Genomic DNA, 115343 nt, shown 5'->3' with positions numbered 1-115343 from the left:
GCATCGATATCAATGGTCACATAGACTGGACGGCCTGCTAGTTCGGGTAGACAGGACGTAAGCGGCTCTAGCACGTCAAATGGGAAAAAGTGAATGCCTGCTTCCTCTGTGTAATCCACTTCTTCTTTCGTCATCGAACGGATTCCAAACTGATATACATTGGAGCCACCTATCAACTCCGAAATCTTGCGAAGCGGGGTAGAGTGGGAGTAGGGCTCTCCTTCGTAGTCAGTGCGCAGGTCAGCGTGTCCATCGATGTGGATAATAGCTAGATCTGGATAGCGTTTATAAACCTCTTGCACAACTGGCCACGTTACTAGATGTTCGCCGCCCATCCCGAGAGGCATCTTTCCTGCATCGAGAACACGGCTTACGAAATCTGCAATCTGGGCAAGGCTCTTCTCGGGATTCCCGAAAGCAAGGGGAATGTCACCAGCATCATAGTAAGCGATTTCATTTAATTCGCGACGTAGATAGTGGCTATATTCTTCGTGAACTAGGGATGCCTCACGAATTCGAGGAGGGCCGAAGCGAGAGCCGGGGCGAAAGCTTACAGTCCAGTCCATCGGCATTCCGTATAAGACGGTGGTAGATTCCTTAAAGTTATCTGTAGAACCGATAAAGACATTTCCTGAGTACTTTTCTTCGAAACGCATGTGCCTACTTCTCCTCTTTCACTGTTAACTCACGTACAAATTGAGGGAGTTCGAACACCGTTTTATGAATCTCTGGACGATAGTATTTGGTATTTAGTAGCGGTAGTTCCCGTACATCCACATCTAACGGATCATATTTCTTCGATCCGATGGTAAAGCTCCAAAGTCCAGATGGATACGTTGGGATACTTGCAGTGTAAAGACGAGTGATCAGGAAGGTAGCCGATAAATCAGCAAATACACGGCGGATGAGGTCTCGGTTAAACCACGGGGATTCCGTTTGTGCGACCATGATTCCGTCTTCTTTTAGAGCCTCGCGAATCCCTTCATAAAAGCCTTTTTCAAACAATCCCACTGCTGGGCCAACAGGCTCTGTGGAATCAACCATGATGACATCGTATTTATTTTTATTTTCGGCGATATGCTTAATGCCGTCTGCTACTTGAATATCGACACGAGCATCTCCAAATAGGCCAGTAGCAATCTCTGGGAAGTACTTCTTCGATGCCTCAATCACGCCTCCATCGATCTCTGCTAGAACGGCCTTTTCGACGGAAGGGTGTTTTAGAATCTCGCGAATCACGCCACCGTCTCCTCCCCCTACTACTAGCACGTTCTTCGGATTCGGGTGTGTATTCATCGCGATATGCGTAATCATCTCGTGGTAAACAAATTCATCTATATCCGTCGTCATCACCATACCGTCTAGGACAAGCATATTCCCAAACTGCTCCGTTTCGATTACGTCTAGTGATTGGAAATCGGTTACCTCGTGATGCAACGTTTTATTGATTTTCGTCGTAATTCCGTGATTCGGAGTCTGCCGTTCCGTATACCATAGCTCCATTTGTGGCTTTTCCATATGTAATCCGTCCTTTCGTTGACAACAATCCTCAATAAGAATACCACAGAGAGGAAATGCACGTAAATAAAGGTATGAGTCCGGTTTAATACCGAACACATACCCTATAGGTTGCTTCATCCTCATGTCTAATTTTTTGGGGTTTACTTCAATTATCACCTATTTCCTGTATCGATAGGCCTTATGTCGTATTAGCGATTCTCGTTACAAGTAAATAAGCATTTATTTCATTCGGATTAGCCCCTGATATGGTCTGATTGCCTGATGAAGAATTGATTACAGAGACGGTCTGGCCAGCTGAGAGATTCCTAAAGTATTCTCCAAACACTTGCCAAGCCGAACCTGCTTCCGATGATGAATAATGAAATTCTCCCTGAGGAATACGAGTACCGTTAATAGCTCCAGACCATTGTAATGCATTGTTCGCGGATCCAGTACGTGCTGTAGTAACTTGGAAAGAGATTCGATACGATCCCGCGACATTGATTGTGATATTAGGAGAGGCATATGGCGTATTAGCTGTACCGAAATTATCTACAAATGGCACAAAGGCATTACTAGCAAGTACCTGATTACTACCGGTAAAAACAACATATCGGAAAGCATCAGAGATTGGTGGTCCCGTAGACCCTTGGGGTCCGATACCTCCTGGGGAGCCGGCACTTCCTTGAAACCCTCTTCCTCCTTGCGGGCCGGGGCCTCCTTGCGGGCCTCCTCCCCCTTGAAGCCCAGTGCTACCTTGGGGTCCTCGCCCTCCTTGCGTTCCGGTGCCTCCTTGCGGGCCGATGCCTCCTTGGGGACCTGGTCCTTGAGGTCCAGTGCCTCCTTGGAAACCAGTGCCTCCTTGGAAGCCGATATTCCCTTGGAATCCTCTCCCCCCTTGCGGACCGACGCCTCCTTGAGGTCCAGTATCTCCTTGAAATCCAATGCCTCCTTGGAAACCGATACCTCCTTGCGGGCCAGTTCCTCCTTGGAAGCCAATACCTCCTTGGAAGCCGATGCCTCCTTGCGGACCAGTTCCTCCTTGCGGGCCGATGCCTCCTTGCGGGCCAGTTCCTCCTTGCGGGCCAGTATCTCCCTGAGGTCCAGTTTCTCCTTGAGGTCCAGTAGGACCTGTGGGGGCCTCTAGCCTTACATTAGCGGAGCCAGGGGTTACGACAATTTCTAACGTATCGGATAGAAAATTTAAGGTCTCTCCAAAGCCGAGTGGAACGTTTCCGTCAGCACCTGAATTTCCTTGGACTGTAAAGAGGAAGTCACCTGTCGCGATCGTCCCAGTAGGTCCTGATACACCTTGAGGTCCTATAGCCCCTTGGGGTCCAGTATCTCCTATCGGTCCTGCAAATCCCTGAGGCCCCTGAGGTCCTCCCGGCAGCCCTTCGGGTCCAGGTGGTCCTTGAGGCCCTGGTGCCCCCGTCGGAGTGTCTTCTCCTTCTAGTACGTTTGCTAACTTTTCATTTAAAATCCATTCTTTCTTAGTGATGGTGCTTAGCGTATCACGGACGCTCTCATTGATCGTGAGTATGTCCTCAAGTGAGGGTTGAAAGGCTGTGGACACCCCGGGGAGAGTCCCTAAAGTGTATTGAAGCTTCTCCCCCTCGGCATTAATGATATGACTTAGGCCTAATTCTTCCAAAGCAATCGATGATAGTAATAAATTCACTGCATCATCTCTCGTAATATTTATATTAGATGAAATGTTAGGGATATTAGCTTGAGACATGTTATACCTCCTTCCAGATAGTGTCATCCGAATAGATAAGCCCCATTATGGCGCATTGCCGATTCTCGTTACAAGTAAATAAGCATTTGTTTCATTAAGGTTTGCACCTGATATGGTTTGATTTCCTCCTGAAGTGTTTTGTACAGAGATTGTATTTCCAGGATTTAGAACTCTAAGGTATTCTCCATATACCTCAACGTTTGCAGTTGTATCACCTGTGGATATATGAAATTCTCCCTGAGGAATACGAGTACCGTTAATAGCTACTGTCCATTGTAACGAATTGGATCCAGCATTAATCCGCGCTGTAGTAACTAAAAAGGCAATTCGATAAGTTCCCCCGACGCCTATTGTGATATTAGGTGCGGCATACGGTGTATTAGATGTGCCGAAACTATCAGCAAATTGTACAAAAGCATTATTTGCAACTGTAACATTACCACCGGTGACAATCACATATCGAAGAGCAGTACCTGGTGGTCCCGTCGGTCCAGCAATCGTTCCTGGCGTGCCTTGGGGTCCGATAAATCCTTGCGGTCCTGGGGTCCCTTGCGGTCCTGGAGGCCCTTGCGGTCCTGGAGGCCCTTGCGGTCCCGTATTTCCTTGCGGTCCTAGAGGCCCTTGCGGTCCTGGAGGCCCCTGCGGTCCCGTATTTCCTTGCGGCCCCGTAAATCCTTGCGGTCCGATAAATCCTTGCGGTCCTGAAAGCCCTTGCGGTCCCGTATTTCCTTGCGGTCCTGTCGACCCTTGGGGGCCGACTTCCCCTTGAGGCCCCGTGGCTCCCTGAGGTCCTATCGATCCTTGGGGTCCTATCGATCCTTGGGGTCCGGTTTCCCCTTGGGGGCCTATTTCTCCCTGAGGCCCTATCGATCCTTGAGGTCCTTCGTCTCCTTGCGGTCCAGTTAGACCTTGAGGGCCTATTTCTCCTTGGGGGCCTGTAGGCCCTACCGGTCCTTGAGGTCCCGTCGGTCCTTGCGCATCTTCAGGAACCTCTATATTCACGAGGGCAGAACCAGGGATTACATTTATATCTAACGTATTAGATATAAAGTTGATTAGATCTCCAAAACCGACTGGAGCACTTCCGCTCACGCCTGTATTCCCTTGAACTAAAAATAAGAAATCACCTGTGGCAAAAGACCCTGTATCTCCTACTGGCCCTTGAGGCCCAGTATCCCCTTGGGGTCCCGTCAGCCCTTGAGGTCCTACTGGTCCCTGAGGTCCTGGCGGCCCTCCGGATGATCCTGTGGCTCCAGCTGGCCCTTGAGGTCCCGTTGGCCCTATCGTAACAGCTGCACCTAACACATTGACTAACTTCTCGTTTAAAATCCATTCTTTCTTTCCGATTACATTAATCGTATCGCGGACATTTTCGTTAATGAGAAGTAGTTCACTGAGGGTTGGCTGAATGGCTGCAGATACTCCAGGAAGAGTTCCGAGAACGTATTGAATCTTTTCACCCTCGGCATTAATAATATGACTGAGACCTAGTTCTTCTAACGCAATCGATGAAAGTAACAAGTTCACTGCATCTGCTCTCGTAATATTTATATTAGGTGTAATATTAGGGATATTAGCTTGAGACATGCTATACCTCCTTCCGAATGATTTCGATTATGGCGTATCGCCGATTCTCCATACACTTAAAAAGGCGTGTGTGTCAGTACCATTCGCACCAGATATAGTTTGACCATTTCCTGAAGTATTGATTACAGAAACTGTAGTTCCAGCATTTAGAACCCTAATATATTCTCCGCGGACTTGAAGATTTGCAGCACTATCAATTGATTGGATATGAAATTCTCCGTTAGCAATCCGAGTACCATTAAGACCTACAGTCCACTGTGATGGACTGGTAGCGGTCCGAGCTGTAGTAGCTAGGAAAGATATGAGATATATTCCCGCGACAGCGACTGTTACGTTAGGTGAAGCATATGATGTATTCGCTGAACCGAAAACATTTCCAAATGGTATGGCAGCATTGGCAGCAACCCCCTGAGCAGCTGCAGTAAAGCCAACAATTCGAAAAGCTGGGGTGACTGCTAACCCGGTCGGTCCTTGTGGTCCTGAATTTCCTTGTGGTCCTGTATTTCCTTGCGGTCCTGTATTTCCTTGCGGTCCGTTATTTCCTTGTGTTCCTGTATTTCCTTGTGGTCCGTTATTTCCTTGTGTTCCTGTATTTCCTTGCGGTCCTGAATTCCCTTGCGGTCCTGTATTCCCTTGCGGTCCTGTATTTCCTTGCGGTCCTGTATTTCCTTGCGGTCCTGTAAACCCTTGCGGTCCTGTATTTCCTTGCGGTCCTGTATTTCCTTGCAGTCCTGTAAACCCTTGCGGTCCCGCGTCTCCTTGCGGTCCTGTATTTCCTTGCGGTCCTGTTTCTCCTTGTGGTCCCGTAAACCCTTGTGGTCCCGTGTCCCCTTGCGGTCCTGTAAAACCTTGTGGTCCCGTAAAACCTTGTGGTCCCGTAAATCCTTGCGGTCCCGTGTCTCCTTGCGGCCCTATGGGTCCGATCGGTCCTTGTGAACCCGTCGGTCCTTCCTCACCTGTAGGAACCTCCATTCTTACATTAGCGGAACCAGGTGTTACGGTAATATCTATCGTATCGGATATAAAATTTACGATATCTCCAGAACCGACTGGAACATTTCCATCTGCACCCGAGCTTCCTTGAACCAAAAATAAGAAATCACCTGTGGCAAAAGGTCCTGTTGGCCCTGCTAGTCCCTGTGGCCCTTGAGGTCCCGTATTTCCTTGAGGCCCCGTAATGCCATCTGGTCCCTGGGGTCCCGTCGGTCCATCGGATGGCCCTGTAGCTCCTGTTGGTCCTTCGATCCCCGTGGGTCCTCTCGTAACATCTGTGCCTAACACATTGATTAACTTCTGGTTTAGAGTCCACTCCTTCTTTCCGATTACATTAATCGTATCGCGGACGCTACTGTTAATCAGGAGCAGGTCATTAAGAGTGGCTTGAAAGTTGGTTGAGACTCCAGGGAGCGTTCCGAGAACGTACTGAAGCTTTTCTCCCTCAGCATTAATGATATGACTAAGTCCTAACTCTTCTAACGCAATCGATGATAAAAGCAAATTCACTGTATTGTCTAACGTAAGTGAAATAGTAGGGCAAATATTAGGAATATTAGCTTGAGACATGTTGTACCCCCTTTCAGATGATTCCTAATATTTGTATGCTTGGACACTATAACCCGAACTAATACATTTGTACCTAATTCCAAAAAAAACAGTTCTCCAAGTGTAAAATAGGTATATTCTACCACCTGTTACTTCCGCATAATACTCTCAATCTAGGGCATGTGAACTAGGATATCCGCTCACAACCCCTACCCCCACCTGACGCAAACACCTATATGTATTTGATGAATAACCGCTATATCTGTCCCACCATCATCGGCACATTTTTCTCTATTTACGCAACAAACCCTTCTGAAAAACACAATCAGAAGGGCCTTCGTGTCTACCTTTTTAGATTCACTTCTCATAGACAGGTTTTATTATGACTGATCGATGATTCTCATGACAAGTAAATAAGCACTTGTTTCACCATCCTGACCTGCTATGGTTTGATTATTTGTTGAATCATTCATTACAGAGACTGTATCGGTAGCATTCAGATTCATATAGTATTCCCCAAATATTTGCAGATTACTAGTTGCAGATAGAGCAAATACTCCAGTAGGAATAGGAGCACCATTAATAGCTCCAGTCCAGAAACAATCAGAACTTGCCATAACTGAAGTAACTTGAAATGATATTCGATACATTCCTGTGACACCGATCGTTATATTAGGTGCAGCATATGGCGTATTGGCTGAACCGAACTTATCTCCAAATGGCACAGTGGAACCACCAGGAACGTCCAGATTACTACCCGTATAAATAACATATCGAAAAGCATCAGAGATGGATGGTCCAGTAGGTCCAGTAGGTCCTCTTCCTCCTCCGGGCGACCCTGTTGCTCCGGAGAGACCTGTTCCTCCGGGGAGTCCTGTTCCTCCGGGGGGACCTGTTCCTCCTCCGGGGAGTCCTATTCCTCCGGGGAGTCCTGTTCCTCCAGAGAGTCCTGTTCCTCCAGGGAGTCCTGTTCCTCCGGGGAGTCCTGTTCCTCCGGGGAGTCCTGTTCCTCCGGGGAGTCCTGTTCCTCCAGGGAGTCCTGTTCCTCCGGGGAGTCCTGTTCCTCCGGGGCTCCCTGTCCCTTGAGGCCCTATGGCTCCTTGGGGGCCTGCTGATCCTTGGATTCCTATGTTACCTTGAGGTCCGGTCCCTTGGAGGCCTGTTCCTCCGGGGAGTCCTGTGGCTCCTTGCGATCCTATTCCTCCTTGCGATCCTATTCCTCCTTGAAGGCCTGTGGCTCCTTGAGGTCCGGTAGCCCCTTGGGGTCCTATTCTGCCTTGAGGTCCTGTTCCTCCTCGCGGTCCTATTCCTCCTTGAAGGCCTGTGGCTCCTTGAGGTCCGGTAGCCCCTTGGGGTCCTATTCTGCCTTGAGGTCCTACATTTCCTTGAGGTCCTGTCGATCCTTGAGGTCCAATCCCTCCTTGAAGTCCTGTTCCTCCTTGAGGACCGGTTTCTCCCGTCGACCCGGTAGAGCCTGTATGAACCTCTAGTCTTACATCGGCGGAACCAGAGGTTACCGTAATGTCCAACGTATCGGATAGAAAGTTGAGTGTATCTCCGAAACCGAGTGGCACACTTCCACCTGCTCCTTCATCCCCTTGAACCACAAATAGGAAATCACCCGTAGCCATCAATCCTGTAGCTCCTGATGCACCTTGAGGACCGGCATTCCCTTGAGGACCAGTCGATCCTGTCAATCCTGCGAATCCCTGGGGACCCTGAGGACCTCCTCCTGAAGGCCCTATGACTCCCGGTGGCCCCTGAGGCCCCGGTGGCCCCGGCGAAGCGTCTTCTCCATCTAATACGTTTTCTAACTTTTGGTTTAAAATCCATTCTTTTTTCGTGATGGTACTTAGCGTGTCACGCACACTGGTGTTGATCGAAAGTAAGTCTGTAATCGAGGGTTGAAAAGTGGTTGAGACTCCGGGGAGAGTTCCGAGAACGTACTGAAGCTTTTCTCCCTCGGCGTTAATAATATGGCTGAGTCCTACTTCTTCTAACGCAATCGATGACAGTAATAGATTCACTGCATCATCTCTCGTGACAGAAATATTAGGTGAAATATTAGGAATATTCGCTTGGGACATGTTATACCTCCTTTCAAATAATTCCGATTATGGTACATCACTGATTCTCATCACAAGTAAAAAAGCACTTACTTGAGAAGTCGCACCTACTATGGTTAGAGTACTTCCGGAAGTATTCATTACAGAGACTGTATCGGTAGCATTTAGAGCTATAAGATATTCTCCGTTTACTGAAAATACTCCATTTACGCCACTTTCTACATGGAATTGTCCCTGAGGAATCGGAGTACCATTAATAGCTACAGCCCATCGTAATACACTGACTGACCTGTTTGCTTGAACTTGAAAAGCAATTCGATAGGTTCCCGGGACATTGATTGTTATATTATTGGTAGCATATGGTGTATTGGATGTGCCGAAATTATTGGTAAACGGTATAGTACTCATATTAGAAACTGGAACATTACCGCCAGGAACAACAACATATCGAACAGCAGATGCAACCGCTGGTGGCCCCATCGTTCCTGTAATAGATCCTATCGGTCCTTGAGGCCCTGTCGATCCTTGGGGTCCGGTTAGCCCCTGAGGTCCTGTCGGTCCTTGAGGGCCCGTATGGCCTTGAGGTCCTGTCGGTCCTTGAGGGCCCGTCGGCCCTTGAGGTCCTGTCGATCCTGGGGAGCCCGTCGATCCTTGAGGTCCTGTCGGTCCTTGGGGGCCCGTCGATCCTTTTAGTCCCGTCGGTCCTTGAGGGCCCGTCGGTCCTTGGGGGCCTGTGTCTCCGAGGAATCCAGTGGGTCCTTGGGGGCCCGTCGATCCTTCAGGTCCCATCAGTCCTTGAGGGCCCGTCAGTCCTTGAGGGCCCGTCAGTCCTTGAGGGCCCGTCAGTCCTTGAGGGCCCGTCAGTCCTTGAGGGCCCGTCAGTCCTTGAGGCCCTGTCGATCCTTGGAGTCCGGTTAGCCCCTGAGGTCCTGTCGGTCCTTGAGGGCCCGTATCGCCTTGAGACCCAGTATCGCCTTGAGGGCCGGTATCACCTTGGGGTCCGGTTAGCCCCTGAGGTCCTGTCGGTCCTTGAGGGCCCGTATCGCCTTGAGGTCCGGTCGGTCCTTGAGGGCCCGTATCGCCTTGAGGGCCTGTCGGTCCTTGAGGTCCGGTGTCGCCTTGAGGGCCCGTCGGTCCGGTTTCGCCTTGGGAGCCCGTCGATTCTGTAGGTACTTCGATCCGTACATCGGCGGAACCGGGTGTTACCGTAATCTCCAGTGTATCCGATAGAAAGTTTAGTGTATCTCCGAAGCCGAGTGGCACACTTCCGCCTGCTCCTGCATTCCCTTGAACCAAAAATAAGAAATCACCTGTAGTAAAAGACCCTGCCAGTCCTACTGGCCCTTGAAGTCCCGTTGGCCCTTGAGAACCAGCAAGCCCTTGAGATCCTACTGGTCCTTGAAGCCCTGGCGGTCCTCCTGATGACCCTGTCGGTCCCGCTGGTCCTTGGGGTCCCGTTGGTCCTGCTGTGACGGGTGTACCTATCGTATTTGCTAACTTTTCGTTTAAAATCCATTCTTTCCTTGTGATTACATCGATCGTGTCGCGAACGCTTTCATTAATCAGGAATAAATCGCTAATGGAGGGTTGCAGGTTAGTTGAAACTCCAGGGAGTGTTCCGAGAACGTATTGGATTTTTTCCCCTTCGGCATTAATAATATGGCTAAGGCCTAGCTCTTCTAATGCGATCGAGGAAAGCAACAGATTTACTGCACCTTCCCTCGTAACGGAAATAGTAGGTGAAATATTAGGTATATTGGCTTGAGACATGTTATACCTCCTTTCAAATGATTCCAATTACGGCGCATCGCCGATTCTCATTACACGTAATAAAGCAGGTATAGTACTACTTCCACCCAAACGAGTAATGAGTTGCGAATTCCCTGCAGTATTGATTAAAGAGACCCTAATTCCAGCCTGTAGAGCCATCATGTATTCTCCTCGTACTAGAGCCAAGGTATCATGTCCACCTTCAAAAAATTGTCCCTGAGGAATAGGAGTACCATTAATACCTACAGTCCATCGGATGTCCCCATGGTCGGTGGTTACTGTAATTTCAAAAGCTATACTATATATCCCCGGGACAGTGATGGTTATATCAGGTGCAACATATGGTGTATTGGGTGTACCGAATCTATCAGTAAATGGTACAGTTCCATTCGCATTCAAATCAAGAATCCGTTGATTAAAAACAACATACCGAATGGCAGTAGAGACGGGTGACCCGGCCGGTCCAGTAGGTCCCCCCAGACCTTGCGGTCCTGTATTCCCTTGCGGTCCTGCGTTCCCTTGAGGGCCAGTGTTCCCTTGAGGGCCCGCGTTCCCTTGAGGACCGGTAGCTCCTGGGGTGCCGGTGTTCCCTTGTGATCCCGCGCTCCCTTGTGATCCCGCGTTTCCTTGAGGACCGGTAGCTCCTGGAGTGCCAGTGTTCCCTTGGGGGCCTGTGGCTCCTGGGGATCCTGTGACTCCTTGAGGGCCTGTGGCTCCTTGTAATCCCGCGTTCCCTTGAGGGCCTGTGACTCCTTGAGGGCCTATCTCCCCTTGAGGGCCCGTAGCTCCTTGAGGGCCTGTGGCTCCTGGGGATCCTGTATCCCCTTGAGGGCCTGTCAATCCCTGAGGGCCTATCTCCCCTTGAGGGCCCGTAGCTCCTTGAGGGCCTGTGGCTCCTGGGGATCCTGTATCCCCTTGAGGGCCTGTCGATCCCTGAGGGCCTATCTCCCCTTGAGGGCCCGTAGCTCCTTGGGGGCCCGTGGCTCCTAGGGAGCTGCCTGTAGCTCCTTGAGGGCCTGTAGCTCCTTGAGGGCCTGTGGCTCCTTGAGGGCCTGTGGCTCCTTGAGGGCCTGTAGCTCCTTGGGGGCCCGTAGCTCCTTGAGGGCCTACAGGTCCCCTCGGCCCGTCAGCACCTGTAGGAACTTCTAGCCGTACATTGGCAGAACCGGGTGTTACCGTAATGTCTAATGTATCGGATAGGAAATTTAGGGTATCACCAAAGCCGAGTGGAACATTTCCGTCTGCGCCTGATTCCCCTTGAACCAAAAATAAGAAGTCGCCTGTAGCAAAAGACCCTGTCGGTCCTGTTAGCCCTTGAGGCCCTACCGGCCCTTGAGATCCAATCGCTCCCATCGTTCCTTCTGGTCCCTGAGGTCCGGGAGGTCCTCCTGATGGCCCTAGGGGTCCCAGTGGTCCCTGAGGTCCTGTTGGTCCACTCATAACGTCCGTACCTAACACGTTGACTAGCTTTTGATTTAAAGTCCATTCTTTCTTTCCGATTACATTAATCGTGTCACGAACACTTGCATTGATCCTAAGTAAGTCTGTAATCGAGGCTTGAAAGGATGTTGTCACTCCGGAGAGCGTTCCGAGAACGTATTGAAGCTTTTCTCCCTCAGCATTAATGATATGGCTAAGTCCTAATTCTTCTAACGCAATGGATGATAATAGCAGATTTACTGCATCTTCTGTCGTAATGGAAATAGTAGGTGAAATATTAGGGATATTGGCTTGAGACATGATATACCTCCTTCCAAATAATTCCTAATATAGATATTCATTGCTAATAACATCTGAACTAATGCATTTGCCTAAAATTTCATGGATACTGATTCTTCCACTAAAGAAATAGGTATATTCTATCTGTTACTTCCGCATAATACTCTCGACCTAGGGCATGTGAACTAGGACATTAGTAGCGAGAGGAAGCGACAGCTAGAATGGGAATCCAGGTAGAATCACTGCTTGAAAAAACAAAAGCCTACAAATGGTACAAACAGAGTGCCTACTGGATCAAATGCGTATTCATCGGATTCGCGATTCTTTGCGTTGCTTTATTCCTGTTCCTGCTATACCTTCGCTCACAACCCCTACCTCCACCCGACATCTCCGCTACTACTTTCTTATATGATGATCAGGGGAATGTACTAGATCAGATGGATGCTGGGGAACATCGTGAAAAAATATCACTACAACAAATCCCGAAGTATCTAATAGATGCTACATTAACGGCAGAAGATCGTGATTTTTTTGAGCACCATGGATTTTCCTTTCGTGGCATTACCCGCGCTCTTCTCGTAAATCTAAAACAATTTCGCGTCGTTCAAGGAGCTAGTACCATTACCCAACAACTAGCACGAAATCTCTATCTTTCCCACGATCGGACTTGGTCCCGCAAGGCGAAAGAAGCGATGCTTACTACTCAACTTGAGCTCCACTTCGATAAAAAAGAATTATTGGAGATGTACTTTAATGAAATCTATTATGGAAACGGTGCATACGGAATCCAACGAGCAGCCCAAGAATATTTCCGCAAGGATGCGAAAGACCTGAACCTATCCGAATGCACCTTCTTAGCAGGTATCCCACGAGGGCCATCTGTTTATTCGCCATATCAGCATTTTCAGCGGGCCAAAGAACGCCAACGATCGATTATCGAGCAAATGTCTGGGATGAAGCTAATTACGAAACAACAAGCGAAGGAAGCCGAGCAGTATACACTAGCCCTACAGCCTCCACTCCCTAGTCAAAAGAGTAAGGCAAGCTATTTTCGAGATTATGTGATTCAGACAGCTGTAAACCAATTAGGTTTTGATGAGGAATTAGTGAGGCATGGTGGTTTGCGCATCTATACAACGCTTAATACGCAGATGCAGAAACAAGCCGAGGAATCCTTAGTAAGCCAAGTGGGACGAGTCCCGAACCTACAAGGGGCACTTCTTTCTGTCGATGCACATACGGGAGCGATTAAAGCGATGGTAGGCGGAAAGGATTATCAAGAATCGCAGTTTAATCGTGTGTTTGCTCGTAGACAACCTGGTTCTTCCTTTAAACCCATCGTCTATTTAACCGCGCTGGAAAAAGGGATTCCCCCCACTCAGAAAATCGTAAGTGCTCCCACTGCATTCACGTACAATGGGGAAACATATACACCAGGTAATTTTCAAGATATCTATGCCCAGCGTCCGATCACGATGCGGGAAGCCATCGCCAAATCAGATAATATCTATGCGGTAACCACTCAGTTTCAAGTGGGGATCGATCAGGAGATCGAAACGGCACGGAAACTAGGCATCCATAGCTCGCTAAATGCAACCCCCTCTTTAGCTCTTGGAAGCTATGAAGTAACTCCGTATGAGATGACAGAGGCGTATACGACGATCGCCAGTTCGGGTGACCATAAGCCTCTTACAGGCATCACGAAGATTGTAGATTCATTTGGTCACGTTCTCTATCAAAATCAACCTGAATCGAAGCAAGTATTTTCGCCTAGCTCTACCTATGTGCTCACTTCCTTGATGCGCAGTGTATTTGATACGGGCGGAACAGGTCAGCGCGTGCAACAAATGTTTGCTCATCCGGCCGCTGGAAAAACAGGCACCACGGACTGGGATGGCTGGTTAGTCGGATATACACCTGACCTAGTAACCACGGTATGGGTCGGATTTGATCAAAACCAAAAGTTAAATCATAATCAGGCCAAGATCTCACAGCATGTCTGGGGGCGCTTTATGGGCCAAGCGACTCTCGGAAAGCCTAGTAAAATCTTTGCAGTGCCGAGTGGTGTAAAAGCGGTATACATCGATGATGAAACAGGAAAGTTAGCTCATCCAGATCAAAAAAATGCACGGCTTGAATACTTCGTCGCCGGCACCGAACCAACCGAGTACACAGAGGCACCAGAGAGTGCGAATTCAGAGCCTTCTTTATGGGATCGCATTAAGAAATGGTGGTCGGATTAAATTACAGAAGACGAAAAACAGGGCCTTTCCCAGTCTAAATTGGGTTGGCTCTGTTTGTATGTGAAGCATAGCTATACTTCCTCTTATCGAGGTATTCGAATAATCCCATAATTAAAATTAGCTTTCTGGCGGATCATTGTGAAACATATATTCATCGCCTCCCATGCTCGTTCGATTATAACGCATTTCCAAAAGAATTCCAATATATTGATCCAATTCTGTCAACTTCAAACACTTGCATATTCCTACACATAAGACTATTATGGATTGCTTGATCTCGTCAATGCCATATTCATTTGCAAGCTCCAGTGCGGATTCTAGATACACTTTGGCTTTTTTGTATTTATTCAGTTGGTAATAAATCTCACCTACAAGAACTAGAGCTTTACATAATCGATACCCTTCTGATTCTTCGCCCATTCTTTCGATCGATTTGAGTAGGGGTTCAAGAGTTTTCTTCGCGTTATCTAAATCGTTACGTTGCAAATAGATTTCACCTAGATTGGTATACGAAGTGATAATGAGAGTCTTGTTAGCAATCTTTCCTTCTAGTTTTTGGGCTAACTCATAATACTTTTGCCCTGTGCTTAAACTGCCTAAGCGTGTATGCACTTCTCCAAGTGACGACATAAGCTCAAACTTGCGGTCAGGATTATTCTCTAATCGTGCAAATTGGAGTCCCTCTAATGCTATAGGAATGGCTTCAGGATATCGTCTGATTCGAATGTATAGCTCCACTTTCAATTGATAGAGATTTAACCGACAATCTGAAAACATTTGATATGAGCGTTCCTGCCATAATTTCTCAACGATTGATAGGGCTTGTCCATATTCGCTCATCTTCTCCAGTATAGATGCCTTGATGATATGAAGTAGGTAGTATACATAGGAACGGTCTCCATCTTGGTCAAAAAACTTGATTCCTTGATTTGCATAGGAAATCGCTTTCTGCAATTGGTTTTGCTTGTTCATCGTTCGACTTAACTCATAATAGCTTGCGGCAAGGAGGTTTGTCTGGTTTAGTGATAGGAGGTAGCTTTCACCGATGTGTACGGCTAACTCAAATTGCTTAATCGCTTCTCGCTGATCTCCTTTTGAGTTATAGAATTTTCCTCTTAGATACGAACCGTAAAGCTGAACGATGAGAAGGACTTCACCTGTATGTTTATATATCTGCTCTAACTCCCTAAACCTTTCTACAGCAGTCTTGGGATCCTCTTGCATTTCAGCTTCTATCATCCCTAATTCTTCTATAATGAAGTTAGTATTGATCAATTGGGGCTCCTCATATATCTTTTCAAAATCAATTTCTAAGAATGTACATACACTCACGACTATCTCCTTATTGAAATCATCTGCTCCTAGCTCCAAACGACTAATGGTTGCTTGGCTAAGATTTACTTCTTCTGCACATTGTTCTTGAGTCCATTTCCGATTCTCTCTAGTTGTACGAATGAGATTTCCTAGTTTTTTAGAGACAAATACTTTCTCTCTTACTTTGCTACCTTTTTTCTTCTCTATCAACATATGACATAACCCCTCGCCCTAAAATAATTTTTACTCTAAAATGACCATCATATAGTCGATATTCAGAGTAGAGTGACGTGACCAGCCAAGAAATTTGAATAATGACATTTATTTTAGGGTGTATTCACAGATGATATGTCGTATACGAACATTTTAGATTGACTATTCACATTTCTCAAAATCATTATACCCTAGTACAATAAAGTTAGCAGTAGAGATTCAAAGATTTTTCATAGGGAGAGGGAGAAAATATGGTTCGCATACATGTGAAAGCCGACTCAGATGTTTCGCTCAAAAGTTCAGAAATGGCCTTACAAAAAGTGTTTCAAATGGAATCCCAACGAACAACTCTGCTTACAGATGGAGCAGAGGCAGTATATCTCGCAGTCCATCGAGATACCACCCACGCACTCGTACTTACGACGACAGATCAAAAGCAAATTGCTTTACCAAACATCAAATGGAGTCAGATTGAGATGTCAGATGGAAAGTTTATATTTTACGGAAAAGGTTTCGATCCGTTTTCCGAATAACTCCTATTTTTTCCTTCTCTCTAGGGATATTGAAACATCTATTGCACTCTACCTGCCCCTCAGGATAGAGACTTCACCGTTCATGTTGTAGGGTAAGGAATGAATCGATTTTTTTACAGTACGGATTGGTCGCAAACACGAAGGATGTAAGGTTGAAACTCATTCTTCGTGTTTTTATTGCAAGAACTACTCAGAAATGAACATGGGGGAATGGTAATGCATAAAGCTTGGTTAATCTTCTTAATCGCCTGCATCATGACCATATGCACGGTTCCAATTCAAACCAATGCAAAATCATGGGCGAATCCTAGTCTGGATAAGGAAGTATCTGTTGCTACTTGTAATCCCTCAAACAAGGATAGTAAAGGTAGCTACTATGAGATAACAGATTTACAAAAGATCCGTCATCTTCAAAATCTAACATCAAAGCAAAGGCTGGAATTTCACCGATCCTCAGCTTCTAAAGAATTTCGATTAGAAGAGACCGCACGTGTATTCCAATTGAACCAACAGACATGGGTATACTATCCTGTGAAATCAGGTTATGGTTATGGGTTCATGGGAATAGGCATCAAAACAAGTACAAATGAGGTATTCATAACAAAAGCATTGCTCGCAACCACTGATGACAAGTCTCATGAATTCAAAATGTACGATAACAATAAAGAGATAGCAAGATTCTCAATTGCGGGTGGATTAGCCAGTGGTTGGATCCTAAAAGATGGTACACAAAAGGATGTAGCTGATCTATATAAGGATTTGAAAGGGCAGGGTTTTTGGAACTGTTTCACGAACTGTATGGATGATCAAAAAACAGTACCCGACTGGGTAGTAGATGGTGTAGCGCTAGTTTGCGGAACCCTTTGTACAGTAGCGGGTCCCACACCTCCCTGCTGGGCTTGTGTATCGGTTCAAGTGGGACTGTTTCTAGGGGAAGCAACTAAGTGCCTTCGAAAATGTTGGTAGGGAGTTGATGAGATGTATGAAAAGCTAAATGCGAAATGGTTGTGGCGTTCCTATTTGGTTGTTTTTCTGTTTGTATTTCTACTTCATGCATACCTACACTACATCGAGAAAACAAACACGACTCCGCTTCAATTAGTATTAGCTTTTATGGGAATCGTCCTATTATTGAACGTTATATTAAAGAAAGTCCGCGAGAAATCAGCAAGTGCAATCTTCTATGGAGCTTTGGTTGTACTGACAACTCTTTGCGTATACATCTTATCCGAAACCTAAAACCTTAAAAAAAACACAAAAAAGGCGAATCCGCTTGTAGCGAGCTTCGCCTTTTTTGTGTCCTAGCAAATGGTTCCGAAAACCATATTAAGTTTACTCTCTGAATCATAGCTTACGCAATATGTCACAAAAAATGTCACATTCCGTTCACGAATTCGAAAGTGCATCCTTTAATTCGTCTGAGCTATTTTCCCACATCTCTTGATTATGCTCGATAAAGAGCGCTTTTAATGCTTCTTTCTCTACTTCACCTAACTCACTTACCTTAATCCGGCGCTTTAGGGCATCGTCCATTCGATTTACATGAAACGCGAGATTTTTCCAACCTTTGCGAGTCTCATGGTTAATCACCATCGGGCAAGCTGTGACTCCTGCATAATAGGTACCATGCTCGTTTTGATCAATTGCAACCCAGACCACATAGTAGGTCTTTCCCTCTGGAACTTCTGCTTGATCAGCAGTAAATTTGATGCCGCGCTCGATCTTGCTCTTGGCATGAATAAGACCTAGATCAATTTTTGCTACATCATGATCGATTAACACAGACGACATATTACTTAAATTTAGTGTTCCTGTATAATAATCGCCATGTGTCGTCGCTTTGCGATTACTTAATATGTTAAATTGGTTCTTTGGTTTTTGATCCACTACCCATCAACCTCGCTTTATCATCTAGGCACTATACTATCATTCCATTATAGAAAATAGTTATCGTTCAAACAATGATTTACTCTTATTCACAGATTGAGGTACAATCTTCTTCCATCTGGGCTGCTTCTTGTTTTAGTGGTAACGATAGATGAAACGTAGTCCCTTTTCCCATACGGCTCTCTACTCGCATACAGCCTCCATGGTCTTGAATGATTCGATGGCAGATTGCTAAACCCATCCCCGTTCCTTCGTCCTTCGTCGTAAAAAAAGGCTCGTATATTCTCGATATAAACTCCGGTTTGATTCCAGCACCTGTATCTTGAATCTCGATCGATAAGTGCTTATGTTCCACGTACCACTTGATATCCACTCGCCCTCTCTGGACTAATGCATCTAAGCCATTTTGGATTAAATTGATGAGAACCTGCTTTAACTTCTCCGGGTCCGCTTCGATATAGATCGGTGTTTTCGGTGTTTCCATAACAAGCTCATGTCCCATTAACATGACTTTTGGTTTAAGAAGAGAATAGATATCTGAAATTAGCTGGTCCACATGGAAGTTCTGAAATCGAGTAGGCCTTGACTCACTTAGGTTTAGAAATTGGGTTAGGAGATCATTGATTCGATCGATTTCGGGGAGGATAATCGATTCCCATTTTTTTACTTCTGTCGATTCAGCAGCGGAAATCTGCACAAAGCCACGGATGGAGGTAAGTGGATTTCGAATCTCATGGGCCAAGCCAGCGGCTAGTTGACCCACGGCTGACAGCTTCTCCATATGCCTCCGCTTCTCTTCCTCTTTATCCCGCATTCGTCTTTGTTCGATGGACAATCTCTTTTCTGCTAATCGAATTAGTTCACTCGCATTAGCTGATTCCGCTGGATAAGATGCAGTCCCTATACAGTATTCGATATTTACTCGCTCGGTACAAATTTGGCTCATAACCTTGTCGATGATCTCGACACATCGCCGCAGATAGTGATGATCCCCGGTCAATCCTATCGCAAATTGATCCCCATCATATCGGGCAATATGTACACTTGCGGGCAATTGGTCCTGAAACTGACTCGCAACCTCGATCAAGATCTGATCTCCAAACTCCACACCCTCTCGCAGGTTCACTTGTTTAAAGTCAGCTAGATCGATACTTACCACATGGTAACTTTGTAACGGTGACATCCGCTCTAAACTCCGAACTACCGCATCCTGAAACCCGCCCAGATTATAGAGTCCAGTTAGGTAATCCCGGCGGTAGATCTCTTCGATTTCATCATTCATCTCTTGAATCTCAAGCTGAGAAGCGCTGAGTTGGAAGGCTATTTCGTTGTTTTTCTTCCTTAGTTTCTGATTTTTATTATGTAGATAATAATAAATAAATACTGCTATAAAGCATCCCCAGAGAAGGGGCTCTAGTGAGATGGATTCATCCAATAGGCTATCTGTCATGGTTGCGCACTCCTTTATATCGAAGAGAATGTATGAGGTATACTGGATTAGAAACCATTTCACCACAAAAACAAAAAACCCTGCTCGACGGGTCAGTCAAATCAGGGAATTTAGAAATGGATCATATAAAGTGGAGCGTATGCGTATGGGCTAACCTAAGTAGTTCACTAGATGGTTATATCCCTTTACAGGACCTTGTTCTTTCTTCTGCTCTCCCTCAGTTTGAGGTTGCATCACTGCCTTGTCCCACATTTGATAGCCATCTTCCATTCCTGCTGGCATTTGCTCTCGTTTGATCATCGTTACCTTCTGTGGATCTTCTACATACCCATAACCTGCTGGTATAGCTTGTCCTTGCATCATAGCATGTTGTTGCTGTGGGTCGTTATATATTTGACCGAAGGGACGGGAGCTAAAAACTGGCTGTTCATTCAATAAAGTGTGAAGAACGGTTTCTTTCAGGATATTTTTGATTTCTTCACTACGGTAACCGCTTTCTAAATTCTTAATCCACTGATATACCGGACCATCTTCTGGCGTAAAGGTGACGTTACGTTGGGTTGGAACATAGTCGCTTCTCGACTGGATCTGCTCTTTCAGCATTCTACCATCACAGATTGATTGCAATGGGAAATAGTTGTTTCGTAGATACGATTGGATACAATACTTCACCAACATAGGAAACTGACCCTTCGGAAGGATTTCATACCAGTAACGCACGAGACGATCTTTTTTACCTAAATATACACCAACTGTAATTGATGACATAATTTTAACACTCCTTTAGATGACATAAAAAATTTTAAAATTACTTGAATTAATAATAATGGTAGCAGTATCCAGTTAGATAAGTCAACAGAATACTTTGTCGAATCGGCTCGTATATTTGCGAAAGTCAAAAAAAAATTCATTTACCGAGGTAATTTTCTTATCAGTTAACAAAGTTATCGCCAATTATATACCATAAATGGTAAAATAATATAATATTAGCTTATTAGATCGGAACCTCTTTCTTCTTGATAGAAACTTTCAACCCTTCCAATTATTACATATAGATCTGAGACTTATTTGTGAACTTCTGATCATATTTGAAAGAATATTGTTTCTCTAAATCGAGTGTGCGAAAATGATCCTATTCATAGATCGTTTGAATGACTAAGGGAGCTGAATCGATGAGTACCAAGATTTTAGTAGTAGAAGACGAAAAACCGATTGCAGATATTTTAAAATTTAACCTCGAAAAGGAAGGCTTTGAAGTAGAGTGTGTACATGATGGATTAGAAGCCATTTCGAAAGCGATCCAAACCCCTCCTCACCTCATGCTTTTAGACCTCATGCTACCGGGAGCCGATGGGATTGAAGTATGTAGACAAGTTCGTCAGCATTATCAATTTCCAATCATCATGCTAACGGCGAAGGACTCCGAGATAGATAAAGTCCTCGGACTGGAGATCGGTGCGGATGATTATGTGACGAAGCCTTTTAGCAACCGAGAGCTTTTAGCTAGAATTAAGGCAAATTTACGCCGCAATGTTTCTTCTTCCACAGGATCCCCTAAAGCCGTCGACCCTAAAGCGCTTCACGGGATCCAAATCGGAGAGATTCTCATCGATGCAAATAGTTTCGTAGTAAAGAAGTCAAATCAAACAATTGACCTGACTCATCGTGAGTTTGAGCTATTGTTATTTCTTTCTAAGCATGTGAATCAGGTTCTCACTCGCGAACACCTCCTCCAGTCTGTCTGGGGATACGATTATTTCGGAGATGTACGGACGGTAGATGTTACGATCCGCAGGCTTCGTGAAAAAATCGAGGATGATCCGGGTGCACCGAAATACATCATCACAAGACGAGGCATCGGCTATACATTGCGAGATCAGGACATAAGCGGTAGATGAGAATGAGAAACTGGATCGAATCAGTGAGGCAAGGAAAATATGCAGAACGATGGTTCACCTATGCGACAGGGCTACAATGGAAACTACTCGTTATACTCGCGCTCATCATTCTGATTGCACTGCAAGTTATCTTTGTCAATTTTAGCGATGGCTTAGAAAAACAATTACTAGCCAATGTAACAAGTGACTTATACAGGCAAAAGAACGTCATTTCGAAAGTAATTGAGGAAACGATCCATAATCGAAAGAAAGACGAAAAATCAGGGGAGCTAAAAGAAAAGATAAACAATGATTTAGCACGGGTCGTGTTTCTACAAACGAAAAACAATCAATTAATTAATGTGCAAATCCTAGACAATAACGGATTCATTGTAGCCGCCACAGGAGATGGAAAATCCAAAATTGGCTTAAAAAACCCGTATGTCCATTCACTCCTATTTAATCAGGAGGAAATCAGGAGAAGTCCTTCGTCTAAAAGTCAAGATGTCTTGATGAAAGTGTACCCTCTTGATATTACAAACCCAGACTTTGAGTTTGATCGGATTTACATGGAATACCCCCTTGATACGACATACCAATTGATCCGCTCCATCATTAAGATCCTAATCATTCAAACCTTTTACGCCATGATTATCGTAAGCATTTTAATTGTGATTATGACCCGGACGATTACGGTTCCTGTCAAGGAGATCAAGGAGCAGGCAACGGCTATGGCCGAAGGTGACTTTAACAGACGGGTTGATGTGAGAAGCACCGACGAAATCGGGAAACTGGCCAAAGCATTTAATCATTTGGCATCTCATCTACGGACTGCACTCACTCAGAAAGAGGAAGAAAAAGAGAAGCTGGAAACGGTCCTCTCCGACATGAGCGATGGCGTCATTGCGACCAATCGTTCTGGCGCGATTATCGTCAAGAATGAGCGTTCCGAACAAATCTTAAACCAAGAAATTAAGCTGGGAGAAATGTTAAATAGTGTACTCCCCTTATCAGAGCCAGTTCAGTTTCCGATCACACAAGAATTACATAATCTGATCCGAGTTCAACATGATGATCAAGACGATCCCCTCTATATCAAGCTGACGTTTACACCACTAAAACAGAAGCGAAACAAGGCAACGGGAACGATTGTCGTTTTAAAAGATGTGACAGAAGAAGAGCGATTGGACAGGCAACGAAAAGAATTCGTGGCCAATGTTTCCCATGAACTGCGAACTCCGCTCACTACGATTAAAAGTTACTTAGAAGCACTGGAAGATGGGGCGCTTGAACAACCTGAGCTCGCTGTTCGCTTTCTACAGGTATCAAGGACAGAGGCAGATCGCATGACTCGCTTAATTAATGATTTGCTACAATTATCGCGATTAGATGCCAAACAATCTCGCTTTGATAAGAAAATTATGTACTTAGAGGATGTTTTGGAAGATGTAGCAGATCGTTTCATTTTTCAATGTAAACAAAAAGCGATTAAGTTAACCTTGCGCCATGCCGAAGACGAGTTACCCCGAATCTATGCTGATCGGGATAAGCTCGATCAGGTATTGGACAACCTCCTATCCAACGCGGTGAAATTTACACCCCAAGGGGGGGCCGTCACGATTTCGAGCCGTTTACGTTCAGATGGCTTAATCGAAGTAGCGATAACCGATACAGGCATGGGTATCCCGAAGAAAGACCTCGAGCGAATTTTTGAACGCTTTTATCGAGTTGATAAAGCACGCGCACGTGAGCAAGGCGGTACGGGTCTTGGCCTTGCAATCGTTCAAGAGATTATTAAGGCGCATGAAGGAATTGTTTGGATTGAGAGTAAAGAGCAAAAAGGGACTACGGTATTCGTTGCTCTGCCCCCATTTGAAAGGAGGGTGAATTCATGAAAAAGCCATATTGGAAGAAATACAAGGAGCCGATCAAAACCACCCTCCTGATTTCACTTGTTATCTTAAGCATCTGGCAAACTGCCTTTTACTGGTTATCCAGTGCCTTTTCGACCGAGACCACCGAAAACCAATACCAAATGATTCCTAAGTTTATTGATGGAATTGATGGAAAGGAATTTAACGAAAAAGAGACGTATCAATTATCTGCCCCACCGATTACCTATCTACACGATCAGTCTGTGATTCGTTTTCTACCTGCAACATTGTCCACAAGTGAAACGGAGCGGAATGATTATCAAAAATTGATTCAACAAATTTCACAAGCCTCCTTGGGAACTGCCCAATCCGTCGAGCTCAATACAGATGACTGGAAGAAGATATTCATGCAACCCGGAGTAGAGTTTCAATATCATAACGCAGTTCCGCTAGAGCAAGTAAGTTCTTTTTTTAACTGGAAATCTCCACCCCCTAGCTTATCAGTAAGAGAAGTGGAAAGGGTTTGGATGACACTACCGAACGAACAAGAGACCGCTGTACTGTATCTGATTTCCTCACGCTCTCAAGACCCTCAGGTCTATCAAGTAAGCACGACCTTATCTAAAAATGAATTTTTCAAACTGATTCAAGGTGCCAAGCTACATGCCTTGTATCAAGCAACATCTAATTTTGATCCCAGTTCTTCAGGCCCTGTTCTACCAAAGGGGAATCTATACTATTTACCAGATCAACCGGTCAAAGTAGATAAAGCCACATATCCGATTACCTCTATCGACATCGGGGATGTAAAAAAGGTACTCTTTGAAGATCCTAATCTGCAACCCTTAAAACCGCGAGAGGGCTGGGAAATCTACGCGCACGGCACTCGACAAACGCTTATCTATGACAAGTTGAAAAATGAGATTCAATATAATAAACAATTGCCTGAATCAGGAGACAGCAGCCCTCCGAAAATAGAACCAAAGGTATTAGTTGGAAAGATGAATGATTTTTTAAAAAGGCACTTTGGATGGACTGGTGATTTTCATCTCGAACACCTTTCTTCTGAGAACAACGAAATGAAATTTAGGCAATTTGATAGCGGAATCCCCATCTATTGGAAAGGACAACCAGACCCTTTTCAACCAGAAGTATCGCCCGTGTTTATCCGTACTGAGCCATACATTTCCAACAGCAATATGGAAGATGCTCGATTATATCACCGCTCACTCGATGTCTGGAAGCCCACGGATCGAAAAGCACAGTCCGTTACTCTACCAGACAAGGACAAGTTAAAAGACGCATTTCAAAAATACAAAGTCGATCTTAGTTCTATCAAACAGGTTCAGTTGGTATATCTAGCAGATCGGGGAAATGCGAGTAATAAAAACACGGTCACGCTAACTCCTTACTGGAAAGTGGTCGTAATGGAAGGCTCCAATTTTCCGATGAAAGAAAATACGTTCTATGTAGGGGAGGATGGCCAATGGATTGGCGAAAAGCAAAAACAATTCTAATCATTGCCTTCCTCATTTTAGATTTGTATATCGGTTCCCTTCTCTATGCTAACTACCGGGAAAATGATTTACGAGTGGCGAAAAGCACTTTATCCGATCGACAGATTGAAGAGCTCGCCCAATATAATGATGTAAAGCTTGCCTACAAAAAAATAGAAGTGCCCAAAGAGATGGCCGTCTATAGCGGTGTTACCACAAAACTAGACCCCTTGTCTTGGAAGACGATAGGAGATGGAATCTATCAAAAAGAATTACCTACCCCGACCAAAGTAGCAGAGACCCCGAGTGAAGTGAAAGCATTTCTTCAAAAAGAAAAGTTGCCTTACTTGGCTGACTATCACTTTGCCAAGATGGAAGTTACTAGTAGTGAAATCACAGTCTACCAGGTACGAGACCATTTCCCGATTTTTAATGGAACGATTAAGCTTAAGTTTAATACCAAAAAAGAAGTAAAGTCGATTTCGTATACCCACTATGAACTAAAGGAACCATTACCACAGACACATCGGCCGAATCAGCTAAATAATGCGTTAGCCAGTTTATTGCCTCAAATTAATAAAACAACGATTCAATCTGCAGAGCTTGGGTATCAGCGAAACAAGTATAACAAGGACACTGATTCGATCATGATCCCGATCTGGCGATTTAAGGTCGGAGGGAAATTTTACTACATTGGTACCACTAGTTCTGATAGTATTAGTAGCGTACAGCCTGCTACCAGTAATTGAAAACACTCTAAGTAAAAGGGTTAGGTAATCACATGAAATTTAGCGTTCTAGCGAGTGGGAGTTCTGGTAACTCTCTATATGTGGAGTCAGGGGATTTACGAATCCTCATAGATGCTGGTTTAAGTGGGAAACAACTCGAGCAGAGGCTACAGCAGGTAGGCGCAGATCCGTCTACCCTATCGGCTATTTTAGTCACGCATGAGCATATTGACCATGTGAAAGGGTTAGGTGTCATGGCCAGACGATACCAACTCCCCATCTACATGAATGAAAAGACTTGGGACGCACTTCCTTCGTCTGTGGGAGAGATTCCCGCTACATTGCAAAATGTCCTAGAAGCGGGAGCCACTCTCGACATCGACTCATTACATATCCAAACCATCCCCATCTCACATGATGCAGCAGATCCGATGGGTTATCGGCTAAACGAGGACCGTGAATCACTGGCCATCGTTACTGACCTAGGCTACGTAAACCAGCGGATTCTCGATCAAGTTTCAGGAGTGGATACCCTCATCTGGGAAAGCAACCACGACGTATCTATGCTTCGGATGGGTTCTTATCCATGGAACATCAAACGCCGCATCCTCAGCGATCTCGGCCACTTATCCAACGAAGACTCTGGCGAAGCTCTGCTTGAAATCCTAAAAGGAGTCGGCGAACAAGTCTACCTCGCCCACCTCAGCCAAGATAACAACGTAGTCGAATTAGCCCATCTAACTATCAAGCAAATCCTAGAAAACGGCGGCGCCAAAACAGGACGAGACCTCCAACTCCACGAAACCCACCCCGACCGTCCAACACCCCTGCGAGAGGTTCGGTGCTTGGCGAAGCGTTAGAGGGTACGAATAGAGGCGAATGAAACACAGCAAGAAATAACCACAAATTCTAAACGTTTCTTCGCAAAATAGAGGTTAAGATAAAATAAGTAGCCAATTAACAGAAGCATGAATCCTAGCAGTCAGATAACATACGTTATTGTATAATATGAGGATCGATCACAAACACTGAGTTTGTTCACTTTGAAGTAGAAAGGATGAGAACCCACTATGAATAACAACCAAGATCCATTTGGCTCTCAATTCTCAGAGGAAAATAAAGCAAATTCAAATCATGAAAACAATGAAACGAATACATCACATGAAAACCAGCAACCACAACGGGAACCAGAAGTCTTTTACCAGACCCGGCCTAATGAACCAGTAACACCTCAGCCCTTTATCGCATCTCGTCCAGAGTATATGTCGATGGACTATAACGAGCCACCTAAGCAAAAGAAGCAGACTCCTACTTGGGTTACCGCTATCGCATCGGCTGTCGTAGGGGGACTCATCGTACTTGCGTGCACGCCCCTTCTGTATCGTGCAGGCATTATTCCTTCCGGAAACGGAACGCTCGATAGTAGTTATTCAGGACCCAGCAAATCCACGTCTGTACAAGTAAATTCAAACATTACCGAAGCCGTAGCAAAGGTGCAAAATGCTGTCGTGGGGATCGATAATATAGCAAAATCAGATGATTTCTTCAGCTCTGGAGGGGAGGATCGGAAACAGGGAACTGGATCCGGAATCATCTTTGAGAAAAACAAGGATACCAATAAAGCACTCGTCGCGACGAATTACCATGTCATCGCCGATAATCAAAGTGTTCAGGTGAACCTACCCGCTGAAAAAGGGAAATCAAAACCCGTAACAGCGAAAGTACTCGGCACTGATCCGATTACCGACTTAGCCGTTCTCGAAATTGATGCTACCAATGTTACCACAGTAGCTGATTTCGGAAACTCAGATGCCGTCAAAGCCGGGGAACCTGCGATTGCCATTGGGAATCCGCTCGGGCCTCAGTTCTCCCAGTCCGTTACAGTCGGAGTGATTAGCTCTGCAAAACGAACCATTGACCTTGGGAAAGGCATATCTACCGATGTCATTCAGACAGACGCTGCGATTAACCCTGGTAACAGCGGAGGAGCTTTATTAAATGCCGCTGGGCAAGTAATCGGCATCAACAGTCTAAAGATCGCCGAACAAGGGGTAGAAGGACTTGGTTTTGCGATTCCTTCTAATGAAGCTCGTCCGCTTCTAAATGCACTGATTAAGCACGGAAAAGTTCCACGCCCTTACTTAGGTGTAGAGTTAATTGATCTAGACAAAATATCACCTGCTATCTGGAAAGAGTTACGCATTCCAAATGATATAGACGGTGGAGCGATTATCAAAAGCGTTTCCAACGGAACACCAGCAAGCAAAGCTGGCCTACAATCTCGTGACCTAATCACCGCCTTAGATGATCAAACCGTCACCAATAGTTCTGAGCTTCGTAGCTACCTCTACAAAAAGAAACAAATTGGCGAGCAAGTAAAAGTTACTTATTACCGAAATGGCCAAAAGCAAACTGCCACATTAACACTTGAACGAAGCCCGCAATAGGGAATAAAAAAGCTCCACTACCTAGTGGGGCTTTTTCCTACATTTTGACATGCTATGTGTATATCTTGTGGATAATGTGGATAAACCCCATGATACCACTACTACATATTGATTTTTTTACTGTTTAAACCCCTTATTTCCAAAAAAAAGAAAAAGGGATGATTATATCAAAAGCCAATTGATTTTTGATATAATCATCAGCTTTCCCTAACAAGATATAATCAAATATACGTGAGTTTTTGAACAACAACAATTCTTAGGATCCCTACACCATCTACTGATCCACTACTTGTTAGAGTAGCTCCATTTCCTGCATTAATTATAGCTACAACATCACCAACAACTAAATCGAAAAGTGCCATTCCAGTTGCTATCCCTCTAACCGTATCGCTTCCACTTACAACCGATTTACCGTTAGGGGTTACGGTACTACCATTAACTCTGATACTCACCATCCCCTGAGTAGAACTAGCATTGAATAGAATAGTATATTGAATTAAATAAGTACCTGTTTGTGAAACTCTAAAAGATCCCTCGGGCAGTAAGGTATAGTCTGGTGTATTACTTGCACCGCTTGAAACAAAGGGGAATGTAGCTCCTGGAGACAATGTAATAGTCCCTCCCCCTTGAACAAAGAATTGTGCAAAAGAAGGTGGGCCTGGATTGCCCGTCGGTCCAGTTACTCCTGCGGTTCCCGTGGCTCCTGTTGCTCCCGTTGGACCGTTTACTCCTGCGGTTCCCGTAGCTCCTGTTGCTCCCGTTGGACCGTTTGCTCCTGCGGTTCCCGTGGCTCCTGTTGCTCCCGTTGGACCGTTTGCTCCTGCGGTTCCCGTGGCTCCTGTTGCTCCCGTTGGACCGTTTGCCCCTGTCGGAACGTCTAGTCTCACATCAGCAGAACCAGGTGTTACCGTGATTTCTAACGTATCCGATATGAAGTTTAGCGTATCCCCAAAGTTCAGAGGAGCACTTCCAGACGCGCCTGAGTTTCCTTGAACTAGGATAGGAAATCGCCTGTAACAAATGATCCTGTAGGCCCTTGAGGTCCAGTAGACCCTGTAGGTCCTGTTGCTCCTTGAGGCCCTGTTGCTCCTTGAGGTCCGGTATCCCCTTGAGGTCCCGTTGCTCCTTGAGGCCCCGTATTCCCTTGGGGTCCTGTATTCCCTTGAGGTCCCGTTGCTCCTTGAGGTCCCGTATTCCCTTGAGGCCCCGTGTCTCCTCGAGGTCCGGTATCCCCTTGGGGTCCTGTATTCCCTTGAGGTCCCGTTGCTCCTTGAGGTCCCGTATTCCCTTGAGGCCCCGTGTCTCCTCGAGGTCCGGTATCCCCTTGGGGTCCTGTATTCCCTTGAGGTCCCGTTGCTCCTTGAGGTCCCGTATTCCCTTGAGGCCCCGTGTCTCCTCGAGGTCCGGTATCCCCTTGAGGCCCCGTGTCTCCTTGAGATCCGGTATCCCCTTGAGGCCCTGTGGTACCCACTGGTCCTTGGGGTCCCGTGGGTACCCTAGTAACGTCTGTGTTTAACACATTTTCTAACTTATTTAGGATCCATTCTTTTTTTCCGATCAAGACGATTAACCTTAGGCTTCATCTCATCGTTTACATTTAGTAATCATTGTATGAGCAGAGGCAATCATGATAGAAAAGAAAAAGTCACAAAAAATAGATATATCCATATATTATATTAAGCACCTTTCTTCCCGATTATATTGATGGTGTCACGAACATTTTTATTGATCGTAAGTAAGTCGATAATCTAGGGTAAAAAGGTACGTTATTAGGATTGTTCCCAAAAAGGCATCCCTGAGAGGATACCTAGTGGGACAATCCTATTTTACATCCCTTATTTATAAATTCGATTATTGATGCTGTTATCTGAACCTGAGCAAGCCAAAATCGTTGAATCTACCCTCCTAAACAATGGGTATTACTACTCGAAAAGGTGTAAAATGGAGTAGAGATAACCACAATACATAGTGTCGAATCATATTTAAAAGGAGAGAACTCCATGCAAGATTCTCATATTTGGTATGCTTGTGATGAACATCTTGATTATGTCATGGATGATATGATAGAAGAATTTCACACTGCACCTACACTAGAACCACTACAATCATCTGAGAAGCATTCGTGTAGATGGTGTAAGGGGACTGCCGGGTTTCAACTAGAACTCGAATACGGCATCGCCGAACAAACAGAGTAGAATCGAGGATAACCCTTGCGAATTCAACTAATTACCATTGGAAAACTAAAAGAAAAATTCCTGAAACAAGCCTGCGACGAGTATCAAAAACGTCTGCAGGCTTATACCAAGATTGAGATCATCGAGTTAGCAGAAGAAAAATGTGCTGATCAGCCTTCTGATGCAGAGATTGAGCAAGTCCTTCGAAAAGAAGGCGAACGAATTTTAAAAACACTCCATCCCGACTCATTCACGATCGTTCTCGCTGTAAATGGAGAAATGGTAACCTCCCCCGGACTAGCTAACAAACTAGACCATCTCACCACTTACGGACATAGTCACTTTAGCTTCATTATCGGCGGCTCCCACGGCTTATCGAAAGAGGTATACGCTCGCTCTAACTGGGACCTATCCTTCTCTAAAATGACCTTTCCTCATCAGCTTATGCGGGTGTTCTTGTTAGAGCAGATTTATCGAGCTTGTAAGATTAATCGGGGGGAGACATATCATAAGTAAGCGAAAAAAACATCAGTACATAAAATATATCCACCTTTATAACGAAGGTGGATACCCGTTTCTTATTATTAAGAAGAAGTGTACAAAGAGATATTACTTTGTCGAAAACCTTTTCTTTAGTTCGTCCAGATTCAGAATAGCATAGAGTCCCGTACTAAGAAGAACAGCTACTACAATATATACAACCATTCCGATTTGAAGATTAGGTTTCCAGTAGTGAACCATTGCCCAATTCGCCATTACTAAATAAAGAACATTTTAAGCCCGTATATACTATAAATAAAACAGAAACTGCTCAAGAGTAAATTCACCATCAATCATCGCTTTCAGCATATCAAACATAAAGTACACCCAGAATTACTTTTTTAATGTTTTTATTACCAATCTAATAGCGTACACTATAATGATAATAAGTACCGCAATATTTAGAATCTGTGCGATAGGACCCATATCCCACGTAATCTTGAACATTAAGATCCCTCCTTACGAATGACGAAAATCGTCCGATATTCAGGTGTAAAATGATCCATTAAAACCTCTAGTAAGTCATTGGCAGTAAGCCTCTCTAATGCGGGAACTATATCAAAAAAGTTCATACCATTAAATTGATAACGTGTAAATTCCTTCGCAATAAAATCTAACGAATTTAATGAGCTCAAAAAAGCCCCAATTTTCCTCTTAATGGCCCTATCTACTTCTTCATTTGAAAAACCAATTTCTTGATAAGTGGTAATCGTCTCCGTTATTTTATCCGCCAGATAGTCTGGATCTTGACTATCTCCACTGATCATGGAAAAACCAAAGCCCCATTCAGCAGTATACTGATACGAAAGTGGACTATGAATATTACCAGACTCGTATAAACCATTATAGGCTTTTGAACCGGATGAAAACATTAAATCAAGTACTACTTGAATGGAAAGTTGATGTTTTAATAAGTCGTTCCCTTGTCTCGTAGGATCTTTTTCTTTATAGCCGACGATACATTTTGGCATACTCACATTCATCGATACCGTCCGCTTTTCGATATGGACAGGCGTCCCTTCAGGCATCACATGACGAATAATTCCGTCCTCTGCTGGAAATTTCTTAGCTGATTGATTCTTCCGTACCATCTCCATTATCTTCCCTGGATCAATAGCGCCGATGATAAACAGTGACATATTACTTGGATGGTAAAATGTTTCATAGCAAGTATATAAATTTTCTTTCGTAATAGCTGTAATAGATTCAATCGTTCCACCAACATCAATCCTTACAGGATGACTTTCGAACATATTTTCAATCACACCAAAGTAAGCGCGCCAATCAGGGTCATCTGCATACATCATAATTTCTTGTGCGATAATGCCTTTTTCTTTTTCCATTGATTGATCTGTAAAATATGGATCTTGAACAAAGTCGAGTAACGTCTCAATATTCTTTTCAACTTGCTCCATGCTAGAAAATAGATACCCAGTCCTTGTAAAGCTAGTAAATGCGTTTGCAGATGCTCCCTGCTTACCAAAAGTGTAGAAAGCATCCTGATCCTCACCCTCAAACATTTTATGTTCTAGAAAATGAGCAATCCCATCAGGTACTTTTATCGGCTCCTTCATTCCTCGAGGAGTAAATACATTATCAATCGATCCAAAATTCGTTGTTAAGGTAGCAAACACCTCGCGAAATCCGTATTTAGGTAAGATATAAACAGTAAGTCCATTTTCTAATTTTTCATGATACAGAACTTCACCTAACTGCGCATAAATCATCTTCTTCATTTCATTCACCTCCACTAGTCAAAAAATAAATAGTATCAAGTTCCCATCTATTCACCGAACGAATAACATCTTCTTTAGTTACATTTCTAATTTTCTTGATACGGTCTTGTAAGGAAAGTGGACGATTTTCGATGATTTCAGGATAAGCAAGCTCAATCAAACCTAATGAAGTATCGATATTGCTCCATAGCTGATTTATTAGCAAAGCTTTTGCTTGTTCCATATCACTTTCTGTAAAATCACCTTTCTTTATCGCTACTATTTGCTTTCTAATAATATCAACAGTCTGATCATATCTATCAAACTCAATTCCTGCTACCACGATAAGTGCACCTTTATAAGGCTCTAGCTTAGAGCCAACAAAGTAGGCTAAGCTATTTTTCTCCCGAACATTTGTAAATAACTTTGATGAAGGACTACCTCCCAAAAGACAGTTCGCTACTCTCGTTGCTACATAATTATCTTCTATAGATGTAGCATATGTACGATAACCCATAAGTAAATGACCTTGTTTTACTTCTTTCTGATCAAATACTACCTTCTCCCTTATTACATTCTTATTCCATGTATGCACAGTTTGAGGTTCTCGAACAGAACGCTCATTCCCAAATAAGGACGAAACGATCTCCTTTATAGAATCCTCATTGAAACTACCAACAATAAATAGATCCATACGATCGTGCTGAAGCATTTGTTTATACACCTGATAGATAGCTTTAGAATCTAGTACATCTAAATCCTCTATACGACCATATTCAGGTAATCGATATACATCCTCAGCAAACAGCTCTTCCGTCATTCGGACCGATGAGTAAACCATCTTATTGTCATAGATCGATTGAATCCTCTGTTGTAATACTCGTTTCTCTTGCTCTACAATCCCCTTTACAAAAGTATCATTATCATTTTCCAAACAAGGATCCATCACAATTTGATGTAGTAATAGAAGCGCTTCTTGCAACAACGAGACCTTGCTTGATAAATATCTTTCAGATACGACATCTATACGAAACGTAATTACATGGTGATCTCCATTTTTTTGTATATCTGTCATCAGAACAGCGCCATACATATCATCAAGCTTTTGCTTTATCATGGTTCTATTGGGATAATCCATTGTTCCACTTTGTAAAATTTCCGGAATCAACGCACGGGCTGTTACCGTCTCTTCGGATAAGGGAGAGTTGATCTTCAACATAATAGATGTTGTTTTAAACTTATCTGTCTTCCATAAATGAAGATGTATATCCCCGACTTCCTGCGTTATCATATTTATATTATTTTCCATCTATCCACACCCTACTGAAGCCATTTTTAAATTCTGTCCCTCTACAAACTCAGCATATTTACGATGTTTATTCATCAGCTCATTGTGCTTTCCAATCCCAGTTACCTTTCCTTCATCTAGGAAAATAATTTGATCTGCATTTCTAATCGTCGAAAGTCGGTGGGCAATCACTAGAGTAGTACGATTTTCCATCAGGTTATACATCGCAGTCTGCACTAATCTCTCACTTTCGCTGTCCAAATTAGCCGTTGCCTCATCAAGCAATAAAACTTTAGGATTCATGATAAAGGCCCGAGCAATTGCAATCCTCTGTTTTTGACCACCTGATAACTTAATCCCTCTCTCGCCTACAACCGTATCATATCCCTCAGGAAGGCTACTAATAAAATCGTGAGCATTTGCTAATCTTGCATAATAAATCATACTCTCTTCATCAGCATCATCTACACCATATAAAATATTTTCACGAATCGTTTCATTTATAATCGCACTATCTTGCATCACATAACCAATCATTTTACGCCAATTGGTTAATGGAATCTGATCAATTTGAAATTGGTCACATGAAATCATTCCACTATGCGTGGTATACATACGCTCAATCAGATGAAACAGGGTCGTCTTCCCCGCACCCGAAGGCCCTACAATCGCTGTAATCTGATTTGGATGTGCTGTAAAAGATATATCTCGTAACACCTCAGATTTTTTATTATACGAAAAAGATACATGGTGGAAGTGAAGTTGACCATCCATAACCTTCGTACACTCATCCACCTCATCAAGATCCTCTTCTGATAAAGTGTATATCTCATATAATCTTTTGGTAGCCCCTGAAGTCGCCTTATATTCAGTAAAAAAAGAAGCTACTGAACTAATGGGAACAATAGCTTGAATGATATAAAATATAATCGCAACAAATGTGCCTGCAGTTAGAGTTCCATCTGCCATACGTAGTCCGCCATAACCTAATAACACAAGTACCATTAGCATGATCGTCCCTGAAATGAGAGGAGAGAAGATGGATTGTAACTTCGCCGCCGTTAAATTTAGACGAAAGAGAGCTTCTCCTGATTCCATCACACGTGAATACTCTTTTTTCTCCCCGCTATAACTTTTAACGAGACGCATTTCTGCTAATACACTGCTCAATCTCCCCACGAAAGTAGCCATTTCATTTTGTGTTTCCCCTGCTACTTTATATAGCCTTCTGCCTATAGGTGCTATAATGACAGTTAAAATCGGTACCATTAAGAATAGTGCTAACGTTAACTTCCAATCTAAAACGAATAAAAATATAATGGATCCAACTACTAATAGCGCTTGGGATATAAACTCAGGTACTTTCTGAGAAACAAAATTATTTAAAGTCGATACATCATCTGTCAACCGACTTACTGTTTGTCCCGTGCCATTATTATCAAAATAATCTATCGGCAACCTTAAAACATGCGCCCACATTTTTTCCCTAAGGCGATAAATTGTATACTCACCTAGATAGGCAAGCATGTAATGTGAAATACCACTTAATATCACATTAACCAAGAATAATCCAACTAATAAAAACACCTTGGTAACATCGAAATGAGATGTAAACGAATCAATCGTGTTTTTAGTGACCCATGGTACTAATATGCCTAATATCGCGGTCATAACTGATGTTAAGAACGCACAAAAAACTACTTTCTTGGGCCATGTGACCAACCCAATTAGCACCCTCAAATGGGATCTATTCATTTTAGCACCTCCCTCACTTTTACAATCACTATAGATCAAAACTCTTTCTGTTCATAAATCCTAATCGCAACCATATAAGATGCAATGAATGTCAGGAGAGAAATGACTAAGAAGAGAATCGAAAATGGTAAGTCGGCATGGATCCTAGGAAACATATTCGTCATCACACTACCAATGGTTTCCTCATACAACCAACCACTCATCATAAGCATTCCCAACCCTGTAACCATACTTATCATCATGACTTTCTCTGCCTTTTCCACCCCCAGATGATGTGTTAGCGGGAATGTAACACCTCCCATAATAAGAGTCATACCAATACCTTTTAAAAAAACCGTAAGCGCTAGGCCGGTAAATATATCTTTAGAAAAAAAATTAGCTACTATAAATGATACAGTCGCCACACAAAAACCTATAAATAGTAAAATAGAGAAGAAAAGATAATAGCTTTGTATCACCCGGCTTCTGTTCAATGGTAACGTGATCAAAAATTTGTTCCATCCAGACATTGCCTCAAATTTCAATCCCTCAAGTATAGGGGAAACAATGGTAATGAAAGGAAGAAATCCAGCTAGACGTAGCGACGGTTCATATGGAAGCAAAAGTAAAATAGTCGTAATAATAAGGCTTAACACTATCGAATGCTTAATGCTCTTCTCATTTGAATAATATTGATTTAACAGTAATCCTTTCATAGTTGCTCTCCTCGCATTAACAAAAGTGTCACATCATCAATAGAAAAGTTTTTTCTTACAATTGAATGGGGCACTTGATCTCGATCACATACAAGAACATCCACTTGATCGCTCTTTCTTTGATATACAACAACCAAACTTGCTTCAATTTGTTCAAATTCTTTATCTGTACATTGTAGGACTGCATATCTCGACATCAAGGTCTCTTTACTTACTTGCAATAAAATTTTTCCTGACTTAATAAAAATTAAGATATCAGCTACCGCTTCAATATCACTTGTGATATGCGAAGACAATAAAATACTATGTTGTCCATTCTTCACAAAATTCTTTAACACTTGTAATAAGTCATTCCTACCTGACAGATCAAGACCCGCCGTTGCCTCATCTAAGATAAGTAATTTTGCATCATGCGATAAAGCGACTGCCATAGAAAGCTTCATAGACATCCCTCTAGAAAAATCACCTATTTTCTTGTCTATAGGTAAGGAGAAAAAATTGGTATAATATTCAAATATATTTTGATCCCAATTTTTATAGAGCAGACGAAATACACTTCCTAGCTGCTTGACGTTCAACTGATGAGGCAAGTGCACCTGATCAAAAACGACACCGATATCTTCCTTCAGATGACTCTTTTTGGGACCCATCTCTTCTCCAAAAACTTTGATTGATCCCCCATCTTTAGATAGTGTTCCTAGTATGGCCCCCATCGTTGTCGATTTTCCTGCTCCATTATCCCCAATAAAGCCGGCAATTGTACCACGTGGAATAGAGAAAGAGACGTTTTTTAACACCTTTTTTTTCCCTGAATAACTTTTACTCAGATTTTCTACTTCTAAAATCATTACATTCACACTTCCCTCACTTACTGAAAATAGAAAAAAGGATCTTAACCTGAATCCAGCATCTAACTTTATTTAAAGATGTACCATTTAGTTTGAAGGAGCTTCAACTAAATGGTACAATTCGGTCATTCTATCTGCTGTTAGTTAACTGCTTATGAAGCAGTTATCACAAGTCTTGTTAGTGGATCAACCTAATTTTAGGTTGATCTTTTCCCAGATCTTAGTTGCTAATAATTATTACTTACAATTGTTGCTTACTGTTGATAATGCAGTTGTCACAGTCCATGTAAGTGGAGTCCATCCAATTTCAGGTTGCTTTAAACTTTCGACTTGTGAAAGCTTTTGTAGATCTAATACTTGATTCATTTTCTCACCTCCTGATCCCAGATCTTAGTTGCTAATAATTATTACTTACAATTATTGCTTACTGTTGATAATGCAGTTGTCACAGTCCATGTAAGTGGAGTCCATCCAATTTCAGGTTGTTCTAAGCTTTCTGCTTGCGAAAGCTTTTGTAGGTCCAATACTTGGTTCATTTTTTTCACCTCCTTCTACTAGTATACTTACACCATAACTACCAATTTCTCCCTATTAAATCGAGTATCTTCATAAAATTTGTCTATATTTATAATCGGGAGCCAATATAATGGATTTTCATTTAGAATCCCTTTCAAGGCCAGCACAATACCCGAGCTACCCGAGAAAAGATCGTCCGATAAACGAAAACTAAATTGACCAGGGAATGATAGATAATTCTTTTTATCAATTAGATATAGGTTCAACAACTCAATTATATCTTCTGTTTGAGAGTAATAAGTTGCTTGATCTTTCCCCATCATTGGAGGTATTATCAAAAAGCTACCTGCTCCATCGAATAGTCCTCCTATAACAGTAGCTCTTATCTTAGATAGATTCGTGATTAACTTTAACTCTTCGTAAAAGACTTCCTCTCCACTAACATGTATTAGATACCATATTGCAACCCCTATTCCTATCGATCCTCCAGATAGGTAAGGTAATAGCCTACGACTGTTATCTATTGTGTTTAGCACTCCCAATTTGTTATCCGTAACAGTTTTATTCAAGTCTCTCGCTACTAGTTCAACAGCTCTAAAATAGTATTTTCTGTTTTTGGTAATGGCATAAAGTGATGAGTAAAACACTGATACTCCCGACCAACCATCTATCAGACCAATTGGGATACCTTTCCAGTCTTGGACAGTTATCTCGTTGTCTTCCTGCAAGAAATTCTCTATTTTTACAGCTATCGACTCTGCTTTCTCCAAATACTTCGAGTCTAGTGATTCTAAATAGAAACTTGCTAACGCCAAACCAATTCCTGCTAAACCTGATCTTAATGTGATATCTGAATCATTTAATGAACTATCTATTTTAGAAAAAATGTCTAACGACTCTTCTCTATACCCATTTTCGTATAACATCCCCGCAATACCCGCTGTACCAGTAAATAGCCCTGCACTCTTTACTGTATCTATGTTTTTTAGCACATATTGCGTAATCCATTGATGAACCTCATCATTAGTACTTCCTACCCGGGCAAGTGCTATAGCTGCCCCAGATCCTCCACTTAAAACATTTAACTTTCCATCATGATGTTCGTACTGTCTTATATCACCATTTATCAGTCTTATATCACCAGTTAGATTCGCCTTAATCCCATCACTAAGGCCCTCTAGTATGGACAAAATATCATTATTCATCACAAAATTATTGACAACACTATCCAGCCTTTGTGTTTCCTCTCCAAAATCAATTAGATGATCTTCACATTTTTGAATCATACTCTTAACAAACTCGTAAAAATCATCCCCATAATTTACTCTAATCCATTTATAATAGTTTTCATTTATATACTTATCTAAGCATTCAGAAGTGAGAACGGGCAGGAGGGAATAACGTACAATTTTTTGTAATGCAAACCAGTCCATCGCTCCACTCGTTTTAATTTGAGAATTTATAAACCCTGTAGTCGCCATACCCGGTTTTTCTTGAGAATTTGTTTGCTTTGCTGTTTCAAAATCAATTAATGTTACTTGTAAATCTTCAGATATCATGATATTAGCAGGTTGTAAATCTCCCATTGCTACATCCTTATCAAGCATTTCTTCCATAATAATAACTAATTGAGACAAGACCTTCTTTATTTTTATCTTGTAATCGTCTAGAGACTGACTTTTCATAAAAGGATAGTTTATCGCAATCCAAGAATGTAAATCCATACCCTCTACACACTCTTCGACCAGAAAATAATGCTCCCATACCTTAAAGTGGTCTAATACATTAACAATCCCCTTTACATTTGCAAGCTTCTTTAACGCATTCCGTTCTATAATTTGTCTCTCAACTGCATCAACAGAGTTCCCATCGAGTCCAGCTTTTGGCCGAGCTTCTTTTATAATTACTTTTTTATTGTCGGACTTTCTTTCTGCAAGATATATTCCTCCACTATTTGTAAAACGAAGAGATGTTTCTATGTTATATAAATCTAGCTTATTCTCTCGATCTTCGTTATTCGGTTTATCGTTTAATAAATCTAAGTAATGATCGAACTCTTTTACAAAATCAGGAGCTTGATAATAAGGATTCCTCTCATCTACTGTCAATTCACCCTTAGTATCTCTGATACATAATTCACCCTTATCATTATAAATACTTTTAAACCCACCATATCGATAGTAAACATTACTATTCTTCCAACACTTATCATTCAATATATATGGACCTTTTTCATAAGGTTGAATTTCTTCTCGAAGAGCATCCAATAGATGCACAAATTCATTATCGTCCATTGGATAAACCGCGATAAACTTACCAGAGCTCGCTCTATTAGCACCTTTCGAATTCATTTCTAGGAGAGTCTCTATATTTTTGATGTGCTTAAATGCTACCTTGTGCTTTATTAGAACTTTGCTAACAGCTGCTAGAACCTGCTCTGCCTCATTCATCGTTGCACTAATATGTATTTTCCATCCTTGTTCAGGCAAAGTTCTATCCTTAAATTCATAGTACCTCCATATCGATTCTTCCTCATTAACGACAACTACATCTTCTTTTAGATCTTCTATAAAAAACTCTTTTATCGATTCTTCCTTATCATGCGGACCATAATATTCAGATCCTCTTTTTAAATAACTATGGTAAAGCATATCACCTTTCATGAAATTCTCTCCTTACGTACATCTCTTTTATGTTTAGATTAAATAATGTATACATATAAAATAGAATATTATACAAACAAAATAGCGTGATGCCTCTTCTACTCGTGATAGAGTATGCAACGTGGTTCCAAAACTCTCAGAAGGTTTATTTTACTAACTATTTTAGTGTAATTTAAGTATTATTATCTATCGAAATGAAACATAACTTTACTTTTAGATATTGATTCTAATATTTTTTGTTTCATCTCCTGATTCAATAATAATATACATTTATAGTTTAATGGAATAAGTAAATTTTTCGTTTTTTTTTAGAAAATCACCCCATGATTTTAGAAATATTTAACCTAAAAACTTAAAAGCACCTCTCTAAAGTTAGTTCCTCTTCATACTCCATAGCCATCATAAAATAATTTGCAGCTTTCTTATACGCTCTTTTTTCATAGTAATAACTAGCCATTTGCTTAGCTAACTTCATAACTGGGATGAACTGCTGACACTCTATCCCCAAGTTAATAATTCGTTGCATCTCTTTCTCATATCGTGCCTCGTCCTGACGAAATCGATAAGTACCCGCTTGTATAGAGACTAAGTCAATATAAAGAGAGGGAAAACGCTCTGGATCAACCGTGCTTAATCCCTTATTCAAGTAATACTCTACTTTATCCCATTCTTTTATCTCTATATAAACTTCTACTAGCCCTCTGTATACACAGATTCTCTTATTCGCAGCATCTAGATCTCCAAAATACTGTAAGCTTCTTAGATAATACTCAATAGCTATTTCAGGATTTCCCTTGGTAGCTTGGACTCGCCCAAGATGAAATTCGATGATACCTAAGAAATAACTATTATCTGGATCAATTGTCTCCCTCGCCCTAGTCAAGAATTCAACCGATTTATCTAGTTTCTGATTCATATGATATTGAATCCCCATTGTAATTAATACGGAAGCTATTTGTTTTTGGTCATTTATCTCCAGAAACAGATCATACGCTTTCTGCGCATAGAAAAGACTAACCGTCTGGTCAGTTAGAATCTCTTGCTTCGTTATACTCATATCCAGATAGAAATTAGCTATCTCTCTACGATCGGTCACATGAGCGAGAAGCTCCTCTCTCAGACCATCATAGTAACTTGCCTTCATATAGTTTTGTTTTCTGAAGTACATCGCCCCACACGCTCGATAGTAGTAAAAAAATTCTTCCTCTAAACCTGACTCTACTTGCTCAGATATAAATCTTTTAGATAACTCATACACCCGATATGCTTCTTCCAAGTCTATATTCAACTTAGAGGAGTAATAGATCAATATAGTATATACCTTCAAATGAACACTTGTTGGATATAAATCCGTGGCATTTAATCGTAGAAATGATAGATCTTCATCTGTGATATTTTTTTCCTTTTGAAATTGGCAATAGATCCTTCCAATTCTCCGCTCTGCATCAGCAGCCCCCTGCTGTTCTATTAGATCTTCAACCTTTACCCCCAACTTAGGAGCAATAGAGCAAATAAATTTCAGAGATGGCTTCGTATTACCATTTTCCACACGACTTAGATAGGCAATCGAAGTAAGTCCCCCGACAAGTTCGCTCTGTGTCATACGCTTATGTAAACGTAGCTGTCTGATTCGATCTCCTACTACCATAATCTTCCCACCCCATCTGAAATAAAACTTTAATTCTTTTATTAAATATTTTATTTTAAATTAAATATAAATTCAACTTCTTCTATTATAGTTCTTTTTATATGATATTTCCATATTTTATCTCATTAGAAATGCACATCTGCGCTGTGATAAAAAGATTGAATGAAAAAAAAGGAAGCTGCACCCACACAGGGCACAGCTTCCTTTTTTTTCTATCTTATGCATACACTGGACGAACTTGAATCGTTTGATCACGACCTGGGCCAACGGAGAAGATGGTGAGCGGAATCCCTGTTAGCTGGGTAATCCGTTCAACGTAATGTTGAGTAGCTAGCGGGAGGTCATGGAGCGTTTTGACTTGGGTGATATCTTCGTGCCAGCCTGGTAACTCTTCGTAAACTGGTTCGCAGTCGGCGAGGATATCGAGGTCAGCTGGATAGTTCTCCATCAGTTCCCCCTTGTGTTTGTAAGCGACACAGATCTTCACGGTGTCGAGGTCTGTTAAGACGTCTAGGGAGTTTAGGGATAATCCCGTAATCCCGCTTACACGACGTGCATGACGTACAACAACACTATCAAACCATCCTACACGGCGAGGGCGACCTGTAGTGGTACCGTATTCGCGTCCTACTTCGCGGATCTGATCCCCAATCTCATTGTGAAGTTCGGTTGGGAATGGACCATCCCCTACACGAGTGGTGTACGCTTTCGCCACGCCTACTACTTGGTTGATTTTCGTAGGTCCTACTCCTGAACCGATACATACTCCACCGGCAACTGGGTTAGAAGATGTTACAAATGGATAGGTGCCTTGGTCGATATCGAGCATCACACCTTGTGCGCCTTCAAATAATACCCGCTTCCCTTGGTCAATTGCTTCGTTTAGTACGACAGACGTATCAGTGATAAATGGCTTGATTCGCTCGGCAGCCTTCATGTACGTATCATAAATTTCATCGAAGTGAAATGGTTCTACCTCATATAGTTTCTCGAGAATCCGATTCTTTTCTTCTAGGTTGCGTTTTAGCTTCTCAGCAAAACGACTTGGATTTAGTAGATCTCCTACTCGAATCCCTACTCGCGCTGCTTTATCCATGTAGGCAGGGCCGATTCCTTTGCCTGTGGTTCCGATCTTACTGCTGCCTTTACTTGTCTCCTCTAGACGATCCAGACGCAAGTGGTACGGCATAATGAGATGGGCACGGTCTGAGATACGCAAGTTGGATAAATCAACTCCGTATCCGAGAAGATAATCTAACTCAGTGATTAACGCCTCTGGATGAATGACCATCCCATTCCCTAGAACACAAATTTTATCTTGATAAAAAATTCCCGAGGGAATCATGTGAAGTTTGTATTTTACACCGCCAAACACGATCGTGTGACCTGCATTGTTACCACCTTGGTAACGGGCAACGGCTTCTGCTTTCTCAGCAAGAAAATCGGTAATTTTTCCTTTTCCTTCATCTCCCCACTGGGTACCTACAACAACAGCTGTTGACATTTTTCATTCCTCCGATCAACTAAAGACAAATAAGGGTTAAAACGAATCCGTACATATCTGAACGAGATTATTGTATCAGTGACTCAAAGAGTATGTCAACATCAAAACCGAACATTAAACTGCAAAATAAAATATTCATTCGTTATTAATCTAGCTTTTGATCTCTAGACTAAGAAATTTGTTATAGTTTTTGAGGAAAAGTAATTCCACCTTCCCTACAGGACCGCTCCTTTGTTTCCCTATGATGACTTCCGCCACGTTCTTCTTCTCGGAATCCTCATTGTAATAATCATCACGATATAAAAATGCTACGATATCGGCATCTTGCTCGATTGAACCGGATTCACGTAGGTCAGACAACATCGGCCGTTTATCTTGTCGTTGTTCTACAGCACGTGATAACTGGGATAGGGCGATAATCGGGCAGTCAAATTCACGAGCCATTAACTTTAGCGAACGGGAAATCTCCGAGATTTCTTGTTGACGACTCTCACCATTTCCTCGGCCATTGATCAACTGAAGATAATCGATCACCACCATGCCTAAGCCATGTTCTGCCTGTAATCTACGTAGTTTCGAACGAATATCATGTACGGTTACACCGGGAGTATCATCAATAAAGACCTTTGCTTCGGATAAAGAGCTTATGGCCATAGTTAGTTTTTCCCAATCTTCCTCATTTAAATTTCCAGTTCGGAAGGCTTGGGCATCTATATTTCCTTCAGCCGAGAGCATCCGCATCACCATTTGCGGCGCTGACATCTCGAGGTTAAAGATTGCAACGGTTTCATTTGCACGTAGGGCAACGTTTTGAGCGATATTTAATGCAAATGCCGTTTTTCCCATCGCCGGACGTGCAGCAACAATGATGAGATCAGACTTATTAAACCCTGACGTCATTCTATCTAAATCGGTGAATCCAGAGGGGATTCCGCGGATTCCGGTACTATTATAGTGAAGACGTTCAATCTGCTCAAATGACTCTAATAGCACATCTTTAATCGGGAGGAATCCACCTCTCATATTTCGCTTAGAAATCTCCAGGATTTTTTTCTCTGCTGTATCGATCAAACTGGAAACTTCTTCTCCACCACTATATCCGGACATCGCGATTTGGGTCGCTGTACGAATGAGACGACGTAAAATGGCTTTTTCTTCCACGATTTTAGCATAATATTCTACGTTTGCCGCTGTGGGGACAACAGATGCCAGCTCTGTTAGATAGGAGACTCCTCCGATCTCATCTAACACTTTTTTATCAGAGAGATCTGCTGTAACAGTCACGAGATCAACAGGTTCTCCCTTTTCAGCAATTTCATTCATCACTTGGAATAATTTCTGATGTCCTGGACGATAGAAATCCTCCGTTCGTAACCGTTCGTTTACCGAAATCAGTACAGAAGGTTCGAGGATAATCGCCCCCAAAACGGCTTGTTCAGCTTCTATATTTTGTGGCGGAAGACGATCTGCAAATAATTCGTTCAAACTATTTTTCCTCCCAACCGACTGAGAAAGCTCCACTCCCCAGCGGGAACAGTGGAGCCTTTCCATTTGTTTCTAAAGGTTTATTGATTATCCTTTACCCATCCCTCTAATGAAACTTGAGTCTGGCTTCTATCCTTGCTCTTTTACATGTACTGAAAGGGTAGCTGTCACTTCAGGATGGAGCTTCACTGGTACTTTGGTTACGCCTAATGTACGGATTGCGTCGTCGATGAGTAGTTTCTTTTTATCAATCTTCATTTGATGTTGTTTGTTTAAGGCTTCTGCGATTTGCTTCGTTGAGATGGCTCCAAAGAGGCGACCTTCTTTTCCAGACTTCGCAAATAAGACTACTTCTAACGATTCCATTTTTGTAGCAAGCGTTTTTGCATCTTCAAGTAGTTTTGCCTTTTTCACATCTTCGAGGCGTTGTTTTTCTTTCAAGCTATTTACATTCCCGCTAGTTGCCTCAACTGCCAATTTCCTCGGTAATAAGTAGTTACGGCCATGCCCCTCTGATACTTCTTTTAATTCACCTTTTTTACCTGTTCCTTTTACATCTTGTAGTAGAATGACTTTCATGATGTCTCCTCCCCCTCCAGTTGTTCTTGAATTAGGGATTTTAGTATTTGTTTGCACTCTGGAACACTTTTGTGCTCTGGTTGACAGGCAGCGTGGGTCAGATGCCCACCACCACCCATCTGTTCCATGATTAGCTGGACATTTAGATCCCCTTCCGAGCGAGCACTGATCGAAACAACTCCTTCTGCCTTATATGCAATCACAAAAGAGGCAGAGATCCCTTGCATATCTAATAGTGTATTAGCCGCTTGGGCGATGAGCAGCTGGTCATAAACCCGACTCTCATCCCCCACTGCAATCGCAATCTTTCCTTGATATAACTCCGTATTTCGTATGAGTTCTGCACGTTTTACGAACCGGCTTAAGTCCTCTTTTAGTAAAGACTGTACTAGCATGAGATCAGCTCCATGTCTTCGTAAAAAGGCAGCCGCCTCAAAAGTCCGCGATCCAGAACGGACGGAGAAGTTCTTCGTATCCACCACGATTCCAGAGAGGAGCGCTGATGCTTCCAGCGTATCCATGGTTAATCGATGATCTTGATACTGAAGTAACTCCGTAACTAGCTCACAGGTTGACGAAGCGTAAGGCTCTAAGTATACCAGAACGGAATCTTCAACAAAATCCTCTCCACGACGGTGATGGTCGATCACGACCACTTTTTCAGCGCGATCAATCAGTCTCTTCTCCGTTACTAGACTTGGTTTATGCGTATCCACTAACACAAGCAGGGTATCTGGATCATCGATCCACTGCATAGCCTGATCCGGAGAAAGGAACACATCGTTTACGTCCTCGTGCTTCTCAATCTCATCCATTAACTTTCGAACTGCACTCAAATCATCATCTAGAATAATAAACGCTTCACAATCATTTAGTTCTGCTAATTTTACTACACCAATCGCAGCACCGATCGCATCTAAGTCAGGCTGTTTATGCCCCATCACGATCACTCGCTTGCAATCTTGTAACAGATTACTAATCGCATGAGAAATGACCCGTGCTTTTACCCGATTTCTTTTTTCGACTGCATTGGTTTTGCCCCCAAAAAAGGCAATTTTCTCTTTTGACTGTACAGCGGCTTGATCACCACCACGTGCCAGTGCTACTTCGAGTGCCGCTTGTGCATGCTTCGATTTTTCAACGAGCGTTTCTCCCAAACTAGCGACTCCTAAGCTTAATGTGATTGGGATTTTATTATTCCGTGTCATCTCTCGTACTGTATCCAGTATGTCAAACCGATCGTGAATCATGCGATCTAAATTCTTTTGAAACATAATAAAAAACATTTTATCAGTATCAATTCGCTTTAGAGCCACTTCATACCGCAACGCCCACTCCGAAATCGCTTGGAACACCTTGCTGATCAAAAGGGTTTCTTCTTGATCCGATAGTCCCTGCCCAGCCTCATCTATATTGTCCAGATGCAAGAAACCTAATATCGGCTTCTCTTCTTCGTACTTCTCTTGTAGGGATATCCACTTCGTTACTTCTTCTATCAAATATAAACGTTCTGCGCGATGATATACACACGAATAATGTTTACCATGAATCTGAATCATAACGGGATCTGATAGCAAATGTTCCTCCGGATCCAACTCTGGTAAGTATTCAGCAATCTTGTGCCCAATTAACCTTGCCTTAGGAAAGAAGTTGGATACGAACGGATTATGCCACTGCACCTCTCCCGCATGATTGAGTAGGATCATACCCACCGGGAGATGTTTCACCGCAAGCTGACCTGCAAATTGGATGCGATCCGTTAACGTTAATACGTATTGGGATTGCTCTTTTTTTTGTTCAAACTCTGTTTTATACTGCATGGCAGTAAGGAGTCCTACACAGAGTATAGCAATCGCAACATAGGAAAGCTTTTCTGTAAGAATCCATATGAGGAGTATTACAGTAAGCCCTAATATCCAACTTGTGGATATACGTAGCCATCTATGCATAAAATTTTTCGGCATTTCCTTTAACTCCTCCAAGCTGGGGTAACGCTCATAACCTCATATCTTCTATTTTACCCGAGTTCAGCGGAGCTTCAACTCTTGCGGAGTTATAAATTTGACCAGATTTTGGATTATGTATCGCGAACCATTTTCTCATTCTTATTCTACCGTTTATTAATATATTTCTCCATAGCAGACAAATCGCCGTACCACTCCTCCAGTTGATGCCCTTCTTTCATATGTTCCCTTAATTTTTGGGTGACCACTTGATCCACTTCACGGTATGGAACCCCCATCCTTCTGGCTAATACGTAAACAGAGACCAAAATACTCGAAAGGCTATCTATGATCATTTGTTGGTTTGCATAATGGAGACCACGAAATAAGCTAGCGATTTGGTCTAGAATTTCTGTTTTTAACCAGTCGACCACTTTAATATTTTTCGCAATATGTATACCTCTTTCTGGTCGGTTCATGGTATTCGCTCCTCTTCTAATTTCTCGTTAGAAGGAATTTCCACATTTTTATGTTATTTCCTGCCTGTTTGAGAAAACAACTTCCATATTCTTTAAAAGGGTAACATTGAATCCGTCGGGTGCAAATAAGATGTATGAATAAGAGGTTGAGTCATGATTAGCCATTTGGTTAATGGGCTATGAACCAAAGATAGTAGGGGATAATGGCCAAATAATGGAGGTGGGTGTATTGGGTTACTATATACATGTGGAGCCAGATGTGAGGGTTTATACGGAAGACATAAACCCCAAGGGAAATCGAACGATTCTCTTTATCCACGGATGGCCTGCAAATCATAATCTATTTGAATATCAATTTAACGAGCTTCCTGGATATGGTTTTCGCTGTATTGGAGTAGATCTTCGTGGATTTGGGAAATCAGATAAGCCTTGGAGGAAATATAGCCTAAATCGATTAGCGGATGATATTTACTGTGTCATTCGATCTCTTCGGTTAGAAAACATAACATTAGTTGGTCATTCGGTAGGTGGGGCAGTTGCCATTCGGTATATGTCACGACACTGTGGATATCACGTTTCGAAACTAGCACTACTCGGGGCAGCTGCTCCCAGTGTGGTTCAGCGCCCGAATTTCCCTCACGGACTGCCCATTGAGGAAGTCAATCGTCTGATCGAAGGAACATATCAGGATCGGCCGAAGATGTTGGAACAGTTTGGAACATCATTTTTTTATCAAAAAATATCCCAACCATTTGCAGAGTGGTTTCTAGAAATGGGGCTAGAAGCAGCGGGATGGGCTACTGCCAAAGTGGCTAAGACTTTTCGTGATGAAACGTTATTTTCTGATCTATGTGAGATTCATGTCCCAACTCTTATTCTTCACGGAATCCACGATCAAGTATGTTTGTATCCACTTGCTACTGCTCTTCATAACGGGATTCTGCGCTCAAAACTAGTCCCCTTCGAGCACAGTGGTCATGGACTCATGTGGGAAGAGAAAGAAAAATTAAATAAGGAATTAATGAAGTTTATCAACTAAGAAAAAAACAACCCATTAAATGGATTGTTTTAGATGTTCCTAGTCGTTTGTATAAGCTAGGAGTGCCATTTGACGAGCACGTTTGATTGCACGAGTCAATTGACGTTGATATTTAGAGCTAGTTCCTGTTACACGACGTGGTAAAATCTTACCGCGTTCGCTAACAAACTTACGGAGCAAGTCTGTATCTTTGTAGTCGATGTATGAAACTTTGTTTACTGTGAAGTAACAAACTTTACGACGTTTGTGTCCACGACGACGAGCCATTCATATTCCCTCCTGTCCAAAAAAATAAGTTATCGTTAACTAGAATGGAAGATCATCATCAGAGAGATCAATTGGCTTGCCATCATCTTCAAACGGATTATCCGCCTTACGACGAGCCTGATTGCTAGAATTGTTTTGATTCCAGCCACCACCAAAGTTGTTGTTGTTATTGTTATGATTATTGCTACCGCTGAAGCCTTCGCCTGAGTTACCACCATAAGGAGAATCACCGAAATCAGAACCGTTACCCTCGCGAGTACGATTTGTTTCTAAGAACTGAACGTTTTCGGCTATTACCTCTGCGTTACGTACTTTACGGCCTTCCTGGTTTTCATAGACGCTAATTTGCAAGCGACCGTCAACACCAACCAAACGACCCTTTTTTAGGTAGTTAGCACAGGTTTCGGCTAGTCCACGCCATGCAACAATATTGATAAAGTCTACATCACGTTCTCCTTGCTGATTCGTATAGTTACGATTTACAGCAATGGAAAAGCGAGTCACTGCAACCCCAGATTGCGTATAACGCATTTCAGGATCGGCAGTTAACCGACCAATCAAAACAACTCGGTTTACCATGACGCAATCTCTCCCTTGAATCCCTCTAGTATTTATTTTTCATCCATGTTTACAACCATATGGCGGATGATATTTTCATCAATGTTGATTACACGCTCCAACTCAGAAACCATAGTAGCTTCTCCGTTGAAGTTTACAACTGTATAAACACCTTCACGGTATTTATCGATGAGGTAAGCCAAACGACGTTTCCCCATGTCGTCGGTCTTCACAACTTCGCCACCGTTGTTTGTAATCACACCCGCTACTTTCTCACGGGTTGTTTTCACAGCTTCTTCGTCCATATCTGGACGTACGATGTACATCAATTCGTATTTGTGCATTCCGTCTACACCTCCTTCTGGACTTTGCGGCTCTCACAGCTAAGGAGAGAGCAAGGGGCGAGCATATTTACTCACGTTAATCCATTCTAGCAAAGCTCAACTATAATAGCAAGCTAGAAGCAATTTCCTATTTTGTGAAACTCCGTTGATGTCTGTAGCTAAAATGATATCAAACGTACGTTCGAATGGGAAGTAGCTTGGTAGAAAAAGGTAAATCTATCCATTTATCTACCAACACAAAATCCCGGCATAAAAAATCGGCCTCCTACACATTAAAGCGGAAGTTCATCACATCTCCATCATTCACCACATAATCCTTACCTTCTAATCGAAGTAGACCCTTTTCACGTGCCTGCCCTAAGCTGCCTGAGTTGATTAAGTCTTCGTAAGCAACGGTCTCTGCACGAATAAAGCCACGTTCAAAGTCCGTATGAATCACACCTGCTGCTTGGGGTGCTTTCGTTCCTTCTCGAATGGTCCAAGCCCGTACTTCTTTTTCACCCGCAGTAAAGTAAGTAATCAAGCCTAGTAGACGGTACGCCTCCGTGATCAAACGGTCGAGTCCTGATTGCTCCAAGCCTAACTCCTCTAGGAACATGTTTCGCTCCTCATCATCTAGCTCCGCAATTTCAGCCTCTACTTGAGCACTGATCGTTACAACTCCAGCGCCTTCGGATGCAGCGATTTCCTTTACCCGTTTAACATGAGGATTACCATCTGGATTGGCAACTTCCTCTTCACTCACATTTGCCGCATAAAGCATGTTTTTCATCGTTAGCAAGTTAAGGCTTTTGATGATCAGCTTCTCTTCAGAACTTAGATCCACAGATCGTGCTGGCTTTCCTTCTTCTAGTACAGGAAGGATCTTCGATAACACATCATGCTCTTGCGTAGCCAGCTTCTCTCCACTTTTCTTCTGGCGTAAAACCCGATCCATCCGCTTTTCGACTGTTTCCAGATCCGCAAATATGAGTTCCAGATTAATCGTTTCCATATCATCCGCTGGATCAATCCGCCCAGATACATGGGTAATATTCTCATCTTCAAAACAACGCACTACATGGATAATGGCATCTACCTCGCGAATATGAGAAAGAAACTTATTTCCTAGCCCCTCTCCTTTACTTGCACCTTTCACTAAGCCGGCAATATCCACAAAGTGAAACGAAGTAGGAATAACTCGCTGAGGGTTGATCACTTGCTTTAGATGATCCAACCGTACATCTGGTACATCTACCACCCCTACGTTTGGGTCGATGGTGCAAAATGGATAGTTTGCCGATTCTGCCCCCGCTTGCGTAATCGCATTAAATAATGTGGATTTCCCTACATTCGGGAGACCTACTATTCCTGTCGTCAATGCCATCTTAAAGTTCAACTCCCAATTTTCCCGATTCTTGATTCAACTATCTTATTATAGCGGAAATCATTCATAACAAAAAGCGATTCCAATGGAACCGCCCCCACTTTAAATATCTTCTGGCTCAGCAGATACGAGTACCTTTTTTAACTTTTGTTCAAATCTCATTCTAGGTAGCAAGACACTATGTTCACAACCTGTGCATTTGATGCGGATATCCATCCCCATACGGATCACTTTCCAAGCATTTGTCCCGCATGGATGCGCCTTCTTCATCTCTACCACATCGCCTAATCCAAAATCTTTTCGTTGCAAGAAAGCCCCCCACTTCCATTTTTAAAATCACCTACGTATAACTTAATCCATTTGCTCAACCGACTTCCGCAAGTCCTGTAGAGCTTGTAAGATTTGTTTCGAAAGGTATTCTTGTCTCTCCCGAAAGGTTCCTGCTTCTGGGACTAAAATCAAATCACCCACCATGATTCGAATCTTACTCGGTTTAATCCAAATATCCCCAACAGGTAGCGCCTTTTCACTACCTGATAGGTAAATAGGGACAACAGGAACATTTCCCTTTAAAGATAAGAATGCAGCCCCTTGTTTTACTTCTTGAAGAGGGGCTATATCCTCTCGGATTCCACCCTCCGGAAAAAGACCTACACATTTTTGCTCCTGTAAATAGCGTAAGGCAGTTCGGATTGCCTGAATATCCGCTTTCTCTCGATTCACAGGAAACGCCTGGAATATATCCAAAAAGAACTTTGTGATTTGGAATCTCCATGCTTCGGCTTTCGCCATAAAATGAACATGACGTGGTAGCATAGAGCCAATATAAAAAGGATCAATATAACTAATATGATTACCGACAATAAGTGCGGCCCCTTCACGGGGAAACTTTTCTATTCCGATTACTTCCACACGATGATATAAGCGGAGGAACATCCGAATCATCCATTTTAATAGAGATGATGTTCGCATCAAAAAATCCTCCTTCCATAGGAATTTGTCCTACCTAGTAGATTACCCACTCTACAAATCTCTCAATCTGTAGGTATAAACCTCTCAAAATATCCGTATACTGTAACATCAATATATTCTGAGAGGACGCTGGTGATGAAAGAATCTAACCAATTCAAAACTCTTTCTCCATTTCGCATCTCTTATCAAGATCCTAGCGCGCTAAATCATTGCACTCATTCCCTTTATCAACACCTCTTACAGCTCCCTCATGGACGTAAAATTGTCTGTGTTTGTATCGGTACAGATCGATCAACTGGGGATTCACTCGGCCCCCTTGTTGGCTCCATCCTACAGAAAAAAACATTTCCTGATATCGCGGAAGTATATGGAACACTTGACGAACCTGTTCATGCTCTCAATTTAGCCAGTACGGTGGAAATGATTCAACAGCACCATCCTGATCACTATATGATCGCTATTGATGCATGTCTAGGTCAATTAAAAAATGTGGGCTCCATACAGGTTTCGCAAGGCTCTATCAAGCCAGGAGCAGGTGTGAATAAAGATCTCCCCGAGGTAGGAAATCTTTCGATTACAGGTATTGTAAACGTATCTGGTTTTATGGAATATCTCGTCCTACAAAACACTCGTTTAAGTCTGGTTATGAATATGGCAGAGATTATTGCGGAGAGTATTAAGCAATCCATTCATCTGGTACAAGATACTTCGTTAGACCGTGCACAACCCTATGTATAATGTAACCTTAATGGCCAGAGATAACAAACAACCCTAATCTTCGTGTGAAGCTCGCTTTCACATGAAGTTTGGGTTGTTTGTGTGTTTGCTACAAAATCCGATCTTGTTGCAGCAACTCTACAATCCGCTCCAGCTCGCGCTCAGAGTAGTATTCAATCTCAATTTTTCCTTTTCTTCTACCTGGACGAATCTTAACAGATGTACTAAATATCTCTTGGAGCAGACCTTCAAAATGCCTCATCTCGGGAGAAAGCTCCTGTTCCTGCTTAGACTTCTCTGACTTCGGATTTCCCTTTTGATTAAGCCGCTGGATCCACTCTTCTAGTTGACGAACATTCGTCTCTTCTTCGATTACTTTCTTAGCGAGCCTCTTTTGTAAATCTGAATCTTTAACCCCTAGAAGTGCCCTTGCATGGCCCATGGACAATGTTCCACGTGAAACATTTTCTTGGATTTCAGCGGGAAGCTGTAGAAGACGGATGAAATTGGTAACATGCGACCGGCTTACTCCCACTCGCTCTGACAATTGCTCTTGCGTTAAATGCAAGTGTTGAAGTAATTTTTGATATGCCATTGCCACCTCGATCGGGTTTAAGTCCTCTCTTTGTAGGTTTTCTACCAGCGCGATTTCCATCATTTCATTGTCTGTATAATCCCTGACGACAACTGGGACTTTCTCCAAACCTACCTGCTTTGCCGCACGAAACCGACGTTCTCCTGCTACAATCTCGTATCCACGGATGCTTTTCCGTACAATCAGAGGCTGAATAATCCCGTGTTGTTTTACGGACTCCGCTAATTCATTTAACGAGCCATCTTCATCAAAGTGCTTCCGGGGTTGATATGGATTAGCACGTAATTCTAGGACTTCTACTTCTTTTACAATATCATCGTCACGAACATCCGCATCTGTGTTGAGAAAAAGTGCGTTTAATCCTTTACCTAAACCTTTACTCACTTCTCGCCACTTCCTTTGCTAATTGCATATAGCATTCAGCGCCTTTCGATCTTGGATCATAGGCAATAATCGATTTACCATGACTAGGCGCCTCCGATAAACGAACATTACGCGGGATAACCGTCTCATACACTCTAGACTGAAAGTATTTTTTTACCTCTTCCATCACTTGAACTGACAAGTTGGTCCTAGCATCAAACATGGTCAGAAGAACACCCTCTACCTCAAGATGCTTATTTAGATGTTTTTGTACGAGGCGAACCGTGTTAAGCAATTGCCCTAGCCCCTCTAATGCGTAAAACTCACATTGAATCGGGATAATAACCGACTCTGCGGCAGTCAGAGCATTTAGTGTAATAATGCCCAATGATGGTGGACAATCGATAAAGATATAATCAAATTCATGTTTACAGGTTTGTAGGGCTCTTTTGAGTCGTAATTCCCTCGAAATGGCCTGTCCCAATTCAATTTCCGCACCTGCTAATTGAATCGTTGCTGGGATCAAATGAAAGTTATCAACGCCTGTTGGGAGGATTACTTCTTCAACAGAGCGATCATTAATCAAAACATCATATACACAATGCTTCACATCCGCTTTGTTAATACCTAAACCGCTTGTGGTATTTCCTTGCGGATCAATATCTACAATTAAAATTTTCTTGCCTATCGCCGCCAAACATGCTGCTAAGTTTATAGAGGTTGTAGTTTTGTAGGGTAGAAGGTAGACGCCTTGCTAAAAAGCAGGTCTCCTACCAACCCCCTCCGAACCGTACGTACACCTTTCGGCATATACGGCTCTCCAGCTATCACAGAATCAAACAAGACGAATTTGAAGCTTATCGTGGATCATACTCGGCAAATCGATCCCCATCCCTAGTCCGAAGAACCCTCTTCTTTCCTGCTCCATATCGATTCAATATCTTCTTAACCGAACTCTTCTCTTTCGCTGCGATGGTTTTACATAAGCTTACAAAATGGATATCACAAAATTGGTCCCTCTGTTTCGGAAAATACTTCTTAGCCTCTGTATGAATATCGAATAATTGCAAATCACGACGATATAAGTCTATAATCTGTGGAATCGATAAATGAATTCGATTCGAGACATGACAGGCTTTCCCGCTTTTCGTGAAGGACTTTATCCAGTTCCAACATTCCACTTCTGCTATGCAAACCTTCCACTTCTGATGATTCCTCTGCCAATTCAACTGATAGGGACCGATTACCCGCTTTCCTCTATGTCCCGGATCATGCACAAGAATCGGTAGCTGACGTTGATCAAAAGCCGATTGTAACTGCTGTTGGTATCTTTTCACTTCCGAAAATGGAGCATCTACACAGATATGGACTTGCGAATGGATCCGAATATACATCACTTTCATCCTAGGAAGCGTACATTGTACAAGGGTGTCAATCGCTTTATGTAATGTAAAAGTTAATGGTTGTACCCCGTAACGCTCACACTCTAGATGTGGATGAAGCCACTTTTGGCTGTAAAATCTTCGAACCAACTCTAACCATCGACCATCCTGACATCGCTCCTTCAATAGAGTACGACAATGCTCCCAAGAATCTAGAAGTTCAATCGGTATCGAAAATGAAATCAACCAACTGTTGGTAGCATTTCGTAAGGCACTTCCTAATTCACGAAAATCATGATGTTTCATAGAAGCCCCTTGATCCATCACAAACTGATTTTCATATACTGGAAATAACGCCTGATGACATGCTTGAAGAATATGCATAACCGTCATCTCCGGAAACAGGGTCTGCTCCTTCACCTTCTTGCGTGGATGCCAACGCTCTGACTGGATCAAATGGTACCAGTCGTCCCATTGATAGACTCCGAGAGGATTCAATATGGATTCCCCTGCTGATTTCCATACATAGGAGTAAACATCCGGATTATACAGGATTCGATACAATCGATTAAATTGGAAATGTTCGTCTTGTCTTGCTTTCTGTTTGATCAGAGATAGCATTAGTTCGGCTGATTGCATTCCGCATACCTCACTTTATCCCTGTTATCTGATAACCTGCCTTCCTTCGCCGTGTAATCGTCTTTCTCGATCTCAGACTACTATGAAGGCTCCGACGCCATGGGAAAAATATCATCTTCCTTTAGGCCTCTCCGTTTCAGTTTTATAGAGCTATCTGAGTAACGTAGGTTCTCCGTTCGCTTCTTTCTCAATCCATTGATTGATTGGGAGATCGTAGAGAGTACAGCGACTATGGGTAACGGTCTCTGTAACCATCTCATATGCAGTTCATTTTTTCGAAACATGCATATCCCCAGTGGCAGGGCCTCAAAGCTAGAGTTCAAGCAGTTTAGCTTTAACCATATCACTCCATGGTGTCGCAAGTTCTAACAACTCACTTTTTGGGCATGCGATGTTCCCCGTCCAGTTTCCCTTACAGGTAAGCCCAATCACCAGTAGGACTTCTCTCTAATCCTACACCGTTCTGGCATCTCTATGAAACCTGTACGGACGCACACCCACTCCACCTTTTTGATTGGCGATAGCAATGATCTTACCCATACAATCACCCCATTTTAAGAAACTTCCCACTCATCATATCGAAAATAAGCGTTATAAGTAAAGCATGCATGATCTTGTCGAATCCACACTAAGCATGAACAGGCTGCTTAGGAATCCGTATCACAACCTCGTAAAAATCATCGTGTTCCTTCTCTTCTGTAGATATTTCCATCCCGGTTTGCTTTACTAAATCAATCGATTGTCGAATCGTATTTACAGCCAGTCTGAGATCTCGAGTATAACTCTTACGTCGTAACTGTTTTTGTTCAATTTCGTTTATTTCCATCAGCTTCTTGATCTTTTCCTCTGACTGCTTTACATTTAATTCTTTTTGAATAATCTCTTCCAGCATAGATAAAATAAGATCTTCTTTTTTTAACGTCAATAGGGCTCTGGCGTGTCTTTCCGTGATGGTTCTTTTTAAAAGCTCATTTTGAACCTCTATTGGTAACTGAAGTAGCCGGATTTTATTGGCAATCGTTGACTGCCCTTTTCCTAATTTCTGGGCTAACTCCTCTTGTGTAAGAGATTGGATCTCGATCAAGTTCTGATAAGCTCTCGCCTCTTCAATCACTGTTAAATTTTCACGCTGTAAATTTTCAATGAGTGAAGCAGACGCGGCTTGATGATCTGACATGTCCTTAATAATAGCTGGAATGGTAGGAAGTCCTAGACGAAGAACCGCCCTCCATCTTCTCTCTCCCGCAATGATTTCATACCCTTTTTGCTTTCTTCTGACCACAATAGGTTGAATAACCCCATGTTGTTGGATCGTCTGGCATAGTTCATCCAACCGTTCATCCTCAAATATCGTACGCGGTTGATAAGGACTGACCGAAATCTCTGCTACTGATATATCCTTCATTTGCTCCGTTATCTTCTCTGATAAACCAAAAAAACGAGTAAAGGGCTCCTTCATACACTCACCACCTACGCCTTCCTATACGTAATAAATTGGGAGGGATTTGTATACATTTCGCTACATGTTAGCAACTACCTGCTAAAAAAGAAAAAATTGACAATCATATGTTTCACGTGAAACATATGATTGTATCATTTGACTATTCTAATAAGACGGTTTCTATCTAGAAAATGTGAAAAACAGAGAATTTTGATTGACCCTTTCATTCCGCACTTGATAGAATCGTTGGAGGGAATAATTTCATCCATTATTAGGAGGAATACATATGAATTCGCCAGTTTATATAGGTAATGACCAAGGATACTATGGAACGAAAGTAGTATCTAAATCTAACGGAAAATTCTATAAAATGTTTATTCGTAACATGGTAGTACCGAACCGAGTAGGGGAAATTACCTACAACAATGATCCTCATAACATTATGTACCGGGAGCGTGAAGGGGATCGCGAGTGGTTCTGTGGGAAGTTGGCAGTTGAACAATCTGGGGATGATGAATTATTTGATTCCCATAAGCGCCGTCTGTTTAGTCCAACTTGGTTTCGTGAACAAGAGTATCAAATTATGTTCCGTGTTAGTACAGGCCTCATGCTTCAGGGTAGTAACGAGCCTATTGTATCCGTAGCCTTACCAACAGATAGCTATATTGATTATAAAGAAGAGTTAAAACGCCGCCTGATCGGACGACATAGCTTCGAAGTAAAACAAGGAAATCTACCTTGGCGTAGAATTGAGTTTGAGATCAAGAAAGAAAATCTCTATGTAATCAGTCAACCGATGGCTACTCTCTTCCACATCGCACTTGATCGTGATGGGAAGTTGCTAAATGAGGATCTCTTTATCCAAAAAGTAAGTATTAACGACCTCGGCTTCGGTACTTCTGACATCGAGACCTTACATGGGGAAACCATTATTAAACGACAAAGCTTTACCTCCCGCCATGCGATGCTAAACGTATATACTCTCCTCTCCAAACGTTTACTAGAATTTACCCGCGGTATCGATCCAGAGAACAATGGCAAAGAGTATCCGATTTGGAGCTTACCTCGCATTGTTCGCTCTGGTGAGATCAGCTTTAAAGGAAAAACGCATGATATTAGCGACATCGTAAGCGAGTCCATTCGTGAAGTTGGAGAATCGTTAGTAGAAGAAGTTTGGCAACGTCTAGACTTTGGAGATGACATCACATACATCATCCTAACCGGAGGCGCGTCCATTCCGTTTAAACCGTTCTACCGTGAGCGCTTTGGCGATAAGTTGATTTTCGCTGAGGATTACGGCATTGATGCCCAATTCGCCAACGGATTTGGTCTCTGCAAATTCTCCCAATCAAAGTCAAAAGCTCAGCCAGTGAAGGATTTACTAGAAGCTGCTGCAACCATTCAACAAGAGTTTACCGTTCCAGATCATCTAAGCGAAAAAGGTTCCAAGAAGAAAGTCGTCGCTGTACCAACAAAGAAATAGCCTCTTATACAAACGCCCCCCCAAAGATATCAAGGGGGGGCGTTTGTATATAAGCAATTGGAGTTGTTTTAAGGGCAACGAGGACAGGAGAGTCTGTTCGATCACGGCTCAAATACCGATCCTCAGAGATGTAGAGATGTCCGCTCCTCCATCCTACGTAGGGGCAGGTGCAAAACTCGCAAAGAACGCTCAGACAAGTTGCACCAAAAGCGCCCCTTACTTCGGAGTTCAAGAACAAATACATGCTTGGACTTCTTAAGTAAATTTATTCATTACAAGCTTAAACATAACTAGTAGACTCTGCTGACTAAGGGCTGAGGATCTGCTCACTGCGAGGTTAGTGATCCTTCTTAGCGTAGTTGTTCGTAGCTAGGATGGTCTGTGGCAATGTTTGAGCGCTTTTTGCGAGTTTTGTCACTTGTCCGAAGCGAAGAAGAACGAAGCGGACTCCCCTACTTCCCATCGAGATCTCCTGCCCCGGGGCACATTAAGTAGCAAATACACAGCCCCGGGGGCCCATGAGTAGTAGAATCCAGATTGTGATATCTTGTTCTTTCCTATTTGAACGATGGACAAATTTCATACTTCATGACACTTCATAGCCAATTTGTTCATCTATCCAACTAAAAAAACAAGCAAACATAATAGTTTTATCTAGAAATGACTTGCAAAAAGAGAGATAATAAAATATATAATTATAACCCGACTGCAAACATCTAAAAGAAGGAGGGAAAGATATGTCTCACTTAGAAGAATTTGACGTGATTATTCTAGGATCGAGAGAAAAAGCTGAACAGGCCATCTTAGCCAGTGAACAACAGGGTCAGAAGGTTCTCTTGATCGATTTAGACCTCCACGTTACAACATCTTTAATCTGTCAAGAAACGCTTTCCACCCATGCATCGCTGAGTAAAGACCACAAAATCGTTGCTCATAAACAAGAAGTACATACCCCACTCCACAAAACAACCACATTCGTATTTCAAACCGAATTGGTTGCCGTGGAGAATCAAACATCTCATGACGGGGCGATAGAAGATATTTTCTTACCAGATGAACGGTATGGGTCCGATTTAGTAGCAACATCGCCTACTGTCTCATCTAGTTATGTAGAAGTAAATGATGATTTAGAATTAAAGGTAGAAGATGATTATTTTGATCCTATAGAAGAATTTGATCCCACTCTAGATGTACATCCTATAGAGAACCTTCCGGAATCCCAAATTGTAGCTCAAAAATGGGATCACGCACCCTCGCAACCAGAGGAACAGCCTGCTCCTCCATCACAGAAGGATACCGGATCAGTTAAGGACGATGACCAAGATGATTCGATCTCAGCTCCTAAGAATCAACCTGAATCTATTTTACCTAGTCTCCTCTGGAACCGGGAAAATTCGCTCAAAGATCGTCTCACTAGAGAACACACTAAAACGGATCTACAAAGCTCTCTTACCAGTCACTTATTTGATAGAATCCAACAGTCTGATAAAAAGAATCTAGCTCATTCTGACATCGATTTAAGGGAATCCCCCCCTTCTCTTGAAGAAGCTGACACACCGATTGAAACGATATCAGATATACCAGAAACAGCATCAGAAAAAGTAGCATTAGAATCTGTTGAAAACCAGAATCAGGACACTGAATTTGTGTTTTCTTTTCAGAAGGCGTCATCATCTAAAGAGCCACATCACACCTATAAAGAACGTGATATTCGCTTAAGGAAGAAGTTTTCTCAGTCCAGGCAACGCAAGCCCTCTCCTGACTCATTTGAGTTCTTTTCCAATGAACCGGAACCAGGAGTCGATCCAAAAGAATCCATCGAGCCGGTGAAGGTAGAAACGCTAAAACCTATGAAGCCATCATCTAACTTGGTTTCTCTCACCTTATTGGAAAAACCAAAAGATACCCAGAAGACTCCCCATCTAGAAGATGAAATCGTAACACCCGATGCCTCATTTGCTCCTAGAAGGCGGTCTCGCACACAAAAGAAAAGTAGACTCTTCCAGAACATTGATCTAAATACGGGAAAAGATACAGAAAAAGAACGAAAAAAAAAGAGTCTAGAACCAAAAGGAGATCACTCCCCTTTTGATCTATTCTCCTTCTCACCTGAAGGCGATCTTAGCACAGGCAAGAGTAGTTATCATGTTGATAACAAGCTCCTCCATGAGAAGGAGAACGACTCAAACCCGCTTGCTTCTCAGCAAAACAATGGATTAAAAGCCGATGAAATTGAGTTTGAAGACGCCTATGGATATAACTCATGGGAGGAATTCCTCACGCCTATCTCCCAGAACAACCGCAAACGACAAGAACTTGATCAAATCGAAAAGCGAAAACTTGCTTTGCGTGGGTTGCACAACTTAATTGATAATCTTGGATAAAAAAAAGCGAATCCTATCGTTGGTAGGAATTCGCTTTTTTGCTTATATAATAGGCTGTTTTACTGGCGTTCCGGCTTTTCGTGGATATACTTTCGGGGTATGATCCCGTTTGGTCAAATGTACCAAGTGCCGGCTTCCCATCTCGTCGGGTAGTGTAAGTTTTCGTACCTCTACTTGGTTCTTTCCTAAGACATGGAGGGCACGCCTTGCTTCTATTACTTCTTCCTCTACTACGGAACCCTTCATCGCGATAAAGCTTCCACCTACCTTTACAAAGGGGAGACAATATTCAGCAATGACATTTAGCTTCGCTACGGCACGGGCGGTCGCTAGATCAAATATCTGTCGATATTCTGTTTGATGCGCAAAATCCTCTGCTCTCCCGTGTATACAAGTCACATGTTGTAAACCAAGCTCTGCCACTACTTGCTCGAGAAACTGAATCCGCTTGCGTGAAGAGTCTAACAGCACCACTTTCCAGTCTGGATTGGCAATTTTAAGCGGGATTCCTGGAAAGCCTGCTCCTGTCCCTACATCGATCATATGGAAGGCTGACTTCCCTTTTTCCCCTAGTTGCAACATCAAGGTAAGGGAGTCGTAGAAGTGCTTCACATACACTTCCCTCTCCTCTGTGATTCCCGTTAGATTCATCACTTTATTGGTTTCGACTAATAGGTGAAAATACTGATCAAACTGCTTTAGCTGTGTCTCATCAAGGTCGATTCCCCATGATTTCACTGCTTCTTGTAACCACAATCCCTGTTCCAAAGAACACCCTCCTTCAAAAATGGATCCGGCTTTCACCAGACCCATCTCGTTATGCTTCAACGGCTTTTGTCCCTTGTTCCATATGCACCATTAAGATCGAGATATCAGCTGGATTCACGCCTGAAATACGTGTTGCTTGCCCCAGTGAAATCGGACGAATCTGCTCTAATTTCTCTCGTGCTTCCGAGGAAATACCTGCAATCTTAGAATAATCGATCCAATGAGGAATCCGCTTTTCTTCCATCTTCTTCATCTTTTCAACTTGTTGTAGTGATTTTGAGATATAACCTTCATATTTGAGTTGAATTTCTACCTGTTCTGCTACATCTGGCGACACGGATTCCTCCGGCGGTGCCATCCTCGCAATCTGCTCATAACCAAGTTCCGGACGCTTAATCAAATTTGCTAATTCAACCGCATTATTGATCTCATTTGTCCCCATATCGCGTAAGATTTGCTGTACTTCTGGTGTTGGACGTACTTTCGTCGCACGCAAACGGGCTATTTCACGGGCGATCGCTTCTTTCTTGGCAGTAAAAAGGCGATAGCGATCTTCCTTAATTAATCCAATGTCATATCCAATCTCTGTTAGTCGAAGATCTGCATTATCATGGCGTAACAAAAGACGATATTCGGCCCGCGAAGTAAGCAGACGATACGGTTCATTTGTCCCCTTCGTCACCAGATCATCAATCAAAACACCAATATAAGCCTCCGATCGATCTAGCACAACCGAATCCTTACCTTGTACTTTTCTCGCAGCATTAATACCCGCCATAACACCTTGAGCTGCAGCTTCTTCATACCCAGAAGTCCCGTTGATCTGTCCGGCTGTAAAGAGTCCAGGCACTTCTTTCGTTTCTAAGCTAGGCCATAATTGAGTAGGAACAATCGCATCGTATTCGATCGCATAACCTGTCCGCATCATCTCGGCTTTTTCCATTCCCTTAATGGTACGCAACATCTCAAGTTGTACATCCTCTGGCAAGCTTGTTGATAATCCCTGAACGTAAATCTCCTCTGTCGCGCGCCCTTCCGGTTCAATAAAGATTTGATGGCGATTTTTATCAGAGAAACGAACAATTTTATCCTCTATGGATGGACAATAGCGAGGACCCCTACCTTCAATCGTACCGGAATACATCGGGGCACGATGTAGATTTTCTTGAATATATTCGTGTGTTTTCTCGTTCGTATACGTTAACCAACATGGAAGTTGATCTGTAATATATTCTGTTGTTTCATAGGAAAAAGCACGTGGAACCTCATCCCCCGGCTGAATCTCCATCACGCTGGTATCGATGCTCTTCGCACTAACACGCGGAGGAGTCCCTGTTTTAAAACGCACCATCTCAAACCCTAACTCCTGCAGATGAAGCGCTAAGTTAATCGATGGCTGCTGATTATTTGGACCACTCTCATAAGCCAAGTCTCCAATAATAATTTTCCCGCGTAAATAGGTCCCCGTTGTAAGAACCACGGATTTCGCACGATATGAAGTACCTGTCCGAGTCATAACGCCCCGGCACTCTCCATCCTCTATGATGAATCGCTCCACCATATTTTGATGAATCTCCAAGTTTGGTTCTTGTTCCAAAACTCGCTTCATCTCACGTTGGTATAATAATTTATCAGCTTGAGCACGTAGCGCATAGACAGCAGGCCCTTTTCCCGTATTTAACATTCTCATTTGGATATGGGTTTTATCTATATTTTTTCCCATCTCCCCGCCAAGTGCATCCAATTCCCGTACCACATGACCCTTCGCAGGTCCCCCTACGGATGGATTACATGGCATATAGGCGATGGTATCTAAACTTAATGTAAGGAGTAACGTCGTACATCCCATACGAGCTGAGGCAAGCGCCGCTTCACATCCGGCATGGCCTGCACCGATGACGATCACGTCATATTGATTATTCATCTTGATTTCTTCACCTCATCATTTACCTAGGCAGAACTGGGAAAAAATCTGGTCAATCAGGTCTTCCGCCACCGCATCTCCAATTACTTCCCCTAGAAACTGCCATGCATTTTTTAGGTCGATCTCCACTAAGTCTAACGGCATCCCGAGCTCAATCCCATTTAACACATCTTGAATGCTATTTTTTGCTTCCTCCAATAGATGGATATGGCGTGCATTGCTCACATACGTACTATCTGCCATTGCTACTTTCCCTGTAAAAAATAAAGAGGAAATTGCTTCTTCCAACTGGTGAATCCCCTGCTCCTCCTTCAAAGAGGTGGTAATCACGGGGGTATGTTCTGAGATAGCTGAACGTACCTCTTCGATCGAACATTTACCAGGCAAATCCATTTTGTTCATAATCACAATCGCCGTCACATGCTGAATCTGCTCTAAGAGTCTGCGATCTTCTTCTTGTAATTCCTCTGCTTGATTTAGCACTAATAATACTAAATCAGCCCGTTCTAAAGCTTGTCGGGAACGCTCGACTCCGATCTGCTCTACCAGATCTTCTGTCTCCCGGATGCCTGCTGTATCTAATAATTTAAGCGGAATCCCGCGAACATTTACATATTCCTCAAGCACATCCCGAGTCGTTCCCGGGATATCCGTCACAATCGCTTTGTTCTCCTGAGTCAATACATTCATCAAAGAGGACTTCCCCACGTTAGGGCGCCCGATGATAGCCGTAGCGATCCCCTCTCGTAAGATCTTCCCTTGACGTGCTGTTTGGAGTAATTCGTCAATATGACCCATAATATATCCACATCGTTCTTGTAAAAACTGACTCGTCATAACTTCAGCGTCATATTCAGGATAGTCTACATTTACCGCTAAATGAGCTAACGTTTCTACGATCTCTTCTCGCAATTGTTGGATTAACTTCGATAAGCGTCCTTCTGCTTGTTGGTTCGCTACTTTAGCTGCGCGATCGGTTTTCGCACGAATCAGGTCCATCACAGCTTCCGCTTGGGACAAATCAATCCGACCATTTAAGAAGGCACGCTTGGTAAATTCTCCTGGTTCCGCCAAACGAATCCCGACCGATAGTAGAGCCTTGAGTGTCGCCTGAACGGGAATCAGTCCACCGTGACAGCTAATCTCTACTACATCTTCTCGTGTAAAGGTTTTAGGTGCACGCATCACTGTAACGAGTACCTCATCAATCCGCTCTTCTGTTTCCGGTTGAACGATATATCCATAACGCACCGTATGTGTCGGCGTTTGTTCTAAGGATTCCTTACCTGTATATAGTTTATCTACTTTTTCAATTGCTTGCGGACCACTCACACGGATGACAGCGATACCGCCTTCACCCAGTGCAGTTGCAATCGCAGCAATTGTATCATTTTCAAATAGCATCTTGTTTCACCTCGATCATCATAACACAATTTTACAATTCCCTTCAAAGATGCAGTTTAACAAAAAACGCCTCCTAGCGAGGATTCAGTTTGTCGACAAAAGCTACATTTGTTTACAGTCTGAATTCCCTCACACAAGAGGCATTTTTCACAGTTGTCATCTTTTATGCCGCTGCTTTTCCTACTTTTTTGCGGCTGAAAATCATGTACTGCAAAATAGTAAAGATATTGCCGTATACCCAGTACAATGCAAGAGCAGAAGGCAAGTTGTAACCAATGATAAAAATCATAATTGGCATAATCCAAATAAGGATTCGTGTTTGTGATGTATTTGCACTTCCTTGTGCAATCATCTGAATATAAGTCGTAAAGGCCGCTAGAAGCGGGAAAATCAAGTAAGGATCTGGTTTTCCTAATTGAAGGTACAAGAAGGTTGATTTTGCTATCTGTGGATCAAATTGAATCGCTTGATAAAAGGCAATAAAGATCGGAATCTGTACCACCATAGGCAGACAGCCTGACATCGGATTTACATTATGCTCTTTATAAAGCTTCATCATCTCTTGCTGTTGCTTCTGTTGATCTTTTTTATATTTCGTACGTAACTTCTGGATCTTAGGCTGAATCACTTGCATCTCTTGCATGCTTCTTTGTTGTTTAATAGACAGTGGCAAGATTAATAAACGTACCAAAAACGTAACGATCAAAATAGAGACCCCATATGTACCAAACAAGTCATAAAAATAATCAAGTAATTGGGAAAGCGGATATACCAAGTAGCGATCCCACAAGCCTGATTCTGGGTCAATCTTCCCTGTTGTTGAACATCCTGTAAGTAGCGCAAAACTAAGAATTAGTACCGTTAACAACATCCATTTGCGGTTCAAACGCACGTCCTCTCCTCCTCTCAGATCATCCCAAGCTATACACGTATCTTTTTTTCGGGAACAGGATCCATTCCACCTGGATGAAACGGATGACACTTAAAAATTCGCATCATCGTAAGCCATGTTCCTTTTACAAAACCGAATCGTTGATAGGCAGTTAAACCGTATTGTGAGCAGGTTGGATAAAATCGGCAAGTGGGCTGAGGTTTCAAAGGGGAGATACATTTGCGATAAAATCGGATCAGAATAATGGCAAAGTCCTTCAACCTATCTCTTCCCTTCTACTGCCTTGTGTATTTTTTCTGAAAGAGCTTGGCCCTTTTAAACACATGACGTAAACTCGATTCCACTTGATAGAAATCCATCGTAGCGGCAGGATTACGGGCGATGATCACAACATCAGTTCCTTTTTTTAAATCAGGAACCCAGTGCCTTGTAACTTCTTTTACTAATCGTTTCACACGATTGCGAACGACTGCATTTCCCACCTTCTTACTCACAGATATACCGATTCGAGGCCCTGGGGGGATCCCTGCCCCAGCTTGACGTGGAGAGAGATACACAACAAACTGACGATTGGCAGCAGATGTTCCTAAACGAAATACACGACGAAAATCATTCCGACGCCTCAGTCTGTATTCTTTCTGCATCTAGCTCCCTCCTCATCTCACATTATCGGCAGATTCATCCTTCTATAAACGATCCTCATATAGAGAAAAAGGCCACTCTACTTAGTGGCCTCTCATTATGCAGAAAGTACTTTTCTGCCCTTTCTTCTACGAGCCGCTAACACTTTGCGACCGTTTTTTGTACTCATACGAGCACGGAAACCATGAACGTTTTTACGTTTACGTTTAGATGGTTGGTAGGTACGTTTCATATTGTTTTACCTGGCAATAGTCGATCCATGACAAATCGACAAACCGGACATATGCCGACCAGGGTGCCTCCCTTCATACGATAAGATGAAAAATTTCCGTAGACAATCTTCCACATTATAGCTTTATCCCTATTGCATTGTCAAGAATAGAAGAATTGTGGATAACTTGTGGGAATCAAACCAGACTTATCCACATGTATCCACTACTTATTCACTCATTATCCAGAAGATATCCACAGGTTGAGTGATTGTGGATAAAAAGTTATCCACAGGCTGTGGACAATGTGGATAAACTGATATGTACATTGTAAATACTGGTATATTCTGATATTCTATTGTTGTTTTCCCCGTGGATAACTTTTTTCCCACTACTAGTTATCCACAATTGTGGATAACTTTCTATCTGTCTCACTATACTCTGTGGATAAATATATGGATACCAATCTTGGGGATAGTGTGGATAAGTTGGTTTAACCTAGATATCATCTAAATTTATACTGTGGATAACATGGAAAAAATTATTTTTTTGGAAGGAGGGTTCTGATCATTGTGGAACATGTTAATGACTTATGGAAAAAAAGCCTTGATCTGATTCAATCCAAGATAAGTAAACCTAGCTTTGAAGCTTGGTTGAAACAGACCGAAGCAATCGAACTTCAAAGTAACAAACTAATTATTGGCGTTCCCTCTACATTTGCACAGGACATGCTCTCAAATCGCTATTACGGAATGATAAAAGATGCGGTTAAAAAAGTTTCTGGTACCAATCTGGAGATTGAAGTGATCAGTCTCGGAACGGAACCGATTCAAGTGCAAGGGGAATTACCAGTTCAGCACATAACAAAAACACCTCATCCGAAACCAGAAGAGGGTAAGAAAGAGTCAGAAGCTCCTTATTCGTCCACTTCCTCTTCAAATGAAGAACCAAGTGAAGAGCCCGATGAAGAAATAGAAGGGTTTGTTCAATCACAGTTAAATCCCAAATATACATTTGATACATTTGTAATCGGGTCCGGGAACCGTTTTGCACATGCTGCTTCTTTAGCTGTTGCCGAAGCACCCGCTAAAGCTTATAATCCGCTCTTTATATATGGTGGGGTCGGCCTCGGAAAAACGCATTTAATGCATGCGATTGGCCATCACGTACTAGCTCATAATCCAAATAGTCGTGTGGTATACCTATCATCTGAAAAGTTTACAAATGAATTTATCAATGCGATCCGAGACAATAGAGCCATTGGTTTCCGTAACAAATATCGAACTGTGGATATCTTGTTAATAGATGATATTCAATTTTTAGCAGGCAAAGAGCAAACCCAAGAAGAATTCTTCCATACATTCAATGCTCTGCATGAAGAGAACAAACAGATTATCATCTCCAGTGATCGTCCTCCGAAAGAAATCCCAACATTAGAAGATCGCCTTCGTTCTCGTTTTGAGTGGGGATTAATTACAGATGTGCAACCCCCTGATCTAGAAACCCGTATTGCCATTCTTCGAAAAAAGGCAATTGCCGACCAGCTTGATGTGCCGAGTGATGTACTGGCTACCATCGCTGATCGAGTCGATACGAATATTCGAGAATTAGAAGGAGCTCTCATCCGCGTCGTCGCCTATTCTGCCTTGATGAATCAATCGATCAGTACTGACTTGGCAGCTGAAGCATTAAAGGATATAATGCCCAATGCTAGACCGAAAGTCATTACAATCGCTGATATTCAGCAGGCGGTTAGCACTTACTATCGTTTACGCGTTGAGGATCTAAAAAGTAAAAAACGCACGAAAACGATCACTCTCCCACGTCAGATTGCCATGTTTATCGCACGTGAGATGACTGATTACTCTCTACCTAAAATCGGTGAAGACTTTGGGGGTAGAGACCACACAACCGTCATCCATGCCCATGAAAAAATCAATCGAGCTCTTTCCAGTGATCCACATCTCCAACAAGCTGTGGATGAATTAAAGAAACGAATTCTGCGAGGCTCCTAGGTTGCTGTGGATACTGTGGATAATTTTGCCAGACTTATGCACACTTTATCCACAGCGTATTTAGGCTTTCTGTCTGGTTCAAGCCGACTTATCCACAGTATCCACAGCCCCTACTACTATTACTACTGATTTTTTATTAAATAATATATATGTATATGGCTCACAAGATGCATTCATGCTATATTTTTTATTTATCCCCAATTGATTGACAGAGGTGAGGAACTCATGAAAATCCGTATTGCCAAATCGGTTCTCGTAGAAGCAGTAGCACAAGTTAGTAAAGCTGTATCTCAAAAGACGACGATTCCCGTTCTAACAGGGATGAAAGCCATTGCTGATCAAGAAGGGTTGCTTCTGACCGGTAGTAATTCTGATATTACGATTCAAGTAAGGATTCCTCATGTAAAAGAGGATCAAGAGCAAGTATTTGTGGAGAAAACAGGGAGTGTCGTCATTCCCGGTAAAATCTTCGGAGAAATGGTAAGGAAGTTACCTGGTGAGTATGTAGAATGGGAAGTAAATGAGCGTTATCAAATTACGATTCAATCAGGTTCAACGGAGTTCCAATTACATGGATTTAATCCAGACGAATACCCTCGCCTTCCACGTCTATCGGCTGATCAAGTTTTCTCGATTCCCGCCGATGAGCTTCGTTCATTAATTCGGCAAACTGGCTTTTCTGTCGCAACGAATGAAGCACGAGGCGTGTTGACAGGTGTATTATGGCAACTCGAAAATGGGATTCTCACCTGTGTTGCCACAGATAGTCATCGTCTTTCTAGACGTCTGATTCCGACTCCGAACACAGGGCAATTATCGTTGGATAACGTAATCCTCCCTGGTAAAAGTATGAGCGAGCTAGCTAAAACCTTTGCCGATGATGAGGATTCGGTTGAAATCGTTGTGGCGGATCATCAACTGTTGGTAAAAAATGAGCATATTGAATTTTATTCTCGTCTCTTAGATGGCACCTATCCAGATACGAATCGAGTGATTCCGCAATGCGGTGATACAGAGTTAATCACTTCAACCAGAGAGTTGTTACAATCTGTTGAGCGTGCTTCTCTTATTAGCCGAGATGGACGGGATAATGTGATAAAATGGACGATGAGCGATGACACGGTGGAGGTTACCTCTGTGTCGCAAGATATCGGAAGTGTTACAGAAGAAGTGAAGGCTCGTGTAAAAGGAACTGCGCTAGGAATCTCGTTTAATGCACGTTACATGATTGAAGCGCTACGGTCGATTGACAGCGATGAGATTCGCATTCAATTTACGGGGACAATGACTCCATTTATCATTCAGCCTGCAGACCGTGAAGATACATTACACCTCATCGTACCAATCCGTACGCGTTAAAAAGAAGGATGTTGAGTCATGAAGCACGTATATATTGACGGGCCCTATATTCAGCTAGGGCAACTATTAAAAAAAGTAGATGCGATTGATAGCGGTGGTTTCGCAAAGATGTTTTTAGCCGACAATGAAATATATGTCAATCAAGAGCTAGAGAATAGACGGGGTCGAAAGATTTATCCACAGGATGTTGTGGATATCCGAAGCTTCGGTCGCTTTCTCATATTGTCTGAGAAATAGGGGGTTGCCCAAGGTGCGTGTTCAGTCACTAGAGATTCAGCGCTACCGCAATATTTCTCAGCTTTCACTCGATTGCCCACAAGATCTCCACATCTTTGTGGGGCCTAATGCGCAAGGCAAGACCAATATCTTAGAATCCCTCTATCTTCTGGCGCTTGGAAAATCGCATCGAACCCGTTCTACGAAGGAATTAATTCAGTTTGGTGAGCAACATGCGATCCTAAAAGCGAGGGTCAAACGAAATGAAACCGGATCCAGGTTAGAGGTACGGTTGCGCGATCTGGGAAAAAAAGTTAGCATTAATGGGATAGAACAACCGAAGTTAAGTCAGTATATCGGCTTCTTACCAGCTATTTTGTTTGCCCCAGAAGACCTCGCAATCGTCAAAGGTAGCCCTCAAATTAGGCGGCGTTTCTTGGATATGGAGATTGGACAAGTGAGCCCTACCTATCTGTACCATTTGTCTCAGTTACATAAACTTCTTACCCAGAGAAATAGTTTGCTGAAAGGACTCGGTACAAATAAAAAATTCCAAGTTGAATTTTTAGATGTATACGATGAACAGCTCATATCTCTTTCCCTAGAATTGTGGAGAAAGAGATTTCATTTTCTCAAGCAATTAACAAAGTGGTCTCAGGAGATTCATCAATCCATCACGAGTGCCAATGAGGAATTGCTGATTGAATATCTTCCCTCCATCCCCATTACAGCAGACCTAGCGATTGAAGAATGGCGCGCGGTTTTTCAAGCCGAGTTACAGAAGGTTCGCGAAAAAGAAATTCGTAGGGGATCTACGCTACTCGGACCGCAACGCGATGATTTTCGCTTGGTGGCCAATGGACTGGATCTTCATACATTTGGTTCACAGGGGCAACAGAGAACGGCTGCCCTCTCCTTGAAATTGGCCGAAATCGAGCTGATTCAACAGGAAACAGGTACATACCCCATTTTATTATTGGATGATGTTTTATCGGAGTTAGATGATTCGAGGAAAACGCATCTCCTTGAAGCGATTCGAGGGCGGGTTCAAACATTTGTCACGACTACGAACCTAGAGGGAATTGATGGGGAGACGCTGGCTAAAGCACAGATTTATCAAATCCAGCAAGGAAACATTCGGGAGTTGAGGTGAGAATATGTACATTCACTTAGGTGGAGATCAAATTGTAAGGGCGAGGGATGTAATTGCTATTTTGGATCATCAATCTATGGATTCCCTCTCCTTTTTAGAATCGAGCAAACAAGCAGGTCGACTAGTTGATATTCCAGATGATGAAGTGAAGTCGTATGTTGTGACATCTCATCGTGTGTATTCATCCCCTATCTCCTCCGTCACCTTGATGAGACGGGCAAAGCAGATCAGGGTTTTTCATAAAAACAAATGAAAGTTGATTCATGAGAGAGTAGGTGAGTAGATTTGACAGCACAAAACAGCAATAACTACGATGCTTCTCAGATTCAGGTACTAGAAGGTTTGGAGGCGGTTCGAAAGCGTCCAGGGATGTATATCGGTTCTACTTCCAGCCGCGGTTTGCATCATCTGGTATGGGAAGTGGTCGATAACAGTATTGACGAGGCTTTAGCGGGCTACTGCGACACCATTCAAGTCATTGTAAACGAAGATAATAGTATTACCGTTACGGATAATGGGCGGGGAATCCCAGTGGGAATCCAACCGAAGCTTGGGAAGACAGCAGTAGAAGTCGTTATGACAGTGCTACATGCAGGCGGTAAATTTGATAGTGAGGGGTACAAATTCTCAGGTGGTCTCCATGGAGTTGGGGTATCGGTTGTGAATGCTCTCTCTACTGAACTAGAGGTATATGTGCATCAGGATGGGAAGATTCACTATCAAAAATATCATCGCGGGGTTCCAGAGGCGGATTTAAAAGTAATCGGTACAACGGATCAAAGAGGAACGCACATCACGTTTACACCGGATCCAACGATTTTTACCGAAACGACCGAATATGATTTTGATACTCTACAAAATCGCTTACGTGAACTTGCTTTCTTAAATCGCGGTGTAAACATTACCATCGAGGATAAACGCGGAGATGGAAAAAAGAAGGAATTTAAGTTTGATGGTGGAATTCAATCATTTGTCGAATATTTGAATCGGAATCGAGAAGCATTGCATGATCCGCCGATCTACGTCGAAGGTGAGCGGGAAGGAATCCCTGTTCAAGTTTCGATGCAGTATAATGATTCCTACACCTCGAACATTTATTCGTATGCAAATAATATTCATACGCATGAGGGTGGAACACATGAATCCGGTTTCAAATCCGCTCTAACACGTGTAGTAAATGATTATGCGCGTAGAAATAGTCTGATCAAAGATAGTGATAGCAACCTATCCGGTGATGACGTCAGGGAAGGGCTTACCGCGATTATTAGCGTAAAACTGGCTGATCCACAGTTCGAAGGACAGACCAAGACAAAGCTAGGAAATAGCGAAGCTCGTACGGCGACAGAACAAGTTTTTGGTGAGAAATTAGCTGAGTTTCTAGATGAAAATCCAGCTACTGCGAAAAAAGTAATCGGGAAAGCCTTAATGGCCGCGCGTGCCCGGGAAGCCGCTCGTAAAGCTCGTGAATTGACCCGAAGAAAGAGTGCGCTCGAAGTTAGTTCCTTACCAGGGAAATTAGCAGATTGTACCAGTCGTGATGCGGAGATTAGTGAGATTTACTTAGTAGAGGGTGATTCCGCGGGTGGAACAGCGAAGCAAGGACGTGACCGCATGTTCCAAGCGATCCTGCCACTTAGGGGAAAAATCCTTAACGTAGAAAAAGCACGTTTAGATAAAGCGTTGTCAAACGAAGAAATTCGTACGATGATTACTGCTTTTGGTACAGGAATCTCGGACGATTTTAACATTGAAAAAGCACGGTACCACAAGATTGTGATTATGACCGATGCGGACGTTGACGGGGCTCACATCCGTACCCTACTTCTCACCTTCTTCTATCGCTACATGAGACCGCTGATCGAACATGGTTATGTATACATTGCACAGCCTCCTTTGTTTAAGATTATGCAAGGGAAAAAGGTATTGTACGCGTATAATGATCGAATGAAAGACGAGTTGGTTAAAACCCTAGAAGGAAAAGGAAAGATCGATATTCAGCGTTACAAAGGTTTGGGTGAGATGAATGCTGGACAGCTCTGGGAGACGACGATGGACCCAGAGAGCCGTACCCTCCTTCAGGTATCTCTAGACGATGCGATGGATGCTGATGAAGTATTTGAAATGTTGATGGGAGACCGTGTAGAACCACGTCGTGATTTCATCCAAGAGTATGCCAAACAAGCGAATTTAGACATCTAGAGTGGGTTGATAGAGGAGCGAGGAGTGATGAATTTTGTCAGCAAGTGAACGGATTCAAGAAATCAATATTAGTCAAGAGATGAAAACATCGTTCCTAGACTATGCGATGAGTGTAATTGTCAGTCGTGCGCTACCCGATGTACGGGATGGACTCAAGCCTGTTCATCGTCGTATTTTATATGCGATGTATGAAAACAACATGACACCCGACAAGCCTTATAAAAAATCGGCACACGTAGTGGGTAACGTAATTGCGAAGTATCACCCTCACGGGGATTCCGCTATTTATGATGCGATGGTAAGAATGGCCCAAAACTTCTCCTACCGCTACATGTTGGTAGATGGCCACGGTAACTTTGGTTCAGTCGATGGAGATGCAGCGGCTGCCATGCGTTATACTGAAGCACGTCTAGCGCCGATTACGCTAGAGTTGCTCCGTGATATCCAGAAAGATGTTATTGATTATGGTCCTAACTACGATGGTCAATATGAGGAGCCACTTGTACTACCTGCCAGATTTCCAAACTTACTAGTCAACGGAGCCGCGGGGATTGCAGTGGGGATGGCGACGAATATTCCACCTCACAACCTGACAGAAGTGATCAATGGATTGCTCATGGTGATTGATAATCCAGAGGTGGAAATAGACGAGCTGATGACGGTTGTCAAAGGGCCTGATTTTCCTACAGGTGGGATCATCCTCGGCTATGAAGGAATCCGCAAGGCGTTCCGTACGGGCCGCGGCTCCGTACAGATTCGTGCCAAGACGAGAATGGAAGAGTCGAACAACGGTAAGACACGTATTATCGTAGAAGAACTTCCGTATCAAGTAAATAAAGCGAAATTGGTAGAGAAGATCGCTGAGCTTGTCCGTGATAAAAAGATTGAGGGAATCACCGATTTACGTGACGAGTCAGATCGTAATGGGATGCGTGTGGTCATTGAACTTCGTCGTGATGTGAATCCAATGATCATCTTGAATAATCTTTATAAACACACTACCTTACAAACAAGTTTCGGTGTAAACACATTGGCTTTGGTAAAGGGACAACCACAAGTCTTAAACCTGAAGCAGATGCTTAGCCATTATCTAGAACACCAAATTGAGGTTATTACACGTCGTACTCAATTTGACCTGAATAAGGCAGAAGAGCGTGCTCATATCTTAGAAGGTCTACGGATTGCGCTCGATCATATCGATGAAGTGATCGCTCTAATCCGTGGTTCACAGACAACCGTAGAAGCTCGTGAAGGATTAATGGAGCGATTTGGTTTGTCTGAGAAACAGTCAAATGCGATTCTTGATATGCGTCTCCAGCGCTTAACAGGTCTTGAGCGCGATAAAATCGAAGGCGAGTATCAAGATTTGATCAAACTGATTGCAGAGCTACGTGGAATTCTAGCAGATCCTGCCAAAATATTAGCGATCGTTCGAGAAGAAGCGGTCGAGGTGCAAAGACAGTTTGGTGATGAGCGAAGAACGCGTATCAAGATGGACGAAGGTGTCATTATCGATGAGGACTTGATTCCTCAAGAAGAAGTTTCCATCATGATGACGCATCGTGGTTATATCAAACGGATGCCACTTAATAGTTATCGTGCGCAGAAGCGTGGTGGACGCGGTGTTACGGGTATGGGAACGAAAGACGATGATTTTGTTCATCATCTCTTTGCAACCCACTCCCATAATCATCTCCTCTTCTTCTCCAACAAAGGGAAAGTATATCGCATGAAGGCGTATGAAGTTCCTGAGTTAGGCCGAGCTGCTAGGGGAACCCCGATCATTAACTTGATTCAAATTGATCAGGATGAGCGGATTCAGGCAATTATTACAGTAAAAGAGTTTGTAGAGGATAAATATCTCTTCTTTGCTACCCAGCAAGGAGTGGTGAAAAAGACCTCTCTGTCTGAATTTGAAAATATCCGTAAAAATGGTCTCTTTGCGATCAATCTACGTGAAGGGGACGAGCTAATTGGCGTCCACTTAACGGATGGACAGCAAGAAATCCTGATGGGGACGAAACAAGGCATGTCGATCCGCTTCCCAGAGATGGATGTACGTATGATGGGCCGTTCTGCTACAGGTGTAAAAGGAATTACCTTAGCAGAATCTGATAAAGTGATTGATATGGACGTAGTAACTCCTGATCTGGATGTTCTGATTGTCACGAAAAAAGGCTTTGGAAAACGTACGCCGATCGATGAATACCGTGTTCAATCTCGCGGTGGTAAAGGAATTAAAACCATGGGAATCACGGCGAGAAAAGGTGAAGTCATTAGCCATAAAGTCGTCTCTCCAGTAGAAGACCTGATGATTGTTACCCAATCGGGTATCGTGATCCGTCTAAATATCAACGAGATCTCTTCCATGGGCCGTTATGCGCAAGGTGTAAAGCTGATTCGCGTTGATGGTGAGGAAGAAGTGGCAACTGTAGCACGTGTTCAACGTACGGATGATGAAGAACTCGAATCAACCCAAGAAAGTTCATCGGAAGAAGCTACCGAATAAGATAGACATACTCTTTTCCGTGTAGTTGATTAAGCATGAGATTTGGAAACTTTCGCTGTACGATGCGAAGTAATTCTTGAATGAGGATTCCTTCCATCGAGGTAGTCGCATCCATGATGTCAGCCCAAAGTGGCGGCTCATAGCGACTTAGCATGCTTAGGCTAAACAGTAAAAGATACTCAGCTTCCACTTCCGGAATGGGTTCAACTAGGTGATTATTTCGTATCCACACGAAATAATCACCTTTTTTATTTTGATACAGATAGGGATGCCGAATCACTTGATCCTGTTTACCCGACCAAGTAACTTGAAAGTGAGTTTTCCCCTTCTCCCCCTCCACATCAACCAACCGAAAAAGCCCATCTTTACTCTTGCTATTCAACCATTCTACAAAACGTTCTTGACTATATTTATAGTGCTCTAAAATAGTATTCGGGAGTGTAACCAATACATTTTTCTGATCTTCTTCGACTATGACTGGTAAAAAATGATTATACTGGGTAACTTTATATACAGTATCTTGTATATCCGGAATCATCTGCATCAGTTGAATCGGGCTGTAGTCTGTCCGATGATGGCTCGAAAAAAGAGCTTGATAATGGGGAAAAAGCCCATCTTTTTGCACTCGTATATCATCAAAGAAGAAACGAAATAGCTCCTTCTTCTTTTTTTTAGTGGAGATTCCGTGTTTAAGAACATGTGAATTTTGTGGATAAAAAGGATCTACCGTTAAAATAAGAGCTTTTAACAAGCTCATCATCCCATAATAAAGATGCGTTGGCTTCATCCAATTCGTGATTTCATGAGCCGACTGAAAGATTTGTCTCGCTTGACGTATGTAAATCAAAAATGGAGTTACATTACGAAAAGAGAGTCGATCAGGATGTTCTACATCTAGTTGTGAGTACTTGTCTTTTAGAAAGTCTCGAGCGATCAATTCATTTTCAAAGTAGGCAAGCTCTCCCCAGATTGCTCTTTCGGGGGATTCCGTGTATATCTCGACTTTCATAATCCAATCACCTCATCTTCTCTTACTTATCCACATTTATTCACAAGTTATGCACAGGGGTTGAAAGAAATATGTGGAACAAAGCTATAGTAAGAGATTTTCATTCTTGACGGGGTAGGAACGCTCTGTTAAACTTTCAAAAAATCTTGCTTGCTTCTAGAGAAAGAAGGGACTTGTAAACATGTGGGATCAGAAATTTACAAAAGAAGGATTAACCTTTGATGATGTGCTATTAATTCCTGCTCGTTCTGAAGTTCTGCCTAATCAGGTTAGTGTTGCGACGAAATTAGGACCTCATATTCAGTTAAATATTCCATTAATTAGTGCGGGTATGGATACCGTTACAGAATCAGCTCTAGCTATCTCGATTGCGAGGCAAGGCGGCTTAGGAATCATCCATAAGAATATGAAAGTAGAGGAGCAAGCGGAGGAAGTAGATCGTGTAAAACGCTCGGAAAGTGGCGTAATTACGAAGCCCTTCTACTTACATCCGCATCATCAAGTTCATGATGCAGAGGCTTTGATGGCTAAATATCGTATTTCGGGTGTACCGATCGTAGATGAACAGATTCGTTTAGTAGGAATCCTGACGAATCGCGACTTACGATTTATCCACAACTACTCCACTGTGATTTCAGATGTTATGACGAAAGATAATTTAGTAACCGCACCAGTTGGTACGACACTAAAAGAAGCGGAAGACATCCTGCAACATTATAAGATTGAAAAGCTCCCACTTGTTGATGATCAGGGAATCTTAAAAGGACTTATTACGATTAAGGATATAGAGAAAGCGACCCAGTTTCCAAATTCGGCTAAAGATAGTCAAGGAAGACTTCTTGTGGGAGCAGCAGTTGGCGTATCCAAAGATACAATGCGACGTGTTGAAGCACTTGTGAAAGCGGAAGTAGACGCAGTCGTTGTCGATACAGCTCACGGACACTCTATGGGGGTTCTCGAGACCGTTCGTAAGCTACGGGACTTATACCCTGATCTTACGATTATCGCTGGAAACGTAGCTACAGGCGATGGGACAAGGGACCTCATCGAGGCAGGGGCTTCCGTTGTCAAAGTAGGAATTGGACCTGGTTCCATCTGTACGACACGTGTCGTTGCTGGAATCGGAGTTCCGCAAGTTACAGCCATTTATGATTGTGCTTCCGTAGCTCGGGAATACGGAGTCCCTGTTATAGCAGACGGTGGGATCCGTTACTCTGGAGATATCGTAAAAGCGATTAGTGCAGGTGCAAGTGCTGTGATGTTAGGAAGTATCTTTGCTGGTACGGAGGAAGCCCCGGGAGATACTGAAATTTATCAAGGTCGCCGGTTTAAGGTATATCGAGGTATGGGGTCGATTGGCGCGATGGAAGCAGGTAGTAAAGACCGCTACTTCCAGGAAAATGAGCGGAAGTTGGTACCAGAAGGAATCGAAGGTCGTGTCCCATATAAAGGACCTTTAGTCGATACGACTTATCAGTTGGTTGGAGGTCTTCGTTCAGGTATGGGTTATTGTGGCGCGGCAACGATTCTTGATTTACAGAATCATAGTCGTTTTATTCGTATCACAAGTGCTTCACTACGTGAGTCGCATCCACATGATGTGCAGATTACCAAAGAAGCACCGAATTATCACGGATAAATGATCACATATAGTCGCATTTGAGAAGAGGGTGGGGATATCCCACTCTTTTCTTATTTTCATAGTGGAGATATTTTTGTAGAATGAAATGATTAGAGGTATAGAATGGTTGATCAGATCAAAATAGGAATTGGAACGGTTTCGAAACTTGAACGAATTGTCACTTCCTTATCCCGATACATGTTGTAAGCTAATTCTTAATAAGTTTCATTTGCTATTATATATTTCTTCTGGAGGGGCCATTGTGAAAGCACGATATAGAAAGATATGGATTAGTCTTATCCCGATATTTATGGTGATCCTCTGTCCTTATCAAGCCTGGGCTGCACAGTCCTTGTCATCTGTGCAAGCAGAGTCTTATTTTTTGATGGATGCAGAATCAGGTGTTATTTTGGCTGAGAAAGATGCAGAGACGCCGCGACCACCTGCCAGTATGACGAAGATGATGACGCATTTTATTATATTGGATGAGATAAAAAAGGGCACAATAAAGTGGGATGATGTCGTTAAGATAAGCACCCGTGCAGCGGCGATTAATGAGGGTGGAATTTCTTTAGAACCAGATGAAGCGTTGACGGTGAAGGATTTATTTATCTCTTCTGTCGTAAAGTCGGCCAATGATGCTACGATTGCTCTATCTGAATATGTAGCTGGATCGGAAGCTAAGTTTGTGGAGCGGATGAATAAGAAAGCAACAGAGCTCGGAATGAAAAGTACTCACTTCCGGAATACAACCGGTTTGAATATGGAGGACTACGGAAACCATGCTCCAGAAGTGCCTGGGGAACATGTGATGGGAGCACAAGATTCTGCGATTCTAGGGGATGCACTCTTACGGAGTCATCCCGAAATTTTAACGTATACTTCCATCGCGAATCATATTGTACACAAAGATAAGAAAGACCTGACTATCAATAGCTCAAACCTCATGTTACCAGCGCGAAATAAACTGGCTTATGAGGGAGTAGATGGACTTAAGACGGGTCATACCAAATTGGCAGGCTATTGCTTCACAAGTACGGCAAAAAAAGGGGATTTACGAGTGATCTCCGTGGTAATGAAAACTAAATCCGATTCTGAGAGATTTGTAGAGACCAAAAAATTGTTAGATTATGCGTTTGAACAATATGAAGGGAAAACGCTTGTGAAAAAGGGTGCACCAGTACCTGGAAATGAAAATATGGCGTTGCCTAATGGTGTGGAAAAGTCCGTTGAGGTACAAGCTAAGTCTGACATAAGCCTACCTGTGAAAAAAGGTGCAAGTGAAAAGGACTATGAATACAAAGTAACCTTTGCTTCGGGTGTGAAAGCGCCCGTTTCGGCAGGGACAGAAGTGGGGAAAGTAGAGGTCCTTTATCAAGGCAAAAGTATACCCGGATTTAAATCGATTCCATTAGTTGCTTCAAAGAATGTGGAGGAAGGTAGCTGGGTTCGTTTATTCTTCCGTTCCATTGGGGATGAAATATCAAGCTGGTTTTAACACTGCGGGGACTGAACATCTGCTTTTCTTGTCAATGTAGACCATTTCTTATACAATTGATTAATAGTAATGAAGCCAAAAGCAATAGTTATATATATTGATCTTATAGGCACACATAGGAGGAAGATACCATGAGTCAAAATCATCAAGTTGGGACAGATCTTGTAAAACGCGGTATGGCTGAAATGCAAAAAGGCGGCGTTATTATGGACGTTGTCAATGCCGAGCAAGCGAAAATTGCTGAAGCTGCAGGTGCAGTGGCAGTAATGGCTTTGGAGCGTGTTCCATCTGATATTCGGAAAGCTGGCGGAGTAGCACGTATGGCTGATCTTCGTATCGTGGAAGAAGTGATGGCGGCGGTATCCATTCCTGTTATGGCAAAAGCACGGATCGGTCATTTTGTAGAAGCACGTGCCTTAGAAGCGATGGGTGTTGACTACATCGATGAATCAGAAGTACTCACCCCTGCGGATGAAGTTTATCATATCGATAAAGCACAATTCACCGTACCTTTCGTGTGCGGTGCTCGTAACCTTGGAGAAGCTTTACGTCGTGTTGGTGAAGGTGCATCGATGCTTCGTACAAAAGGCGAGCCGGGAACAGGTAACATTGTAGAAGCCGTTCGTCATATGCGAATGATGCAAAGCCAAATCCGTAAAGTACAAGGCATGTCCCGTGATGAACTCATGACAGAAGCAAAGGACCTAGGCGCACCTTATGAGCTCCTTCTTCAAATTCATGAGACAGGTAGATTACCTGTTGTAAACTTTGCTGCAGGTGGCGTGGCAACTCCAGCAGACGCGGCATTGATGATGCATCTTGGTTCAGACGGTGTATTTGTGGGCTCTGGTATCTTTAAGTCTGAGAATCCAGAGAAATTTGCCCGTGCGATCGTCGAAGCGACCACTCATTACAACGACTATGACCTCATTGTACGTGTATCAAAAGAACTAGGTGGTAGTCCGATGACTGGCTTAGAAATCTCAAAACTACGCCCAGAAGACCGTATGCAAGAGCGTGGCTGGTAAGAGACTAGGAGGTACCTTTTTTATGAAAATCGGGGTCCTAGCTCTACAAGGAGCGGTTCGCGAACATTTACATCTGCTTGAAAAAGTAGGCGTTGAAGCAATAGCCGTAAAAAAGCAAGAACAATTACAAGACCTAGATGGCCTCATTTTTCCAGGTGGCGAATCAACCACGATGGGAAAGCTAATCCGTAAATATAATCTACTTGAGCCGATTCGTGACTTCCATCGCCAAGGGAAGCCGCTATTTGGAACTTGTGCGGGTCTTATTTTATTAGCAAATGAGATTGAAGATGCGGACGAGCCTCATCTTGCTGTGATGGACATGACTGTAAAGCGTAATGCATTTGGTCGTCAAGTAGATAGCTTTGAAGCGAAACTGGCTATCAAAGAGGTTGCAGAGGACTTTCATGCTGTCTTTATCCGTGCCCCTCTCATTACCCACGTGGGAAATGAAGTAGAAGTACTAGCCGAAGTAAACGGCGAAGTAGTAGCAGCACGGCAAGGGCATGTTTTATGTGCTTCCTTCCATCCTGAGCTTACTGACGATGCACGATTCCACCAATTTTTTGTTAATATGGTTCGTGAAGCGGTTGCAATGCGCTAGTTTCTGGATATAATAAAATTACGAATCTATATAACAAGAGCGAAGAAGAGACTAGTACCCACTCATTTCAGCCTTAGAGAGACGGTGTCATGGTGCAAACCGTCCTGAAATAGTGGAGAATCCACCTCGGAGCTGCACACGATTAAGTGTGATCGGTCTTTTGGGCCGTTATCTCAATCAAGTGGATGTCGTAATTACGATGTCAATTAGGGTGGCAACGCGGAACCTTTCGTCCCTGGATCGACGAGAGGTTCTTTTTTATGGAAAAAAGGAGGAAAAGCCATGTTAGATTTAAAAATACTACGAAATCAACCAGAACGGGTACGAGAAGGACTACAGAAACGTAACGCAGACCTATCCGTTCTAGATGTTTTTGCAAAGATTGACGATCGACGTCGAGATCTAATCACAATGACTGAACAATTAAAGAGTCAACGTAATAACGTTTCCCGGGAAATAGCGCAAAAGAAAAAAGCAAAAGAAGATGCAGATGATCTCGTGCTGGAAATGAGAAAAGTAGGGGATCAGATTAAGCAATATGATGACGAAATTCGTCAACTAGACGAGGATTTAACAGAAATCCTTCTTTCCATTCCCAACATCCCTCACGAAAGTGTACCTATTGGCACATCGGAAGAGGAAAATGTAGTCCTTCATCATTGGGGAGAAGTGGAAACACCCGACTTTGAACCGAAGGCCCATTGGGATTTAGCACATGAGTTAGATCTACTTGACTTTGAACGTGCAGCAAAAGTAACCGGTTCTCGCTTTGTCTTCTACAAAGGATTAGGAGCCAAGCTAGAGCGAGCATTAATGAGTTTTATGCTCGATCTACACACCGAAGAGCATGGTTATACAGAAATGATTCCACCCTTTATCGTAAATGCGAATAGCTTGAAGGGGACAGGACAATTTCCTAAATTCAAAGAGGACGTATTTGCCTTAGCCGATACGAATGACTACTATCTGATTCCAACCGCAGAAGTTCCTCTTACGAATTATCATGCAGATGAAATCTTAGCGATAGAAGATCTTCCCAAGTATTATGCCGCCTTTAGTGCGAACTTCCGCTCCGAAGCTGGCTCTGCTGGCCGTGATACCAGAGGTCTCATTCGCCAACATCAATTTAATAAAATTGAGCTAGTAAAAATCGTCCATCCTGAAGAATCGTACACCGAGCTGGAGAAGCTTTTGGCAAACGCAGAGCGAGTACTGCAGAAGCTGGAGCTCCCATACCGAGTTGCCACCCTATGTACGGGTGATACAGGGTTTGCATCCGCTAAAACATATGATTTAGAGGTATGGATGCCAAGTGCCGGGACCTATCGGGAGATCTCGTCTTGCTCGAACTTCGAAGACTTCCAAGCACGCCGAGCCAACATTCGCTTCCGTCCTGACACCAAAGCAAAACCAGAATTTGTTCACACCCTAAATGGCTCTGGACTTGCCATCGGACGTACCACCGCAGCGATCATCGAAAACTTCCAACAGGCAGATGGTACCATTCGCATTCCCGAAGTCCTACGACCCTACTTAGGTGGTCGTGAATATATCGGCAAATAAATGAAGAGAATATAGTTGAGATAGCTTGACAGGTTCTCATTGTATACGATACAATAGAAACGTTATTGCTAGACCAACTTTGGAGAGGTGGTCGAGTGGTTGAAGGCATCGGTCTTGAAAACCGACGACGTTGCAAGGCGTCCGTGGGTTCGAATCCCACCCTCTCTGCCAATGGTAAGAGCTTTATAGAAAAAAGTCGTTCAGTTCATCCTGAGCGACTTTTTTTTTTACACCAAAACTTCATTTAGATTAGGAGGCTGGAAATGTGACAGTTCCTCAAAAACTTGATAAAGAAATAGCGAATGAGCTTCGTTCCATCTTATTAAGACGATTGAGATAGTGGAAGACTACTCAATTGATGATATTTTGGAATCGGCAGGTGCGCTAACACCGCAAGAGCGGAAGAAATGAAATTGGAAGCAAGAAAAATGCGCGAGGAATGGAATACATGAAGATTTGTGGCTATCTGGAAATAGAAAGAACGAAAATTAAAAACACCAGATGAGCTCATCATTGCAACTGCTTTGGAAAGAAAGCTTGCCCTAGTTTCCAGAGATTCAGATATGAATTTTGTAGAACGAGAGTTTGACATTCTCTTCCTTAGACTGTAGGTTCTCTACCAGATGTAAGAAGCCGTTAGCTTGTAAAAAAGTGTAATTGGGTTTACTCGGTTACACTTTTTTGATGTATATTAACTAAGCGATAGAAATTGAGTAGGGAGCCGAAGGAAATGGTTCTACAAAGTGAGAGGTGTACAAGCCATGTATGAATACAAAGTAATTAAGGTACCAAGTACAGCGACTACCGAAGAATATGAGCTGGTGCTGAATCATGTGGCGGAAGATAACTGGCGTTTAACACAGATGTTTAGTAATCAAATAATGGGAAGTGACCAAACAATTATGTTGGTCTTTGAGAAAGAAAGATAAGGGAGTACATAGAAAATGGATAAGTCCTATCCATGGCCGTTGGTATGCCGACGTGGGCGATATTGTTTAAATAGAGAAAATAATAAATTGATAGTTTAAAGGTGCTGCATCAAAGTAGCACCTTCTATAGAAGTAATTAAATAGCTATATCTTAATTGTAATATAGTGTATAGTTCGAAATAACAAAAAATAATTGGGTGACTTACAGAATACCCGATAACGGGGTGGATTATTTGAAAAAGAGACTGTTATTATTGTTTTCCATATTTTTGTTAACCGTATCCGTACCATTAGAAGCGTTCGCATACAATCTTTTTGGTTATCGGCTAACCAACGGGGTAGGGAATTGGGGGAAGAATCGCCAATACTACTATATACATGACTCTGCTAAAAAATACTACAAGTCACTTATCAATAGGGCTTGGGAAACATGGATTCACTCACCCCATATCTTGTCGACCCCGATTTCTTTCCGAGAAACAACAAACAAGAAGTCAGCTGTCGTAGAGTTGTCTGAATTTTATGATATTACATCAGAGCATGACTATCTTGGCATTACGTATTTTTACAAATATCAACAGGAAGTCTATCCTTGGGATACTAACTGGGGATGGGCGAAAATAAATCTGAACCGAGCACGACTAAAGAATCTACGTGAAACCGATCAACAAGGTACAATTGCCCACGAATTAGGGCATGCCATGGGTTTAGCTCATAACATGTATGAGTTTTCGGTCATGTGCCAATTCGGAGCGGGTCGAAAGACTGCACGACCGCTAAGAGATGACTATGAAGGCATCAACAAGCTATACTAAAGGGGAAGTCGATTGTATGAAAAGAGGGTTTATCTTTTTAACAGGTGCTGTAGTGGTAGGATCTGTCTTAGTGGGCGTAGTATTCTCGAATGTATTTTCAACAAACAGTACAGAAGCCAATCCTTCCAAGAGTACTGAAACTACTATCACAAAGAAAGCAGATGAAAAATCACCAATTAAGACGATTGAACCACTTGGTGATGTTGAAACAATTTTCCCTGATATACCGAGCTTAACAAAAGTAGCAGATGTAATCTTTGAAGGCGAAGTTATAAATACGAAAACGATTTACCACAAGGATATTGATATACCGTCTACCATTTCGGAAGTAAAGGTAATAAAGGTCAATCACGGAAGCATAAAAGCTGGGGATGTTCTAGTATTTAGAGAAAGAGGGGGAGTTACTACTCAAAAGTATGTAAAAGAAAATAGTGGTAGAGACTTCCCTCTTAGCAAAGAAGAAGAAAATGAACCTGTGGAATTCAAAATAAATGGAATTGCCGTCATGAAAAAAGGGGAAAAGGTAATCTTATTTGGAGGAAAAAATAAAGATGAAACGTACTCTGTAGTGGGCGCTTATCAAGGTAAGTTCAGAATAGATGGGAGTACTATTCAAAGACCAGTCCCTAGGGGAGATGAGGGAATATACTCATCTTTAAAAATGAGTCAGTCCAGTTTGGAGAACGAAGTGAATCAATTTAAAAAGTAGAATATAAAAGGCATTCCAGTAGGTGGGCTCGCAGTCGACGGGATATTTGGACTGAAAACACAAAGTGCTGTTAAGGTGTTTCAAAGGAAGAATGGGTTGTCTGCTGACGAATTGTGGGTCCACGAACGTGGTCGAGGTTGTTTTCATAGACAAGAGGGAGAGGGGTTGTCTCCTCTCTCTTCTTGTCTATAACATTACTACATAGGAAAGCTACGTTTATTCATCTGGTGGTTCGGGCTGGAATTCTACCTTTTGCAACATAACCCTATCACCTCCGTTCAGCAATTTGATACTACGCTGATAAAATAGAGAATAGTACTGATTATACTTTATTATATCTCTATTCTCATAACATTGTGCTAGTTTTAAAGTAAGGTTACACTCTTGTTCAAGAAAATTAAGCTGACTTGCTAATTCAAAGGCTTCATGAAACTGTTGAACCGCCTCTGAGAAATGATCCTGTAACAAATAACATTCCCCTAGTGCTGTTTGTGCATCCAGTTGCCGAGGGCCATCGTTTGCCTTCTTACTGAGTCTAACCGCGGTAGTAAGAACTTCCCCCGCTTGTTTCAAATCTCTCTCACTTAAAAACAACTTTCCTGTTTCGGTGTAATGGTACGCTTGTAATAAATACTTTGATCTTACTTTACTCTGTAGACGAGAGGCAGTGTTGAAGCAAGTCTTGGCTAATTTAATCTCGTTTAAGTGCTTGTAAGATACCCCAAGGGTTGTCCAAAGCTCAAAGCTGTGATCGTAGCTTTTACTGAGCCTAGCTGTCTCAATGGCTTGGTTGATAATGTTAATTGCTTCCTCATATAGCTTGAGTTTATTGTACAGGATCGATTGTAGACTATACATATTCAGAAGTGTCTCGGTGTTAATGTCTGACTGATGTATCCACATTTTTTCAAGTACCTTTAATGCTTCTATAGTAAAACCCAGATCATCAAGATAGATGGCTTCACTAATCTGGATGTGAAACTGAATATAGTGTCGCTCTCCATTTTTTACAAAACACTCTCTACCCCTACGCACATACCGTAAGGCTTCTTCAAATTGATTTTGTCGATAGTAACATCTAGCTAACCCATATAAACAGGTGGGTTTTAGGTTGGATTCGAAGATCTCTGGATGAGTATCACAGATTCGGATAGCTTGAAAATAGTGATCTCTTGCTTTCTCCCAATTTTCCTTTTTAAAATAGGCTTTCCCTTTGAGAAATTCAATGGTTGCTAGAAGGTAAGGATCATCAGGTAATGTAAGTCTTTTTATTTGCTCAAGGGCATATTTGCTTTCGATTCCGTCAATGTCGGTTTCAAGGGATTTCACTTGGAGATATACATGTTTTGCTAGATTCGATTTATGATGTTCTTGATTCTCTACGTACTGAGGGATTTTTTCTAACTCCCAATCTAGCTTTTGACATAGATAGGCAATGGTATCTTTGCTTACCTTTTTCTTACCGGTGACGATATTACTAATGGTAGCAGTGGTTAATCGTTCATCCATGAGGTCTTTTTGTCGATAGCCTAGTTCGTCTATTCGTTTACGTAGAAGATCTCCGATTAGTTTCCGATCATCGAGAACTGTCATAAAATCCCTCCTATAGACAAAATATAAAATATTTTTCTGAATTTATCAACTCCATAGATGGGTCAGGGGACAAGAAAAGGGTAATTATTGAGTGTTAAAAAGGTAAACACTTACCATAATTTAACCATCACCATGACTAGCGAGTGTATATTTACTACTTTACTCCTCTATATCTAGTTTATTTTTTCTGATTTGCAAGAAATTTATATAGAGATTATGCTGTTAACATGCCGATAGAATGGAGGTGAATGTTTGTTGAAGTTGCAAGTAGAGGGTCTAAGCAAGCAGATCCAATCATTTCTCTATGGACTAGAGCAGCACGTTACATTACAACATCTAGAGAGTGGTTATCAAATCAAAGATGGAAAAGTCACATCTTGTACGAAATGTGAGATCCAGTATCGTTTACAAGATAGAGTTCAAACCCTTGAAATGGTCACATTGGATGGCGATACGATTAAAATTCCATTGTTGGATGTAATGTGTGTACAGATGGACGAGCATACACAGATTGTGTCAGGGAAGAGTTACGATATCTTTGCAAACAAAAAAGGCCACCGCACATGGCCTGAGTAAAACTGCAATACACCAAAAATGGAGATTGTAATCAAATACGTAGGGGGTAGATGGAAAGAGGCTCCCCTTATGTATTTACTCTAGTGTAACATATCAGGAAAATGTAGCATTACATCTTTTCATTAAGGAAGGTACGAGAAAATGAAGAAGTTTCCAAGGGGACTCATTCCCTTGTGTACTGTGTATGCAATGGTTCAGCCCAACCGAGATATACACAATATCAAAGTCGTTCAAGATTGTGGGATTGAATTTAAGTTACCCAATGCCATCTTTAAACGAAATAAACAAAGTGACTGCTCCCGGTGTTCATGTGGGAGGAGAATCTATCCAACCGTTTCCACCCTCCGATGCCCTCTTTGCTTCATTGAATCTTTGCCCACGGTTGATGATTTCGATTAACAAGTAGACACATGTTTCCCATGTCTTCGGCCATGATTGGCAAATAAATCAAAGTACAATTCCAGTTATTGAATGTTATAGTTACTGCTTTTTCTCTCTCGGTGGTACAATTGAAAAGATATTTAAAAGAAAAACGGTACATGCTCAATCTATCTCAAACACAACTTGCTAATAAGATTAATGTATCAAGACATACAACCATTTCTATTGAAAGCTTATATTCGAGGAGGAAGTAGGATGAGTAATAAACAGGGCCTTCATATTAAGAAATCCTTAAAGGCTATTAGCAAGGATCATACATTTATATTTAGTGCATTGCTGATAGTAGTTGGAGTTATTCAATGGATATCTGGTTCTTTCCCGATGTTTATTGTTGTGGGGGCTATGCTTTTGCTTTATAGATTTTCTGACCTAGATATAGACGGGAATGACGAGAGAACACAGTTTATAAGACAAAAAAGTGCTTTAGTTGGTTATGCTGCAGCAGTCCTTGGTTTGTGTTCTCTTTATGTAATAGCTTCTGTATTTCCAGTAGTAAACATCAAAACTGCACTATTGATAGTAGCTTCCATTGTATTTTGTGCATTTCCATTGTCTATGTTTATTTATAGTAAAATTCTTTGATTTTAAAGATGCAGTAGGTGCAAACCGTTCTCTATAACTTTTAGAACAATCATTACACTATACTATGGTAGAATCCACCTAGGTAGTGGTGATGTAGATTCAATAAGTCCTGTAATTAACAGATTGGGTAAGAGTTACGACATCTTTGCACCCTACAAAAAAGGCCACCACACATGGCCCCTGAGTGAATCAATACGTAGGAGACAGACAAAATAGAACATTTATCCTATATGACTATTTTGTTCCAGTAATCTATTGTAAATACTTTAATAATCGATCTAGTAGAGTCTCCGTAACCACTACATTGCCTCCTTGGATAAACAACTGATCAATCTTTTGGCTTACCAGGGTTGTCTTCACCATTTGCTAGATGATGGTTCTGGTTTCTGCTTTGGGATAAAAAACTATGATTTTAACTCTATCTTGGTCCAATCCTTTACTCCTAAACTTTTTGCTTCTTTACTCTTTTCAAAATGGGAAAATGGAATTTTTGGAAGTTTATCCAATCCACCTATATCGCCTGAATACAGCCATCTTTCTCCTTTTTTCTCCACATAAACTCCTTTTATAATTCCGCTTTTTGTTGCTTCTGGCGAGAAGTATACATACACTTTCTTCCTATTAGGATCATTCGTATCTGTTGAACCGATCCAAGCAGCACTCGGAATTGTAAGATAGGCCTCTATATCTTTTAGACCCTCCTTGGTAATCTTTTTCCCTGTTAATTGCATTAGCTTTGTTAAGTCTCGATCTTTTTTAGCATACATTTCGGTTACATAATCTAAAGCAACTTGTTCTTCTTTAGAGATACCAGAAAAGAGAAGATATACCATTAATGACAGAACAGAAACGATACCAAATAATACGATTATTTTTTTGTACATACTAACTTCTCCCTACTATTGATGTTGTTATGACTTTATAAAGATATTCTTACATTCCACATTTTTTCAAGAGGAAAATATTCCTAACTATAAATATGATGAATTAAATTATTTTTTTGTAGCAATTTGGTTTGAAAATAATGAATAATTTTACATTTGAATACATTTATATGTTGATAATATCGTGTAAATATATTTATATGTTGATACCATAGTGATTTTCATCTACTATTATTCAAGTGTAAAGAATTATTATTATAAAGCAGGGTTTTTAGTATGTCTTAAAAAGGGGGCGTTCTCTCAAAGGAAAAAAGAAAAGAAACGAATTATGTTTTTGTTTATATCTGTTACTTAGATGTGTGAAAGGGGCTTATTATGGAATTCTTCTTTGACAAGAAGTATAAAAGATCACGACAGTGGATCTGTGGGATTCTCGTTGGTTCTCTATTAGGAGGCATACTACCTTCAGGAGAGATATTGGCTAGTGATTCAGTTAAGCCAGTAAAAAAAGAACTTGTTGATTATCGTACAGCTAATTCTAAATTAATCGATAACGGTAATGGCACATTAACAAAAGAGATTTTTTCAGAGCCCGCTTATCGAAAAGTAGGAGATCAGTGGCTAGAAATTTCGAACAAGCTAATAAAGAAGTCAGATCTCATCGTACCTGAGAATGTTTCAATTAAGGTAGCATTTAATAGCAAGATGAAGCAAGGACAATACTCTACGTTAGAATCGGGTGAGCATACACTTTCTTACCGTTTTCTAGACGCTTCGGGACTGGATAAAAAAGAAAGTGCTAAAGATGTTGAGGCAACTTTCAAAGATAATAAGGTTACATATCCAGAGATAATCCCATCTGTGGATCTACAAAATACCGTATTTGATCAATCGGTGAAAGAAGATATTGTATTATCGAAATATACGGGATTAAATCAATTTCGCTTTGAACTGAATACAGATCTAACACCTGTAAAACAGAGTGACGGATCTATTTTATTTGAGGATAAATCTAAAAAGACGCTATTTGAGCTGCCAGCTCCCCATATGTATGATTCCAATGTGAATCCTATTTCGGATGAGCCAGCTAAATCAACAGATGTTGCATACAACATTACAAAAGAAAAAGACAAATGGATTTTATCCCTTACTGCTGATGAGAAGTGGTTACAAGACCCTTCCCGAAAATTCCCAATTTATATTGATCCTACAACGGATGTCAATGCGGGTACGGGAGATACATTTGTATCAGATGCTTATCCAACTACAAACTATGCAAACTTTCATGAGTCAAAAGGTGACTATTATTCCTTAAAAGTAGGTCGTTATGATAGCTCTTCGGGAATGAATCACGCCTATATTAAGCAGGACCTTTCTGGGCTTAGCGATGTCATTGTTGATTCCGCTGAATTCCGTATCTTGACGAAACACTCTGCATCCTCCTCACCGACAGCTGTCTACTTAGATGCGGTAAATCAAGAGTGGAATCCAAATACCCTTACATGGAATCAAGCAAAAAGCCTAACCTCTTCTCGAATTGGTTCTGTCAATGTAGCGAAAGGCCAGTGGGCGACATTTGATGTAACCAATACAGTAAAATCTTGGCTCAGTTCACCCCCTACTAAGAAGAACTATGGATTTAAACTCCATACAGATGGAAGTACGAATTCGTCTCTATGGAAAAAGTTTCAATCGAGTGATAATACATCACAGAAACCTTATTTATCCATTACGTATCGTCTTTCTACACCAGAGGCACCGACTGGAATTGCTTATTCCAACTGGGTAGGGAGTGATTCTGGTTTTATCGATTTAAAGTGGAAGCCGGTACCGGGAGCAACTGGATATAAAGTATGGGCTTTTAATGGAAAAGAATATGAAGTAGTGAAAGACGTGGGGAATGTCACCAGTTGGTCAACCCATGGCAAAGGTATTTGGCCTACCACTGAAGAGATTAAGTCAGGGAAGTATCAGTTGCACTCAGATGGAAAAGGGATAGAACTTCCGCTCGATCCTTCCCCCGTTTATCGGAACTCGGGTGGGACTTACGGCTCCAGTAAATCGTACTTTTTTAGTATTACTGCCTATCGTCCGTTAGGAGAATCTGCTATCTCGAAGGACTTCAATGCTACAATCCCTGCACGCTCAGAAGATCTAGGGATGGAAGAGTTCTGGCAGTATGCCGATGTGTCAGGTGACAAAGTAAATGCTGTGACAGGAAACCTCGTCATGGATGAGACTGATGCTAAGACAGGCGGCAGGGGTCCAGCAGTTGAAATCGGTAGGACGTACAACAGCCGATCTACTGAAGCAGGAGCATTTGGCTTAGGATGGACCTTTAGCGAGTCCATGAAGGAAGACGGAAATGGAAATGTCATTTATACCGATGAAGATGGAACGGTTCATCAATTTACGAAGAACTCAGATGGGACTTATACGAAACCATTGGGTGTGTATTTAGAGCTAGCAAAAGATGCAACAGGTTTCACCATGACGGATAAAGATCAAGTAAAATCATTCTTCGATCTCAATGGAAAGCTAGTGAAAGTACAAGATAACGATAAGAATGCGGTTACCTATACCTACAATGATTCCAAACAGCTGACTTCGATTACCGATGCGAGTGGTCGTGCTACTACGATTACCTATCAAGATGGCAAGATTGAATCGGTAAAAGCGCCAGGTAATCGGGTTTGGAAGTACGGATATAAGGGAGATTTGTTAACTTCTGTTACGAATCCAGAAAATGAAGTGACGAAATATGGATACACAGAAAATCTCTTAACCTCCGTGAAAGAACCGAGCGATACGGCGGATAAGCCAGCCGAAACGATCTATGAGTATGCAGAAGGTCGCGTGACGAGTGTTCAAGATGCCTTAAAACGGAAAACCACCTTGGCTTATGATACGAGTGCGAGTAAAGTGACTGTTACTTCTCCAGGGAAGAAAGTAACGGAGTACTACTATAATATTTCCGGTAACCCGGCGAAAATGGTAGTGGATCCGGGTGGACTGAATCTCACAACTACCTATGAATACGATCATAATAATATGACGTCTACGAAAGATCCAAATGCGAATAAAGCTGGAGAATCTGCGTCTACTGAGTCTTATAAATATGATGGAAATGGAAACGTAACGGAAGCAACGGATGCATCGGGTACAGAAAAGATGCAGTACAACCAGAACAACGACGTAACAAAATATACTGACTCAAACAATAAGGATTATAAGTCTGTCTATGATGGAACGAAAGAAATATCAAGTACAGACCCAGAGAAAGTGAGTACCGCCAAAACGTACGATGCAAATGGCAATGTTCGTACTTCTACTAAGGAACTCGGCCTGGCTGAGAATCTAATTACCAATTCAGGTTTTGAGCGCAGTGATGAAAAGTTTTCGACTGCCCCGGCAGATTGGGAACGGGAAAAAGTGAATGAGGGAGCTAACTATTCGTTAGATAGTACCACTAAAGTGGGTGGCGACAAGTCTCTGAAACTGGCTACATCCTCAACAAGTGCATCATTGGGATATATTGGTGCTACACAAGTAATTCCAGTCCAGCCAGGTGAAACGTATACCTTTAGTGCCTCTGTAAAAACAGATTTGAAGAATGCAAATGCCTTTTTGAATACCATGCAATTAGATGACTCCATGAAACCAGTAGGAGGAACATGGAGTGATAACCGTCATAGTCAGTTAACCGGTACATCAGATTGGACCAAAAGGCAGGTGTCTTTTACTGCTGGAGCGAATACCTCCTATGTCCGCATCTATTTGGAGGTAGACCATACCAATAGTAATACGAGTGGTGCCGCATGGTTTGATAATGTTCAACTAGAAAAGGGAGCGGCGTCTGCTTCTTACAATGGATTAGAGAACAGCGGCTTCGAAGATGGCTTAGCATTTTGGTACAAATCCTCAGGAGATGGAGTTTTAGATTCAACCGAGGCACTTGATGGGACTAATTCGATTAAATTTAATCGGAATTCAGTAGATGATAAGCTACAACAGTTTAGCCAGGCTCTTCCCGTCAAACAGACAAAAGCGAAACCGATTACGATTTCGGGAATGAGTAAAGCAAACAATGTAGTGAATGCTTCTACTACAGCGGAAACGGACCCAAGCCAGGTTGGATATGGCATTGTTGTGGATGCCATTGATGTGAATGGGAAGTATTATACCCAAGCAGTGAAATTTACCCCTGGAACTCATGACTGGCAAAGGGCTGCTATTACAATATTTCCAGATACGCCGATTGATCGGATTGCAGTCTATCCGCGTCTAGGATATAAAAACACTGGTACGGTTTGGTTCGATAACATACGAATTCAAGATGGAAGTGTCATCAGTTCTAATGAATATGATGACAAGGGGAACCATGTCATCAAAGCGACAGATCCATTAGGCAATTCTACAAAAGCTACTTATGATGAAGTAGGAAATAACCTTACTTCAACGGATGAAAATGGAAATACAAAGGCTACCACGTACGATAAGATGAATCGTGTTAAATCGGTTGCTTTGCCGGGTGCCGATGTAAAAGTGCAATATGAGCATGATAAAGATGGAAATGTAATTGAAAAGAAAGTAACTAGTAAGGATGGCTCAACCACATATAATTCTGTGAAGTTGAAGTATGATGAAACAGGGAAATTGATTTCATCTACTGACCCACTAGGTAAAGTTACTTCATACACATATGATGAAGATGGTCAGCAAATAAAAGTTACCTTGCCAGATCGATCTATCTTGGAATCTGTCTATGACAAAGCGGGCCGCGTAGTAGAAGCGAAACTAAACGAAACGACTCGTTATAAATCGACGTATGATGCTAATGGGCAAGAAATAAAAGTGGAAGATGTTCAGCTTAATCAATCCAAAACTCGTGCTTTCGATAAATCCAAACGACTTACGAATATGACAACAGCAGGCGGCTCGATGCAGTGGGACTATGATCCGAATGATAATCTTAAAGAAGTGAAGATTACCAACGGAAGCAAGGACTATACCCACGCATTTAGCTACAACAGTGTCAATAAAAACACTCTTATCACCGATCCTAATGGGAAAAAATATCGTTTTGATTATGATGAAAATGGCAATGTAGGGACACTCATTCTCGGAAATGGTTCGGGTGTTAGTACCATTTATGATGAGAACAACCAGCTCACTCATATGAATATCGGGAAAAACGATGGAACCGTCATTGCCAGCTATGACTACACATACGATAAAAATGGTAATCGTACAAGTGTAAAGGATCATACTGGTAAAGTAATTCAGTATACGTATGATGAACAAAACCAGTTACTTTCTGAGACCGATCCAGCAAGCAACAACATCATACACTATAGCTATGATCCAATTGGCAATCGGAAGAGTAAAACGATAAAAGATTCCGATGGTAAAGAGATATCTAGCATCATCTATCGATACAATGCAATGAACCAGCTAACGAATGTAGATGGACAAGCATATGCCTATAGCGAGAACGGCAATCTGACAGATGATGGTAAGAATCTATATGTCTGGGATGCTGGTGGCAGGCTGACACAGGTTAAGAAAAAATCTGACAACTCTATCGTTGCTCAATATGATTATGATGAAGATAACCGCCGTATCCGTTCTACTGTAGGCGGTGTTGTGACCAACTATGTTTATGATGGAGATAGCATACGAGTTCTCTATGAGACCAATGAAACCAATCAGATGACTCGCTACTATACCTATAGTGCGAGTGGTGGACTCCTTAGTATGACCAAAGCAGGTGGAGAAACCTACTACTACCACACCAACGCACATGGTGATGTCATCTCTATGACAGATGGAAACAATAATATTGTTGCATCTTATACTTACGATGCGTGGGGTAATATCGTAGCGAAAAGCGGTACTCTAGCTGATGAAAACCCATATCGTTACGCAAGTTATCGATATGATAACGAAACTAGTTTCTACTACCTCATGGCACGCTACTACAATGCCAAAAATGGAAACTTTATCTCTATGGATCCAGATCCAGGGGATGAGGATGATATCCAGACACAGAATGGATATACGTACGGAAATAATAATCCAGTAAATACGATCGATCCAGATGGACATTGGGCGTGGCTTGCCGGTGCGGTAGTGGGAGCAGGTTTAGGGTACTTAAAGTATAAGATTGAAGTTAAATATGGTTACCGCACGTATAATAAAAATCATCGTAATGTTCATATGTATACGGGTGCTACGTTAGGGTTTATTGGCGGAAGAGTTCAAGGATCTATGAAGTCAGCTGGGTATGGTACGTTCTCGAGAGAGAGATTGAGGATGAGAGGGTATTATAGTGGCTGGTTAGGTGGAGCAGTTGGACTGGGGGCTTATGGGCGAGGAAAAAATGGCATGAGCAAGTGGCGACTTGCAAAAAATGTATGGAAAGACAAACGAAATTGGTGGAAACATACGAAGAAGTACAGTGTGAGAAGATATCATAGGGCCAAGAAATGGATGAAATCATGGTGGTAATAACAATCATTAATTAGTAATTTTACAAATGCCTAAGTATTATTATGATATTTGGGCATTTGTAATATACAAAATGGAAGGTGTGTGTAACAATTGAGATTTGTAACGAAAGTGTTTTTGGTGTTTTTACATGTATTATGTTTGTTAGTAACATCAGTTTCATTCTTTTATCTTATTGAAGTGGTGACAGGGGATTTTAGCTCGATGCCCTATAGTTTTGTAATCTTAGCACTAAGTCTGTATATAGGTGGATGGTTGATGCAAAGAGTGAGCGTAAGTGAGTGGATTCTCACAGATTGGATTGGTCTTTTTGTATCTTTTGTTGAAATTGGTTATATTTATTTTTACATAACAATTAATTTTATAATTTCTAAAATTAAAGGTTACAGAGGGACTTACCGTGAGTATGTAGATAAGTATTATCGTAATTATGTAGATAAGTATTTTACAAGTAAAAAGAAATGAACTAAGTAGTGCCTGAAATAGGGGGGGAGACGAACACTGCACTTTCACTGGGGAGGGTTTGGTGCTGACAGTAGTAAGCATCGTCCACTCTTTGGTCTACCATGGTCTTGGTGGTAATGGATGGAACCACATAATTGGACAGTATCCAGTAAACATCCTCACCACTGGAAAAGGTACTGTGTATAAGCCAGAAATGGCTTGCGTGAATAGAGATGGAGTTTTTCTCAAAAATACAATTCGTTCTTTGACTGTGCTAATGGCTGCTAACAAAACTGCTAATGAATTTGCTAACAAACCATAGCAAATGGATTTAATTAAGGTTAACCTGTATTTCATGAAACCGCGGTTTGTTTAGGACAATTACCCCCTATTACACTGTACAAGGTAGATTCCGTGGACTTGAAAACCGCCGACGTTGCAAGGCGTCTGTGGGTTCGAATCCCACCCTCTCTGCCAAATGAATAATTTAGCCGTTAGCTGGAAAAAAGTGTAATCGGGTTTACTCGATTACACTTTTTTGATGTATATTAACAAATGATGTCAAGGAGAGGCGGATAAATCCATGTATGAATACAAAGTGATCAAGGTGCCTGCCAGTACTATCCAAAGGAATCACATGGAGGAAGATGGCTGGCATTTGAGTCTATGTAGTAATCAAGCGATGAGAATTGACGATTATGTTAGTTTTTGAAAGACAAAATAATTGATTTATTGAAGTGAAAATGTGTGGTTAGATTCTCCGCTACATATCCAATCGCATATTTTCATGGCTTATTTTTCAATTTGATTTTAAGGGACTCTATATAATAATCTTTTATTTAGTTCCAGTTACCATTAAGTATTCCTATCTGAGTATTATCGAATAAGGAGGTATAAAAATGATCGATTATATATCTAAATCTGTTGATGATCTTGCCGTATGCCTTTTTTATCTAGAAACAAGTAAACAGTCTCGATCTAGGGATGAATGTACAATGAATTATGTGTTTCCTACACCTATATATCTTGATCTCCAATTTCAAGATAAAAAGAAGAATAGTTATCTATCTATTCTATATACTTTTCGTAGTATTACGATCCCTAGTATATCCATAGGAGGAATACGGTAAATGCTCCTCCTATGGATATTGATGTGGATGATAGGAATATTGCTTCTATTGGCTGATTTTAAAAACACTAGTGCGCGGTGGGCGAGTGCCACTACATTTTGTGGTGGTGTAGGAGGATTATCAGTAGTCATTGGGGAACAGATTAAACCGCTCTTTGAAAGTAATTCTGATGTTTTTCAGTATCTACTTTTAGCTGAAAATATTACAGCGTTCGTATCTGACTATCTGACCCCTTATTCTTTTATATTTTTTGGATTGTCATACTCCGAAATGGTTCCTAGAAAATATATTAGGATACTGCAATATTTCCTTTTTATTCCTGTTATAGGGATGATTATGTTTTATCCTATATATCCAACTTTCGTAGTTCCATATTCCTTAGCGACTTTCTGGGTTGTGCCATATATTTTGGCGGGTATTATACTTCTTATATGGTCCTATATTATGGAAAAAAATCCATTCACTAAAAGAAGTAGATTTTATACCTGTTTGGCGTTTATCCCTACTATGATTTATGCGGTAACTACCAGTTATTTTCTACGCATTATGGATATTGAAGAAGGGTGGCGTTATAATTACTGGATTGCTCTCTTCCTTTTCGTGGTTTCCATCACTTCCCTTTTTCGTTTTGGCTTAGTTGGAGTCCGTCTACGGGTTCAGCGCCAGAGTCTTAACTATTCTATACAGCAGTTAACAGCGGAAACATCTGTGATGAACCATGGAATGAAGAATGATTTAGGACTCATCAAACTATATGGTGAAAAAATTAAAAATTATGCAATGACTACTAATCAAGTGAACTTGCAAAGCGACATTGACATCATTCTTCAAATGCACGAAAAAATGCAAAATACGATGATGAGAATACAACAACAAACAAAGGATCAAAAGCTATATATAGGAGAATATCGAGTAGTGGATATGGTAGAGAGGTGCTTATACCAGTCAAAAGCCAAGTTAAAAGATTCTGGCATCAAGGTAATGAATAGTATGAAATGCGATCTGACTATTTGTTGCGATCGCCTACTAATAGAAGAGGTCCTAAATAATATTGTTTCTAATGCCATAGAGGCTATGCCGTCTGGAGGAAAGCTTACTATAAGTATGGATGAAAATAGAAGGAATGTACTTTTAATATTTAAAGATACTGGAACGGGTATATCTAAAGAGCATTTTCCACGGATTCTAGAACCATTCTTCTCCACAAAATCAAATCCAAGAGAGAACTTTGGGTTAGGTCTTTCTTTTTGCTACAACGTCATAAATAAACATGGCGGAAAAATAGATTTTTATTCAAAAAATAAAAAAGGAACCACTGTATACCTGGCTTTTCCCAAAAAGAGGGGGAGAGTGTTATGGAAAAGATTCGTATCGTAATAGTCGAGGATGATCAGGAGTGGCTAGATGGATTAACTACATATTTAGAGGCGTTTAATGAATTTGAGATTGTAGGACAAGCTCTTACGAGTAGCGAAGCTACTAATATTGTCTATCTTACTTGCCCGGATATTGTATTGATGGATATTATGCTAGAGAGTGAGCTAAATGTTCAGTAGATGATCGAAGATTAATCAATAATTGGTTAAAAAGTGAAAGGTTGAGGGTGTATGAAAAAAAGAAACTGGTATTAATAACTGTCCTCTGTCTTGTTTTGGTAATTTTTATAATAGGTTTTTTTCAAATTACTAATCCCATCACAGCTTATTAATATAAAAGATGCAAAAACTATATATAGGACAACCAGTTTTGGGAAATCAACAGGCCAAAGCGGATCGATTTCTTAGTTTTTGACAACGATATTCACCAAACGGTTATTGATCATCACCACTCTTTTGTTTGGACAGGTACGGCTCTACAATCATCCAGTATACAATGCTTTGGACCAATCTATTGCAAAAAACATATGGCACGGAATGTTTAATTAGAAAGATATTCTTCTACATATTTTGGAATTTTAAAATCAAAACTTAAATGCTTCGTTTTAAATGTGAATTGTGTCTGCTTGGTATAACTTATAAACCTTATTTGCATCTACATTTGGAGGAGCATGTGAAATACTCCACTGGTCGACTTTCATTCTGTTAACAAATTCAGTTATCTCATCTTGCCCATCAAAAATCTTTAAAATGGAATCTGGCTTTTTTGCTGATGAAACTTATACTTTTTGAGTCTTTTCAATCCCCAGATTGTTGTCCGAATCATGAATAACTCCTGTTATGTGTTGTAATTTCTAATCCTTCATATCCATATAGTTCATACCGTTTTTGCCATTGAAATAGGGTCACTTTACTAACCTCATACTTTTTAGCTGTGGCTTTAACTCCAAGTCCTCTTTCAATTTCTTGCAGAATAGCAAGTTTCTCTGAAGCATTAAATTTCCCTTTGTGCATAGAAATGCTCCCCTAAGGTACAGTTTTTATTATTTCAACTGTCTACCTTTTGGGGAGCATATCAATAGTAATAGCGATTACACTTTTCTTGTTTTTAGGGGGGATATCTACTCCAGCACCTTATGGACTTCAGAGGCTTTGACACAGCGACTATGACAAGCTATTTGGTACGGCAGTTTGAAAATCGCACAATAGATCGAATATATGTGCAAGGAATTTCTTCTACCCTAGTTTTCGTACGTACATATATTTCATTTCGGTTAATTCTGATTAATCTTCCAGTAAACTTTGTTGTTACATCCGTTAACGTGATGAGGACTATTTTATTTATTAAACTTCGAGGAATAGATCCGCAATTCATAGTCTTCCTCCCCTTTCTGTTTTAGATTTCCCTATCAATGTATTCTGTTTTGAGAGTATTTGTACACGTCATGTATGGATAGGAGAAAGCGGATTATGGTGTAGATACACAATACTTCAGACCTATCCGTTGCACAAAACACCATATGGTAGGAATTATTCAATTAGAAAGATATTCTTCTACATCTTTTGGAATTTTAAAATCAAAGCTTAAATGGTTCGTTCTAAATGTAATATAAGGACTTTTTTTATATGTGACTATTTCAGCAGTTTGATTAAGTTTCCTTTCCCTATTGTTAGATTCTCCAAGTGTAATTGTGTCTGCTTGGTATAACTTATAAACTTTATTTGCATCTAGATTTGGAGAAACATCTGAAATTTTCCACTGGTCGACTTTCATTCTGTTAACAAATTCAGTTACCTCATCTTGCTCATTAAAAATCTTTAAAATGGAATTTGGATTTTCTGCTGATGAAACTTCTACTTTTTGAGTCTTTTCAATCCCCAGATCGTGGTCCGAATTGGTGCATCCACAAAGAAGGGTAACTATACTAGAAACGAACATGAATAACGAAAAAGCTTTTTTCATTTATATAGTCATTCCTTTCGCTTCGCTCAAGGCACAAAACGAAATGAAATCGTTCTCCTTGAACAAATTTTATATTATTCTAAATCCATAGGGATAACAGTAAACTACAAATCACGCGGAGGTGAGTGGGACACCCCTTGGGTGACCGCATTTATATATGTGTAGGTTGTCCTTCCAAGCACAAATAAGTGTGATATCAAGCACGTAGACTTATCTTTGTATAAACAATCTCGTTTATTGCTGGACAACCAGTCAATGCTGTCTATTCCCTATACACCTCGGAAAGGAGTTACTTCCTATGGCTCTAAAGATTGTTTATCCGATTTGCTGTGGAATCGATGTTCACAAAACCTTGGTGGTCCTGTCCGCTTAGCCTATCCCTGCAGCTTTCTCTTTAGATGTTTCTGTGTAAGTGCGACGTTTCCGTCCTTTTCTTGACATAGAAAATCCCCTCCAAAGTAGACTCTAATGCCCTTAAACTACATTATGGGGGCATTTTTACACTGTCTACCTTGAGGAGATAATACCAGCTTTTTCTATGACTAAATATTCGTTAGCGACAAAAATTAGAAACCGTCCAAGCCTATTTAGATGGGGTTGAACCATGCTCGAATATTCCGGGAAAGTATCAGGTAGATCTTACATCCCTGAGAGCTGTCTAATTGACAACTCCAAAAATGTATCCTTTTGCGTTTAACTTTATTGTACATTCAATATAATAGTCTCTGACTTATACGGTTGAGGTGCGCCACCCCTTGCAAACCTACTATTGCCACTAGTTGAACCTAGATCAAAGTAATCTAATTTCAATTCAAGTTCAGTTCCATAGGTTCCAGAGTATGTTCCCTCACCACTAAACGATACTGTACTATTACTAGGGTTTGGTATCAGTCGACTTCTAGTATTGCCCTTTTTTCTAGATTCCACAATAATATCATATAAATTCATTTCATATTCGATCGAATTGAGTAAATCTTTTACATGCACCTTTCCACCCAGACCAGTTCTAAGAAGGGTTTTTCCTGAGATCTTCTTTTTATGGAGATTTGCTACTACCTGTATTCTAGTGTGAGCAGGAACAACAATTTGTTGAGATGGAACAGAGATCGTTCTCTCCACGGTAGTGCTTTTACCTTTTGTACTGCTAAAAGAAAATTCTGTAGATAGCTTTCCACCCAAGAAGGAAAAGCCCGCGGTAATTTCAGCCCCTATTTTAAGTCCACGTGTGACAGAATTGGATACAGTATCACTTACCTTTTCACTAAATGCTTGAGTACTGATGGTTTGCGGGATATCCAAGTCATTTTCTATTCTTGTTACTCCTACGTATGCCACACCCATATCATTAATGACGGGTGAACCGTTCTCGCGAACATGTGGGTTGTTTGCTGTTACTTTGTCTATACTTTTCACTTGGTAAATTCCGCGATAGGTATAGTTTAAAGCAGTCTGTACTTCTTTCTTTAAATCCAAAATATCGACTGTACTTACCTTCGTCTCTGCAAATGTATTAGCAGGGATCGATAAGGCTAAGAGTGCAGAACACATGACTAATATAATATTTCTCATCATCTTTTTCACGCAATTTATCTTCCTCTCTATTTATATCTTTATTGATTCGCCCTACGTTTACGAATGTATGTTATGACCGTCTAAGAATTCTTACGATTATATTTGGCCTACGCGCAATCGCAAAAGGTGTCTCTCCCCATTTTTTGGTTAATTAACACACCATATATTTGAATACATTGTATAATAATAATATTGTCTATTCAATATTATTATTAATTATAGAATTAATAATATAAAAAATGAAATGAATTATATGTACATTTACAAGAGAGGGACTGCAAAGAGAAATGTCTTTGCAACGGTTTCTTTATGTAAAACAGAAAAATCATGGAGGAAAAAATAAAGATGAAACGTACTCTGTAGTGGGTGCCTATCAAGGTTAAGCTGGGGCCGTGAACGAGGAGTGTCTCTTCCTTTAGCTCACTACTCCTCTATTTTCTATCATGTTTTCTAACATAGTGGTTACTAAATGTAATGATGTGGATGAGTCATTTGTTATATAAATAGAGGAGCCTACCCAGTACAAATAATCCAAACAAACATATATATAGTAAGAATATTTATTAAAGGAGGCATATCATGTCCCAAGCGAATATACCTAATATTTCACCGAATATAAGTATTACCAGAGAAGATGCAGTAAACCTGCTATTATCATCGATTGCGTTAGAAGAACTGGGCTTAAGTCATATCATTAACGCCGAGGGTGAAAAGCTCCAATACGTTCTCGGAACGCTCCCTGGAGTCTCAACATCCTTTCAACCTTCCATTAGCGATTTACTTACGATCAATAATAGCGTTCGCGACACGATTAATGTAATCGGGAAGAAAGAATGGATTCTAAATGAGAAGCTAGAAAATGTGTTAAACACAGACGTTACAAGAGGACCCACGGGATCGGCAGGTGCCACTGGGCCCACAGGACCATCTGGAGGACCTCCTGGACCAGCTGGGGCTACCGGGCCTCAAGGACCAGCAGGGCCGACGGGCGCGATTGGAGCCACTGGAGACGCTGGGCCTCAAGGGCCGACGGGACCTCAAGGGCCAACAGGAGCTTTTGTTACAGGTGATTTCTTATTTTTGGTTCAAGGAAACTCGGGCGCGGACGGAACAGTTCCACTCAGCTTTGGAGATACACTCAACTTTATATCGGATACCTTAGACATCACGGTAACGCCTGGTTCTGCCATCGTGAAACTAGAAGTACCTACCGGTGCTAACGGTGCTACTGGAGCTACGGGGCCTCAAGGACCGACGGGCGCAGATGGCGCGGACGGCACTACGGGACCTCAAGGGAACACTGGACCTCAAGGACCAACGGGCGCAGATGGCGCGGATGGCACTACGGGACCTCAAGGGAACACTGGACCTCAAGGACCAACGGGCGCGGATGGTGCGGACGGTACTACGGGACCCCAGGGTGACACTGGACCTCAAGGACCAACGGGCGCAGATGGTGTGGACGGGGCTACAGGACCCCAGGGTGACACTGGACCTCAAGGACCAACGGGCGCAGATGGTGTGGACGGGGCTACAGGACCCCAGGGTGACACGGGTCCTCAAGGACCAACAGGCGCGGATGGTGCAGACGGAGCTACAGGACCTCAAGGGGACACTGGGCCTCAGGGACCGACAGGACCGTCAGGGGCTGATGGCGGAGCGGGTCCTCAAGGAGCTACAGGACCTACTGGTGCCACAGGAGCTGGACCTCAAGGACCAACGGGACCTACGGGAGCTAATTTGATGGCTAATAATGCAAGATTCGCTCCGAGTGGGACAGTTTCTACTGGATCGCTCGGAGCGGTTGCTCTTACTCAAGTATTTAATAACAGTAATGGAAGTATCAGTCTAAGTGGTAATAATATCGTCTTATCTCCAAATAGCGTTTATTATGCTTCTGTAGATCTTCGAGGAACTTATACTCCATCAACAGATGGTTTAACAGTTGTAGAATTGCTCGCAAATATGAATGGCGGCGGAGGAACTGTTATGACAGATCAATATTCTTCCGCGGGGATGACAGGAGTTCAAAATCCAAATGTCTGGACTGTAAATGCATCAGGATTAATACGGACTACTCCTGCAAGCACACAACTTTCACTTTCTATGCAGATTTCACCTCAATCTGGCGGATCTGCAGCATTTACTGCAAGTAGAAGTAATGTAAGTATTATACAAATTGCGTAGTATATCCTAAATATCATTTTTTTTTGGTAAAGTAAAAGAAATTGCCCTTTGTATTTTGGTTGATGGTACACCCCATCCTCCTACTACAAAAGGGCGATTTCTTTTGATATTACCTATTTACAGGCTTTTATTCATAAAGATCCTCGAAGCAAACAACTGGTTGATTCATTTGAAATAGATACCCCTGTTAAGCAAATCCGTTACATAAAGTAATAAATGACTAGACACAATAAGTCCGAAAGGACGGGATTCAATGAAATCGTATGAAAACTCCACAATGCCTATTCATTCGGAGGGAACAAGTAAAGAACGCGATGAACGACTTGCAGATCAAGGGGCGCCGCTGGGAGAAGCTGTAGAAGCTAATAAGGAGAAGAAATTGAAGGGACCTAATGCTCCGGCTACATAAAAGGGATATAGGAATTCCCTAAGAATATATCAAATAAACAACAAGGTGCAATCTAGAGTAACATCAGATTGCACCTTGTTGTTTATTTGATACTTACAGCATATTTTCGCCTAACTGAACCAAACTCCGAGTGATTTCCCCGCCAACATAGCCGTTTTCGCGAGAAGTAGTGTCTGCTCCGAGTTGAACACCGAATTCAGATGCAATCTCGTTCTTCATTTGGTCTAGGCTGTTTTGTACTTGGTTATTATGTGTGTGTTTCACTTCTAAAACACCTCCTTGTGCACCTTATTATGGTCTTGGAAAAAAGAGAATATGACTCATGATTTGCACCTTATATTTCCAATACCACTAGATCATTATTCTGTTCAAAAATTTTAATTGATTATAAAAATATTTTATTGTATCCTCGATAGGTACAAAGTATATATTTGTTCCAAGGTAGTTGTTCAGCTAGCGGAAGATCTTTTTAAGGGGGATTGTGCTAAAAAAAGGCTTGCTGGGTATTTAGCAGAAATATCTGCTCTTCAATTAGTCGAAGGAGGAATAGCCCATTGGAATCGATAGGATCATTAATAGGTTATCTCATCATGGGCTTTTTCATCATCGTGTTTTCTGGAGTTATGATTTTCTTTATTTTTATTTCCATTCGGGGTTTGTTTAGATGGATTCGTAATAACAATCAGCCCGTGCAAGCAATAAACGCTAAGGTAATAAGTCGACGTTCGATCAAACAATATACCTTTATTGCATTCGAAAGGGAGAATGGTGATCGTATGGAGTTCCGTATGAGTAGATCTAAATCTGTGTTAGTGGTAGGAGACACAGGTGTTCTTACGTTTCAAGGTACGCGATTTAAGGGATTTCAGAGACGTAGAAGTTCATAGTTATACTCTGCTATCTAGTTTAAGAGATTACTACTACGCAAACGAACAGAAGAAGGTGTAGGTTTGAGCCCATTTCCGAAGTATATATATGTTGATATAACGGCTCCATGTGAACCCGTCAATCGAATGGATGAGGATTCCTCTACAGAGGGAAATCGTGGATTTATGCCGTGGGATTTATGGAAAAAAATCGTCGATGAGTGTAGTCAATACGAGGATGTAATACTTACCCCCTCTTGGAAAGGCGAACCCATGCTCCACCCGCAATTTCAAGAATTTATGGATTATGCAATCTCAAGGTTAGATGAAAGAATACGTCTCACTACCGATGGCACACTCATCAGTGAAAAAAACAAGGAAACACTGAGAAATCTAACATGGATTACAGTAAATGTGAATAATGATAAAGGGTTTGAAAATGCAGTTTGGTTGAATAAAGAACGATATACGGTAAATGATCAGTATCCTTATCTCACTCTTGCCTTTACTTCGGATAGCGAGGCTACAAAGAAGTATTTTAACTACATAGTTGGGGATCCATCTCAGGATTTTCGAGGATTCGATTTTGTTGTCTATCATTACAACTTAAAAGAGGATTCCTCGTACCATGATCCATATGTCGGGAAGACGATCTTGATCGATCCCGAGGGTTCGGTTGCCTTCTACTTGCACCCCTATCATGATAATCTAGAAACCATGACCTTGGCTGATATTTGGCATCAGCATGATCTGGATGATTCACCTGATCAAGTCTATCATGACTGTGCTACCCGCAACCGTTATGGAAGCCAATTTTATACTCCATGTAATGATTATAGTAAATCGACTAATTGTCCCAAGTGTGATGGAATTCTATCCCAAAATGCGATCTTCTGTTTAGATTGTGAGAAGCAAGATGTAAGAAATAAACTGATATCTCAAATCCAAGAGATACCAAACAGTAAGATTTTGTCTGGTTATAAGGTCTTCCGAATTAGTTCAACTGATTTTGAAGTCTATAAAGTAGAGGATCTCGAAGAAGATGATGAGGGGCCATATAGCGATAGTGATTGGAATGGCACTGCACATGAGATAGCGGATTATATCCAAGGTGTGCTTACTTCGGATTTGGATCGCGAGGAATATAGTTGCTCTCGATGCGAAGCGTTGATAAAACGTAATGAGGAATTATGTATGGGGTGTTATGAAAGGGAAGGCTTAGAAGAAATGATAGCTGATATAGCTAAAATTACAGACAGAGGAACGGTGTCTGGTGCCATGGTGAAACGGATTGGTTTAACGGAATTTGAAATATATAATGATCAAAACGTATGTAAATGTAGCGGTAATATGCAGAAGGTGGCCGAATACGTCTACTTTTTCTATCCCTATTAAAAATGAAGATTATATGCAAAAAAGTCGTCTAGCTTAAGATGGCTTTTTTGCATATGGTCTCGTCATGGAATGACATTACAATTTTGTAATATAAGTGTAAGCTAAATCAAATTGTTTGTGATATGGCTATATAGTAGTATAAGAGCACAGAAACAATAAAAATTTTATTAATAAGGAGCTAATATTTATGAAAAAGAAGTTATTCCCTATAGTAGCAGCAGGAGTGGCTACAGCAGTTTTTTTAGTTGGATGTGGAAAAGAAGAAAAGAAAAAAGAAGAGCCTAAAAAACCTGCAGTGGAGCAAAATACAACAACACCACCAGCAAACAACAATACTGGCACACCATCCCAGGGAAGTAGTACAACTCAACCAGAAAAAGGTAAAACAGACGACAAAGCAAAAAAAGAAGCAGAGAAGGATAAAAAAACTGATACAAAAGAAAACGAGAAAAAATAAATTTACGTAACTAGTTGTTAAAAATATAGTAAAACATGTAGATTACACAAACTCATATAGGTATACTTAGGGCGTACTTACCATTCCGTGTAAGTACGCATTTTTTGTCTCATTATGCCTATATACTTAAAAAGTTTTCAACTTATAGCGTGATAAGAGAGGATGAGGGGGATTATGAATTTGTCTAAGCAAATCTTAATCGTAGATGATGATAAAGAAATCGTAAACTTAATCGATATTTCTTTACAAAATGAAGGTCATACCACGTTAAAAGCGTATGATGGGGAAGAAGCCCTGACAATCTTACAGGATCATTCCGTTCATTTGATTATTCTAGATATAATGATGCCGAAAATGAATGGACTGGAATTTTGTCAGCGGGTTAGACAGCATAACAACACGCCCATTCTAATGTTAAGTGCCAAATCGGAGGATATGGATAAAATCACCGGCCTGATGACAGGAGCTGATGATTATATGACCAAGCCATTTAACATATTAGAAATGACGGTACGAGTGAAAGCGCTTTTACGAAGGGCTTATTATTTTAATCATCAGCTTCCACAGGAAAATAGTGAGATGATTCGTTTAGGAGAACTGACTATTGATCGGAAAACATATTCTACGTTTGTTAGAGAGAAAAAAATTAATCTAACATCTAAAGAATTTGAAATTCTTTATCTTCTCGCTTCACATCTAGGCCAAGCATTTAATTCAGAGGAAATATTTCGCTCTGTTTGGAAAGAAAAATATTATGAAGCTAATAACACTGTCATGGTGCATATTAGTAATTTACGAGATAAATTAGAAAAAAATTTAGGATATAAAATGATTCATACCATATGGGGAGTGGGTTACAAAATTGAGGGATAAAGTGTATTATCGAATTCTATCTAAAATTGCTGTGGTTTTTATCTTTAGCTTGTGGGCTTCTTTGTTTATTTCCAACTTTGTTTATAGTTTATTGAAAGAATATACTTCTAATCTAGAGGCTATCGAAAGTCTGTTGCCTATCCGTATGGAGTATATATTGGTAGGGTTATTTGGCATTATTATATTTTTTTTATTTACTGCGCGTTATATTCGATACTTTATTCAAATCTGTTATGCGGTTAGCGAGATTGCACAAGGAGATTCAAAAAAGAGAGTTCCGGTTAAATTTCAAAATGAGTTTAGCAAGTTGGCGACTCGCATTAATTTGATTTTAGAACGATTACGTACAGCCGTTGAAGAAGAACGCTTATCAGAACAGACAAAAAACGAGCTAATTACGAATGTTTCCCATGATCTACGGACTCCATTAACCTCTATTATGGGGTATTTGAGTTTGATTGACCGGAATCAATATCAAGACGAAGTAGAGCTCCGATACTATACAGACATTGCTTATCAAAAAGCCCAACGATTAGATCAGTTGGTAAATGATTTATTTGAATACGTTCGGACTAAGAATCCAAAGATGAGCCTACAGATGAGAGCGATCAATTTAAAGGAATTACTGAAACAGATCGCGATTCAGTTCCAAATTCAGCTTACCCAAGAAAAAATGAAGTCAAGGCTTTCGCTACCAGAAAGTCCTGTTTATGTGGAGGCGGATGGTGACCAATTAGCAAGGGTATTTGAGAATGTTATCTCCAATGCGATGAACTATGGAAAAAAAGGGGTATTTGTGGATATTATTTTGGAGGTCCATGACCAACTTTCGATTGTGAAGATCATAAATTACGGGGATAGTATTCCGTTAGCAGATCTTCCTTATCTTTTCGATCGCTTTTATCGAATTGAGAAGTCCCGATCCGTTTATACAGGCGGATCAGGGCTAGGGTTAGCTATCACGAAGAATATCATTGAATTACACAAGGGGTATGTAAATGTTGAAAGTGATGAAGAGGAAACAAGTTTCCACATTTGTCTGCCTCTTTGTAAGAGATGAATATGCTTATACCAGAAGTCACCTGCTTCATTATAAATGAGAAGCAGGTGACTTACATCTACTCAGCATGGGTGTAGTCTAAAGGTTTAAGGATTCCGAAGGTGGTAGCAGTAGCCATTATAATGCTTAGGAATAATTAAATAGTTTATGTTATCAGTTAAAACTTTTACATTTAGTAAAAACCTCTTTTTTTATATCTATTAAGCCGCAATAATATGTAATGATCCCAATTTGAACGCGGGAGGTTATATGCCATTTGCTCTTAATAGAAGCAACGATCTCTCCTACACGTCGTCTGCTAATAAATAATGACAAAGCAATTTCGTTATCCTTATATCCTTTTGCCACCAATATTGCAACCTCAACCTCTCTACAAGAAAGCAAATGATCCATTCAGTATCTCCTTATAAATAAAAATAAAAATGATATACTTATTATTTTATCATAAATTACACTAAAGATTTAGTGAGAGATAAAGGAAGGTACCCATCTAATCAGATCCGATTAGATGGCATAAAACAGCAAAGAGCATCGTCCTTCGCTTTTCGAAAGACAATGCTCTTTTGTACTAAAGGCAACTTTATAGGCATTGAGTGGAGACATAAAAATTGGCTATGCACAACTTTTTTAGTATTGTGCAATTTTTATCATACCACAAGAAAATGGAAAAGTCTATTTTCTTTCGCTATTCAAGCGAGTCATGGAAAATTCCCTGCCTTGCTACATATATATACATAGACACTGCCTAGGGGAGGAAGACGGATGTGCGGAATTGTTGGATGGATGAATTACGAGGAAAACTTGAGCTATCAGACTAAAATCATTGGTCTTATGAATCAACAACATGCTAAACGAGGTCCTGATTCAGAGGGGACCTGGATTGGTAAGCATATAGCATTGGGGCATCGAAGATTAAGTGTGATGGACCCAGAGAATGGATTACAACCTATGGTGAAACAGTTTGGTAATCAACGAATGGTGGTTACATACAACGGAGAATTATACAATATGGCTGAGATTCGGACGGAATTAGAGTCTCTCGGATATCGTTTTACTACTAACTGTGATACAGAATTGCTACCTGCTGCTTACCAAGAATGGGGAGTGGATGCGCCTAAACGAATGAATGGTATATTTGCTTTTGCCATCTGGGATGAATTTTCACAAGAGCTCTATATTGCAAGGGATCGGATTGGGGTAAAACCTTTGTTCTACGCTCATGTGAGAGATACATTTGTGTTTGGATCTGAAATAAAGTCTTTATTACAACATCCAGATATTTGTTCTGTTATAGATGATCAAGGTCTGGCCGAAGTGTTAATGATGGGCCCAGCTAGAACTCCAGGTGAAGGTGTGTTCCGCGATATTAAGGAGCTCAAGCCAGGTCATTGGCTGAAGGTATCTCGGCAAGGTATTCAAACTCATCCATATTGGCAGTTAGTGAGTAGACCACATCCGGATGACTTTGAGGCAACGATCGAGAGGGTAACAGAATTATTCGAGGCTTCTGTCAGAAGACAATTAATCTCCGATGTTCCGATTGGAACGATGCTTTCAGGAGGATTGGATTCGAGCGCGATTTCCGCAGTTGCAGCAAAGGTGTTTCGTGAGGAAGGAAAAGGTCGCTTAACTACATTTTCGATTGACTACCAAGATAATGATCAGTTTTTTGAGAAGAATGAATTCCAGCCCAATGCGGATTCCCCATGGGCGCAATTGATGGCTGAGTTTTTGCAGTCTGATCATCACGTAGTATGCCTTAATAATCAAGAATTAGTGGATTATATCCCCAGAGCTCTCATTGCTAGAGATTTTCCTGGGATGGCGGATATTGATAGTTCATTAATGTTATTCTCCAGAGAGATTAAGAAAGATTTAACAGTCTGCCTTTCTGGAGAGTGTGCGGACGAAGTATTTGGTGGATATCCGTGGTTCCATCGGGAAGAGATGGTTCAGGCAGATATCTTTCCATGGGCGCGTTTAACAAATGAGCGGATTCCATTTATCCGAAAGGATGTACAGGATCAAATTCAGCCAATGGAATATGTACAAATGAGATATCAGCAGACTTTAGAAGAAGTTCCTCGATGCGATCAAGACTCTCCTAAAGAAGAGCGAATGAAAGAGTTATTTTACATGAATCTAACCCGCTGGATGCCTACTCTCCTCGATCGAAAAGATCGTATGAGCATGGCTTACGGACTAGAGGTTCGAGTGCCGTTTTGTGATCATCACTTAGTTGAGTATGTATGGAATATTCCTTGGGAAATGAAAGCGCATAATGGTAGAGAAAAAGGTTTGTTGCGCCACGCACTACGAGGGATTTTACCAGATGAAATTATCGAGAGGAAAAAGAGTCCCTATCCCAAAACACATCATCCTCTTTACCTACAAACCATGCAAAAGAAAGTGAATGAATTACTCCTCGACAAGCAAGCCCCTATCTGGGATTTTCTCGATCACCAAGTGGTTCAATGCTTTGTCGGGCAAAATCTACAAAAAAAGCATCTGCCTTGGTTTGGACAATTGATGAATGTCCCTGCATTACTAGCTTACTGGCTTCAATTCAATCAATGGCTCACCCACTTCCAAGTCCAGTGGCGTTAACGAAGATCCCCTGCTCCTATTGTGAGTAGGGGATCTTCGTTATATAATGGAAGAAGGTAAATAGCGTTATGCGCCCGTAGCTCAGCAGGATAGAGCACTAGTTTCCTAAACTGGGTGTCGGAGGTTCGAGTCCTCTCGGGTGCGCCAGTGATATCAAGGGGTTTAGGGGCTATGACATTGAAAATATGATGTTATAGCCCCTAACTGCAAACAAATTGCAAACCTTTACTTAGATAAAGTGCTTTGTAATCTAGTCTTCAAATAGAAATTTATCCAGCTTGTCCGCGGCTTCTTTTTGCATGTTAGGTAATACATGTGAGTATGTGTCCATGGTTAAAGTGATAGTAGAATGACCGAGGCGTTCCGAAACCACTTTCGGGTGTTCCCCTTGTTGTAACAATAATGTTGCGTGACAATGTCGAAGATCGTGAAATGACATGTAAGGAATCCCGTCTGATTTCTTGACTAAATGACGAAATTCTTTAGAAACTCTGTGAGGATCTATAGGTTTACCGCATGACATTGAGAATACGAAACCATTATCTTGATAAAATTCGCCCACTTGCAATTTATTACTTGCTTGATGGGTCTGAACTTTTTTAAGCATATCAACAACTGAATTTGAAATAGCGAGAGACCTACGACTACCTTCTGTTTTTGTGGCTGGACGAAGTTGCAAACCTTTCTTTTTTACTCGCTGTAGCGAATAGCTGATACTGATTGTGCGCTTCTCTAGGTCTACATCTTTCCATCTCAACCCCAAAATCTCCCCTCTGCGCATTCCTGTATTAAGGGCAAAAAAGATAATAGGATAACACCATAACTTGCCTGCAAGTTGCAATACCGTAAGAACTTGCTCTTTAGTTAAAGCATTCACTCTCTTTTTCTTTGGCTTTGGAGGTATCGTTGCCTTGACGGGATTGTTAAAGATTAACTGCCATTTAACCGCATGCTCAAGCACCTCATGTAGAAGTCGATGGTGGTGATGTACAGACCGTGCTGAAAGCCCACCTTTTCCATCCAAGCGACCGTTTGTTAGTTTTTTTGAATAGTAATTTTGGATGTGCATGGGCTTTAATTGAGTCAATAAGAGTTTGCCCATTGATGGGATTATGTGTTTTTGGATCACAAGCTCATAAAATTCAAAAGTCTTAGGAGCGCAATTAATTTGGGCATAGTCTTCTAACCAGCGGCAGAGAAATTCTCCAAATGTAATCTTGTTTGATTCTACGAAAATTCCTTGATTCATTTCGTAAATTGCCTTTATCATTGCTTTTTCAGCATCGCCTTCTTCATCAAACCCCTTTGACCACATCTGCTTCCGTTTTCCAGTCTGTGGGTCTCGACCAATATCAATTACAAAACAATACTTGTATCCGCGCCTGCGTACATGTCCTCTCAATGTTTGCTTCCTCCTTATATAGCTGTTTGATCTTTCAATGGGGGATACTTCGAATGAATCTCACCCGTTGTCTCGTCTGCTTCAATCCCCATCAACTTCCACCTAATATGCTTGGTGCGATTCCACAGTTCCCTGTTCCGCTCTTCCTTGATGTCTTTGTACTGATCAATCATCATGAAGTCTTTCTCTTTTAATCGTGAAATTGCTTTCTTCACTAGATCCAATAAGAACTCTTCGGATTCTGCTTTCACGATAGTAGCTAGGGTAGGGGCTACTTGGCGATCCAGCCATTCAAGTTTTGTTTCTACTGATATTTCTTTTGGTAGCTCTGCAAGCTTGATTTTGGATGCGTCTCCGATGAAGCGTTCCCACTTCTTCCATGTCTTCCAGCGGCATTTATTGCTATCGGTTCCTTTGATCGTGAAGCGTACATAGTGATTTAAAACTCCCGTTACAATCTCACCTGCATCCATTTCATTTGCGATCAGCCAAGCAACCTTAACGGCTCTTTCGTCCTTTAATTCCAACTCTGTGCGGTTCCAGAACTGGATCCCTTCTAATTCATCCTCTTTCCCATCTTT

At 41.7% G+C, this 115343-nt stretch carries 103 protein-coding genes, 2 tRNA genes, 2 pseudogenes and 1 other annotated feature (1 of these 108 running past the window's edge); of the genes and pseudogenes, 51 read left to right on the top strand and 56 right to left on the bottom strand.

The features are described from left to right. The 8 genes from speB to BLU58_RS17140 all read right to left on the bottom strand — a co-directional run. Nucleotides 1-656, bottom strand: partial view of an agmatinase gene (gene speB / locus BLU58_RS04515; protein WP_093291034.1) — the 5' portion only. It extends 220 nt beyond the left edge of the window; only the first 656 of its 876 coding nucleotides appear in the window; its start codon is at nucleotides 654-656; its stop codon lies beyond the left edge, outside the window. A gap of 4 nt (nucleotides 657-660) precedes the next feature. Then, nucleotides 661-1503, bottom strand: coding sequence for a polyamine aminopropyltransferase (speE, locus tag BLU58_RS04510; protein ID WP_093291125.1), 843 nt, complete (start codon nucleotides 1501-1503; stop codon nucleotides 661-663). Between the two features lie 196 nt (nucleotides 1504-1699). After that, entirely contained in the window at nucleotides 1700-3241 is a 1542-nt protein-coding gene (locus tag BLU58_RS16040) for an alpha-helical endospore appendage domain-containing protein (RefSeq protein ID WP_143123700.1), read from the bottom strand. A 45-nt stretch (nucleotides 3242-3286) separates the two neighbouring features. Continuing rightward, nucleotides 3287-4828, bottom strand: a complete 1542-nt coding sequence (locus BLU58_RS04490) for an alpha-helical endospore appendage domain-containing protein (protein ID WP_093291031.1) — start codon at nucleotides 4826-4828, stop codon at nucleotides 3287-3289. A gap of 27 nt (nucleotides 4829-4855) precedes the next feature. Further along, the gene (locus BLU58_RS04485; protein ID WP_093291030.1) at nucleotides 4856-6391 is read right to left on the bottom strand and encodes an alpha-helical endospore appendage domain-containing protein; all 1536 of its coding nucleotides are present in this window, start codon (nucleotides 6389-6391) and stop codon (nucleotides 4856-4858) included. A gap of 359 nt (nucleotides 6392-6750) precedes the next feature. Then, a complete protein-coding gene (locus tag BLU58_RS16305) occupies nucleotides 6751-8457 on the bottom strand; it encodes an alpha-helical endospore appendage domain-containing protein (RefSeq protein ID WP_176786493.1) in 1707 nt (568 codons plus the stop codon). Between the two features lie 27 nt (nucleotides 8458-8484). Next, nucleotides 8485-10206 (bottom strand): alpha-helical endospore appendage domain-containing protein, encoded by a 1722-nt coding sequence (locus BLU58_RS17145; RefSeq protein WP_093291029.1) that lies wholly within the window; start codon nucleotides 10204-10206, stop codon nucleotides 8485-8487. 27 nt (nucleotides 10207-10233) lie between these two features. Then, complete coding sequence (locus BLU58_RS17140) at nucleotides 10234-11946, bottom strand: alpha-helical endospore appendage domain-containing protein (protein WP_093291028.1); 1713 nt, start codon at nucleotides 11944-11946, stop codon at nucleotides 10234-10236. Nucleotides 11947-12146: 200 nt separating this feature from the next. Here BLU58_RS17140 and BLU58_RS04465 point away from each other — a divergent pair, with 200 nt between their 5' ends. Next, nucleotides 12147-14168 (top strand): transglycosylase domain-containing protein, encoded by a 2022-nt coding sequence (locus BLU58_RS04465; protein WP_093291027.1) that lies wholly within the window; start codon nucleotides 12147-12149, stop codon nucleotides 14166-14168. Nucleotides 14169-14285: 117 nt separating this feature from the next. Here the strand turns inward: BLU58_RS04465 and BLU58_RS04460 are convergent, their stop codons facing one another. After that, nucleotides 14286-15695 (bottom strand): helix-turn-helix domain-containing protein, encoded by a 1410-nt coding sequence (locus tag BLU58_RS04460; protein ID WP_093291026.1) that lies wholly within the window; start codon nucleotides 15693-15695, stop codon nucleotides 14286-14288. A gap of 251 nt (nucleotides 15696-15946) precedes the next feature. On the opposite strand from BLU58_RS04460, the gene BLU58_RS04455 reads away from it, so the two are divergent. The 3 genes from BLU58_RS04455 to BLU58_RS04445 all read left to right on the top strand — a co-directional run bounded on the left by BLU58_RS04455 (nucleotide 15947) and on the right by BLU58_RS04445 (nucleotide 17467). Further along, nucleotides 15947-16228, top strand: coding sequence for a hypothetical protein (locus BLU58_RS04455; protein ID WP_093291025.1), 282 nt, complete (start codon nucleotides 15947-15949; stop codon nucleotides 16226-16228). A 216-nt stretch (nucleotides 16229-16444) separates the two neighbouring features. Beyond that, nucleotides 16445-17194 carry a hypothetical protein gene (locus tag BLU58_RS04450; RefSeq protein ID WP_093291024.1) on the top strand — a complete coding sequence of 250 codons (750 nt, stop codon included), beginning with the start codon at nucleotides 16445-16447 and terminating at the stop codon, nucleotides 17192-17194. A gap of 12 nt (nucleotides 17195-17206) precedes the next feature. Next, on the top strand, nucleotides 17207-17467 hold the full coding sequence (locus BLU58_RS04445; RefSeq protein ID WP_093291023.1) for a hypothetical protein: 261 nt from the start codon (nucleotides 17207-17209) through the stop codon (nucleotides 17465-17467). A 147-nt stretch (nucleotides 17468-17614) separates the two neighbouring features. On the opposite strand, the gene BLU58_RS04440 is transcribed toward BLU58_RS04445, so the two are convergent. The 3 genes from BLU58_RS04440 to BLU58_RS04430 form a co-directional block, all read right to left on the bottom strand. Continuing rightward, nucleotides 17615-18115, bottom strand: coding sequence for a YwhD family protein (locus tag BLU58_RS04440; protein WP_093291022.1), 501 nt, complete (start codon nucleotides 18113-18115; stop codon nucleotides 17615-17617). Nucleotides 18116-18200: 85 nt separating this feature from the next. Beyond that, nucleotides 18201-19565 (bottom strand): ATP-binding protein, encoded by a 1365-nt coding sequence (locus tag BLU58_RS04435; RefSeq protein ID WP_093291021.1) that lies wholly within the window; start codon nucleotides 19563-19565, stop codon nucleotides 18201-18203. Between the two features lie 150 nt (nucleotides 19566-19715). After that, nucleotides 19716-20333 (bottom strand): hypothetical protein, encoded by a 618-nt coding sequence (locus BLU58_RS04430; RefSeq protein WP_093291020.1) that lies wholly within the window; start codon nucleotides 20331-20333, stop codon nucleotides 19716-19718. A gap of 404 nt (nucleotides 20334-20737) precedes the next feature. Between BLU58_RS04430 and yycF the strand changes: the two genes are divergently transcribed. The 6 genes from yycF to BLU58_RS04400 all read left to right on the top strand — a co-directional run bounded on the left by yycF (nucleotide 20738) and on the right by BLU58_RS04400 (nucleotide 27987). Then, nucleotides 20738-21463: a response regulator YycF gene (yycF, locus tag BLU58_RS04425; protein WP_093291019.1), complete on the top strand. Its 726-nt coding sequence runs from the start codon at nucleotides 20738-20740 to the stop codon at nucleotides 21461-21463. Between the two features lie 2 nt (nucleotides 21464-21465). Then, entirely contained in the window at nucleotides 21466-23337 is a 1872-nt protein-coding gene (locus BLU58_RS04420; RefSeq protein ID WP_176786492.1) for an ATP-binding protein, read from the top strand. Next, nucleotides 23334-24833, top strand: a complete 1500-nt coding sequence (gene yycH, locus BLU58_RS04415) for a two-component system activity regulator YycH (RefSeq protein WP_093291017.1) — start codon at nucleotides 23334-23336, stop codon at nucleotides 24831-24833. Before BLU58_RS04420 ends, yycH begins: the two co-directional genes overlap by 4 nt. Next, nucleotides 24803-25561 carry a two-component system regulatory protein YycI gene (gene yycI / locus BLU58_RS04410; RefSeq protein WP_093291016.1) on the top strand — a complete coding sequence of 253 codons (759 nt, stop codon included), beginning with the start codon at nucleotides 24803-24805 and terminating at the stop codon, nucleotides 25559-25561. Before yycH ends, yycI begins: the two co-directional genes overlap by 31 nt. A gap of 32 nt (nucleotides 25562-25593) precedes the next feature. Then, nucleotides 25594-26400: an MBL fold metallo-hydrolase gene (locus BLU58_RS04405; RefSeq protein WP_093291015.1), complete on the top strand. Its 807-nt coding sequence runs from the start codon at nucleotides 25594-25596 to the stop codon at nucleotides 26398-26400. Between the two features lie 210 nt (nucleotides 26401-26610). Next, nucleotides 26611-27987, top strand: a complete 1377-nt coding sequence (locus tag BLU58_RS04400; protein ID WP_255404588.1) for a S1C family serine protease — start codon at nucleotides 26611-26613, stop codon at nucleotides 27985-27987. 221 nt (nucleotides 27988-28208) lie between these two features. Here the strand turns inward: BLU58_RS04400 and BLU58_RS17135 are convergent, their stop codons facing one another. Further along, nucleotides 28209-28874 (bottom strand): hypothetical protein, encoded by a 666-nt coding sequence (locus tag BLU58_RS17135; protein ID WP_218122181.1) that lies wholly within the window; start codon nucleotides 28872-28874, stop codon nucleotides 28209-28211. A 107-nt stretch (nucleotides 28875-28981) separates the two neighbouring features. Next, nucleotides 28982-29548 carry a collagen-like domain-containing protein gene (locus tag BLU58_RS04390; RefSeq protein WP_218122180.1) on the bottom strand — a complete coding sequence of 189 codons (567 nt, stop codon included), beginning with the start codon at nucleotides 29546-29548 and terminating at the stop codon, nucleotides 28982-28984. A 439-nt stretch (nucleotides 29549-29987) separates the two neighbouring features. On the opposite strand from BLU58_RS04390, the gene BLU58_RS04385 reads away from it, so the two are divergent. Both BLU58_RS04385 and rlmH read left to right on the top strand, forming a co-directional pair. Beyond that, on the top strand, nucleotides 29988-30182 hold the full coding sequence (locus BLU58_RS04385) for a CxxH/CxxC protein (protein ID WP_093291012.1): 195 nt from the start codon (nucleotides 29988-29990) through the stop codon (nucleotides 30180-30182). 15 nt (nucleotides 30183-30197) lie between these two features. After that, nucleotides 30198-30677: a 23S rRNA (pseudouridine(1915)-N(3))-methyltransferase RlmH gene (rlmH, locus tag BLU58_RS04380; protein ID WP_093291011.1), complete on the top strand. Its 480-nt coding sequence runs from the start codon at nucleotides 30198-30200 to the stop codon at nucleotides 30675-30677. 470 nt (nucleotides 30678-31147) lie between these two features. On the opposite strand, the gene yfmH is transcribed toward rlmH, so the two are convergent. The 14 genes from yfmH to BLU58_RS04320 form a co-directional block, all read right to left on the bottom strand. Further along, nucleotides 31148-32437 carry an EF-P 5-aminopentanol modification-associated protein YfmH gene (gene yfmH, locus BLU58_RS04375; RefSeq protein WP_093291010.1) on the bottom strand — a complete coding sequence of 430 codons (1290 nt, stop codon included), beginning with the start codon at nucleotides 32435-32437 and terminating at the stop codon, nucleotides 31148-31150. 1 nt (nucleotide 32438) lies between these two features. Then, nucleotides 32439-33725, bottom strand: coding sequence for an EF-P 5-aminopentanol modification-associated protein YfmF (yfmF, locus tag BLU58_RS04370; RefSeq protein ID WP_093291009.1), 1287 nt, complete (start codon nucleotides 33723-33725; stop codon nucleotides 32439-32441). Continuing rightward, nucleotides 33726-35459, bottom strand: coding sequence for an ABC transporter ATP-binding protein (locus BLU58_RS04365; RefSeq protein WP_093291008.1), 1734 nt, complete (start codon nucleotides 35457-35459; stop codon nucleotides 33726-33728). A gap of 35 nt (nucleotides 35460-35494) precedes the next feature. Continuing rightward, nucleotides 35495-36154 (bottom strand): ABC-2 transporter permease, encoded by a 660-nt coding sequence (locus BLU58_RS04360; RefSeq protein WP_093291007.1) that lies wholly within the window; start codon nucleotides 36152-36154, stop codon nucleotides 35495-35497. Next, nucleotides 36151-37002: an ABC transporter ATP-binding protein gene (locus BLU58_RS04355; RefSeq protein ID WP_093291006.1), complete on the bottom strand. Its 852-nt coding sequence runs from the start codon at nucleotides 37000-37002 to the stop codon at nucleotides 36151-36153. The genes BLU58_RS04360 and BLU58_RS04355 overlap by 4 nt, the downstream gene beginning before the upstream one ends. Before the next feature lie 237 nt (nucleotides 37003-37239). Then, nucleotides 37240-37368: a class III lanthipeptide gene (locus BLU58_RS16630; RefSeq protein WP_218122179.1), complete on the bottom strand. Its 129-nt coding sequence runs from the start codon at nucleotides 37366-37368 to the stop codon at nucleotides 37240-37242. A gap of 41 nt (nucleotides 37369-37409) precedes the next feature. Beyond that, nucleotides 37410-37538, bottom strand: a complete 129-nt coding sequence (locus BLU58_RS16625; RefSeq protein ID WP_218122178.1) for a class III lanthipeptide — start codon at nucleotides 37536-37538, stop codon at nucleotides 37410-37412. Between the two features lie 27 nt (nucleotides 37539-37565). After that, nucleotides 37566-40181, bottom strand: a complete 2616-nt coding sequence (lanKC, locus tag BLU58_RS04350; RefSeq protein WP_093291005.1) for a class III lanthionine synthetase LanKC — start codon at nucleotides 40179-40181, stop codon at nucleotides 37566-37568. A 352-nt stretch (nucleotides 40182-40533) separates the two neighbouring features. Next, nucleotides 40534-41829 carry a helix-turn-helix domain-containing protein gene (locus tag BLU58_RS04345; RefSeq protein ID WP_093291004.1) on the bottom strand — a complete coding sequence of 432 codons (1296 nt, stop codon included), beginning with the start codon at nucleotides 41827-41829 and terminating at the stop codon, nucleotides 40534-40536. 217 nt (nucleotides 41830-42046) lie between these two features. Beyond that, complete coding sequence (locus BLU58_RS04340; RefSeq protein WP_093291003.1) at nucleotides 42047-43333, bottom strand: adenylosuccinate synthase; 1287 nt, start codon at nucleotides 43331-43333, stop codon at nucleotides 42047-42049. Between the two features lie 150 nt (nucleotides 43334-43483). Then, nucleotides 43484-44818, bottom strand: a complete 1335-nt coding sequence (gene dnaB / locus BLU58_RS04335) for a replicative DNA helicase (protein ID WP_093291002.1) — start codon at nucleotides 44816-44818, stop codon at nucleotides 43484-43486. Between the two features lie 129 nt (nucleotides 44819-44947). Continuing rightward, on the bottom strand, nucleotides 44948-45397 hold the full coding sequence (gene rplI, locus BLU58_RS04330) for a 50S ribosomal protein L9 (protein WP_093291001.1): 450 nt from the start codon (nucleotides 45395-45397) through the stop codon (nucleotides 44948-44950). Then, a complete protein-coding gene (locus BLU58_RS04325; protein ID WP_093291000.1) occupies nucleotides 45394-47361 on the bottom strand; it encodes a DHH family phosphoesterase in 1968 nt (655 codons plus the stop codon). The genes rplI and BLU58_RS04325 overlap by 4 nt, the downstream gene beginning before the upstream one ends. Nucleotides 47362-47507: 146 nt before the next feature. Then, the gene (locus BLU58_RS04320; RefSeq protein WP_093290999.1) at nucleotides 47508-47819 is read right to left on the bottom strand and encodes a MazG-like family protein; all 312 of its coding nucleotides are present in this window, start codon (nucleotides 47817-47819) and stop codon (nucleotides 47508-47510) included. Between the two features lie 229 nt (nucleotides 47820-48048). On the opposite strand from BLU58_RS04320, the gene BLU58_RS04315 reads away from it, so the two are divergent. Continuing rightward, entirely contained in the window at nucleotides 48049-48858 is an 810-nt protein-coding gene (locus BLU58_RS04315; RefSeq protein ID WP_093291122.1) for an alpha/beta fold hydrolase, read from the top strand. A 39-nt stretch (nucleotides 48859-48897) separates the two neighbouring features. Here BLU58_RS04315 and rpsR read toward each other — a convergent pair whose 3' ends face one another. The 6 genes from rpsR to BLU58_RS04285 form a co-directional block, all read right to left on the bottom strand. Continuing rightward, nucleotides 48898-49125 carry a 30S ribosomal protein S18 gene (gene rpsR, locus BLU58_RS04310; protein ID WP_072332146.1) on the bottom strand — a complete coding sequence of 76 codons (228 nt, stop codon included), beginning with the start codon at nucleotides 49123-49125 and terminating at the stop codon, nucleotides 48898-48900. Between the two features lie 39 nt (nucleotides 49126-49164). Further along, entirely contained in the window at nucleotides 49165-49704 is a 540-nt protein-coding gene (gene ssb, locus BLU58_RS04305) for a single-stranded DNA-binding protein (RefSeq protein WP_093290998.1), read from the bottom strand. A gap of 32 nt (nucleotides 49705-49736) precedes the next feature. Further along, nucleotides 49737-50027 carry a 30S ribosomal protein S6 gene (gene rpsF, locus BLU58_RS04300; protein ID WP_093290997.1) on the bottom strand — a complete coding sequence of 97 codons (291 nt, stop codon included), beginning with the start codon at nucleotides 50025-50027 and terminating at the stop codon, nucleotides 49737-49739. A gap of 265 nt (nucleotides 50028-50292) precedes the next feature. After that, complete coding sequence (ychF, locus tag BLU58_RS04295; protein ID WP_093290996.1) at nucleotides 50293-51393, bottom strand: redox-regulated ATPase YchF; 1101 nt, start codon at nucleotides 51391-51393, stop codon at nucleotides 50293-50295. A gap of 102 nt (nucleotides 51394-51495) precedes the next feature. Further along, nucleotides 51496-51702 (bottom strand): DUF951 domain-containing protein, encoded by a 207-nt coding sequence (locus tag BLU58_RS04290; protein WP_093290995.1) that lies wholly within the window; start codon nucleotides 51700-51702, stop codon nucleotides 51496-51498. 42 nt (nucleotides 51703-51744) lie between these two features. Beyond that, nucleotides 51745-52365 (bottom strand): lysophospholipid acyltransferase family protein, encoded by a 621-nt coding sequence (locus tag BLU58_RS04285; protein ID WP_093290994.1) that lies wholly within the window; start codon nucleotides 52363-52365, stop codon nucleotides 51745-51747. A gap of 135 nt (nucleotides 52366-52500) precedes the next feature. On the opposite strand from BLU58_RS04285, the gene yyaC reads away from it, so the two are divergent. Then, nucleotides 52501-53103, top strand: coding sequence for a spore protease YyaC (gene yyaC, locus BLU58_RS04280; protein ID WP_093290993.1), 603 nt, complete (start codon nucleotides 52501-52503; stop codon nucleotides 53101-53103). A gap of 88 nt (nucleotides 53104-53191) precedes the next feature. Here yyaC and BLU58_RS04275 read toward each other — a convergent pair whose 3' ends face one another. The 4 genes and pseudogenes from BLU58_RS04275 to noc all read right to left on the bottom strand — a co-directional run bounded on the left by BLU58_RS04275 (nucleotide 53192) and on the right by noc (nucleotide 57520). Next, nucleotides 53192-54061, bottom strand: coding sequence for a ParB/RepB/Spo0J family partition protein (locus BLU58_RS04275; protein WP_093290992.1), 870 nt, complete (start codon nucleotides 54059-54061; stop codon nucleotides 53192-53194). Then, nucleotides 54054-54770: pseudogene (locus BLU58_RS04270) on the bottom strand (ParA family protein); the annotation flags it as partial. The gene BLU58_RS04275 and the pseudogene BLU58_RS04270, both read right to left, overlap by 8 nt. A 127-nt stretch (nucleotides 54771-54897) precedes the next feature. Next, nucleotides 54898-56061 (bottom strand): hypothetical protein, encoded by a 1164-nt coding sequence (locus BLU58_RS04265; protein ID WP_093290990.1) that lies wholly within the window; start codon nucleotides 56059-56061, stop codon nucleotides 54898-54900. Nucleotides 56062-56689: 628 nt separating this feature from the next. Continuing rightward, nucleotides 56690-57520, bottom strand: a complete 831-nt coding sequence (noc, locus tag BLU58_RS04260; protein WP_093290989.1) for a nucleoid occlusion protein — start codon at nucleotides 57518-57520, stop codon at nucleotides 56690-56692. A 268-nt stretch (nucleotides 57521-57788) separates the two neighbouring features. Between noc and BLU58_RS04255 the strand changes: the two genes are divergently transcribed. Beyond that, nucleotides 57789-58985 carry a ParM/StbA family protein gene (locus BLU58_RS04255; RefSeq protein ID WP_093290988.1) on the top strand — a complete coding sequence of 399 codons (1197 nt, stop codon included), beginning with the start codon at nucleotides 57789-57791 and terminating at the stop codon, nucleotides 58983-58985. Nucleotides 58986-59322: 337 nt separating this feature from the next. On the opposite strand, the gene BLU58_RS16785 is transcribed toward BLU58_RS04255, so the two are convergent. Next, nucleotides 59323-59448, bottom strand: a complete 126-nt coding sequence (locus tag BLU58_RS16785; RefSeq protein WP_255404587.1) for a hypothetical protein — start codon at nucleotides 59446-59448, stop codon at nucleotides 59323-59325. A 274-nt stretch (nucleotides 59449-59722) separates the two neighbouring features. Here BLU58_RS16785 and BLU58_RS04245 point away from each other — a divergent pair, with 274 nt between their 5' ends. Next, nucleotides 59723-61369, top strand: coding sequence for a hypothetical protein (locus BLU58_RS04245; RefSeq protein ID WP_093290986.1), 1647 nt, complete (start codon nucleotides 59723-59725; stop codon nucleotides 61367-61369). A gap of 42 nt (nucleotides 61370-61411) precedes the next feature. Here the strand turns inward: BLU58_RS04245 and rsmG are convergent, their stop codons facing one another. From rsmG to rpmH, 7 genes are all read right to left on the bottom strand, one after another. Then, nucleotides 61412-62137 carry a 16S rRNA (guanine(527)-N(7))-methyltransferase RsmG gene (gene rsmG, locus BLU58_RS04240; protein ID WP_255404586.1) on the bottom strand — a complete coding sequence of 242 codons (726 nt, stop codon included), beginning with the start codon at nucleotides 62135-62137 and terminating at the stop codon, nucleotides 61412-61414. Between the two features lie 49 nt (nucleotides 62138-62186). Further along, nucleotides 62187-64061 carry a tRNA uridine-5-carboxymethylaminomethyl(34) synthesis enzyme MnmG gene (gene mnmG, locus BLU58_RS04235; protein WP_093290985.1) on the bottom strand — a complete coding sequence of 625 codons (1875 nt, stop codon included), beginning with the start codon at nucleotides 64059-64061 and terminating at the stop codon, nucleotides 62187-62189. Between the two features lie 18 nt (nucleotides 64062-64079). Further along, nucleotides 64080-65465 carry a tRNA uridine-5-carboxymethylaminomethyl(34) synthesis GTPase MnmE gene (gene mnmE / locus BLU58_RS04230; protein ID WP_093290984.1) on the bottom strand — a complete coding sequence of 462 codons (1386 nt, stop codon included), beginning with the start codon at nucleotides 65463-65465 and terminating at the stop codon, nucleotides 64080-64082. Between the two features lie 163 nt (nucleotides 65466-65628). Next, the gene (gene yidC / locus BLU58_RS04225) at nucleotides 65629-66357 is read right to left on the bottom strand and encodes a membrane protein insertase YidC (protein ID WP_255404585.1); all 729 of its coding nucleotides are present in this window, start codon (nucleotides 66355-66357) and stop codon (nucleotides 65629-65631) included. Nucleotides 66358-66386: 29 nt separating this feature from the next. Next, complete coding sequence (gene yidD, locus BLU58_RS04220; RefSeq protein ID WP_072332195.1) at nucleotides 66387-66617, bottom strand: membrane protein insertion efficiency factor YidD; 231 nt, start codon at nucleotides 66615-66617, stop codon at nucleotides 66387-66389. A 15-nt stretch (nucleotides 66618-66632) separates the two neighbouring features. After that, nucleotides 66633-67001, bottom strand: coding sequence for a ribonuclease P protein component (gene rnpA, locus BLU58_RS04215; protein WP_093290983.1), 369 nt, complete (start codon nucleotides 66999-67001; stop codon nucleotides 66633-66635). 95 nt (nucleotides 67002-67096) lie between these two features. Next, complete coding sequence (gene rpmH / locus BLU58_RS04210; RefSeq protein ID WP_093290982.1) at nucleotides 67097-67231, bottom strand: 50S ribosomal protein L34; 135 nt, start codon at nucleotides 67229-67231, stop codon at nucleotides 67097-67099. Nucleotides 67232-67780: 549 nt separating this feature from the next. Between rpmH and dnaA the strand changes: the two genes are divergently transcribed. The 7 genes from dnaA to gyrA all read left to right on the top strand — a co-directional run bounded on the left by dnaA (nucleotide 67781) and on the right by gyrA (nucleotide 76659). Then, entirely contained in the window at nucleotides 67781-69223 is a 1443-nt protein-coding gene (dnaA, locus tag BLU58_RS04205; protein ID WP_143123698.1) for a chromosomal replication initiator protein DnaA, read from the top strand. Between the two features lie 225 nt (nucleotides 69224-69448). Beyond that, the gene (gene dnaN, locus BLU58_RS04200; protein WP_093290980.1) at nucleotides 69449-70582 is read left to right on the top strand and encodes a DNA polymerase III subunit beta; all 1134 of its coding nucleotides are present in this window, start codon (nucleotides 69449-69451) and stop codon (nucleotides 70580-70582) included. Between the two features lie 18 nt (nucleotides 70583-70600). Further along, the gene (yaaA, locus tag BLU58_RS04195) at nucleotides 70601-70819 is read left to right on the top strand and encodes a S4 domain-containing protein YaaA (protein ID WP_093290979.1); all 219 of its coding nucleotides are present in this window, start codon (nucleotides 70601-70603) and stop codon (nucleotides 70817-70819) included. Nucleotides 70820-70832: 13 nt separating this feature from the next. Next, nucleotides 70833-71951: a DNA replication/repair protein RecF gene (gene recF, locus BLU58_RS04190; protein ID WP_093290978.1), complete on the top strand. Its 1119-nt coding sequence runs from the start codon at nucleotides 70833-70835 to the stop codon at nucleotides 71949-71951. A gap of 4 nt (nucleotides 71952-71955) precedes the next feature. Continuing rightward, nucleotides 71956-72204, top strand: a complete 249-nt coding sequence (remB, locus tag BLU58_RS04185; protein WP_093290977.1) for an extracellular matrix regulator RemB — start codon at nucleotides 71956-71958, stop codon at nucleotides 72202-72204. A 32-nt stretch (nucleotides 72205-72236) separates the two neighbouring features. Beyond that, nucleotides 72237-74150, top strand: coding sequence for a DNA topoisomerase (ATP-hydrolyzing) subunit B (gene gyrB / locus BLU58_RS04180; protein WP_093290976.1), 1914 nt, complete (start codon nucleotides 72237-72239; stop codon nucleotides 74148-74150). A gap of 31 nt (nucleotides 74151-74181) precedes the next feature. Continuing rightward, complete coding sequence (gyrA, locus tag BLU58_RS04175; RefSeq protein ID WP_369813682.1) at nucleotides 74182-76659, top strand: DNA gyrase subunit A; 2478 nt, start codon at nucleotides 74182-74184, stop codon at nucleotides 76657-76659. Here gyrA and BLU58_RS04170 read toward each other — a convergent pair. Further along, nucleotides 76649-77668 carry a YaaC family protein gene (locus BLU58_RS04170; RefSeq protein ID WP_093290974.1) on the bottom strand — a complete coding sequence of 340 codons (1020 nt, stop codon included), beginning with the start codon at nucleotides 77666-77668 and terminating at the stop codon, nucleotides 76649-76651. The genes gyrA and BLU58_RS04170 overlap by 11 nt on opposite strands. Nucleotides 77669-77849: 181 nt before the next feature. Here BLU58_RS04170 and guaB point away from each other — a divergent pair, with 181 nt between their 5' ends. From guaB to BLU58_RS04115, 11 genes and pseudogenes are all read left to right on the top strand, one after another. Next, nucleotides 77850-79307, top strand: coding sequence for an IMP dehydrogenase (gene guaB / locus BLU58_RS04165; protein ID WP_093290973.1), 1458 nt, complete (start codon nucleotides 77850-77852; stop codon nucleotides 79305-79307). A gap of 244 nt (nucleotides 79308-79551) precedes the next feature. Continuing rightward, entirely contained in the window at nucleotides 79552-80787 is a 1236-nt protein-coding gene (locus BLU58_RS04160) for a D-alanyl-D-alanine carboxypeptidase family protein (RefSeq protein ID WP_093290972.1), read from the top strand. A gap of 131 nt (nucleotides 80788-80918) precedes the next feature. Next, complete coding sequence (gene pdxS, locus BLU58_RS04155; protein WP_093290971.1) at nucleotides 80919-81815, top strand: pyridoxal 5'-phosphate synthase lyase subunit PdxS; 897 nt, start codon at nucleotides 80919-80921, stop codon at nucleotides 81813-81815. A 22-nt stretch (nucleotides 81816-81837) separates the two neighbouring features. Beyond that, the gene (gene pdxT / locus BLU58_RS04150; protein ID WP_093290970.1) at nucleotides 81838-82419 is read left to right on the top strand and encodes a pyridoxal 5'-phosphate synthase glutaminase subunit PdxT; all 582 of its coding nucleotides are present in this window, start codon (nucleotides 81838-81840) and stop codon (nucleotides 82417-82419) included. 33 nt (nucleotides 82420-82452) lie between these two features. Further along, nucleotides 82453-82659 (top strand) — a binding site (T-box leader). A 42-nt stretch (nucleotides 82660-82701) separates the two neighbouring features. Continuing rightward, nucleotides 82702-83982, top strand: a complete 1281-nt coding sequence (serS, locus tag BLU58_RS04145) for a serine--tRNA ligase (protein ID WP_093290969.1) — start codon at nucleotides 82702-82704, stop codon at nucleotides 83980-83982. An 81-nt stretch (nucleotides 83983-84063) separates the two neighbouring features. After that, nucleotides 84064-84153, top strand: a tRNA-Ser gene (locus BLU58_RS04140). 323 nt (nucleotides 84154-84476) lie between these two features. Then, a pseudogene (locus BLU58_RS17250) lies at nucleotides 84477-84593 on the top strand (type II toxin-antitoxin system VapC family toxin); the annotation flags it as partial. A gap of 150 nt (nucleotides 84594-84743) precedes the next feature. Then, on the top strand, nucleotides 84744-84911 hold the full coding sequence (locus tag BLU58_RS04130) for a DUF4177 domain-containing protein (RefSeq protein WP_093290968.1): 168 nt from the start codon (nucleotides 84744-84746) through the stop codon (nucleotides 84909-84911). A gap of 233 nt (nucleotides 84912-85144) precedes the next feature. Next, nucleotides 85145-85726 (top strand): matrixin family metalloprotease, encoded by a 582-nt coding sequence (locus BLU58_RS04125; RefSeq protein WP_176786491.1) that lies wholly within the window; start codon nucleotides 85145-85147, stop codon nucleotides 85724-85726. Beyond that, on the top strand, nucleotides 85701-86435 hold the full coding sequence (locus BLU58_RS04120) for a hypothetical protein (RefSeq protein WP_093290966.1): 735 nt from the start codon (nucleotides 85701-85703) through the stop codon (nucleotides 86433-86435). Before BLU58_RS04125 ends, BLU58_RS04120 begins: the two co-directional genes overlap by 26 nt. 3 nt (nucleotides 86436-86438) lie before the next feature. Next, nucleotides 86439-86627 carry a peptidoglycan-binding domain-containing protein gene (locus BLU58_RS04115; protein WP_093290965.1) on the top strand — a complete coding sequence of 63 codons (189 nt, stop codon included), beginning with the start codon at nucleotides 86439-86441 and terminating at the stop codon, nucleotides 86625-86627. 24 nt (nucleotides 86628-86651) lie between these two features. Here BLU58_RS04115 and BLU58_RS04110 read toward each other — a convergent pair whose 3' ends face one another. Beyond that, nucleotides 86652-88028, bottom strand: a complete 1377-nt coding sequence (locus tag BLU58_RS04110) for a tetratricopeptide repeat protein (protein WP_093290964.1) — start codon at nucleotides 88026-88028, stop codon at nucleotides 86652-86654. A 252-nt stretch (nucleotides 88029-88280) separates the two neighbouring features. On the opposite strand from BLU58_RS04110, the gene BLU58_RS04105 reads away from it, so the two are divergent. Both BLU58_RS04105 and BLU58_RS04100 read left to right on the top strand, forming a co-directional pair. Then, complete coding sequence (locus BLU58_RS04105; protein WP_093290963.1) at nucleotides 88281-88604, top strand: hypothetical protein; 324 nt, start codon at nucleotides 88281-88283, stop codon at nucleotides 88602-88604. 636 nt (nucleotides 88605-89240) lie between these two features. Next, nucleotides 89241-89627: a hypothetical protein gene (locus BLU58_RS04100; protein ID WP_093290962.1), complete on the top strand. Its 387-nt coding sequence runs from the start codon at nucleotides 89241-89243 to the stop codon at nucleotides 89625-89627. Between the two features lie 404 nt (nucleotides 89628-90031). Here BLU58_RS04100 and BLU58_RS04095 read toward each other — a convergent pair whose 3' ends face one another. After that, complete coding sequence (locus BLU58_RS04095; protein WP_093290961.1) at nucleotides 90032-90511, bottom strand: hypothetical protein; 480 nt, start codon at nucleotides 90509-90511, stop codon at nucleotides 90032-90034. Between the two features lie 375 nt (nucleotides 90512-90886). Here BLU58_RS04095 and BLU58_RS04090 point away from each other — a divergent pair, with 375 nt between their 5' ends. The 6 genes from BLU58_RS04090 to BLU58_RS04065 all read left to right on the top strand — a co-directional run bounded on the left by BLU58_RS04090 (nucleotide 90887) and on the right by BLU58_RS04065 (nucleotide 100151). Next, entirely contained in the window at nucleotides 90887-97021 is a 6135-nt protein-coding gene (locus BLU58_RS04090) for a DNRLRE domain-containing protein (protein ID WP_093290960.1), read from the top strand. 93 nt (nucleotides 97022-97114) lie between these two features. Next, nucleotides 97115-97486, top strand: a complete 372-nt coding sequence (locus BLU58_RS04085) for a hypothetical protein (protein ID WP_093290959.1) — start codon at nucleotides 97115-97117, stop codon at nucleotides 97484-97486. Nucleotides 97487-97547: 61 nt separating this feature from the next. Next, on the top strand, nucleotides 97548-97787 hold the full coding sequence (locus tag BLU58_RS04080; RefSeq protein WP_093290958.1) for a hypothetical protein: 240 nt from the start codon (nucleotides 97548-97550) through the stop codon (nucleotides 97785-97787). A 261-nt stretch (nucleotides 97788-98048) separates the two neighbouring features. After that, nucleotides 98049-98177, top strand: a complete 129-nt coding sequence (locus tag BLU58_RS16780; protein ID WP_255404584.1) for a hypothetical protein — start codon at nucleotides 98049-98051, stop codon at nucleotides 98175-98177. A 466-nt stretch (nucleotides 98178-98643) separates the two neighbouring features. Next, nucleotides 98644-99972 carry a sensor histidine kinase gene (locus BLU58_RS04070; protein WP_176786490.1) on the top strand — a complete coding sequence of 443 codons (1329 nt, stop codon included), beginning with the start codon at nucleotides 98644-98646 and terminating at the stop codon, nucleotides 99970-99972. After that, nucleotides 99951-100151, top strand: a complete 201-nt coding sequence (locus BLU58_RS04065) for a response regulator transcription factor (RefSeq protein ID WP_093290955.1) — start codon at nucleotides 99951-99953, stop codon at nucleotides 100149-100151. Before BLU58_RS04070 ends, BLU58_RS04065 begins: the two co-directional genes overlap by 22 nt. 642 nt (nucleotides 100152-100793) lie before the next feature. Here BLU58_RS04065 and BLU58_RS04060 read toward each other — a convergent pair. From BLU58_RS04060 to BLU58_RS04050, 3 genes are all read right to left on the bottom strand, one after another. Beyond that, nucleotides 100794-100985, bottom strand: a complete 192-nt coding sequence (locus BLU58_RS04060) for a helix-turn-helix domain-containing protein (RefSeq protein WP_093290954.1) — start codon at nucleotides 100983-100985, stop codon at nucleotides 100794-100796. A 520-nt stretch (nucleotides 100986-101505) separates the two neighbouring features. Beyond that, nucleotides 101506-101934 carry a hypothetical protein gene (locus BLU58_RS04055; RefSeq protein WP_093290953.1) on the bottom strand — a complete coding sequence of 143 codons (429 nt, stop codon included), beginning with the start codon at nucleotides 101932-101934 and terminating at the stop codon, nucleotides 101506-101508. Nucleotides 101935-102633: 699 nt separating this feature from the next. Next, complete coding sequence (locus tag BLU58_RS04050; RefSeq protein ID WP_255404599.1) at nucleotides 102634-103506, bottom strand: ETX/MTX2 family pore-forming toxin; 873 nt, start codon at nucleotides 103504-103506, stop codon at nucleotides 102634-102636. Between the two features lie 579 nt (nucleotides 103507-104085). Between BLU58_RS04050 and BLU58_RS17130 the strand changes: the two genes are divergently transcribed. Further along, nucleotides 104086-105693 carry an alpha-helical endospore appendage domain-containing protein gene (locus BLU58_RS17130; protein ID WP_093290951.1) on the top strand — a complete coding sequence of 536 codons (1608 nt, stop codon included), beginning with the start codon at nucleotides 104086-104088 and terminating at the stop codon, nucleotides 105691-105693. 253 nt (nucleotides 105694-105946) lie between these two features. Next, nucleotides 105947-106102 carry a hypothetical protein gene (locus BLU58_RS16300; RefSeq protein ID WP_176786489.1) on the top strand — a complete coding sequence of 52 codons (156 nt, stop codon included), beginning with the start codon at nucleotides 105947-105949 and terminating at the stop codon, nucleotides 106100-106102. A gap of 93 nt (nucleotides 106103-106195) precedes the next feature. On the opposite strand, the gene BLU58_RS04040 is transcribed toward BLU58_RS16300, so the two are convergent. After that, entirely contained in the window at nucleotides 106196-106366 is a 171-nt protein-coding gene (locus tag BLU58_RS04040; RefSeq protein ID WP_255404583.1) for an alpha/beta-type small acid-soluble spore protein, read from the bottom strand. Between the two features lie 290 nt (nucleotides 106367-106656). Between BLU58_RS04040 and BLU58_RS04035 the strand changes: the two genes are divergently transcribed. The 5 genes from BLU58_RS04035 (at nucleotide 106657) to BLU58_RS04015 (ending at nucleotide 110753) form a co-directional block, all read left to right on the top strand. Next, nucleotides 106657-106989: a DUF2500 domain-containing protein gene (locus tag BLU58_RS04035; protein ID WP_218122177.1), complete on the top strand. Its 333-nt coding sequence runs from the start codon at nucleotides 106657-106659 to the stop codon at nucleotides 106987-106989. Nucleotides 106990-107052: 63 nt separating this feature from the next. Next, complete coding sequence (locus tag BLU58_RS04030; protein ID WP_093290950.1) at nucleotides 107053-108363, top strand: hypothetical protein; 1311 nt, start codon at nucleotides 107053-107055, stop codon at nucleotides 108361-108363. Between the two features lie 187 nt (nucleotides 108364-108550). Next, nucleotides 108551-108820, top strand: coding sequence for a hypothetical protein (locus BLU58_RS04025; RefSeq protein WP_093290949.1), 270 nt, complete (start codon nucleotides 108551-108553; stop codon nucleotides 108818-108820). 180 nt (nucleotides 108821-109000) lie between these two features. Next, nucleotides 109001-109693: a response regulator transcription factor gene (locus tag BLU58_RS04020; protein WP_218122176.1), complete on the top strand. Its 693-nt coding sequence runs from the start codon at nucleotides 109001-109003 to the stop codon at nucleotides 109691-109693. Beyond that, nucleotides 109683-110753, top strand: coding sequence for a sensor histidine kinase (locus tag BLU58_RS04015; protein ID WP_093290947.1), 1071 nt, complete (start codon nucleotides 109683-109685; stop codon nucleotides 110751-110753). Before BLU58_RS04020 ends, BLU58_RS04015 begins: the two co-directional genes overlap by 11 nt. Nucleotides 110754-110906: 153 nt before the next feature. Here BLU58_RS04015 and BLU58_RS04010 read toward each other — a convergent pair whose 3' ends face one another. Then, on the bottom strand, nucleotides 110907-111146 hold the full coding sequence (locus tag BLU58_RS04010) for a response regulator transcription factor (protein WP_093290946.1): 240 nt from the start codon (nucleotides 111144-111146) through the stop codon (nucleotides 110907-110909). Nucleotides 111147-111515: 369 nt separating this feature from the next. Between BLU58_RS04010 and asnB the strand changes: the two genes are divergently transcribed. Continuing rightward, nucleotides 111516-113360 carry an asparagine synthase (glutamine-hydrolyzing) gene (asnB, locus tag BLU58_RS04005; RefSeq protein ID WP_093290945.1) on the top strand — a complete coding sequence of 615 codons (1845 nt, stop codon included), beginning with the start codon at nucleotides 111516-111518 and terminating at the stop codon, nucleotides 113358-113360. 70 nt (nucleotides 113361-113430) lie between these two features. Next, nucleotides 113431-113507, top strand: a tRNA-Arg gene (locus tag BLU58_RS04000). A gap of 103 nt (nucleotides 113508-113610) precedes the next feature. On the opposite strand, the gene BLU58_RS03995 is transcribed toward BLU58_RS04000, so the two are convergent. Next, nucleotides 113611-114762, bottom strand: coding sequence for a site-specific integrase (locus BLU58_RS03995; RefSeq protein WP_093290944.1), 1152 nt, complete (start codon nucleotides 114760-114762; stop codon nucleotides 113611-113613). Nucleotides 114763-114776: 14 nt separating this feature from the next. Next, on the bottom strand, nucleotides 114777-115343 hold a 567-nt coding region (locus BLU58_RS03990), incomplete at its 5' end, for a replication initiation factor domain-containing protein (protein ID WP_143123696.1).

It is taken from the genome of Thermoactinomyces sp. DSM 45892, from assembly GCF_900107305.1.
Taxonomy (GTDB): domain Bacteria; phylum Bacillota; class Bacilli; order Thermoactinomycetales; family Thermoactinomycetaceae; genus Baia.
This window is presented reverse-complemented; position numbering and strand designations above follow the sequence as displayed.

Coding starts and splice junctions, on each gene's coding strand:
- speE (WP_093291125.1), bottom strand. CDS start 1,503: ATGGAGCTATGGTATACGGAACGGCAGACTCCGAATCACGGAATTACG.
- BLU58_RS16040 (WP_143123700.1), bottom strand. CDS start 3,241: ATGTCTCAAGCTAATATCCCTAACATTTCATCTAATATAAATATTACG.
- BLU58_RS04490 (WP_093291031.1), bottom strand. CDS start 4,828: ATGTCTCAAGCTAATATCCCTAATATTACACCTAATATAAATATTACG.
- BLU58_RS04485 (WP_093291030.1), bottom strand. CDS start 6,391: ATGTCTCAAGCTAATATTCCTAATATTTGCCCTACTATTTCACTTACG.
- BLU58_RS16305 (WP_176786493.1), bottom strand. CDS start 8,457: ATGTCCCAAGCGAATATTCCTAATATTTCACCTAATATTTCTGTCACG.
- BLU58_RS17145 (WP_093291029.1), bottom strand. CDS start 10,206: ATGTCTCAAGCCAATATACCTAATATTTCACCTACTATTTCCGTTACG.
- BLU58_RS17140 (WP_093291028.1), bottom strand. CDS start 11,946: ATGTCTCAAGCCAATATCCCTAATATTTCACCTACTATTTCCATTACG.
- BLU58_RS04465 (WP_093291027.1), top strand. CDS start 12,147: ATGGGAATCCAGGTAGAATCACTGCTTGAAAAAACAAAAGCCTACAAA.
- BLU58_RS04460 (WP_093291026.1), bottom strand. CDS start 15,695: ATGTTGATAGAGAAGAAAAAAGGTAGCAAAGTAAGAGAGAAAGTATTT.
- BLU58_RS04455 (WP_093291025.1), top strand. CDS start 15,947: ATGGTTCGCATACATGTGAAAGCCGACTCAGATGTTTCGCTCAAAAGT.
- BLU58_RS04450 (WP_093291024.1), top strand. CDS start 16,445: ATGCATAAAGCTTGGTTAATCTTCTTAATCGCCTGCATCATGACCATA.
- BLU58_RS04445 (WP_093291023.1), top strand. CDS start 17,207: ATGTATGAAAAGCTAAATGCGAAATGGTTGTGGCGTTCCTATTTGGTT.
- BLU58_RS04435 (WP_093291021.1), bottom strand. CDS start 19,565: ATGACAGATAGCCTATTGGATGAATCCATCTCACTAGAGCCCCTTCTC.
- BLU58_RS04430 (WP_093291020.1), bottom strand. CDS start 20,333: ATGTCATCAATTACAGTTGGTGTATATTTAGGTAAAAAAGATCGTCTC.
- yycF (WP_093291019.1), top strand. CDS start 20,738: ATGAGTACCAAGATTTTAGTAGTAGAAGACGAAAAACCGATTGCAGAT.
- BLU58_RS04420 (WP_176786492.1), top strand. CDS start 21,466: ATGAGAAACTGGATCGAATCAGTGAGGCAAGGAAAATATGCAGAACGA.
- yycH (WP_093291017.1), top strand. CDS start 23,334: ATGAAAAAGCCATATTGGAAGAAATACAAGGAGCCGATCAAAACCACC.
- yycI (WP_093291016.1), top strand. CDS start 24,803: ATGGATTGGCGAAAAGCAAAAACAATTCTAATCATTGCCTTCCTCATT.
- BLU58_RS04405 (WP_093291015.1), top strand. CDS start 25,594: ATGAAATTTAGCGTTCTAGCGAGTGGGAGTTCTGGTAACTCTCTATAT.
- BLU58_RS04400 (WP_255404588.1), top strand. CDS start 26,611: ATGAATAACAACCAAGATCCATTTGGCTCTCAATTCTCAGAGGAAAAT.
- BLU58_RS04385 (WP_093291012.1), top strand. CDS start 29,988: ATGCAAGATTCTCATATTTGGTATGCTTGTGATGAACATCTTGATTAT.
- yfmH (WP_093291010.1), bottom strand. CDS start 32,437: ATGAAGAAGATGATTTATGCGCAGTTAGGTGAAGTTCTGTATCATGAA.
- yfmF (WP_093291009.1), bottom strand. CDS start 33,725: ATGGAAAATAATATAAATATGATAACGCAGGAAGTCGGGGATATACAT.
- BLU58_RS04365 (WP_093291008.1), bottom strand. CDS start 35,459: ATGAATAGATCCCATTTGAGGGTGCTAATTGGGTTGGTCACATGGCCC.
- BLU58_RS04360 (WP_093291007.1), bottom strand. CDS start 36,154: ATGAAAGGATTACTGTTAAATCAATATTATTCAAATGAGAAGAGCATT.
- BLU58_RS04355 (WP_093291006.1), bottom strand. CDS start 37,002: ATGATTTTAGAAGTAGAAAATCTGAGTAAAAGTTATTCAGGGAAAAAA.
- BLU58_RS16630 (WP_218122179.1), bottom strand. CDS start 37,368: ATGAATCAAGTATTAGATCTACAAAAGCTTTCACAAGTCGAAAGTTTA.
- BLU58_RS16625 (WP_218122178.1), bottom strand. CDS start 37,538: ATGAACCAAGTATTGGACCTACAAAAGCTTTCGCAAGCAGAAAGCTTA.
- lanKC (WP_093291005.1), bottom strand. CDS start 40,181: ATGAAAGGTGATATGCTTTACCATAGTTATTTAAAAAGAGGATCTGAA.
- BLU58_RS04345 (WP_093291004.1), bottom strand. CDS start 41,829: ATGGTAGTAGGAGATCGAATCAGACAGCTACGTTTACATAAGCGTATG.
- BLU58_RS04340 (WP_093291003.1), bottom strand. CDS start 43,333: ATGTCAACAGCTGTTGTTGTAGGTACCCAGTGGGGAGATGAAGGAAAA.
- rplI (WP_093291001.1), bottom strand. CDS start 45,397: ATGAAAGTCATTCTACTACAAGATGTAAAAGGAACAGGTAAAAAAGGT.
- BLU58_RS04325 (WP_093291000.1), bottom strand. CDS start 47,361: ATGCCGAAAAATTTTATGCATAGATGGCTACGTATATCCACAAGTTGG.
- BLU58_RS04320 (WP_093290999.1), bottom strand. CDS start 47,819: ATGAACCGACCAGAAAGAGGTATACATATTGCGAAAAATATTAAAGTG.
- rpsR (WP_072332146.1), bottom strand. CDS start 49,125: ATGGCTCGTCGTCGTGGACACAAACGTCGTAAAGTTTGTTACTTCACA.
- ssb (WP_093290998.1), bottom strand. CDS start 49,704: ATGGTAAACCGAGTTGTTTTGATTGGTCGGTTAACTGCCGATCCTGAA.
- rpsF (WP_093290997.1), bottom strand. CDS start 50,027: ATGCACAAATACGAATTGATGTACATCGTACGTCCAGATATGGACGAA.
- ychF (WP_093290996.1), bottom strand. CDS start 51,393: ATGGCATTGACGACAGGAATAGTAGGTCTCCCGAATGTAGGGAAATCC.
- BLU58_RS04285 (WP_093290994.1), bottom strand. CDS start 52,365: ATGCGAACATCATCTCTATTAAAATGGATGATTCGGATGTTCCTCCGC.
- yyaC (WP_093290993.1), top strand. CDS start 52,501: ATGAAAGAATCTAACCAATTCAAAACTCTTTCTCCATTTCGCATCTCT.
- BLU58_RS04265 (WP_093290990.1), bottom strand. CDS start 56,061: ATGCAATCAGCCGAACTAATGCTATCTCTGATCAAACAGAAAGCAAGA.
- noc (WP_093290989.1), bottom strand. CDS start 57,520: ATGAAGGAGCCCTTTACTCGTTTTTTTGGTTTATCAGAGAAGATAACG.
- BLU58_RS04255 (WP_093290988.1), top strand. CDS start 57,789: ATGAATTCGCCAGTTTATATAGGTAATGACCAAGGATACTATGGAACG.
- BLU58_RS16785 (WP_255404587.1), bottom strand. CDS start 59,448: ATGGGAAGTAGGGGAGTCCGCTTCGTTCTTCTTCGCTTCGGACAAGTG.
- BLU58_RS04245 (WP_093290986.1), top strand. CDS start 59,723: ATGTCTCACTTAGAAGAATTTGACGTGATTATTCTAGGATCGAGAGAA.
- mnmG (WP_093290985.1), bottom strand. CDS start 64,061: ATGAATAATCAATATGACGTGATCGTCATCGGTGCAGGCCATGCCGGA.
- mnmE (WP_093290984.1), bottom strand. CDS start 65,465: ATGCTATTTGAAAATGATACAATTGCTGCGATTGCAACTGCACTGGGT.
- rnpA (WP_093290983.1), bottom strand. CDS start 67,001: ATGCAGAAAGAATACAGACTGAGGCGTCGGAATGATTTTCGTCGTGTA.
- rpmH (WP_093290982.1), bottom strand. CDS start 67,231: ATGAAACGTACCTACCAACCATCTAAACGTAAACGTAAAAACGTTCAT.
- dnaN (WP_093290980.1), top strand. CDS start 69,449: ATGAAAATCCGTATTGCCAAATCGGTTCTCGTAGAAGCAGTAGCACAA.
- yaaA (WP_093290979.1), top strand. CDS start 70,601: ATGAAGCACGTATATATTGACGGGCCCTATATTCAGCTAGGGCAACTA.
- remB (WP_093290977.1), top strand. CDS start 71,956: ATGTACATTCACTTAGGTGGAGATCAAATTGTAAGGGCGAGGGATGTA.
- BLU58_RS04170 (WP_093290974.1), bottom strand. CDS start 77,668: ATGAAAGTCGAGATATACACGGAATCCCCCGAAAGAGCAATCTGGGGA.
- guaB (WP_093290973.1), top strand. CDS start 77,850: ATGTGGGATCAGAAATTTACAAAAGAAGGATTAACCTTTGATGATGTG.
- pdxS (WP_093290971.1), top strand. CDS start 80,919: ATGAGTCAAAATCATCAAGTTGGGACAGATCTTGTAAAACGCGGTATG.
- pdxT (WP_093290970.1), top strand. CDS start 81,838: ATGAAAATCGGGGTCCTAGCTCTACAAGGAGCGGTTCGCGAACATTTA.
- serS (WP_093290969.1), top strand. CDS start 82,702: ATGTTAGATTTAAAAATACTACGAAATCAACCAGAACGGGTACGAGAA.
- BLU58_RS04130 (WP_093290968.1), top strand. CDS start 84,744: ATGTATGAATACAAAGTAATTAAGGTACCAAGTACAGCGACTACCGAA.
- BLU58_RS04120 (WP_093290966.1), top strand. CDS start 85,701: ATGAAGGCATCAACAAGCTATACTAAAGGGGAAGTCGATTGTATGAAA.
- BLU58_RS04110 (WP_093290964.1), bottom strand. CDS start 88,028: ATGACAGTTCTCGATGATCGGAAACTAATCGGAGATCTTCTACGTAAA.
- BLU58_RS04100 (WP_093290962.1), top strand. CDS start 89,241: ATGAGTAATAAACAGGGCCTTCATATTAAGAAATCCTTAAAGGCTATT.
- BLU58_RS04095 (WP_093290961.1), bottom strand. CDS start 90,511: ATGTACAAAAAAATAATCGTATTATTTGGTATCGTTTCTGTTCTGTCA.
- BLU58_RS04090 (WP_093290960.1), top strand. CDS start 90,887: ATGGAATTCTTCTTTGACAAGAAGTATAAAAGATCACGACAGTGGATC.
- BLU58_RS16780 (WP_255404584.1), top strand. CDS start 98,049: ATGTATGAATACAAAGTGATCAAGGTGCCTGCCAGTACTATCCAAAGG.
- BLU58_RS04065 (WP_093290955.1), top strand. CDS start 99,951: ATGGAAAAGATTCGTATCGTAATAGTCGAGGATGATCAGGAGTGGCTA.
- BLU58_RS04060 (WP_093290954.1), bottom strand. CDS start 100,985: ATGCACAAAGGGAAATTTAATGCTTCAGAGAAACTTGCTATTCTGCAA.
- BLU58_RS04055 (WP_093290953.1), bottom strand. CDS start 101,934: ATGAAAAAAGCTTTTTCGTTATTCATGTTCGTTTCTAGTATAGTTACC.
- BLU58_RS04050 (WP_255404599.1), bottom strand. CDS start 103,506: ATGATGAGAAATATTATATTAGTCATGTGTTCTGCACTCTTAGCCTTA.
- BLU58_RS17130 (WP_093290951.1), top strand. CDS start 104,086: ATGTCCCAAGCGAATATACCTAATATTTCACCGAATATAAGTATTACC.
- BLU58_RS16300 (WP_176786489.1), top strand. CDS start 105,947: ATGAAATCGTATGAAAACTCCACAATGCCTATTCATTCGGAGGGAACA.
- BLU58_RS04025 (WP_093290949.1), top strand. CDS start 108,551: ATGAAAAAGAAGTTATTCCCTATAGTAGCAGCAGGAGTGGCTACAGCA.
- BLU58_RS04010 (WP_093290946.1), bottom strand. CDS start 111,146: ATGGATCATTTGCTTTCTTGTAGAGAGGTTGAGGTTGCAATATTGGTG.
- asnB (WP_093290945.1), top strand. CDS start 111,516: ATGTGCGGAATTGTTGGATGGATGAATTACGAGGAAAACTTGAGCTAT.